A 115343-nucleotide genomic window follows, 5' to 3' on the forward strand; every position below is an offset into this window, starting at 1 on the left:
CCCATCGTTTTTTCATTGTCACAGGCCGCCCGGATCATTTTGGACAGCAGCATCAAATCGTCGATGTATTGGGAGTACACGCAGAACACATCCTCGTCAGAGTCGAAGTGAAACAGATCCACGCCGCTGTTATTTTCCTCGAACTCCTGGATCACGCCCCGGACCAGCCGCTCCCAGTCTCCGCTGCTTCCAGTCAGTCCCAGCCGACGGAATACTTCCGTCCGGAATCCATTGTTGATTTTCAGCAGAAGGGAGAGCGCATAGGGGTGGTGGGGAATGAGAAAGAATGGCGCAATCTGCTCCGGCTTCACCCAGATTTTGAAGGGCGGACGCGGGTCAGGTATCCAGGGCAAGATTTCCCATTCGTCCTCCGGCCGGTTTCCGTATTGGCAAAGGTCTTTCATAGTGTTCTCCTTTGTTCTGTCACATTTTTAATCCTGCTCTCGATAACTGGCTTCAATGTCAATGAACCGCACATACACGGCGCAGATTTTGCCCTTGGCGTCATACCCGAAGTAGACAGGATAGTAACCATCCCCCCAGCCGGAGGCAAAGATGGGCAGGTTGCAGTCCGTGCCCGGCACTGTCCAGTTGAGCCAGTCGCCGCAGTCCCCCTGATATTTGGGGTAGGCTTTGGCGTTTTCTTCCAGAAGATCGCAGAACAGGTCGTTGTAGGGGTCGATGTCCGGGTCTTCTTCTAAACGCTTGGCCCAGTATGCCTTGAAGGCCGCCTGGGTCTGGATGTCCGCGACACAGCCCATCCCGGCGTCTACGCCAAAGCCAAAATACTCGTCCTCTCCCAGTTCCTCGTCCAGATCCTCGTTGCCCACCATGCCCAGCTCATAGCGGACAGGCTTTTCCTGAGAAACCTCCACCTTGACGCAGGCATAGCGGTCGCCGTATTGTTCGCTGGGCACCACGCAGATTTTTACGGGATAAGTTCCGGCGGGGATCGTTTGAAGGAACGGCAGAGTGTCCTCCAGTTCCACCAGCGGATCACAGGCGAAAATCTGCCCGGTGGGGAAATGGACGGTGCCGATGTCCAGCACATCCACCGCCATGTTCCCAATCACTTTCTCTGTGAAATGGGCCTCCAAGTCATCTTTACAGGTCAATTTATCCTTGATTGCTTCGTATTTGTTCAGCCATTCAGTTGTAGGCATATCAGTTTCCTCCTGTTGATTCTGTTTCTTGATGTACACACTCTTTGAGCCGTCCCAATAGCAGTTCACACACCGGCCATCCTGAAAATGATGGTCACAATTCGGGTAGCCATAGAGAACATGGGCACATTCTGGCACAGCCCCATCATCTGTGAGGAGCCTTTGAAAAACAGGCTTCCGCACTCATCACAAAGGGCCAGTTCTTTTTCTGCCATAGGGTTCACCAGTCCCGTTCCCGGATGGCCTCCTCGGTGTCAATGGGGATGCCAAAACACTCCAGAATGTAGGCCACGGTTGCCGCAATACATTCCCGCGCCACCGTTTCGATCTCGCTGTCGTTCTCGTCAAACTCCTCCTGGAGATCATTGATGCCGCAGACCGCCTCGTCCAGCGTTTCCTGCACCACTTCGGTGTCGGTTTCGCCGCTCTCCAACAGGTCAATGACCTTCTGAAGCTCGTCTTTTACCTTGTCCACCAGAAAAGTGGGATAGTAATTGTCCTGATACATCTCGTCCAGCAGTTTGTAATTGGGGTCAAATGTTTTCATAGGGATTGCTCCTTTCTTCGTGCTCGGCAGTCATGCTCAACTCGATCTCATCGTCGCTGTAAATTAAGTAGAGCCCATGAGGGGCCTTGCTATCGAAATGCAGTTCAATTTCATGATATTTGAGGATCAAAGGCTTCCCATCACTTCTCATGGTGGAAACAGCATCGGGCTTACCGAAGATTTCTATGACCTCATCCTGTGACATACCAAATTTCAGCGGTGAAATGTTCTGGGGATTCTGCAATATTTGATTGCGCCAAATCGTAAAGTCCTGTTTCATAGTTTTCCGTCCAGTGCCTCAACCGTTTTCATGGCAGCGGAATCAAATTTGCACTGCCGCAGTTCCCGTTCGATCAGGGCAAACACATCCGGAAAGCACTCAATCTCATCCTGGTACTCATATTTCGCATACAATTTCCCGTACTCGGAGATCCAGACCTCCGCCGGGTAGTAGTAGCCAATATGACCGATAGGCTGGCATTTTTCACCGGCAGCCTGTTCGATCTCTGCCAGTTCACAGCCGGACATATCCCGGAAATAGGCGTCCTCCAAATGGTTTTTGATCCCATTGACCAGGTAAGGGAATAAAGCAAACTCAAAGTCAGCTGCCCATTTCAGCTTTTTCTGTGCCAAGTACCACTCGCAGCACAGGCCGAAATATTTGCGATAAAACCGCTGGGTGGTCTTCATCATCGGGACGCCATGATCGGCGTAATACTGCTCCGCAATGGAGATGTCCACACTGCGGCCTTCGTACCACCCGGCGTACTCCATCAGCTGCTTAACCTTGCTGCCCAGATCGCCAGAGATAGGGATGCGTTCTTTGATCATGGTAGTATCCTCCTGTTTTTCGTCACCACAGCCGATCGATCTGGGTATATATCTTATTCGGTTCTCTGTCCGTAAAACTGGTCAATGCGTCGGTGGGTTCTGCAAGCGGCATCACATTCAAAATATCCAGTACATAATACCAGACCCCAGTGTCCCAGTCTCGGAACCGCCCATTGCAGACAGCTCGACCATAATCACCAGGAATCAAATCCAGTGCCAGCTCATTGAGAGGCTGTTTCTGCCCGGTCTTATCGTAGGTATATCGCTCCGGTATCGCCCCGATGTGCCAATCATTGCGGTAACGCACATGGATTCCGGGCTCCTGCTGAATCAGTTCGAAAGGGTGAAGCCGCATTGTGCCATTCGGCTTCCATTCCATCAGCCTACGACAGTCCCTATCGATCTGAAATCCATCGGGCCTCTGTATGATAGATGCAAAGTGAGTAGGCAGACCAAAAGGATAATAGGAGAAGAAGTCTTTCGGCAGACGCATGGCTCTGGGATACTGGTTCCGCTGTGCGGCCGCATTTCCGCCCCGGCAGTCTTTATACCATTGCAGGCGGATCTGCTGAACCAGAAGTGTGGGCAGATGCTCCAACTGATGCTTATTCTGTTTCATCGCCATACCTCCTTCCTTGATAGATCCCTCCAATGGTCTTCCATGTTTCAGGCATTTACAACTCTGCTGCAAACTCATAGGAAACCGCAATGATGTTGTAAACATCATCGTATGTAAACAGCCGGTAGTGCCGATAGATGCCTTTGTCAAAGTCCTCCCGCACTGGCAGAGACTTCAGCCAGGTGCTGTCCTCAATTAAATCGAAGGAACTGCCATCCAGATACTCCGTCCCAGCCATATTTTCATAGGTGTCCAATTCACAGGTAAAATAGGCCAGCACCTGCCGGAAGGTGAGTGTATAGGGAAACCAGTCTTTTTCGTCCCTGCACTGGGAGATTAGATGGCCATTGATGTCCCCCGTAAAGGTCAGATTGTTCAGAGCATCCTGTTTCACCTGATCCAGATAGATGCAGTCCCGTCCCTTCAAAACACCTAAGCAGGTATTAACAGCAGTCGCTTTTTCCATAGACAACTCCTATCCCTCAATGTTGGCAGTTTTGAGGCCCTTTTTCAAGGAGCCGTAGATCGTCACCGCATGGTCGGTGAACATCTCGTCGCAGTCAAACCAGGCGGTGAAGCTGCCACCGGAGGTGACGGACAGGCTCGTCAGGCTGATCCGTCGGGCCAATTCTTCCTCTGTGATGGGGTCGGTTTCCGGATTGCGGGGGGGTTCCTCATCCTGGGAGAGCCAGTTGTTGGCCAGCTCGGTCAGGTTCTTGGCCGCAAGCTCTCGCATGGCCTTGTCCCAAGTTTCACAGTCGGCCAGCAACTTCTTGGCGGCACTGCGGGCGCGGGTCCAGGAGGGCTTGCTCTCCGCATTGACCTCAAGGGAAAGAAGCACATCCTTTCCGCGCCACTGGATCTCACCCTCAAAGGCATCATGGTCCTTGTCCAGCTCGAGCTTTCCCAGCACCTGGTCCTGGATCACCACCGGCTTGTGGCACTCGTCCAGAACGGCCTGAAGTTCCGGGCAGTCCTCATGGGTCTTGACCACCTCGGAGATACACCAGGGCCACGCCACCAGATCCTTTGCCCATTCTTCTTTCATCCGGCGGATTTTCAGGCGGCAGATCTGCTCGTTTTGAAAGCGTCCCCAGCCCTTTTCACTGTTGCGCTCCTCGTCGGTGACTGGCCACTCCAGCCGCTCCTCTTTGGTGGTGACCTTGCCGGTGTCACAGAACACCATGCCCAGCGTCACAACAGTCATTTGCCAAAAGTTGCCCCTGTTGTTATATCCGCCCCCGATGCAGCGATTGATCAAAGCGACCACTTCCTGCTCCTCGGACTCGTACATCTCATAAAATTCTTCAAACATAGATCATTCTCCTTATTCCTCAAACTCGCCCTCAATCATCCCGTTCAGATACCGGCCGGGATCTGCGATGAAGTCATCCCATTTGGCCAGAGAGTGGAATTCCTCATGCTCGATGTCCAGATACCACAGCTTTTTGTCCCTGGGGCTCCACAGCAGCAGGTAGTCGCTGTAATTGTCCATGGCCGCCATGAGGGAGAGCAGCTTCTTCCGTTTCCAGGTCATCTCCTGCACATCCATGTAGGCGTACAGCTCCGCCCATTTCACCCATTCCTGCTCCGGGAATTCCAAACGCAGGGGGCCGGTTTTCAAGTATTCCACCAGCTTGGCAGGCAGCTTGTAGGGCATAAGCTGCCGGACCTTTTCTTGTTCGTTGTGCCAGTCCTCCGGCTCCAGCGCCTTCAGGTAGTCGGCCATCTCTTGATTCTTGTTTTGAACTGCCACACTGTAAGGCCGGTCGCCGTATTTGTTAACAAGGGTGATATTCGCTCCCTGTTCCACCAGCCAGCGCACCATGGAGAAATTGTTGGAGCGGGCGGCCTCGGTGACAGGGGTGGAGGCGTAAGGGAACACCATGTCCGGCTTGTGGTAATTGATGTCTGCCCCTTTTTCCAGAAGCAGTCGGGCAAGTTTGGCATTGCCCTCGGACACAGCGGCCCGGAATGCCTCGCCGCCAAACTTATCCACTGTGATCCCAGCCTGCTCCAGCACCGGGATATTCTCCGGGCGCTTGCCCCAGCGTACTTCCTGAAAGGCCCGCTCTTTCTGCTTCAGGCTGAGTTTTGCAGCCTGTCCAGCAAAGAGCGCCACCACCTCCGGCCCACAACAGCGGGCAGCGGTAAGCAGCAGGGGCTGTTCCTCTGCCAGACCGGGATCAGCTCCATGCCCCAGTAGGAAGTGAATCATGGGCACATCATTCCTAAAAACCGCGATCTCCAGTGGTGTGAGTTTGATATACTCGCTGAGCTGAATGGGGTCATCTAAATCCAGACCGCCCTGGAGCAGTACCTCCAGCTTGGAAGTGTCATAGTCACAAATGGCGGCAGCCGTTTCCGGGAGGGTCTCCCAGCGGCCAATATATGCAATTTGGTACATAAGGCACCTACTTTCGTTGTTGTTTCACTTTATAGGGAACGGTTCGGCCCAGCACCCGGCCCTTGCCAACGGCATTGGCTCCCTCATAGATCAAAAATTCCGCATTGTTTTCCAGCGGGGCATAGTCAATGGTATCTGGATATAGGGGTTGGGCATTTCCCAAAGCTGGTGTATCAAATGTACACTCGGTTCCGTCCAGAAAGCATACACCCAAATATTCTGTAGTTCCTGTGACCACAAAATGGGGACAATACTTTCCGCTGACCAGGCTGGGTGGTATTTTTCGTTTGCCGCTCCAGAAGATGACCTCCACATGGAGCACCGCCCGGTTTTCATCTGTCCCGATCACGCTGTCGCCCTCCTTTATCCCGTCATCTGGCTGCGGTATACTCAGGCCAGCTCTGCGTCCAGGATCTGGACTGGTTTTCCTTTCTCGTTCACATAGTAAAGGGCGATATAGTCGATGCCGTCCCGCTTGGCCTGCTCCCACGGCATCCGTTCACCGTTGATCAGTTCCACGGTATCCGCCTCATCCGGTTCAAAGTTCTCTTTTTCGTCCTCATAGTCAATGCTGTACCCCAGCTCCAGCACCAACTTGGAGGCGGGGATCTCATACCGCTTGAGGGGGCGGTGCTCCAGCTCGGATGGATCATGTTCATCGCAGAACATATTGTCGTAGCCATGCCGTCCACCGTCAAAGATGACGAACTCCTCGCCGCTCTCCGGGTCACGGGCTGTCACCAGTCCGGGGGCCTCGTCGCTATCTATGATATAGGATTGGGGTTCTCCTTTCACCGTGAGCAGATCTCCGTAATACCAAACCTCCAGCAGTTCATTGCCGGTGGTGGAACAAAGTATCACGGTGGGCAAACGCTTCTCCGCCCATTCTTTCACATGGCCGATGAGCCAGGTGGGATATTTCTCAGTCATCATAGTCTTTCTCCTCCTATTTCAATTTCAGCACAAATCCCCAGATACTCACCACAATCAAGAGGACACCCAGCAGAAAGAAAACCACACGCCGGTATCCTCTGCTGTGTCGATGGGCATCCCGCGTACCAGTGGGGTCGCAGAGCCAGTTCCAGTTGCGGATCGCTCCAAACAAAATCACGGCCCCGATGAGCACCGAGGCAATGTACCAATGCTCTTGTAAAAATGCTGTGATCTGTTCGCTGTTCATTCTACTTCCTCCTCACGCAAATACCTGCTGGTATTTCTCTTTTCATACTCTTTTCAAACAATAAAAAAGCCCCACGCCGCACTGTCATAAAGACAGGCTGACGCAGGGCATGAAGAAGCCGCGTTGAAGGAGCCGCATCCACCAGCAGATGTAGTTTCTTCAACAACCAAAATATTTTTTTCGTATCTTAAAGCAGCAAATTGCTGTCCAATATATTTGTTCATAGCGGCACCATTTGTTCTGAGCGTAGTTTTATATCTTATTATATCACAGCACCCCTTCAATGAAAATATTTTGTTGGAAATGCTAATGAAAAATTTTTGTGAATTTGTTAAGGCGCAGGGGCTGTTATCTCCATAGTGTCTGGATGGATCAGAGTGATTACTTTTCCCTGATGCAAGGCATAGTTGACTGTCTGTGCTGTACCTGAGCGCAGCTTTTTCTGATTATCAAACACACCGATGATGTACTCTGCATGATCGACCATATAGTAATTCCTTTTTTTTATAACTGGAAACATCCGCAGAATGTGAAATAACAATAGAATCGTTTGCGTTTTGGATCAGCTTTTTCAATCTATGTTTACTCTGATCCGGCCATTTAGAGTCATAGCCGATAAAGGGAACTACAACGATAATTTTAATATCCTCGTATCCCGTTTGTGCTCTCAATGTCAGCAGCTGTTCTCCAGCCCACATATCCACACCAAGAGCACCGCCGACAAAAAAAGTACGGACAAATTTCTCGTCATGGAGTATCCGAAACTGCTCCAGGAGACATTCTTTTAGTTTTTGGCATAGGGGATCTTCCTCATTATATCCAAAGCAAAATCTTGTTGGTCTGTGGCCGGTAATGGCGCAGGCATACTGATTCATATAAATCACCCTTGATAACTGCCGTGATTACGCATATAAAGCAAAAATAACGCAAATAATAATGCGTATAAAGGTCATATTACAAAATTATAACACAACACATACGAAGTATCAAGAATTGCTTTCTGCTATGCTAAAAGAGCAGAGAGGTGAGCGTATGGACGAAGAATTTATCCGCAATCGAATCACAGAATTACGATTGAAAAAAGGCGTTTCAGAATATCAGATGAGCATGGAGTTAGGGCAGAACAGAAGCTATATTCAGGCGATTTCTTCTGGGCGTTCTATGCCGTCTATGAAGCAGTTTCTCAACATCTGTGAGTATTTTGAAATCACGCCGCTTCAATTTTTTGATGCACAGGAAAATAACCCTCAGCTTATCAAGAAGGCTTTAGACGGAATGAGAAAGATGTCAGATGACGATCTGATTATGCTGATTGGTTTTATAAGTCGCTTAAACACAGAAAACTAACGATAGGAGGCAGTAAATGTCCCGTCGTTAGTTTTTTATTTTATGCGCAGCATATTGTGGCAAGCAATGCTTGTGGCTATCCATTTCGCCACAAACTGCTTGTTGAGGGCAGTGCCCCCAAGCCCCTTTGAACACAGAATTTCATTCTGTGGCTGCGCGTTCTGCGAACGCTTTTGACCAGGACCAGCTTATCGCTGGCCGTGGTCTTTTTCTTTTTCAACATCCTGTTCTACCTCCATTTTCAGCACCCGATCCACATTGGCCTTTGCAGTTAAAAGCTCCCGCATTTCCTCACGGGAACGCCGGTACTCGGCATAGGTCTTTTTCTTTTCTTCCAGCAATTTCGCATACTCTGTCTGCAACTCTTTGACCTTGGGCAGCTTCTTGACGCCCATCTCATCAAAGGCATTCTTAGCAGCCTGGTGGAGCAGAATTTCTTCCTCATGTTCCTCCCGGAATTTCTTAGAGTAGCCTGCCTTGCGGTATGCCACATAGACCTCACGGGTCTTGGCATAATTTACAATGTGAGTACGCAGAACAGCAATCTCTGCCATGCGCTTTTCAGCCGCTTTGATCTGCGCCGAAAGCTCATTGTGATGTGCCGTGGCAGCCGCAGCCTTTTCTTCCAAAACCGCATACTCCAGCAGGTTATTCTCTGACAAGTAATTCATGGTCTGCGCCATCTGCTTGAGGTTGAACACCTTGGCCCATCGAGCATAGCCAGCACCTTTTCCAGCCTGCAATTTTGCCTGAATGTCCACCAGCAGATTGACCTTCTGCGTCTCTGCCTGTGTAACTATTTTCTTTCGTGGGGTATGCGCTTTCTTCCCGGAGAGAACCGCCTGCAAATCATCTAATCCATATCCTTCGCCCAGGCTGTCCATTCGGGCGGCTTTCTCACAGCCGGGGAGTTTCAAACGATACGATTTTCCGCGCTTTGATACTTCACAGCCGGACTCTTTTAGCAGCTTCAGCAGTTCCTCAAAATTAGCAGGACTTTGTGATAATGCGTTGTCAATCGCTACACGCAGCAGCTCTCGGTGAGAGGGCTTTGCCTGATCGCCCAGCCACTTGTTATAGCTCTTTCCGTGAGGTTTCGGATTCTCCACAATGGACAGTCCGTTTTCGACGCAGATGGTGTCACTTAACTGTCGGACTGCCTTGGTGCTGCCCCAAAAGTTTCGGAATTTCCGGTCATATTCTAAGCTGACCGATGACCAGATAATGTGATTGTGAATGTGCGACTTGTCTATGTGGGTGCAGACCACAAAGGCATGATTGCCCTTGGTGAATCGCTTGGCAAATTCCACACCCAGCCGATTGGCTTCCTCCGGTGTGATCTCACCGGGGCGGAACGACTGGCGCACATGATAGGCGATCACATCATCCGCACCTCGCACTCGTCCGGTCGCGGCAAGGTACTGCCGCTTTGCCAGAAGGAACTCTGCATCCGCAGTCCTGCTGTCACACGCATAGCCGGTAATGAGCCTGCCATTATCTGTTTTTTTGGGATTGGCCACATAGTCGATGATGTCACTGATCGCCCGACTTTCTGTGCGGCCCTTGCCGACATGAAGCGGCATGATTCTTGTGGTTGCCATAGGTCAGACCTCCTTCCCGAAAAGAAAACGGCCTGCCATAGCAGACCGCTTTCACTATTCTATAAAACTTTCTTCATCGAAAAAATTGAACTCATCATCTTCTAAGTGTCTTGGTGGAAATCTCATTTCATATTGCTCTTGCGCCAATGCACGGACATCAGGCCGCCTATCCTTTAGTCGATTTTTCAGCCAGGACAACTGCTCTTTCGATAGCCTCCATGGAAGATTCAAAAGACGATTCAGTGTCATCAGTTCAGCCTGCTTTTCTGCTGGTAGCGAAGCACAGGATTTACAAATGTGGGATGCATGACCTTTGCCTGAAAATTTTTCGTTGGCTTTGTATTCACCACAAACTTTACAATAGTGTCCATGCTTTTTCATAAGCTGATGCCCTTCTCGCAAAGAACATATAACCTGCGAATTGCTTTCATAATCACATCCCATTCCAAATCAGAAGCATAAGAAAACTTTTTACGGTATGCCTCCCAAAGTTTTTGCATAACCGAATCATTTTCCACTTCGTCAAAAACTTCTTCAGCCTGGTTAAGATACTTCTCCGATCCCCGTTTATGAGCAGTTGCCAGAAGCGCATCATGTAAAATTTTCGGGTTCAGCGTGGTTCCATGCAGCTGTTCTAAAATGTAAATATCGTAGAAATCTCTCATGCGGGTATTGGTTGTGGTTCTAGTAATAATGGTTTCCAGTTTTTCTGCCAGCACAGTTTCTAAATTATAAGCCCAAATATCAATGGAGCGATCTTCCAGCATAAGTTTGAATGAATACCGAACCTCTCTTGGAGTGATTGCATCTCCCGTAGAAATATCAATTTTCAAAGGGGTCACTACACCATCGAATGTTGTACTCATGCTGACACGAATCCCCGGATACTCTGCTTCATCCATAATCTCCGAAATACTTTTCAGCTGAAATTTAACACCATCATCAATCGGAACAGTTACGATTGATGAAATTAGATTCTCAATATCCTCCACATTAACATTAGCTCCTTTTATGGTTGCATCCAAATCCATCGTAGAGCGGGCATCCAATCCAACCATAGCCGCTACCAACATACCACCCTTTAAGATAAACTTATCACGATACTCAGAAAGAGAAATACGCTCCAAAAAACGCTCCATCATGTAGTTCCTCATTAAAATCTGAGCATCTGCGGATTTTTCTCTGGAAAGGTTTCGTATTAAATCTTTAAGCTGCCTTGCTGTTTTTATCATAAAAGTACCTCCAAATACTGTCGTAAAATTTTTTCCACCTTGAACATCCCAGCATATTGCATTAAAGCTCGCAGGTTCTTATCTTTTCTACGGGCATACGCTTTCAGTGCTCCCTGAAAGGTCTGAATTTCAATTCTGCTACGGCTTCTGAGCAAATCACAGATCGTTCGCTCCATATCATAAACCGGCACAGTATGCCCGAACGGAGTTTTCGCTGTTGTAAGTCCTACATCATGTAAGTCTGCTTTAATCGTAAAAACTTGAATGCCTTCTGCTTTCATTTTGCTTGGATTGCATCCAGTTTTGACCGTAACTGTATATTCTATTGGTTCACGGTCTGTCAGATCGTGAAAAAATAAAGCTGTTTCATGTGAAAATACTGCTTGTTCAAATCGCAAATGAAGCAGATACATGGCATCCACCCAGGAATCTTTGGACAGATAAATCCCATGTGCGACTCTATCCAAATCTCGTGAACGCACATAATCATAAAATACCGGCTTTGAAATTCCAGAAGATACGACCTGCGATGTTCGCAGCATTCCTTCTTGTGCTGTTAGCATCTGATCCAGCTGTTCAAATTGTCCCATCATGTCACTTCCTTTCGTACTAATATTATATTCAATATTAGTTCAAAAGTAAAGTCGTGGATATAAAATTCCTTTTCCCAAATTTAACAGACGGTGTCTGGCATTTTTATGGTTTTGCGTATTTTTATCCATAAACCAACTCCTGAATTGCAAATTTCAAACTCTGCACCTTGCCCAGTAGCCAGATTGCAGCCAGTGGCAGCCCCATCGGGCTAATCAAAAATGCCATAACCAGCAAAATCACACCATTCTGCGGGGAATAGGTAATAAGCACAGCCACGCCAAGCAGAGCAATTACAGTGCTGAGCAGACCAAGCACCAGACCGGATATGTAGATCAGCCCCGTGCAGAGCCAGACAAAAAGCGTCAGCACCAAAATGACCGGTGCAGTTATAATCATCAAAAGCCCTTTCAAAATCTTCATGTTATTTCCTCCTTGCAGCGTTCTTGGTATCTTTTCTAATCATATTATCCGGCATGGGCAGGCAAAAGACAAGGATACCGATAAAAAGAAAAAGCGGAGAGAGGAGCAGCGAAGTAATGCCGTTCCTCCCTCCGCAAATGGAGTATCTATCCCTGTTATAAAAGTTTGGAAAGCTGGGTAAGAATTTCCTCTACGCCCTCCCATAACTGTTCCTGCCGCTGGGATATATCCTCCAAGTCAGCATCATAAACCCGTCCAGTCTCATGCACTTTACGGGTCAGCTGGTTTAAGTTGTTGCTGCTTCGGCGCATCAGGGAAACAAGCTCCTTCAACTCCGGCAGCTCCAGCTTGACTACATACCCATCCAGCGCCATTTTTCTTAGATAGGCTTCACGGTTGGAGGTTCCAAACTGAGACATTTTTTGCTCAATCACAGCAAGCTCCTCCGCTGAAACTCTAAAGTTTAATTGCATATCCCGCTTACGCTTTGCCATAGTTATCGCTCCGGCTCCCGTTTCTTCGGGGCGGCAGGCTTATGGGCAGGCAGCTCCTGTTTGAGCTTATCCCGTACTGAGGGGCGGGACGGTTGCAGTTTTTCTCCCTGAGTACGGCTGCGCTGCTGTTCTACACGCACCAGATCAATAAAGCCATCCAGCACAGCAGGGTGGCTGTTTAAGGCATAACCACAACGGACAGTTTCGGGATTATCGTTGGGAATGGTCTTAGCCCATTCTTTGTTGCGTCGGGAGTAGCGCCCATCCCAGTCCTGAAGCTGGACCGTGTTAGACAGAACCATGGACACACGCTCCATGCCATAGATCTCGATCACACCATTTGCCGCATCGTGGCTGAGATACATTCCGTCGAAGTGTTCCCGCACCGCCGCTTCAATGGACTCCTTGCATTGGAGATTTGCATTGTTGGAAGCCCGGTACTGCTCCAGCTCCCCATGTTCTCTCGCATAGGCGGCAGAATGGGGATAGACCGGTGTTGTTCGCAGTTCCTCTTTGGCTCTGCACACATCATCGGCACGGTTCTCAATGCTGTCCCGGATCACATCCATGTGACCGGTCTCCAGCTTTTCAAAGTAACGGTACACATCCGCCAGCGGAGAGGGAGATTCCAAAAGTGCCTGAGCCTGGGCATCAGTCAGCTCCAGTTCCTCCATCGCCATCACAATGTCCTCACGAACCGTGTACTCATAGGTGTGGTGCAGGATTTCTTCCGGGGGCTGTCTTTTCAGCCAGTCCCGGAACTTGTCCTGTTCGGCAGCCATCTTTTCATAAAGGGCTGTATTCAGATCGTTAGTATTCATGTTATCGCACCTCCTCATGCTGTTTTGGTTTCTTGTCTGTACTGCGGGGTTGCACCGGGCGTTTTAGGTTATCCAGCACCGAAGGCCGTGTACTTTTGGCAACAACAGACTCGGTGTGTGCCTGTCCCTTTCCGTCGATGTTGAGCAGGGTATCCAGCTCCACCAGACGGGCGTTTTTGCATCTCAGTTCTTCTTCATAAAGGAATGGCTTTCCGACTTCCTCCTTTGCCGCAGCTTGCTGCTGACAGAGGTTATCCAGCTGTGCCTTTGCCGACTCCAGACGCTGGGGCATCTGAGCAAGGGCATTGTCGATACGGGTAAGATTTCCGCGAGGGTCTGTACCAAGGGTTGCCCGGTGGGTCATCTGTCCTTTCAGCAGGAGCGTATACTCCTGTTTCCAAGCGGAAAATTCCACGGACATGGCATACCCCCGGTAGTTGCCGATCTGCACCGGATCGGAGGTTTTAACCTCCTTGCAGGCATCCAAAAGGGCTGCGCCGGCGTTCTCCTTATCGGTCAGCAGATCGCCACGGATTTCCATACCAGCAAAACCGTCCTCCGGGTGCGGGTGCGCTACCAAAACCTCCAGATCGGATTCAAAGCCCTTGATAAAGCCCTTGTGCTTTTCAATCTCCTCCGGGAAGTATTTGAGCAGCTGGTCCTCCAGACGATATTGCTTGCTCTGGTGGTCGGCTTTCATCAGCTTCAGGCGGGATACCTCCACATCCAAATCCATACGCTCTTTGATACGTGGGTCTCCGGCACACAAAGCCTTGATCTCTGCAAAACTGAGGGCGGTTTCATCCACATCATCGCAGGAGCGTACCGGCGATTTAGAAGTCATGATCTGACTAATGAATTTTTGCTTATTCTCCACCGTCTGCCAGAGGTATGCGTCAAAGGTTCCTTCGGTCACATAGCGGTACACATGGACAAGAGGATTCTGGTTACCCTGGCGCTCGATACGGCCCTTGCGCTGGGCAAGGTCTCCCGGTCTCCACGGACAGTCCAGGTCATGAAGTGCCACCAGACGGTCCTGCACATTGGTGCCTGCGCCCATCTTGGCGGTGCTGCCCAAAAGGACACGAACCTGACCGGTACGGACTTTAGAGAACAGCTCCTTTTTCCGCACTTCGGTATTGGCTTCATGGATAAAAGCGATCTGGTCGGCAGGCATCCCCTGAGCAATGAGTTTCTGACGAATATCGTCATATACCGTAAAGGTCGGTTCCTGTTCCGGCAGAGGCACAGCGTCTTCCAATGCGTGAAGCAGTGGATTATCCAGCGTTTTCGCCGCCTTGCTTGCAGGAGCTTTGGCCTGTGGTGTAGAAATGTCGCAGAACACCAGCTGGGTCAGCTTGTCAGCTTTGCCGTCCCGCCAGATCTGCATGATGTTGTCCACACACTGATTGACCTTTGTGCAAGGTTCGTCCGGCAGCATCTGGTTGACGATCCTCTGGTCCAGCCCCAGCTTGCGGCCATCCGAGGTAATCTTGAGCATGTTATCCTGGGACGGGTCAACAGTTCCGCTGTGTACCAGCGATGCACGCTCCGAAAGAGCTTTGACCATTTCCTGCTGATGTTCGGTAGGCTGCGCCACGATGTTGTGGTATTCCACTTCCGGGGTAGGCAGATTCAGCTGGTCGGCAGTCTTAATGTCAGCCACTTCTTTGAACAGGTTCATCAGCTCCGGCAGGTTAAAGAACTTGCTGAATCTCGTTCTTGCCCGGTAGCCGGTGCCTTCCGGGGCCAGCTCCAATGCTGTGACGGTCTCCCCAAATCGGGAAGCCCAACAGTCGAAGTGGGTCATGTTCAGCTCTTGCAGGCGTTCATACTGAAGATAACGCTGCATGGTGTAAAGCTCGGTCATGGAGTTGCTGACCGGGGTGCCGGTGGCAAAGATCACACCACGATTTCCGGTGATCTCGTCCATATAGCGGCACTTGGCAAACATATCGGAGGATTTCTGCGCGTCCGATGTGGAAAGACCAGCCACATTTCGCATTTTTGTGTATAAAAACAGGTTCTTGTAGTTGTGGGCCTCGTCCACAAACAAACGGTCTACCCCCAGCTGCTCAAAAGTTACCACATCGTCTTTTCGCCCCTCGGCTTGCAGCTTTTCCAGTCTGGCTTCCAGAGACTTTCTGGTACGCTCCAGCTGCTTGACGGTAAAACGCTCGCCGCCGCTGGCCTGCACCTCTGCGATGCCCTCGGTGATCTCGTCGATCTGCTCATAGAGAAGCCGTTCCTGACGCTCCCGGCTGATGGGGATACGCTCAAACTGGCTGTGTCCCATGATGATGGCGTCGTAGTCACCGGTCGCAATACGGGCGCAGAACTTCTTGCGGTTATGGGTCTCAAAGTCCTTTTTGGTGGTGACTAAGATGTTGGCAGAAGGATAGAGACGCAGAAACTCCGACGCCCACTGCTCTGTCAGATGGTTTGGAACCACAAAGAGAGATTTCTGGCACAGTCCCAGGCGTTTGGCTTCCATCGAAGCAGCTACCATTTCAAAAGTTTTGCCTGCGCCTACTTCATGTGCCAACAGGGTATTTCCTCCATACAGCACATGGGCAATGGCGCTTTTCTGGTGTTCCCGCAGGGTAATGGCCGGGTTCATGCCTCCAAAAGTGATGTGACTGCCATCATATTCACGGGGACGGGTAGAGTTCATTTCCTCGTTGTACTGGCTCACCAAAGTCTGGCGGCGCTCCGGGTCTCTCCAGATCCAGTCCCTAAAGGCTTCCCGGATCGCCTGCTGTTTTTGAGCCGCCAGGGTGGTCTCCTTGGCATTCAGCACGCGGCGCTCTTTTCCGTCTGCGTCCTCTATGGTGTCATAGATGCGGACATCCCGCAGGTTTAAGGAATCCTCCAGAATCTTGTAGGCGTTGGCGCGGCTGGTCCCATAGGTGGTATAAGCTGCCACATCGTTGTAGGATACAGAAGATTTTCCCTTGATCTGCCATTCAGCGGTAAAGGACGAATAGTTGACCTCGATACTGCGTTGGAGATAAAACGGGGTATTAAAGGTCTCATACATAAACTGCTGGATATATTCCTTGTCAATCCAGGTAGCGCCCAGACGCACCTCGATCTCCGACGCATCCAGGTCTTTGGGCTGGGCGGCGGTAAGAGCTTCCACATTGACTGCATAAACCGGGTCCTGCTGTGCTGCCCGCTGTGCCTGACGCAGCTTTCGGCGTACATTGCCAGAGAGGTATTCATCAGCAGTCACATAATGGGGCGTTCTGTCCTGCTCCAACTGTCCCGGTACACGGAAGATTACGCCTTGCAGCTCTCCGGCCAGTTCTTCTTTTGTTTTTCCGGTAAGCTGGCTCATATAGTCCATATCCACGCAGGCTTTTTCCGAGATGGACACCGCCAGTGCTTCACTTGCCGTATCCACCACAGCCACCGCCTGATGGGGCTTGATGGTACGCTTGGTGAACATATCTGCCTTACGTTCCAGTTTACCGTCCTCGTCGATGACTTCCAGCGCACAGAGCAGGTAATAGGAAGAATCGTCTGCATAGGCCAGACGGTTTGCACGGTCATTGATGAGACCGTATTTGGCAGAAAAGCTGTCATAGAGGCTGTTCAGTTCCGCCTGCTTCTCCCGAATGGTGCTGTCCGGAACCGCTGCATCCATCTGAAGGTCGATCAGTTCCTGCACACAATCACGCAGTCCCACAAGACCTTTTACACGGGCTTCGGCGGTGGCGTTGAGGTCAGGGCGCACCATACGGCTGTTTTCCCGGTAGTACACCTGCCCGTCTACAATGGCATAGGAATAGTTCTTCACATTTGGGTCGGCAGGAATGGAGGTGTCAATGGCTTCGCCTTCGCCCAGCTCCGGCAGCTCTGCCTCCTGATAAGTGCCATGAATATACTTCACCGCATCATGCAGCTGGTCGGAAAGCTCCAGTCCCTCGATAGGGTTCACGGTGTAGTCCATACCATGAGCAGTGCTTACCGGCTCCTGTCTGCCCAGCACCATTTCCGGATGGTCGATAAAATACCGGTTGATGGCAAACCCATCCTGCGTCGTCGCGGACTGCGCCTGCTCGTTTCCGCCTTGCGGCGAAAAGCTCGCTTGCTCCGTCGCTCCTCCTTCTCCCACAAAGTCTTGCGACTTTGCGGGAACCCTGATAATGCCGGTCTGCGTCCACTCTGGTGCAATGTCCAGCGGGCGGTCCCGCTTTTGGAGGAAGATGATGTCCGATACCACCTCGGCACCGGCATTCTTTTTGAACGCGTCATTGGGCAGACGGATAGCTCCCAGCAGCTCGGCACGCTGGGCAAGATAGCGGCGCACGGTGGAATCCTTGGCGTCCATGGTATAGCGGGAGGTTACAAAAGCCACCACACCACCGGGACGCACCTGGTCCAGTGATTTGGCGAAAAAGTAGTTGTGAATACTAAAATTCAGCTTGTTGTAGGCTTTGTCATTGACCTGATACTGACCGAAAGGCACATTGCCGATGGCAAGGTCAAAGAAGTCACGCCTGTCGGTGGTCTCAAAGCCGCCTACTGTGATGTCCGCCTTGGGATAGAGCTGCTTTGCGATGCGCCCGGAAACCGGGTCCAGCTCCACACCGTACAGACGACTGTTTCGCATTTCCTCCGGCAGCATACCGAAGAAATTGCCCACACCCATAGATGGCTCCAGAATATTTCCGGTCTCAAATCCCATACGGCCCACCGCTTCATAGATGGCCTGAATGACCGTAGGGCTGGTGTAATGGGCGTTGAGGGTGGAGCTTCTGGCGGCGGCATATTCCTCCGGGGTCAGCAGCTCTTTCAGCTGGGCATACTCGGAAGCCCATGCCGGTTTCTCCGGGTCAAAGGCATCAGAAAGACCGCCCCAGCCCACATAGCGGGATAGGACTTCCTGTTGTTCCGGGCTTGCCTGCTGTCCGGCAGCTTCCAGCTCTTTCAGCAAACGAATGGCATTGATATTTGCCTGGAACTTGGCTTTCGGACCGCCTTCGCCCAAATGCTCATCGGTAATACGGAAGTTTTGTGCATTGCGGCGCAGGTTGGCCTTGTATTCCTCATAGGAGGCTTCCTCGGCAGCTTTGGCATTGGGGAAGGTCTGCCACTGGCCATTGACCTGAATGGAAACCGGGTGTTCGTCCAGCACTTCCTCAAAGAGTTTCTCCGACTCAGTCACAGGGGCTGGTGGCTCCGGCTCCTCGATATGCAGCCGTTCCACCACCACATCATAAGGCAGATTGTTCTTATCGCCCGGATAGACGGCCACGGTCTCGGAATGGAAGGTCGGGGATTCGGTAGACGGTTGGGGCTGTTCCTGTCCAAAGCCATCCATCTGACGGGCATACATCCCGCGCAGCAAAGGCGCAACTTCATCCCAGCGGAAATACAGCACAGCCAAACGCTTTTCCTCTGCGTCCAGGACTTCCAGCTCCATGCCCTGTGCCGTGGTACGGTAATCGGCAATATCGCCGGTCTCCAGATTCAGGGTCTCAATCTCATGAGGGTAGGCTCTGCTCAGCCAGTAGGCAATCTCACTGTTGCTCCTGCCGGATTGCAGCAGCGTGGAAACCTGTTTTTTATCTGCTTCATCCATCAGTCCATGGGACAATACATCCCGCAAGTCCTGATCTGCCTTGTCCGGGTCAATGGGAAGAAGCTCGGTATAGTAAGCATTGCGGCGGTCTGCCCGAAGCAGCTGCTCGAACTGTTCTTTGCGCTCTGCCCGATAGATGGGATATACCATGCCGGTGGGCAGAAGCTGTACGGTGTCCTCCCGCAGCTCGGTGATCTGATAGGCGTCATCCTCGATATACACGGTATCGCCCACAGCATAAACCGGGGCGGCAGGGTCATAGGAGGTTCTTTGCGGAATTGGGCGGCGAACTGCGTCATATTCCTCATCGGAAATGGAAACTTCGGAAGTCTGCTCTGTCTCGGCATCTGACATCACCTGTTGGATAAATGGGGCATTGTCCAGTTTTTCCGAGTCTGCCACCTGGCCGTTGACGATGCCCCTTTCCTCCAGGGCTTCCCGGATGGCGATGGGGTCGATATTGTCAAAACGGTCCTGTTCTTCTTCGGTATAGAACCGGTCCTCCTGAATGAGCTGGGCGATTCGGCGCTGTACCTTCGGCCAGGGCAGCTGCGTTTCCTCCGGGCTTCCGGCACGGACAACGAACAGGCTGTTGCTGCCGCCGTATTCCTGAGCCAGCCATGCAGCGGTATCTTTCTCTCTTGCATGATCTTTCATATAGCGGACGACAGCGTGTTTACTCTCAATATTGCCGTTCCATGCACAAAGGGCAGTATCAATATCTTCCTGAGAAAGAGGGCGCAGAAGCTCATGGAGCTTTGGATAGGTTTCGTCGATCACTTCCCGGTGCAGACGCTGGCGGAACTCCGGCACATCCGAATAGAGGCGGATCAGCTCCATATCCTTAGAACCAAGGACCGCACGGCGCACAGCGGCATTGCCCTCGATGACAGCATTTTCATGGTCAGAATGACCGCAGGCATTGCGGTATGCGGCATCCTCGGAAATAGCGGCAGTCACCACAGGCTTATACTGCTCAAACTGCTCCCGAAGGGTAGGCTTTGGCGTTTCTTCCTCCACCTCCGGCTGCTGGGCTTGGATGGCATCTTCTTCTGCCAGTTCCTTTTCAGCCTGGATTTTGTCATACTGCGCCTGTTCCTGTTCGGTAAGATAGCGGCCTTTCTGGACAAGAGAGGTAATGCGTTTGGCAACCTTTTCCCAGTTCAAGTGAACATCCGGGCAGTCCTGCTTTTTATAGTGCAGTCCTTTCCCGTCGTGATCTTCGCCGCTGTGTGTTGCGCCGGACAGGGCATGAGAGCGTCCGCCAATGCCATACTCGTCTTTAAGGAATCTCACTTTTTCCTTATCCGTATGGTTTTCCATGAAGAACGCATAGATACGGCCTTTTCCTCCGGCAAAACTGCTTCCGCCGGTCATGGCGGCGTCGATCTCATCCTCGGTAATGAAATGCTGGACGGTTGGCACTTGGGAAAGGTCCGAAGAAAAAGTTCTGCGTGGCAGGTCAAGATCCTTCAGGTTCTCCCAGATTTCCCTTGGCCTATGGTAATGAAAGCGCAACAGGTCACGGTCCTGCTGATAGGCAGTCCAGAAGGCAGCGTATTCTTCCTTTAGGGTTTGGCGGAAAGCCGGGTCACTCAGCTGCTCGGCAAGCCATGCAGTTTCTTCCGGGAACCCGGTTCTCTGAATACCGGACAGACAGGACAGATACCCGGAATCTCTGGCTTTATCGCTGAAATCGTGGTACAGATGCCAAAGTTTTTCTGCAAGGAGGGAGCGTTCATAGCCTGCCGCTTCTGCAAGCTCCACATTGGAGGCAAACTGGCCACTTTCCAAAAGTTCCCCGATGCGCTCTGCGGCACTCTCCCAGGAAATGACCTGGGCAGACCTGTCATAACGGACAGACTTCCCGTGGGAAAGATGGATACCATCCTCGGCATACCATGCGCTCACGCTGCCAAGGCCATTGCCGCCGTGGTACAGCGTTTTCAGTATCTCGGCAATCTCAGCGGTGGTTTTCTGCTTTTCAAAGGCTACAACCACACGCTCCCTCTGGCGGTCTGTATTGCCGCCCAAACGCAGCACATGGTCAATATCATTTTGGGCAAAAGAAAAAGCAGAGGATGTATGCGCTACATTCTCTGCTTCATCTATGGATTGGATCTGCTCCGCTTCGGAGAGGAACAGGTTTAGGGTCAGCTGTTGATAAGCTCCACCATCAGGATCTCCTCTGCCTGGGCTTTGCAGGTGTTCATCAGGCCCACCCACTTCATGGGATCGCTGGCTTTCAGTTCCTCGGTGGCTCCCGCTTCCTTCGCCAGCTGGGGCATCATCTGTTCCAGTCTGCTCTGGGCGGTCTCGTCGATCTCGATGAGGTGCGGATACAGCTTCTCGCTCAGCAACATCTGGTTGTAGAGGATGGGACGGTGTTCCTTCAGGTAGGTTTTCCTCATCCTGCCGTACTTGCCCAGGGATTTCTCCGGCTGCTGGCTCAGCTTCAGGTCGGGAATCTGATAGTCTCCGTTCTGGATGTAGGTCATGGGATTGTTCATCTTGCTTGCTCCTTTCTTGGTTGGCTTCGCGCTCTGCATTTCGGACGGTAACGCCGATCTGCCGCAGCACCTGCTGGTTGATCTGGCTGACCGCTGTTCCCAGCGCCCCGATGGTGGACGGGGTGTTGAAATCAAAGATCGCCATGAAATCTTCGTGGTCGAAGTAGCGTTCCGGCTCCAGTCCACAGCGGGACATCAAAGCGTAAGTGATGCTGACGGTGGCGGCTGCCTTGAACTGCACTCCGATGTTATACTCATCATATTCCTCCAAAAAGGAACCGTCAACGATATAGAATAAGTCCTGCTGATGCTCCGTCCAGTATTCCTCGGCCAGTTTTCCGGCTACCTCCGTGAGCTGTCCGGCAAGGTCCTCACCGGAAACATCATAGGTGCGCTCCAGCATGGCCTGCACGGAATCCAGATGGCGCTCCTCCAGCTGCCACAGCCAGGGAGTGCGGGAATGTTCACGGGTTCCGGTGTCGGAAATGTCAAAGACATAACGCAGGCGAGGTCTGTCCCCGGAATCATCCACCAGAGCGATTCCCTTGGAACCGCGCCTTACATAACGGCCCATCTTTTCATTCCACAAATCGTACTCCGCACAGGCGGTGGCGTCCGGTCGCTGGGCATAGATCATCAGCTGCTCATGGAACGGGTACTTGTAAAGGCGGGAAGCAGTAGTGAGAAACCCTGCCCATTCCTGCCAGCTCCCCGTGAGCTGTGTTGCCACCTTGTCCGCCATCTGTGCATATAGTTCAGCTTTGGTTGGCATAGTGTTCTGTCCTCCTTTCAGTTTTGGGGTAAAAAGGCGGGGTGGCAATTTGCCACCCCATCCCTGCGGTTATGGTGTTTACTGGTCAAAATCCGGGTACAACTCCAGCTCGGCAAACTCGGCATCACTCATGGCCTGGAGCTTGCCCAGTGCGCTGTCTGTCAACTCCCGCAGCTCGGTTTCCTCCGGGGCCAGCTCGCCGCGCATCTCACGCAGGCTGTCGATCAGTCCGGTACGGCTGCCGGTATTGTAAATGCACATCAGGTTCATTTCCTCAAAAGTAAAGTTTCCCATATCAAATCTCCCTTTCCGCACTCTTTTTGGGTGCTGTCTTTTTGTGTTCTGTCTTGGGCTGGCCTTTCAGCTGCTCCATGACGGACTTTTTCTTTTCCCGTTCCTTCCGATGAACGGCATCAGCCAAGTCCATCAGGGAAATGGGCTGACCGCTTCGGGCCTGCTGTTCCAGCTCTGCCACCGTAGGTTCTTTTGCGCCATTGTTGATGATACCGTCGATCATGCCGTAATCGTCCTCCAGCATCATTTCCGCATTTTTCAGCGGGTTTTCTGGCAGGAATCCGAGGATCTGGGTAAAACCAACGCTGTCACAGTAATGACAGGATACCTTACCGTCCTGTCTGATTGCAACGATGTCGCTGACGCTCATGGAGGGACTGTGAAAGTCCACGGGCTTTTCCAGATTGAATTGCTGATAGAGTTTTTCCAGCTGCTCCGGCACAGTGCCAGACTCCCTCAGAGGAGCTGTGTAAATGAGGTCATAATTGCTGCGGTCTATGGAAATGTCATGGGACTTTAACCAATCCAGATTCATAAAGCGCACATTCTGCGGATCGTCACGACTTACCTGATAGATGGCAAAGCAATCTCTGTTCTGGGAGAGAAATGCCTGTTCGCGTTCCTGCTGATGTTCCTGACGCTCCATGACCTTTTCGTGGAACTGAGGGCTTTTCTCCCATTCCTCATGGTCCACACCGAAAAGACCGCCATGATCCATGATTTCCTGCGGGTCAAACACCATGCTCTCCGTATTGTCCTCATGCAGCACATAGACGGTCAAACCGGCGGCATCCAGTTCCAGCGCCCGTTCTCTGGTAACAGGGAGCATCCCATCATAGGAGTAGCCATATTCCTGCATATCCGGTGTGGAGACCTGCTCATCCGGCATGGGGTATTCATCCAGTGCCTGCTCCTGTGCCTCCGGCAACTGGGAAGAAGCAATCATCTGACTGGTCTCTGCCTGCATTTGCTGATAGGCCGCTTCCTGCAAGGTCTCAATCATGGACATAGGAGCGTGTCTAAGTGAAGTGCTGTCCAGATTGTTGTCATCACAAATCTGGAGAACTGCATTTTTGCGGGAAAGCTCCGACATATCCAGCTGACCACCATCCAGCTCTTTCATGGACGCAGCATCGTAAAGAGTGTAGTCCCATCCGCTGTCACAAGGTTGGATATGAAGATAGGTAGTATCGTTGATCAGAAACAAAGCCTCCTGCTGGTTGGCATCCGCCCCCAGTACCTCCATTTCCGGCATGGTCGCAGCCAGTTCCTTTACCGCTTTCTGTACCAGCGGATTGTCACGGTAATAGTCGATTGCCTGAATAGTGTCCAGGTCAATGGTCTGCCCGGTCAAAATCGGAAACGGTCCTTCATAGTCGCTTCCGTCTTTCAGCTCAAAACCAATTCCTTTGATCCCGTTCATTCGCTCTGCCGGAATTTCCTGATAGATGCGGACCGCCTCCTCCAAAGACAGGTTATCGTGGTATTCTCCGAGGTTTGGAAACTCCATGCACTCTGCCACATAGTAAGTCAGATTGCCGGTTGGCTGCTCTATCGGGGCGGTTTCCGGCTCTTTTTTTGCATTGGGGTCAATTCCACGCTCTTTGCAGATTTCCTTATAGTGGCGCTCAATGTCAGAGATCAAAGTGCCGGAGGTCTTGTTGATGGTTTCCAAACTGGCTCTCAGCTCTTTCAGTTCCTTGCCCTGACTCCAGCTTGCAATATAGCCGAAGCTGTTTTCTCCGGTCTCGATGCCAAAATACTTGCAGACTGCATAGGAGATGCTTTCAGCCTCCACTTCCTCCGTGTGGCGGTCTTTCCTCTGTTCTTGCAAAAACTGGGCGAGGGTAGAAAAGCCGCCAACAAAATTCAGCCCTTCTTCCTCGGTCAGCATCAGGCGTCCATCTTCCGCCAGCTCCAACGGCTCTGTCAGCAGAACGGAACCTGCATGGTTTACAACCACTCGTTCTTCTACACAGACCTGCTCTCCGGGGTCGTAGTCAGAACCGCGCAGGTCATAGCAATAAACGCCCTCCGGCAGATTATCACGGACAATCCGCCCATTGGAGAACAGACCGGGTTTATCAAACAGCTCGATCTCCTGATATTGCTCGTCATTGGCAATCTGAATCTTTTTCTGATTGTGGAGCTTGCTGTGGGCAATCTCATGAACCGTGGCCGAAACCGTCTGCACCTCGCTCATGCCCTGGCGAATGGCAATTTTCTGATGATCGGCAGAAAAATAGCCGTCCGTATCGGCGGCCATTGCTTCAAAAGTGATCGGCACCAGCGCACTGCGGCGCAGGGCCTCCATAAATGCCTCATAATTTGGCACATTTCCGGAAAGGGAGGAAGCAAGCTCCGGCAAAGGTTTCCCATCAGTCTGGCTCACATCAAAGACCTTGACCGGGCGAAACATGGGGATCTCGATTTCTTTTTCCTCTGTGATGATCTTTCCGTCTTTATCCAAAATCGGAGCCTTGGTATCCGGGTCCAGTTTCTGCTCCTCGATTTTCTTCTTGTACGGTGTGGGGGCGATGATGGTAATGCCATGTTCTCCCTTTTTAACATGACGCTCAAACTGGTCTTTCCACTTATTGTATCCGGCTACCAAAGTGGCGTCCGGCTTCTGCATATAGATGAGCATGGTGTTGTTTACCGAATAGCGGTGGAAGCGGGACATAACGGACAGATAGCGCATATACTTTTCACTCTCAAACAGTTCCTTGATGCCCTGCTCGATGCCGTCTGTGATTTCCCTTAGCCGCTCTCGGTTGGTGGGCTTATCAGCCATGATGTTCACTCTCCTCTCTAAATTGGTGATTGTTGATTGATGTTCAGCGATCCATAGCTTTTGTTCCTCCGGGCTGTCCTCCAGAAAAGAATCCAGCAGATAGCCGATATAATCCTTTTGCTGCACCGCCTCTAAAAAACGGGGGTGCATGGGTTCCTCCGGTGTTTTGGGCGTGTAGCCCGCTTCCCACTTGCGGAGAAGATGGAAGTAGTCCGCCAGAACCCGAAAGGCATGGTCCCGGTTCTCCCGAAACTTCTGTGCCTCGGTTTTCTGGCGAACATAGTTCCTGCGGGGCGGGGCCTGACTGTCATAGATCAGGCCAAAATCCTGCGCCAGCTTCTCGGCGGCTTCCTTGGGGGACAGGTTGTAGAGCCGGGCGGTCAGGTCTATCACATCGCCGGTGGCTCCGCAACCGAAACAGTAGAAATATTCTTCGTTCAGCTTCATGCTGGGATTTTTGTCATCGTGAAAAGGACAGCAGGCCATGCCGCCCCTTTTGACCTCAATCCCATATCGTTCTGCGGCTTCCCGGACGGTGACAGACTGCTTGACCGTCTCAAATACATTTGCGCCCATCGTCAATCAGCTTTCGGTTTGGGGATGGGCGGCCTGTACCCGGCAACCTTGGCCCGTTCACTGGCAGCCTTGCGGCGCTCGGCGCTGTATGGCTCTCGGACGGACACACAGCGTTTGGGGACTGTAAAATTGTGCTTATCCTTTTTGCAGACCTGTTCCGGGTGCTTTTTGGAAAGGCGGGTCAGCTTCTCCATCAGTTTTCGGTCATGGGTATAAACTTCGGCGGTGTCCTCGGCCTGATTGTAGAGGAGAATGGTTTCCTGTTCATAAAGGGAGAGCTTCATTTTGCACCGCCTTTCTGCCGGTCAAATTCCAGCTTGAAGTTGGCGTACCGCCCATCGTCCTCCAGAACCACCGTAGCGTCATAGGTCTTGCCGGTCTTTTCGGAATAGCAGCCGGTGAGCCTTGCCCGGCCATCCTTGAGCAGCGCTGTCACCAGCGCCTTGGTAGGCTGCTTTTTCTTCATGGCCCACCATTTACTGTTTTTCCAGATGGCAAATTTGCAGGATTCTGTCTGGCAGAAGAACCCTTTTTGCAGTTCCGCCACATCACCGCCGCAGCGGGGGCATTTGCCCACCACTTCGCGGGGCGGCGTGAACAGGTACTCAGTCCCCTTGATGACCTGATAGGTTCCCACCAGATCTTTCAGCATGGTGCTGATCCCGTCCAGAAACTCCTCCGGGGCAAGCTGCCCGCGCTCGATCTCTCCCAGGCGGTACTCCCACTCGGCAGTCAGAAGCGGCGATTGCAGCTGTTCCGGCAAGACTGTGATCAGGGAGACTGCATCGTGGGAAGGGAGAAGCTGCACCGTTTTCCTGTTCTTTTTTCGTTCCAGAAAACCGGCAGATACCAGCTTTTCCAAAATACCGGCACGAGTGGCCGGTGTCCCCAGACCTTTTCGCTCGGCATCCTCCGGCATATCCTCTTTTCCGGCAGTCTCCATCGCGGACAACAGGGTGTCCTCCGTAAAGTGCTGGGGCGGACTGCTTTTGCCTTCTTTGACGATTGCCGCAGAAACCGAAAGGGTCTGTCCTTCAGTCAGCTCTGGCACGGCTTTCTCTGCACCCTCTTTTTTCGGCTCTGCATCCTTCGTTTTGGCACGGTAAGCGTCCTCCAGTGCTTTCCATCCGGGGTGCCTCACCGTTTTTTCTTTGGTGGTAAATTCCCCACCGGCACACGCTGCAATCACAACGGTTTCCGAATAGATATGGGGCTGGGCCACGGCGCACAGCAGACGCAGGGCCACCAGCTCCAGCACTGCTTTTTCTCCCGCAGGAAGGGCAGAAAGGTCTGCATCCTTGAGATTTCGGGTGGGAATTACTGCGTGGTGGTCGGTTACTTTCTTATCGTTGATGACCGTCTGCGGATCACAGGTAATGGCGATCCCTTTGCGAAACGGCATAGCATTGGCAACCAGATTCACCAGCACCGGCAGGCTGTCTGCCATATCACTGGTCAGATAGCGGCTGTCAGTACGGGGATAGGTGCAGAGCTTCTTTTCATACAGGCTTTGCAGATAGTCCAGGGTCTGCTGGGCTGTAAATCCAAGCAGGCGATTGGCATCTCTTTGCAGAGTAGTCAGATCATAGAGGGCAGGCGGCTTTTCAGACTTTTCCTTGCACTCCACCTTTTTGATTGTGACAGCTGCATCCTGGCAAGCTTCTTTCAGCTGCTCTGCGCTTGCTCGGTCACTTATGCGCTCCCCGGATACGGTAAGACCGGGCAGCTCCAGCGCCACGGTATAAAAAGGAACCGGCTTAAATGTGTCGATCTCAGCTTCTCGCTGGACAATGAGTGCCAGCGTTGGGGACATCACGCGCCCGATGTTGAGGGTGCGGTGGTACAGCACGGAAAAAAGCCTTGTGGCATTGATCCCTACCAGCCAGTCGGCCTTGGCACGGCAGAGAGCAGCTTTCCGAAGTCCATCATAATCTACACCTGGACGCAGGTTTGCAAAGCCCTCCCTTATGGCGGAGTCCTCCATTGAAGAAATCCAGAGCCTTTTCATCGGCTTTTGGCAGCCTGCCAGCTCATAGACGCTGCGGAAGATCAGCTCGCCCTCGCGTCCGGCATCGCAGGCATTTACCACTTCGGTCACATCTGGGGCGTTCATCAGCTTTTTGAGAATATCAAACTGCTTTTTCTTATCCTTTCCCACCACCATCTGCCAATGCTCCGGCAGGATAGGCAGGTCATCATATCGCCACTTGGCATACTTGGGATCATAACTGTCTGCATCCGCAAGACCAGCCAGATGGCCCACGCACCAGCTGACACGCCAGCCGTTACCCTCCAGATACCCATCCTTACGAGCAGTTGCACCGATTACCGCAGCCAGACTTTGTGCAACCGATGGTTTTTCAGCGATTACCAGTTTATATCTCATCATCTTCAGCCTCCCATTCATTCTGCCAATTATCAGACAGTTTTTTTGCAATGCTGTGTTCTGAGGCAAGTGTAATGTCATAGCCAAAGCGATAATCATATCGGTACAACCTGCCAATCAAATCATTGATTATGATATTGCAGGCCATAATCACACGCTCTTTATCCACCTGCATCAGTTGATAGCGTTGATAATTGTTGTAATATTCTCGATGTCTGTGGGTTCTGCTGACCGTATCTTCCATCAGACAATCTATGGCATCTTTTTCACCATCTTCTTTGCTGCCCTGTGTATAAGACAACAGTTCCTTAACCATGGGAAAACTTTGTTCATCTACCGTTACTTCTTCGCTCAAAAAACCGATATAAGCTTTTAGTAACAGGCTAACTGCTGTTTTTTCAGCTTCAGATAAAGCGTTCATGGTCTCCGCTGCATCAGGCAACAGTTCCTTTTCCACAAATTCATCTATCTCACCAGAATAAAGCATTCGGATTGAGTCCACACATAAAGAGCGCTTTTGGGGTGCGGTCTCAATTTCAAAATCATAAAGATCCAAGTCATCGTCCTTCTTTGACTTTTTTTGAACTTTGCTGATAGCAGTGAAAAGAATGTCTCCTCCAAAGTAAATTCCGAAGGCGACCAGATCAAAAATAATCAGAAAGTGTAATAACCAGTTCCATGTGTTCATTGTGAGGTCCTCCTTTCTTTGACCATGTGCTGATTTTGGGTGTGGATTTACAGTAAGAGAGTGAGTAGAGCAGCAGAGGACAGGAATTTCTCCCTGTCCTCTGTCCCTTATCCCGCAATGATTTGAAATACGCTACGCTCAAATGGTTCAATCTGCTCTATCGCGTTCCTCATTAGGGTCAGAACCCTCAAAACCATCCTCAAGGACTTCCTCATCTTCGGTTTCCCATTCCTCGGAATCTTCCTCACCATAATCATAATCGTCCAGACTGTCATTGCCCTTGGTCTTAGGCTTATTCTTAACGAGCTTCAAGTAGGCAAATACGCCACCGCCGCCCAGCAGAGCCAGCAGAAGGATCAGCGCAGCCGGGTTCAGTCCGGCAGGCTTCTCTTTTTCCGGCTCCGATGTTTCTGCCGGAGGTTCCGGTGCTTTTCCCGTACATTTACTCTTATCAGTTACACAGACCGGACAGGCCGTATTGACTGCCCCTGCTTCACATTTCTTCGTGCAACTGCACACCGCAGGCGGCTCCTCTTTGGGTTTTCCATCCTCCATCAGCGCCATCAGGTCCGCTTCATCCACCTGGTTCAGAAAGTGAACAGCAGTCTTTTTATCCTCATTGGCCCTGTCGATCAGGATATAAAAATAGTTGCCTGCCTTGGTGGTAACGGTAATGAGCTGCTTGTTGCCACCAAAATCATCCACCAGAGCGGCGTTGCCATCCGGGGTCAGCGGAGGTGCTTTTTCCGTTTCTTCCACCACCACATTGCTGTCATTGGTGGTATCCTCTGCCGGGGGCGGCGCTGCGCCCTGGGCAAAAGCGGGAACAGTAAAGCCCGATGCCAGCACCAGCGTCAGGCAAAGGGCGGAAAGTGTTCGGAGCAATCGTTTATTCCTCATAGCTGTTTTCCTCCTGTTCGTTGTTGTCATCAGCCAATCTGCCGGGAACTGTGCCGCCGGACAGCATGGCGCTCAGCTGAGCCGGGGTCATACGCAGTGCGCGCACCATCTGGACGATCTCCAGATTTTCTGCCTCGGTTTTCTGTGCCTCCAGCGCCTTGAGCTTTTCCTGATATTCTGCGATCTTCTTGTGGACCTTTGTAATCTCCTGATCAATGCGTTCAATTTTGTTCTTTGCCATCGTCTATCACTCCTTCTAAAAAATCTCTGTTACCAGTTCATTAGGCCGTAGCCTTTGATACTCTGATAATTCAGGTCATAACTTTTGATCTTGCAGGCATCGCCGGAATTTCCCTCCACGGTATAAACACGGCTGCCATCGGTGCCGACAAAAATTCCCACATGGTCTGCGGAACCATCCAGATCCCAATCGAAGAAAATGGCATCACCGGGGGCAATGTTTTCATATCCTCGTGCGCCCCACTGTCCATGAGACTGGAACCACGGAACGCCCTGAGACTGACAACCAGCAAAGCGTGGTTCCGTTCGACCGGATTGACCATAGCACCATGATACAAAGCAGGCACACCATTCCACACGGGAGTCAAAGCCGTACCAGCTCCAATAAGGTTGTCCTCCCACATTGCCCACCTGACTTTTCGCCAGTTCCACCAGCTGCGGATTGCCGGGGCGGGAGCCATTGATAAATTCAACACCAGTCAAATCTTCAGAAACACCTGTATCGGGAGAACCGCCACCAAACAACAGCGGCTTATTGCCCATAGTCTGTCGGTAGACCTGGTACATCTCCATCTGCTCCGGAGTCAGTAGTTCTGGCGCAAGAGAGGCAATGGAACGGCTCGTTAAAGTTACATGGAGAATACGATATTCATATTCATGCTCATCCCCATCTTCGTCAGTGTAAGTGCGAATCTGAATTTCTTCTCTCAGCGTGAGCTGATACTGTGCATCAAACACACGACTCAACTCTGCCTGTGCGCTGTGGCGTGTATAGCCTTGCAAGACAGCAGAGAGAACTGCCGCCAGCTCATGGGGGTCATGGCCAATCATATCCAGGTTATAGCGATACTCGTCATACCCTGGGTGGCTGCTTTCGATGTTGTCGATTTTCTCCTGCAACCGAGCTTCTCTGTCTGCATAATCTGCCTCCACCGCCAGCATTTCCGGGTCATCCGATGGATAGGTAGTGCCGGAAATTACAGAACCAATACTCTGTGCCATCATAGAGCAGGAGGACATGGTATTCATCAGCATACAGGCGATGAGGAACAAAACCCCTGCGATCAGGAAGCCCTTCTTGTGGCGCATGACGAATGCCCCTGCCTGCTGTGCCTTTTCTTTTACCGTCCTTGCGGCTTTTCCGGTTTTGGACGCAGCCTGGGCGGTATTTCCGGCAGTCTGACCGGTGCGCTTGGCGACGGCATACTGCTTTTTGATACTCTGTTTTTGCTGCCAGCGGGAGAGAGGGTTGCTGGCAAACTGAGGATTTTCCCGTAGGGACTTCTGGTACAGGGCATTTACATTTGCCTTTTCCAGCTTCTGCTCGGCCTGGGCTGCTTTGCGGTACGGCTTCAGCTTGTGGCTGCGATAGCCCTCCCGCACCAGATAAGCGCTGGTCTCCACCGCCTCCTCGGACTTGTGGGCGCTTTCCACACCCACATTGTCCTGTTCTGTTTCCCGGATCTCTTTGTGAAACTTGCCCGCGACCAGATGGACGGGAGCTTCCTTAACCCCTTGAGAAAGTTTGGAAGGTGGTTTTTTCTTGTCCTCAAAGGTCAGCTTCGAGGTCTTTTTCCCGGTGTCCGGGTCAATGACCGTCTGTCTGACTTTTTTCTTTGGAATATTGGCCTGCGCCTTATCTGCTCTGGCCGTAGCTTTCTCCGTTTTGCGGATCGGCTTTTCCAGTGCAGGGTCAGCCCGTTCCTCATCAGTAAAGCGCAGGCGCGGCTCTTTATTCAAACCAATCACCCATTAGGATAGCATCCATCATGTGGTGCAGCTCCACATAGAGGGCCAAACCTTCCGGATCATATAGCGGATGCACGGTGAGATACGCATGGACTTGCGCCAGAATCTCAGAGAGCATTGTGATAGGTCTGCACCCTACAATGGTTGCTGCACCAGGGGCACACATCATATTCGCCCAAATCGAAAAGAGACGGGCAAGACCAATTTCGCCATCCTCATTCAAGGTTTTGAGTTCTTTGTCAGCGGTACGACACTCAACAACAGCGGAGGCCATTACCGGAAGCAACATGAATTCGTGAGCCTCCAATGCCTCACGGAAAAAAATCATGGTATCAAGTTCGCAAATATTCTGTTTCATAGTTATTCATCCTCCTTTTTCAGTTCCTGGGGTTTGGTGGTCATAATGCGGTAAAGCTCAGTATTCTTCGGGAAGTGGTCAACGAAGGGCAGGATGGTGGAGCCATAGAACAGCAGGCCCTCGCCCTCACCGGAGTGGGTCACATAGCTAAGCTGGTGCGTGGAAATGCCCAGCTGCTTGGCGAGAATCTGACGGTCTCCGCCTGCCTGGTTGAGCATATACACGAAGTCGGAGTTTTCAAAGATGTTCTCCACCTCGCGGCTACTCAAAAGGTCTTTGACATTCTGGGTGATACCTGTCGGAATACCGCCCCATTTGCGGAATCGCTTCCAGATTTCCACCGTATAAGCGGCGGTCTGCTCCTCCTTCAAAAGCAGGTGCATCTCGTCGATGTAATAACGGGTGGACTTGTGGGCAGCGCGGTTAATGGTAACGCGGTTCCACACCTGATCCTGGACCACCAACATACCGATTTTCTTGAGTTGCTTGCCCAGCTCCTTAATGTCATAGCAGACAATGCGGTTATTGATGTCCACATTGCTCTGGTGATTGAACACATTGAGGGAGCCGGTTACATAGATTTCAAGGGCCGTGGCGATATACTGGGCTTCCTTTTCCTCCTGTGAACGGAGCAGGTTATATAGGTCCTCCAAAACCGGCATATTCTCCGGGCGCGGGTCATTGAGGTAAGTCTGATAGACCAGGCGCACACAGCGGTCGATGATGGTTTTCTGCACCGGCTGCAAGCCCTCCTTGCCGCCCACGATCAGCTCACACAGGCTGAGAATGAAGTCGTACTTGAGGGACAGCGGGCTTTCATCATCCGAATAGTCCAGGTTCAAATCCATGGGGTTGATGTAGTTGGTGGAAGTAGGCGAAATCTTAATGACCTGCCCATGCAGACGCTCCACCAGAGGGGCGTACTCTGCCTCCGGGTCGCAGATGATGACATCATCCGAAGTGAGCAGGAAACTGTTGGCGATCTCTCGCTTGGCGCTGAAGGACTTGCCGGAACCCGGCGTACCGAGAATCAGGCCATTGGGGTTCTTCAGCAGCTTGCGGTCCACCATGATAAGGTTGTTGGACAGGGCGTTGATGCCATAGTACAGCGCTTCTTTGCCGTTCTGGAATAATTCCTGGGTGGTAAACGGCACAAAGATCGCCGTGGAACTGGTGGTCAGCCCCCGCTGAATCTCGATCTGATTGAGACCCAAAGGCAGGCAGCTCATCATCCCTTCTTCCTGCTGGAAGTCCAGACGGGTCAGCTGGCAGTTGTATTTCTGCGCGATGGAGCTTGCCTGAAACACATTGTTGTCCAGCTGGCGGGGATTGTCTGCCGTGTTCAGCACCAGGAAGGTCACAAGGAACATTCGCTCGTTGCGGCTCTGCAAATCCTGCAAGAGCTTTTTGGCCTCGACACCATAAGTGGCAAGGTCGGAAGGGATGATGTCCATGTCATATCCGGCACGGACAGCTTTTTTCTGTTCCTCAATTTTGGATTTATCCAGATCGGTGATTTTCCGCTTGACCGTCTTGATGGCCTTGATCTGATCCACCGACTGGATGTGCAGGCTGACGATCAGCGAGCTTTCCATGTCCAGAAAATCAGCCAGCATCCGGTCATTCAACTCTGGGGCCAAAATTTGTACGAAGCTGACGGCTCCGTACTTTTTACCCATGCGGAACTGCTTGCCGGTGCGGAACTCAAAGGAGCTGGGGGCGATAAAGTCCTTGGTGGACAGGCCGCTGGTGGGGAGCCAGTCCCACTCAAAACGGAACGGCAGCTGCTCATCCATGTGGAAGATACCATGCAGCTGGGCAAGCCGCGCCTTTCCGTCCAGCGTTTCCGCCGCCACACCCAGCCGCTTGAAGTTATTGAGAATGTCGGTCTCAATGCGCTCCAAACGGGGCTTGGCCGCCTTGATGCTGTCCGCGTCAATGCCAAAGGTGAGATACTTGGTTTTGATAAGGCCGTTGTTGCCCTTTGCCAGCTGGTTTTGCAGCATGGTGGTGTACTCCACCCGGATGCTGTCAAAATCGTCCCTTTGAAGGGGGATGTTGATGGCGCGGGCAAAGGTTTCCTCCGATGCGGCAAGGTTCAAAAAAGACAGCTCAAACTGAATCGAGCTGTCGAAGTAGTTGAGGAAATCGCACCAGCCCTCGAAGATCGCGGTTTTATCCTCGTTCTGTGAAAGCTGATAGTTGATGTCCTGAAACTGAATGGTTTTTGTGTAGTGACCGTCTGATACCCGGCAGATCCCGTCCGGCCACATCCGTTCATAAGGGATACTGTCCTGCGCGGATTTTTCCTTTTTGTCCGTGCGATTGGCGCGGGCAATGGCAGCTTCAATCTGCTTTCTGTCGGCGCGGGACAGCTTTTTCTTTGTTTTGACCGGCTGCACAGCTTTTTCCTCGGTTTTTCCGAACATCCGATGCAGCCATTTTTTTATTGCGGTGAACAATGTCATACACCTCCTTATCGAGCATTTCCTGCCGCTTTAATACGGCATAAAAGTTGTTGGTCTGGTAAGGTCGCTGCTTGGGACGGATCACAGCTACTTTGAGAATGTTGCCCACGATCTTTTCCAGGGGCTGTCCATGCTTTTCGTACATAGCCAGCATAAAGAAGGGCAGCATAACCAGTATCATACACATAGCCGCTACACTGTTTCCGGTAGGTTTTCTGAGCAAAAAGAAAAGCGGTACGCCAATAAGCGCTCCGCCCGTGAAGCAGATAAGCTGCCGCTTGGTCAGATTGAACATGACCTTTGTTTTGACTTTTGTTAAGTCCTTGGGTACGGGTACATAAGCCACAATTACACGCTCCTTTCTGACAGCACCTGATAAATCCCTTGCATGATGTAAGCAACACAGGGAACAGCCACGCTGTTTCCTAACATCTCATATCTCTTTGAATCACTGATTATCCCATGCTCAAAATCGTATGCGGTCCATCCATCCGGGAATCCCTGCAACCGCTCACACTCCATAGGGGTTAGCCGACGCACAATATATTTTCTCTCCGGTTGGGCGACCAACGCTCCGCAAGGTTGATATGCCATAAGAGTTGGAGCCAATTCCTCCTGATACCCTATACTGCCGGCCGCACTTCCTGCTTTATAGCGGAAACCGGCGCTGACCATGGCGGGCGGAGATTGTGACATAGCAGCTATGATTGGCAGATTTCCGTGTGTCTGGCTTCGCAGAGTAGGAGAAATATTACTGCGCTCCACGCTCATAGAAGCTCCGCCCTGGTCGTTGAGTATGACAAGCGGCGCAACAACCGCATGACGGTCTGCCCCTGTCAGGGTATAAGAAATGTCACTTTGGTATCCAGCTCCATTTCCACCGTTATGCGGCTGGCGTCCAATGATATTGCCCACAATGCAGTACACTTCGGTATCGCTCAAATATCGGTCTTGCGGGACTGTTCCTCCAGCGCTGCTTGCAGCAAAGGAGGTAAGTGCTTGCCGCGGCGTTCCGCCCGATTCAAAATACCCTCGCAGGCTTTTGGGGATAAAAAGTATTTGTCCGGCGCATTTTCCTCTAAAATCAGCGACAAGGAACACGCGCCTGCGTCGCTGTGCTGTTCCGAAATATTGGGCGTCGTACACGCACCAAGCGAGATCAATTCCTCGGCTTCGTACCATTCCGGCGTTGGCCCATCGCCCAGAATAAGGCATTGGAACCGGGGTTTCTGTGAACGCTTGCAGCACAGCCGCAAAGTCACATCCTCCTGCGGATGACAAAGCTCCGGGGACGTTTTCCCATATTGCGATTTGCGGATATTGTCCATGTGTTACCTCCTGCATTTCTCGAATAATACGGATTGCTTCAGAAAACAACCCGCTACGCTCATCTGCTAACCCTAACCTGCGTCCGCTGATGGATAGCCCCTGACAGGGTGAACCAAAAGTGATGATGTCCACAGGTGGCAGCTTGCGTCCGTCCAGTTTTGTAATATCTCCTACATGGACCATTTCTGGAATATGCCGTTTTGTGACCGATATGGCTGTCGGCAGAACTTCACTTGCCCAGACAGGACGGATTCCATAAAATAAGGCGGCATAGGGGAAACCCCCTATCCCGTCAAAAAGTGTTCCTAAAGTTATCTCTTTCATAATGTACCTCCCAGCAATGGTTTAATGAGCCTGAAAGACTGATTTTGCGAGACTGCCGGTTTTGAACAGCGTAAAACATAGCAGTACGGTGTAGCCCACGCAGCTCCAGATCGCCATGATGATGTCATCTTCCAGAGCGATGTTCTGCACCAGCACAGCATAAATTGCCACGCAGACGATGATGAGAAACGCCTGAAAGCCCAGCGCCAGCAGGGAGCGCAGATAGTTCTGGCCCATGCCGCCCCATTCCTTGCCCATCATGGCAGCCATGGGGATGGGCGCAACGGATGTCACAAGGTAAATTTCAATCATACGGCCATAAATCACGATAAAGATACAGATATACAACGCCCACATGGTAATGCCAATAAAGAGGGATTGGAACCACAGTCCGAACAGCGGTCCCAGATCCATTTCCATCAGCCTCGGTTCCAGATCGGTCATAACTGAGGAAATGTCAATGGACGCATCCGAATTGATAATCCCTGCCGCCTGCGCCACTACGCTCTGCGCCATATCAAAGACGCCCATCACGATATTCCATGTATTTGTGACAATGAGGATGGCAGCGGCTGATTTGAACACCCACTTGAAAATCATCCAGGTGTCCACATCATGCAGGTTGTTCTTGTCTGCGATCATCTGGATCAGGTCTACGGTCATCACGATAGCCAGGATCACGCCTGCAATCGGCACCATGATGGAGTTGGACAGATTCTCAATCATGCTGAAAATACTGCCATTCCATCCCTGTGGGGTCTGGCCTACCTGTACGGATATATCCGCGACCTGCTGGTTTACACTGTCAAACATCCCCGAAAGGTTGCTCATAATGCCGCCCACCAGCATTTCTTTCAGCCAATTTGTCAGGGCTTCAAGTAAGAAATCCATACGGTGTCAACCTCCTTTCCGCCGCCCCCGCAAAACTGCGGGAGCGGCAAGGATTTCATACGGAGACGCTTAGACAGAGAAAAGCCCGGAGAGCAGAGGTACAAGGACCATGCCTACCACGGCTACACCAGCACCGGCCATGAGCTGCTTCATGCCCTGGCTCTTGGCGCCGGGGTTGTCGTTGCCGTAACCTTCCAGCAGGTTGATAACGCCCCAGATACCGAGACCGGCACCGAGCGCGATAACGAGGGTCTGAAGAACGGTGATTGCCTGTTCAAAAAATGCCATATAGTTTGTTAGCCGGAATCTGATTAAAAAATAGGTTTGTCATGTTTCATAGGCATACAAAAGCCGGAACAATCTGCCGCCCGGTTTCCGGGGGCATGATTCCGGCTGTCCTCCTTTTTCATTATTTTTTCTCGCGATTGTCCGCTTTGTACGCCAATGGCCCATAGAGGGCAGATGCGGCGAATAGATAAGATCACTCCCTTCTAAAGCGGAACGAAATTAAGCGCCCTTTGTGTCTACTTCATATACATCGCAGACCTCATTGGGCTTGAGTTTCAGCCTTGCGGACAAGAATGCTTCAATATCAAAAGCGTTCTTGTCATCCGCGTCGGCAGTGTACTTGAAATTGGGGTGCTTGGTGATGTCGTACTTATCCGAAAGGAAAGGACGCACACCGCGCAGCTGGAGGATACACTTGCCGCCATCCATAACAGCAAGCTCATCCTGGCTCATCAGCTCTTTCCCCAATTTTTGATAGTTGAGTGAATGGGATGTTTCCCTCCCACGGCTCTCTCCGGTGTTGTAGGTGTCGATGGTTTCCTTACCCAGCACGGCGGCCAGCTCCTTGAGAGTGGTCGGCTCCTTACCGCCCAGAAAGATGGAAGTATCCATGTTTCCGATAATGGTATCTGCGTTATCCTTATAAATCGCCTTGAGCTGACTCTGCGCCTGCAACACCAGACAGGCGGAGATCTCACGGCTTCGGATGGTGGCCACCAGCTTTTCCAACTTGGGTATCTGGCCAATGTTGGCGCACTCGTCGATCAGACAGCGCACATGAACCGGCAGTCTGCCGTCGTACACATCGTCGGCCTTTTCGCAGAGCAGGTTAAACAGCTGGGTATAACACATGGATATAAGGAAATTAAAGCTGTCATCAGTGTCACTCATGATGAGGAACAGGGCAGTTTTCCTGTCTCCCAGAGTATCCAGCTCCAGCTCATCATAAGCCGTGACCTCACGCAACTCTGCAATGTCGAACACGGCAAGGCGAGCGCCGCAGGAAATCAAAATCGACTTGGCTGTTTTTCCAGAGACAAATTGTCAAGGACTTTTTAATCAAATTCACAAAAAATCTACAAAAAAGGTGCCAGAAGCATTGTATGGCTCCTGACACCTCGTTTGATAGATTACATTTTTCCGTTCAGCAGGTCTTTGCAGAGATACGCGTAGTCTGGCAGCTGGTTGATATATGACTCCCAGCGCCGCTTGATTTCGGCCAATTCCAGCGGGTCGGCTGCTTCCAGTGCATGATCGTTGCCCGTCATATACAAAACATCCGTAGCAACATCGTCCAAACACCTGCCGCAGAGATCGGCGGCTGATTCTATCCTGATACCGGTATCCACATAAAGCGGATTTACGCCAATCGTCAGCCAGACATAGCCCACCTTGTCCGACCAGAGCAGTTCAAAATCGGGGCTTTGCCGCAGATGTTCCGCAAAGACTTCCTTTACTCGCTCAATTTCATGTTTCTCTTTTTCTGTGTAAAGCATTTTTGTGTCCTCCTTGACAAAAATTTTGGTGCATACCATCATCAGTTTAGCACAAGGCGGCTTCGTTTATCAGTCTGTCACATCTGCTGAATTTCATTTTTGAGCATACGCTTGATTTTATCGCTCATGGTTTCTGTGCTGGTATTGCTGAAATGGACATGAACCTTGTAGGTCGTCTTACCGATTTTCTTTACCATCGCCGGCGTGTTTTCCGGCGCTCTGGACGCAGTAACGGCGTCTGCCACCTGCATAGTACGGGGTTCTTTGTTCATGGCGCTCCTTTCTCCGAACGGGTCTGTGCCGCCCGGTAAAAAATCAGTCGTGCTTACTGTTTACAATGTCTTTTGCTGTCTGTCGGGTAGCACCGGCATTTTCTTCCCGAAAATTCTTCCCGTCAAAGAGGATCGGCGCACACCGTTCCAAAATACGGTCATAGATACGGGCGTGGGCCAGATCAGGCGGGTTTTTCAGCTCGGACAGTTTCAAGTTTGTTGTGATAATCATGGGTCTGCGGCTGCGATAGCGGCTGTCAATGACGAAAAACATCTGCTCCATAGCATATTCGGTACTGCGCTCTACACCCAAATCGTCAATGATAAGCAAGTCATACTCATCAAAGCTGGCAATAAACTCCGACCTGTCCTCAGCGAACATCCCGGTCAGGCGGTTCAGAATGGTGGGAAAGTTCGTCATCAGCACCGGCACATCCTGGTCAAGTAGAGCGTTGGCAATACATCCGGCGAAAAAAGACTTGCCGGTTCCCACATCTCCAAACAGCAAAAGCCCGATATTGCTCTTATATGCCTCTTTCCAGTTCTCCACATAGGCATGAGCCTTGTCCATCAATGGGTTTTGCCCGTTATCATTGGAAAATGTGTAGTCGTACAGATAACGGTCTTGCAAGCCCTGTGCCTTTCGGCGTTTGATACGCTCCATACGGCGCTGCCGTTCTTCAGCAGCCTTGCGCTGCTCCTCAGCTTCCCGCTGGCACTGGCAGATGCAACGCGGCATAAAGTAGCCGGATTTCCCAAAGCATGGCACAACGGTCTGCCTCTGGCCGCCGCATTTCTTACAGTGAATGAGCCCGTCTGACAAGTCTATATACTCGTCCTCAGCCAATTCCACACCGGCAGCTGCCTTGTCGATGAACGCCCGGATTTCTGCGGTAATCTCAATCATACAGTTTCATCCTCCTTTACGCTGTAATCCCGGTTGCGTGAGGGTGTGACAGTTTTTTTAGCGTCCTCACCGGCCCAGCGCCGGATGGTCGCTGCATGGCTCTGATAACGCTTGCCGGTAGAAGCCATGTACTCGGACAGTTTTTCGATGTACTGTTCCCATACAGCAGGAAAACTGGCCTGCAAGTCAGCCAGTTCTTCATCCGTCAGGAAAATATTCTGGTAACGGCCATAGGTGTGGGAAGGGTGCCCCATTTCAGGGCGTACCTTCTCTATCTCTCTCTTTATCTTTATCTCTTTCTCTAACTCTATCTCTATCTCTGGTGGACGAATGTCGGACAAATGTCCGCCACTTGTCCGGAGCGCAGAAAGAGCCTTATTTTGAAGCCTTGCAGCCCGCTTTCGCTCAGCCTCGGTAGAGGACTGGCCGATTAAAAGTTCGATGTTGCTCATGTAGAATGTGCCGCTGTCCAGCACTTCCACAAGACCCAGCTTCAAAAAGATTTGCAAGGCTCTCTCCACAGTGCCGATCTGCTGGCGGGTGATGGTGGCGATTATCTGCGCCGTGTAAGGAATGTCCTCGTCAAGCTGGAGCCGCCCGCCATGTTTCAGCGATTTCAGATACAGCTTGAGCAGAATGTTAGAATACAGCACACCGTCCTGCATACTTTCCAGCAGCACGATAGAATCATCGTCAAAATAGTTTTCTTTGAGTTTCAGGTAATAATATTTTCGATTGTCTGACATAGGGTTCCTCCTTGGGGATTCTCTTGGGATTCTGTACGCATTTTAAGGCTATTTTAGGAGTCAGAGGATAAATCTATCAGCCTGCCTTTGACACCCTCGAAAAAAGCCTTGATTTACAAGGGTTTTTCAGCCCCTAAAGCGTGACATTTCTCCCGTTGTTTCCGCTTGCGCTTTGCGGCGTTGATCCGCTTCATGCGCGCGGCACATTCCGGGCAATATTTGGCCCTGTTAGAACCGGGGGTAAACAGCGCCCCACATACAGCGCATTTCTTCGCATTCAGTCGGTGGAACAGCGCCGTTTCCAGTTCCTTATCCTGCGGCAATACCGCCGCCCGAAACCACCTGCACAACAGGGAGTAGGAAATGGACTGGACACAGATGCATTCCTCCCCATCGTCCAGGGCGATACAGTTTCCGTCAATGTAGTTACAGCACTCATGCACCAGCCTCCGCGCTCTGCGGTACTGGCGGTAATCCATGACAGGGATAGGTTCAGTCTTGTTGTTCTTCATAAATGATTTCTTTCATAAAGCGTGTAACCTCCTCGAATGAATTTATTGTTAAATATTCGTGCAAAGTATTGTTTTCTTCGTGCAAATGGCATATACTATAATTGCCAGCAGAAAGGGGTTGATCGTATGGCTGGAAATACCACAAACATCAGTATCCGCATGGACGCAGATTTGAAAGCGCAGGCGGACGCACTGTTTACTGAACTTGGCATGAACCTGACTACGGCGTTTAACATCTTTGTGCGCCAGTCGCTTCGTGAAGGCGGCATTCCCTTTGAGGTAAGGCTGGAACAGCCGAACAAAGAAACGGTTGCTGCCATGCTGGAAGCGGAAAGGATTGCAAAAGACCCGTCTGTAAAGGGCTACAATGACCTTGACGAGTTGTTTGCTGACCTGAAAAGATGAAAGAAACCAAATATACCGTCAAGTACACGACCAGTTTCAAAAAAGACTACAAACGAGCCATAAAGCGTGGCTTGAAGATTGAGCTGCTGGAGCAGGTCGTAGCATTGCTGGCAATGGGCGAACCGCTGCCGGATAAGAACCGCGACCATGACCTGTCCGGCGATTGGGCAGGCCATCGGGAATGTCATATTCTCCCGGACTGGCTGCTTGTCTACCGCATAGAGGATGATGTTCTGGTGCTGACGCTGGCCCGCACCGGCACACACAGCGACTTGTTCGGCAAATAAACAGTCTGCCGCCGTATGGGGAAACCTGTACGGCGGTTTTTCTGTATGCAAAGGTATGTCGTGAAACGCGACACACTTGACAGGGGTACGCCAAAACGCGGTAGCCTTTACCGCTCCGGCCCACGGTCGTGAGACTTGTCCCTTTCCTGTCGGGACAGCTGCTCGGCGGTTTTGCGGAGCCGTTCCACTGCTTTCAAATCCTCCCTCATGGATTTCATGGCAAGCGTGTCCGTCTGCTTTCCGGCGGTCAGCTGGTCGATCTCCCGCTGCCATGCCTTCGGGGTGATCCCCTCGCCGCTGTCTTTCAGTTCTTTCAGATACCAGGCTGCTGCGTCATACAGGATCAGTTCCCGGCTGTGGCGCTGCTCAAACTGTTCCCGCTTTTCCGGCTTTACTTTGGCAAGCTGTTTGTGGATGGGCTTGTACTGGTTGTACTGTTCCCACATCTCCCCGCGTTCGGTAAGAATGGCGATCCGGCGCTCAGCCTTGACAATCTTTCCGCGAAGGTCATAGTAACGGCTGTTCATATCAGCGATTTTTTCATGAAGCTGCTGCATAGACTGGATGCCGTTTGCCTGTAAAAAGCTGAATAGTGCAGCGCTTTCCTGCAAAGCCCGGATTTTGCCGGTGCGGGTGCGGGGAGTGTTCAACTGCTGCTGGGCCTCCCACAAAGCAGTCAAGCTGCTTTGCTGTGTTTGTGGTTTTTCCGCTTCGTCTTTCGACCAGCGATAAAGACGGGTAATGCGGGCTTTAATTTCTTTCAGCAGTTTGTTGTCGGCGACGATCTGTCGGTTTACTTCCCCCTTGTCGGTGCGGATACCGCGCTTTTCCATTTGGCTGGCAGCTGGCCCCAGATGGACAGAGGGAATTTTATCAATGCCCTGCCGCTTGTAACTGCGGTGGTCAATGCGCTCCGGTCTACCGGCAGATTCCAGCGCCCGGTTGGTGTAGGCTGTCCACGCTGCCCGCCAAATCTCCACATTTCCTTTATCGTTCCAGTCGGTCGTATCCTCCCGATGATTTTTCCAGCCGCCTTTCCCATCCGGGATACGCTGTCCATTCTCGTCCAGATCGTATGCCTTGCGGCACTTTGCGCCCCACTGTCCGTTTTCTTTCAGAGGCCGGAGCGTCAGCATGATATGGACATGAGGGTTGCCGGTTCCCTTGTCATGGATGGCAAAGTCGGCGCACATTCCTTTGTCTACAAAATTGTCCTTCACATAGGCACGCACAAGGGCAAGCTGTTGTTCGCCGGACAGTTCACGGGGCAGGGCTGCCTCGATCTCACGGGCAAGCTGGCTGTCCCTTGCTTTCTCGATTTGCTCCACGCTGTTCCAGAGGATAGAACGGTCTGCAAATTCTGGCGGGGCGTGGGCAGGCAGCATGATCTCCGCATGGACAATGCCGCCTTTCCGGGTGTAGTCGTGGGTCATTCCATCCCATTCATTTGTCAGCTTGGTTCCGCTGCGGTAAGCAGCTGCGGCAACGGCAGAACGGCCTGCGCTGCGCTTGATGATACTGACGGGGATATGACAGAAATCTATGGGGAACACCTCCTTTCAGTGAGGGGGATAGCAGGCTCTGTGGAGCCGGACAAATGCAAAGCGGGTGTCCGACGACTGCGCAGAGCGCACAAGGGGTTTGGGGAGCGTAGCTTCCCATCGCGGACGAAGTACGCAACGCCCCCGGCAGGGCGCACAGCACCGGCAACGGTGTATAAGTGCGCCCTTGTAAACAAGGGACTTATGGCGTGTCCCCGGATTTTGGCAGGTTTGCAGTTAATTCCGCAGCCCCCGGAAGATGGGACAGGGTAATCAGAAATGCTTTGACCTCTGCGCCGGAAAGGTTGGAAGCCAGTGGGAAAATCCCCTCCAAAATGGCTCCGCGCTCAATCAGGCGGCGGGTGCGAACCCTGCGTTCTTCGTTCCGCTGCTTGTTCTCCAAAATCTTCTTGCGGTTTTCAAGCTGCCGGATCTCCTTCAGGACTTCCTCCCGTTCTTCTTTTTGTGGGTGGGCTGTAATTTTTTCGTTCATGTCAGGCACCTCTTTTCTTTGGAAATACTCATAGATTGACCGTCCATTTCTGTCGAGCAAAGTACCGGCGCAGTCTCCGCAGTGCGGCATGGATGGATTTTCCCGCCTGTGCTGGCGTGATACCCTCCATTGCGGCAATATCTTTCACTTTCATACCCAGCATATAGCGGGCGTGAACACGGCGAGCCTGCATAGGCGGCAGGGAGGAAATGGCTTCATACAATCGCCGTATCAGTTCTTCGTATTCGGCTAATTCTTCTTTTTCTATCAGGTAGTCCTCCGGCGATGGCTGCGCCCAGCCGATGGCGGCATTTTCGATTCCATCGTTACAATCGAGGGAATAAAACGCCTTATACCGGAACATCTTGCGATCTCTGGCGGCCTCGGCTCTCTTGTCCAGAAGAAACGCTTCGACGATCTCATCGGACACCTCCACAAAAATGTCCTCTTTGCAAAATGGATAATATTGTTTGAGATTGATGGTCTGCATAGGCATGCCCTCACTCTGTTTGGAAAAAGCCATCATAGCAGCGGCGCATATTCCGCAGACCTCGACGGATGGCAACGCTGACCTTGCTGCTGTGGACGCCCTCTATCCGAGAGATTTCCGGCTGCTTGATACCAGCAATGTAGTAGGCGTGAACACGGCGGGCCTGTGTCGGAGTGGCATGAGCCAGAGCCACCGGCAAAGCTGCAATTAGGTATAGGCGGGTGGTCATTTCTTCTCGTTCCAGCAAAATATCTTCCGGCGATCTGCTGTGTTCCAGTGCGTAATTTTCCAGCCAGCTGTATGCGTCCAGAGAGTAGTAGGCGCGGTGGTAGACTTTCCGACGCTCATAGTTCTCCATCTCCCGCTTGGCCTGATACATCGCTGCCCATACCTCGTCCGTAACATCCACAAACTCGTCATGCCGGTAGTGGGGATACATCCACCGCAGATTGATTGTTTTCATAGGCTTACCTCCTGAAAATCGGAGAGGCGGACAGCTCGTCCGCTGTCCGCCCCTCGCTGAGATAAGGGAAATGATCCCTTTCACTTGGTAGCCAGAAAACAGGTCATTCGTTAAGCCTGTTCTCAAAGAAATTTATAAATTTTTTTCTGACCGCCTCCACACTTTGATACACAGCCACTTTGGAGCAGCCGCACAGCACACCAATCTCTGCAAGGCTCAGCCCGTCAAGCGCATAGAGCAGGAACCGGCGGCGCTGGGCCTCGGTACAGGTGTCCAGAACAGCCATCAGCTCATGCAGCGTTTCCATGCGGCAAAGGTATTCCTCCGGCGTTTCGCCGTAGACCCCTACACCCTCGGTGGTAATGATGTACTCGTCAAACTCCCGGCCATCCCAATGCCGCCGCTGTTCATGGAACAGGTTCTCCGTTTTATGATCGGCCCGGTCAAGAAATTCATAGACTTCCAGCGTAACCTCCACGGCCACAGCTTGTCCGTTATAATTGATGGTAACTTCCATCTGTCTTTCCTCCATTCAGATTTTTTTGGTAAATCTGAATGGGGCGGCGGAGAACGGCACTGGGGCCAGGGTTCGGGCCATGCTGGCCCGATGTTTCGGCTCCATAGGGACAAAAAAGCGCCCGGACGGCATAAAGCCATACGAGCGTAATAGAGTATATTTTGCTGTTTAGTTACATGGTATAGTGCATACTTCTGACCGCATTGCTCCGCTGCTGGGAACAGGCTTTTTTTAGCTGGTGCAGGTCATGGGGACTGTGAAAAAAGGCAAAAATAGACACGGCGGCAATCCTCCTATGTGCCGCCGTGGATTTACACGGTGTTAGGTCGTCGTTAGATTGGGATAGACGAAAAGAAACGGCGGCTCTGATCTTCTCAAAGCCGCCGCTTCATAGGCGCGTGGAAATGTGTCTGCTGTACGACGGCTTTTTTCTTTTGCCGTCGTGCGGCAGAATGTTATTCAATATTCAATTCAATGTTTCCAGTAAAGTCCTCACACTCAATGCCGATATAATTTCCACCATCAGGAAGTGTAATTGTGTCACTATAAGTTCCGGTTGTTTCAATCAAAGTGACTGCTTCATCCGATCCAGAAATCCAAAATACTTTTGCAGTACCTTCCGTAACCTCCAAAGTGCAGTCAATAGACAGCTCCTTACCGGCTTCTCTTTTTATGGAAGTTCCTCCGAACACATACTCTGTATCTGAAAAATTCTCATAATCAGCCGTATAAGTTCCCGTATAATCATCGATCCCTTTTTCTTTTGTTCCTTCCAAAGATAACTTTCCTGTAAGCTCTATGGTTCCAGCTGACTGAACGATATTATTATAATGATCGAGAATTTCATCTTTTGAACAGCCAGAAAGCATAAAACTTCCAAAAAGAACAAATGCCAATGCTAAAACTGTTTTCTTCATAAAATCATCACCAGCCTTTCTTTGGTGCTACCTTTTTGGCCTTTTTCTTTGTTTGGGTTGCTTCTCGCTCTTTCATGCACAAAATCAAGATGGCAGAAATAACAACAGCAAGCACAAGACTGCAAGAACAGGTTCCGATATTCCAGTTGACTGCGGTATCATAGCTACGGTAGCCTACCATTCCGAGACTTGCGGTAATCGGATAAAGGTTTGCTAATGTCATATTTCCTGCGGCAAACATCCCTCCATATCCATAGACAAAAGCAATGATTACACCGACTAAAAAGCTGCCCGCCCTCCGACAAGTAAGAGCGATAATCGGCAGAACCGCAAGATATAAAAAGAAATTAACCGCGGTAATCTGCAAGGTTGCTTTTAGTGCTAAGGAAATTTCAAAGCCGGGAAATCCCACAATCATTTCTGCTATGATTGTAAACAGGCTGCATATCAGCCCGAAAATAATAGACAATACGCCGCACACAATCAATTTCCCGGTCAGCAGTTTCTTAAAAGAGATCGGCACAGTCAGAATATTTTTCAATGTGTCATCCGTCTGCTCACGAGAAATCATATATCCAGCAATTAGGCTGATACACATCGGAAAAATCATGGACATATTGTTTTTGATGACCTGTTCTGTAAGATAGGCGAAATCCCAAACGGAACCATCATTCGCCATAGAGGTAAACAAGGTCAGCAAGACGGATAGGAGCATGAGCGCAACACCCGCCCAAAGGATATGATACCTTTTCAATTTATAAAATTCTGTTTTTACAATGCGAACCATGTTTATTCCCCCCTCTGCTTATATAATCTGTCAATCAGTAAGAACGAAACTAATGCCATGATCCCAAGAATGAATACAACTTGAAATGTTGAAGGAATTAGCCCTGTCATTTGCTCCAAGTCCATTTTTATTCCATGAGCCGCCATATCTCCTGCACTCCAAAATGTAGTCAGTGGCGTGGGCAGAAGCCATAACATGGTTTTAGGCAGTGTGTCAAACAATGCCGTAGCACTCATGTTCAGAACGCTGTAAAAGACACACAGCAAAATGGAAAAAACATAGGTCTTACTGAAAAAGACAACAAGAACAATCAACGGGAGTGTTCCTGCCGTAATGAAAATTCCTGTTTCAACTGCTAAAAACAATTTATAGCCTGTTCCATAAACTTCTAATGTTCCAAATCCGCAAAGAATTGTTGCAATGGTAGAAGCCACACAAAAAACAATTCCAAAGAGAAACAGGACAACAATTTTTGCAAGCACCATTTGCGTGCTGGTTACGGGAATTGTACGCAGATTTTTGAATGTGTCGTTGTCGCGTTCCATAAAAAACAGGATAGCGGCAATCACACCGATAATGCAGGGCAATAAAAACTGGATACCATATCCTAACACCATGTTAAATAGTCCGTCGAAAGCATCTGCCTGATCCGTATATCGCTCCATCATAGAGGGCGTTGTCATCAGATAAGTCAGCGGGATTGGAAACAGAAAAGCAGCCAGAATAATCAGCGGAATAAATTTCTTCCGTTTCAATTTCAAAAATTCGCATTTGATTAGTTTAAGCAATTCCTTCGCCCCCTGTCACACGCTTGAAGTAATCTTCAAGACTTTCTTCACAAGTATGCGCCTCCGATACCTCCAATCCATTTTCTACAAAGGCAGTTACAATTTTCCCCACAGGCAGATCAAGGTTGTGCAGGCGCAGATTGTGGTCGTCCTGTATAGAGAAATGGTTTTCATGGAAATTTCGTTCCAAAATTCTTGCCGCCTGCGCAGTATCAGAGAGTGTAAACCGGATATGCTTACTACTTTTTTGCTCCAACTCAGCAAGGCTTTCTTCTTCCAGCAATGCACCGTGGTCTATAATTCCAATATCGTCAGCCAGCAAGGAAATCTCCGAAAGAATGTGACTGGAAATCAAAATGGTTTTTCCTCTTGCGTCGCAAAGCTCCCGAATAAAGGAGCGTACCTCCGCAATACCGATGGGATCAAGACCGTTGATCGGCTCATCCAAAATTAAAAGTTCCGGATCGTGCATAACAGCAAGGGCGATGGCAAGCCGCTGCTTCATACCAAGAGAATACTGGGAAAAGAGCTTTTTATCTTTGTAGGGCAGTCCTACCAAATCCAGAGCGTCTTTGATGGCATGATTGTTTGGTACGCCCCGCAGAGTAGCAAAGATACGCAGGTTCTCTGTGCCGGTCAGATTGGGATAAAAGCCGGGGGACTCAATTAGGCTGCCGATACGGGGCAGCAATTTCTTTTCATTCCCCTGCAAAGATTTTCCCCAGATTTTGACCTCACCGGAGGTCGGCTTCGTTAAGCCCAACAACATTTTCATAGTAGTGGTTTTTCCGGCTCCGTTTCTGCCCAGCAGACCATAAATTCTCCCACGCTTCACATGGATATTTAAGTCAGCCACACTCTTTTGTGAGCCGTATTGCTTCGTCAGATTTTTTGTTTCAATGATGTAATTTGTATCCATATTCAAAACCTCCTGTTCTGTAAGGTATTCTATCACGCCAACCTTGCATTAACCTTGCCGCAACCTTGCATTAACCTTGCAATTTAGAATCCGGCCAAAATGACAAGGGTTCCCGCCATAAAGACGGGAACCCGCTTAAATCTCCAAAGGAAAAAACAACATAAATTCAGTCCCTTTTCCTGGTACACTTTCAACTGTTATGCTTCCACCCATCTTTTCTACAAGCTGGTGGACAATAGAAAGACCAAGACCGCTGCCTTTCTCAGAGCGTCCTTTATCACACTTATAAAGCCGTTCAAAAATGTGTTTCAAATCTTCTTTCTCAATTCCTACTCCATTATCCGCCAGCAGCAGCTCCATGTTATTTTCCTTCTTTGACAGGACAATTTTGATTTTGTCTGCATGGCTGTGAGCGATTACATTTTGAATGAGATTGTTGACGATCCTCATATAGCTGTCCATATCCAATCTTACCCGGACAGGCTGTTCGGGAATATCAATGTCATAATCAACCTGTTTATCCTCAAAAATCGGTATCCAGTCAATCAGGATATTTCTTGTCAGCTCTGCGGCCTCAACGCTCTGGATTTCTAAAGCAAACTCGTCAGAATTTAACTTGAACCAGTCAAAGAGTACATCAATATATTCTTTCAGATCATGGGCTTTTCGTCGGGCGGTTTCAATATCATCATCCCGGTCTCTTCCTGTGACCAGTCCTTTGTGTGCAGCGTCAAGATACCCAATCAGAGTAGTAAGGGGCGTTCGCACATCATGGGAAAGGCTCGTCATAAGCTGGCGGTTGGTTTCCTCTGTCTGCCGTACAGTTGAAAGTCTGCTTTCATAGGCCACAACGATCTCATTGATTTCATAGGCAATAGGTGCTGTCAGTTCATTTGTTGCAGACAAAATACGCCGATTGCCATTTCCATTTTTCACATCAACCAGTGCATCGGTCATTTCTGCAATTTGCTTTTTTACACGCCGGACAAGAAAGATGGAGGTCAACACAGCCACAACAGCAATCACAATGGACAAGAAAACGATGATTTCCATGCTGGCTACACCTCCTTATTAAACCGGTAGCCAATCCCTTTGACCGTTTGTATATACTTTGGGCTTGAAGGATTGACTTCTAATTTTTTACGAAGCCGACTGATGATCGCCATAATGTTGCTGTCGTCATAGAAATATTCTTCACCCCATACTTCCTCATAAATCTGCTGTTTGGTCAAAATTTTTCCTTGATGCTTTGCACAGTACAGGAGCAGATCAAATTCCTTTGGCGGAAGTTCAAAAGTGCCGTTTGCCGTCGTAACAGAACGATTTTCAAGGTCAATCTGCAATCCGTCAAAATCCAGTTTTTGCACAGCTCCGGCTTGCTGATTAAAGCGAGTGTAGCGGCGAATGAGAGAAACAATTCGGGCAATCAGTTCGTCCATATCAAACGGTTTTGTCAGATAATCGTCCGCCCCAGCCCGTAATCCCCGCACTTTAGAAATGCTGTCATTTTTGGATGTAAACATCAAAATCGGCAGGCTGTTCTCTTTGCGGATTTCTTCCAGCGTTTCAAAACCATCCATACCGGGCATCATCACATCCAGCACCACAAGCTGATACTCCTGGTCTTTTAATTTCTGCAAGCCCTCTTTTCCGGTATTACAAAAATCAGCTTCTATATGTTCCGATTGTACGCTGCGTTTAATCAAAGCGCACAGTTCTCTGTCATCATCTATAATCAAAATTTTATTCATGGCGCAGTTCCTTTCCTTGTTTTGTCCGACCATCAATCGGCTTCTCCGCAGTTTTTGGGAGAAGCCAAACACCAGCCATTTTCACAGCGCCGGGGATACGCCCTCCGGCGCAATAATAATTTACCCTACGAGGTGTTACGCCCCATTTCTCGGCGGCCTCTTTCAATGTCATATAGTCCATTTCGCACCTCCATAGGATATATTATAGTTCTCTTTCTCGAACAATGCAAGAAACGAAATATGAATTATAAACTTCAACTAACCTGCATATAGCAACATTCCACGGGCAAAGTATGAATTATACAATGTAACCGGGTGATGTTATATGGCGAAAGTTGAAGATTGTCCCGGTTTTGAAACCTTCGGCGCAGATGTCAAAGCCGCACGAGAGGCAAAGCGTCTGGCACGAAAAACATTGGCAGAAATGGTTGGGATTGAATGGCGGTATCTTGCCAACATTGAGAATCAAGGTGCGATTCCGAGCCTGCCTGTGATGATCCAGTTGATTAAGATCTGCGGACTTCCTGTGGAACGGTATTTTAACCCGGAGATCATGCGGGAAGAAAGCGAACAGCGGCAACGGGTCAGCCACAAGCTGAAGCTTTGCCCTGAAGAATACCTGCCGATTATCGAAGGTGCCATAGACGGGGCGCTCAAAATGGAACACACTGCGAAGCAGAAGGAGGACGCATAATCGCGGCCTCCTTCTGGCGTTTCTATATCAAGTTTCCCGGCACTTTTCCCAAAGTTCCCGGCACCTCTGCTGGATTTCTCCGGTTTCTGTCACAGTCAGCTCGCGGTCATTTCCGGTAATCTTATCTTCCAGAAAGTTGGCGTATGTACCCAACAAAGCGTTCCGTAAATCCTCCGGAGTTTTCTGTATTTCGGCGCTGTACCAGTCATTCCGGTGAGGTTCCCATGCCATCAATGTATAACCGTGGCTGGTCTGCACCACCTCATACAGAGGATCATCATCCAGATATGCCTGAAACACTTTCAAAACCTTTTCAAAGGTCAGCATTTCCCGCACCTCCCATTCAGCTGCAAATCAGTTCCCTGATTAAAATTTCCTCAATCTGTGCCGTTAATGTGTTCATCAGCCCCACCCAACGCATAGGATCACAGGCTTTCAGTTCCTCCGTGACACCCGCAGCCTCCATCATGTGAGGTAACATGGTGTCCATACGCTCCTGCGCTGTCCGGTCAATCTCTAACAGGTGTGGATACAACTTCTCGCTCATCAGCAGTTGGTTGTAGAGAATAGGACGATGTTCCTTCAGGTAGGATTTTCGCATCCTGCCGTACTTGCCGATAGAAGTTTCCGGCTGTTCAGAAAGTTTTAGGTTGGGTATATCATAATCTCCACAACGAATGTAAGTCAACTTATTCATATTCATGCTCCTTTGCTCCGTGATGGTTAAACCGCTGCGCTGGCTGCTATGCTGCCTTTGCGCGGTTCTTCTTTAGGCAGCTGGCTAACAGTAGAATAAACGCCTTTTTTCATGTCCTCAGCCCGGATCAGGGATTTCTTAGCGTCCATTTCCGCTTTTTTCTTCGCCTTGATTTTGTCCTCATATCGTTTTTGTGCGCCGCTGGCTTTCCGCTTCAAATAGTTCTGATGAAGCCTGTCCTTGCGTTCTTCTTTTTTCCGCAGTTCTTCCTGTTCCTCCGTGGTTAAAGGAACCGGCTGTAAGGATGGTGGAATATAGCGTCCTAAAAAATTAAAGTAGATTTCAATTTCCTGCGTGGTATCCTGACTGCCTTTTCGGGAGCGTTCATGGACAAGGATTTTCTCTACAAACTCGTTGAGCATGGTATTTGTCAGCGTGTCAAAATTCTCGTACTTATCAATCAGGGCTATAAATTTCTCTGCTGATTTCTGGCTCTGCTCATAGCCGGTAACAGCCTTTTCCAACTCCGCAATTTCAATCTCAAGTGTGTCCTGCTCTTTGGCATACTGTGCATCAAGCGCCTTATATCGTGTATCCGGCAGCTTGCCGAGGGCGTTATCCTCATAGATTTTGCAAATCAGTTTTTCCAGTTCTCCGGCTCTCTTTTGGGCAGTAGCCAGACGCCTGCGCTTTTTCGATATATCGGCACTCTGTTGAGCAACCTGCGTCTCCTGAACAGTGTGAATAAATTCCGTCCGGTCATTTCTCGAATATTCAGCGATAGCCCGGAGTGTGTCGGAAACCAATGTCAGAACAGCACTCTCATTGATACGGTGTTGTGTAAGGCATAGTGTCCCACACGGAACTTTGGTATAATTGGAACAGGTATATTGAGAAATCCGCTTGCCATTGTTGGTGCGGTGGACATACATCTTGCCGCCACAATCGGCACAATAGAGTAAGCCTGTGAGGGGAGCTGCTTCGCCCCAGCCGTTTGGATAACGCCGTACATTGCTGCGGATTTTCTGCACCAGATCAAAGGTCTGCTGGTCGATAATGGCTTCATGGGTATTCTCAAAGATCGTCCACTCGTCCTCAGAAACATAGTGGCTTTTCTTGTCCTTAAAGTGCTTGCGGGTCTTGAAATTGATGGTGTGCCCCAAATACTCTCGTTTTTTCAAAATGTTCACGATGGTAGATGATCCCCATCCATAGGGGTCTTTGACCGGCTTTGAACGGTTCACACCCTCGTTGAAGCGGGCAAGGTGTACGACAGGAATTTCAATCCGGTCTGCGGATAATTTGCAGGCGATCTGATAAGGCCCATATCCCTCCAGCGTGAGGGAAAAGATACGGCGTACCACTTCGGCGGCTTCCTCATCTACCAGCCAATGTTCCCGCTTTTCATCCCACAAGTAGCCGTAAATCACGGTGCCTGTCAGGTGCTTACCGCTCATGCCTTTTGACTTAAACACAGAGCGGATTTTCCGGCTGGTATCACGGGCGTAAAATTCATTCATGATGTTGCGGAACGGGGTAAAATCGTCATCGCCTTTCAGACTGTCCACACCGTCGTTGATGGCGATCAGCCGAACTCCACGCTGCCGCAAAACCTCCATGACCTGACCGACCTTCAGATAGTCGCGCCCCAACCGGCTCATGTCCTTGATGACGATTGCCTCTACACGCCCTGCCTCCACTTCCTCCATCATCGCCAAAAATCCAGGGCGGTCAAAACGGGTGCCTGAGATACCGTCATCGGTAAAGTGCGTAGGGTTTGGCAGTCCATTCCGGCGGGCAAAATCCTCTAACATCTGTTTTTGGTTGGATATGGAATTGCTCTCGCCCTGTAACTCATCGTCCCGGCTCAGGCGCTCGTACAGTGGGGTGATTTTTTCGTTTCTCATAGCTGTACCTCCTGAAACAAAAATGCTCTAAGTGATTGCTTCACTAACCATGACAAAATCATGATTAAGAAGTCACTTAGAGCATATATCACCGGCAGCCAGCTTGTACTTCTTGTACTGACGGACGGCGAAGTGGTTGGGCTTCTCGGCTTCCAGTGCATCAAACATCAGGTCTACGGGGTTTTTGAACTCCTCGTCATCCTCCCGGACTTCCATGGCGTTGATGAACTCGATGAGGGTAGAGAAATTCTGCTCCTCTACCGGGGCCTCATAGTGGATATACCCAATCAGCGCGCAATACAGCAAGGTCTCTGCTTTGACCCAAAAATCGTCCCCGGCCTTGCCTTCGCCTTTGGTATTGGCGATCAGCGTTGTGACCAGCTTCAAGATGTCCTTTTCGCTATGGATATAGGCGAAAGGGTTATAGTGCATTGATTTTCGGAAGTTGATGGTATTGAGGACCTTGATGCGGTACGGCTCATAAATGACCTTGCCGTGCTTATCCTTCATGGGCTTTCCGTCCTTTCCCAGTTTGGGTGCGCCCCTTTGGAGCATTTTCCCGCACTCCACCAAAATGGTTCCCTTCGGGTCTGTGACCACATAAGAACTGTGCATCTGCATCAAATTCGGTTTGAGCCAGAAGCGGGTCTTACCGGAACCGGAGCCGCCGATCACCAGCACATTTTTGTTTCTGGCGGTCTTTGGGTCCTTGGGGCGGCTGTTCATGGTCAGGCTTTCGGTTTTGGTCAGAATCACATTGTTCTGGAACACCGGGTCGATGTAGGGAGCAATATCCTCACGGGTTCCCCAACGGGCAGAGCCATACTCCATGCCGTGACGGTACTTCTTGGCGTTTTTACTTTTGAGATACACCGCCAGACGCAGGCCAGCACCGCAGCACAGCCCCACCAGCAGATCCAACGGATGCAGGCTGGGCCAGAAACTTTGCAGCGCCCCAGGCAGGACAGCAAACAGGGAAAGGAATTTCTCCGAAGCATTTGCCCCCTGAGCCAGTCGCCATGCCTCCCCAAAGTTAGTAGCAAACAGCCCCATCAGGAGATAAGGCAGGTTCAGCAAAACGAGCTTTTTGATGTCAAACTGCTTTTTCATCGTTCCAGCTCCTTTCGCTTGGTGCGGTCCACCACGGCATTTTTGATCATCTCTTTGAACTGACTGAGTTTTGCTAGCACAGACGGGCGTTCCGTTTTCTTGGCCTTCTTGACCTTTTTGCTGGTGTACTCGGTAAATGCAGCGGTCAGCGCATCGGCGTCACGGCCTTTGAAAAAGATCAGGTACTTGGGCGGGGAGCTGCTGCGGTCTTTCTTCACCGCATAATCCACACCATATTTCCGGGCGATCTTCTCAAATTCCTTGATGGAAGGGTCTGTGATCTCGATATTGGAGATCCCCTGATTCTGACCAATGAGCTGCTTGACGGTCTGTTTGCCGTGGGGTGTCACAGGGGCGTCACGGCTTCTCTGCTTTTGCAGCTTCTTTTCCTTGCAGTGGGCCATGTACTTGCTAATGGCGGCTTTGAGCAGCCTGCCGGTGAACTTTGTTCCGCTGACAACCAGCGTTAAAGTCCTGTTTTCCACTTCTTCCTGCATTTTCATCGCCTCCTTTCCACAAAATGTGCAGGGGTGGTGCATTTATTTCTAAGGCGGGACCACCAGCCGCCGGAGAAAATAGTGATTTATCATATCACCATCAGGATACTGTCTCGCAGTTCGGCAAAATACAGCTTGCCTTGCGGAGTTATCAGCGTATAAGAACCGGTATGTCCGTGATTGCAGTAGTCCTTTACACAAAACAGCCCTTCATTGGCTGGCTTTGCATAGGGCAGTACATTGCCGGACGCAGTGCGGTACACAAAACGCTTTTCCAGAAGAAATCGGACAAAGCGGCGTTCCGGTACATCAAGCTCTTTGGCAGTAGTTCTGAGATTGGTGCTATGCTCCAAATCAATGAACAGGTCATAGAAAGCGGCTTTACCCTCCAGCTGTGCGTTTGCTATGCGCAGAGATACATTCTCCTCTCGCTCAGCCAGAAGATCCGAGCAGAGCTTGAGCAGCGCCTCCGGTGAAGTAGCTACTTCCCATAGCTTTTCTTTTGTGAGATAGGCCCCATGCTTGCGAATGGTAGGAAGAACCTCGTCAAAGACCCATTGCTCAAATCGTTCTGCTGATGGCAATTTACTGTGGACAATCAAACGATACAGATTTCCTTCACTGATGAATTTAGCTTTCTGTTCACGCCCCAAATTATCGGTGAGGTGGTAAAACGCCACCCCATCTTCTCTGCAATGTGTCTTTAGGGCGTTTACTGTATCTTTGTACCCCAGCGATTTTGCAACATCAGCGCCGCAGAACAGGTATTTCCCATTTTCCTCGACTATTCGAATGCTTCCAAACTCTGGACTATTGAAAATTTCAATCTGATTCATGCTGTGCCTCCTTTGGTGTAATACAAAAGCGGCTGATTACCAGCCGCCTGCGTGCATATCGTGATTTACCAGTGAAGTGTAGTGGTTATTCATGGTGGTAGGAGCGTTGAACAGCACTGCAAGCAGGTACTGCTTGATGTTGCGTACCTGGGTGGTGTTCTTTTGCAGACAGTCCATGACAAACTCGATGTGAGAGCTGTCCAGCTTCAAAAAGCGGGAGCGTACAATCTCGTGAGGAAAGTCCGCACCAGAGATCCGGGTGGTCTTTCGTTTGGCACAGACCGTTTCTACCAATAGCTCTACAATCTCATTCAGGTCATCCAGGTAGAGAGGATAACGCTGCTTCAGACAGTCATACTCGATATTCTCCAAAATCAATTCCCGATAATTTTCTATCTCTGTGACAGACATCGCATCCCTTCCTTTCCGTTCCGGCGGTATTGCCGCCGCTGTTTCCCGGAAGGGAATGGAATCGGTATTTGATCCATGAGTATTTTGTTTTTGGGTATTTGATTTCTTAGTATTTAATTGTGTTGGATTTTCCGGTAACGGATTTACCGCTGACGGGTTTACCGTTATCGGGTTTTCCGACGACGGCTTATCCAACATCGGTTCTCCCTCGATGGGACGCTCAAAAATGGTATACTCATTGGCTGCGAATTTACCAGAAGCATCAGTTGTCTGTCTGCGCCGAATGTATCCGGCTGTTTCAAGCTCATTGACAGCAGAGCGGATTGCATCTTTGCTTTCTCGATTGATATAGCTGAGTCCTGACAGCGTATAATCCCAGTCATCAGGCAGAGATAACATCTGTGACAAGAGCCCCTTTGCCTTCAAAGAAAGCCGTTTATCCTTTAGATGGAAATTGCTCATAACCGTGTAATCGCCAGTGCGTTCTACACGAAAAACAGCCATTTACTTCACTCCTTTCATTTCTCAGGTATGAAAAAAGCCGCAATTCATAAGAGAATTGTGGCAGCGGTTAGGGTCTGTCTGTATCTTTTTTCTTGCGTCGGTAGGGGCGTTTTGGCATTGGTGGTTTATCAAACAGATCCCTTTCCTGAGAAAATGGTAAGGTTTGAAAAACACGGTCAATCTCGGTGGATTCCATATCACGCTGTGAGCGGCAATCTTCTTGAATAGCTTCTCGGATTTCTCTTACAGTACACATATTCATTCCTTTCCTTTCGTTGTATCGGTTATGAACGACGGTGTTTTTTAGGCTTGAAGTCGAGAATATGCCCCTCAATAACATGAGCATATCTCTTAATTTTGATTTCTCGACGCTGCTGGCTTTGCAGAGCTGACTGATACCCGTCCTCTGTGAGAAAAAGCCTCATTTCGTCACCGGGTTCTCCATAAGCAGTAGGGCGCAAGACAGTAAACTCAATCATCCAGCAAGTGCTGTCCCAAAATCGCTCCACTGCAAGAATGTTGTGGCCTTTCAGCTCCCTTGCTGCAATATCTTTCATAGGCTCTCCCTTCATCGTTCCTGATCTCGTTGGCGTTTTTTCTGCCATTGTTCCAGCAGTTTAATAATGGTTTCCTGCATTTTGGCCGGTGTATAGCTTTTGGGGAAATACTTTCGCAAGGTATCGCTGCTCAAGGTCACTTTATCCAGATCACCCTTTTTTTCCTCTGACATGATGGCAAGCATCACATCTTCTGACAATTTCCCGTCCTGGCTGAACTTTTTCATTCGCTGAGCCTGAGAAAGAGAAGGGGTGGCCTGCTCATAGTCCATTGTTTCCACCAGCATTTGCTGTTCGTCCGGTTTCAAAAAAGAGAGTTCATAGGCTGGATTAAATGCGATTTTCTTTTCATCCACCATATCCAAAAGCTCTGGAATCAGCTCAGTCAAACGAACATATCGCATTACCTGAATACCGCTTCGTTCACCGGCTTCTTTTGCCACCTGGTCTCTGGCGCTCAACTTCTGTTCAACTTGAACAGAAGTCAGGTCTGTTCTTGCTCCTTGATGTTTAATGGCTTCCAGCTTCATTTTGTAGGCAAAAGCCCTTTCACTGGGGAGCAGATTTTCTCGCTGCAAATTGCTGTCAACCATAATAATTGTGGCAGCATCGTCATCCAAGTCGCGCACAATGACAGGCATGGTTTCTTTTCCGGCCAATTCGCTGGCTCTGCGGCGTCTGTGACCGGCTACCAGCTCATAACCGCCATCAGGCAGTGGTCTGGCAATCGCAGGAACCAAAACTCCATACTTTTTGATGCTGTCTGCGGTTTCTAACATTGCATCATCATCCTTGACCTTGAAGGGGTGATCCTTGAACGGATGCAGTTCAGATAGGGGAATTTCCTGAATTTTTTCCAGTTGCTCGTCTTGCCGACTTTCTTCAGTAGAAAACAGGTCATCTACTGAGGCCAGCTCTATTTTTTTCGCGCTGCTTTTCAAGTTTCAATACCTCCTTCGTCAGATTTTTGTAGCCCTCAGCCACTTTGCCATTAGGATCATGGGCATAAATGCTTTTTCCTTCAGCACTGATTTCTTTAGCCCTGACAGAATGAGGAATTTCTGATGTAAACACCTTGATCTTACTGCCATAGGTTTCGCGCAGGAGAGCGGAGATTTCTTTGGCAAAATTGGTTCGGCTGTCTACCATCGTCAGCAGAATCCCATCAATTTGCAGCTTGGGATTGATTTGTCTGCGAACCTTATTGATAGTTTGCAAAAGCTGCTCTAAACCTTTAGCGGGAAGATACTCTGCCTGGACGGGGATTATAACCCTATTAGCGGCAGCCAGTGCATTGACCGTAAGCATACCCAGGGAGGGCTGGCAATCAATAAGGATATGGGAGTATTGCCCCTTCAGCGTGTCCAGATATTGTCGCAGAATGGTTTCTCGGCTCATAGCGTTTACCAGAGATACCTCCATACCAGATAGCTGGATGTCCGCAGGCATCAGGTCTACGCCCTCAGGGTGGTGCAGGATACCCTCGCCGGGACGAATTGGTTCATCCATCAAAATACGGCCCATAGCGTCTGACAGTGTAAAGGGCAGCTTGTCAGGTTGGGGATTGCCCAAGCTGATGGTCAGGCTTCCCTGTGGGTCTCCGTCAATCAGAAGGACTTTCTTCCCAGACTGAGCCAGACCAATTCCAAGATTGGCACAAGTGGTTGTTTTGCCGACACCACCTTTTTGGTTGGCTATGGCAATAATCTGTGTATTCATAATTTCACCTCATTTCTTTCTAAGTTTAGATATGAAAAAAAGTGCCTGCTCTACCTTTCCTGAGAAAGATAAAACAGGCACTTTTATTGGCTCAATACCTCTTGTAATGAGCCTCTATGTATGGTAGACTATGTCCACGAGACCATAAATATAATTAAGTCCCGACGGGAATTGAACTTTTGGCTAACGCTAAAATTCGCGCCTTTGCAAACAGAGTGCAAACAATAGGGGGCTAAAATCCTTTGTTTTTGCTTGATTTTGCTTGTACGAGGTTTACAGTGAATGTGGAGAAATGCCTTGATATAACTGCATTTTCTTTATCTCCGTTGATAGGGAATATATGCACTGGGTCCATCTCCTAAGCGGAAGGCCAGCGGTTCGAATCCGCTCAGGAACATACAAAAACACGCCGGAAACCCTGGTTTAAGGGGCTCCGGCGTGTTTTCTTTTCCGTTTGCCAAAATTGTACAGGGCTGGGCAGCTGACCTATATACAGCTATAAGGCTACAAATGCTGCAGTTAAATTCATTTTTTATTTCTCTTTTGCCGTACACCTTCTGCGTGTCAGACATATATTATCATAAAAGCACCAACTGAGGACCATTGTATATGAATAACAATAACCCCTACTCTGAACCGTTACTTAGGATGACCCAGGCAGAAGACCCGATTGACCCAGGTTTCACATATCCTGACACTGAAATGATGCTTCCGTCCCCTGACGATGATATCGACCCTGATTTTTCAGTCATGCCTCCTTACTATCCGGACTACCCCGTACGTCCTGATTATCCGGTACGCCCTGACTATCCCGTCCGTCCGAATTACCCTGTGCACCCCTATCCGCCATATTATCCCATCCCCTGCGTGTTCTGCAATAATAACCAGTGGATTCACGGCGGAATACGCCTGTTAAACGGGGCCACCGGGTATAACCCATTTACCGTGTATATAGATAACCGGCCAGTATTCTCCGGGTTGGAGTTTTCTGAAGTGACCCAGTACCGCCAGCTGTCCCAGGGCTACCATACCTTCTCCGTCATGGGCTCAAACGGCTATGTATATCTCCGCAAATCCATGTATGTTGGCGACGGAATGGCCACCATTGCCATTGTCAACTCCTCCACAGGCCTGGACCTGGTATCCATCCAGGATACGGCCTGCCCCACGGACCGGACCTCTGCCTGTTTCCGGGTCTGCAATTTAGCCTACTACAGCGGGCCCATCAATGCCTCCCTGGGCAATATTTACTTTAACTCAATCAACTTTGCCGATGCAGCCAGCTTCAGCCGGCTCAGCTCCGGCAGCTATACCCTGCGTGTGGCCCGTTCCGCCCGGCCGGAAAATACCCTGGTTACCACGCCGGTAACACTGAATCCCTCCCGGATTTATACGCTCTATGTACTGAACTGGAATCCTTCCGTGGATACCATACAGACACTTCTGGTGGAGGACCGGAGAAGCTAATCAACAGCCTCACAGGGAGAAGGATGCAAAATTGATGCATCCTTCTCCCTTTTTTTGTATAAAAGCCTGTATTTTTCGGCCCTGTTCATGATAAAATAAAGGAAAGCCGGCGGATGAAACCCACGCCAGATGAGAGAGTTTTCTCTTGTGCGAAATACCAATCCGTCGTATACTATAAAATAATGCGAAAATTCAGGAGGATACAGTATGGACAAAATTAAGATGACCACCCCGATTGTTGAGATGGACGGCGATGAGATGACCAGAATTCTCTGGCAGATGATTAAAGACGACCTGCTGCTGCCATACATAGATTTAAAGACTGAGTACTATGACCTTGGACTGGAATACAGGGATGAGACCAACGACCAGGTAACCATTGATTCCGCCAATGCCACCAAGAAGTACGGTGTGGCTGTGAAGTGCGCTACCATCACCCCCAACGCGGCGCGTGTGGAGGAGTACCACCTGAAGGAAATGTGGAAGAGCCCCAACGGAACCATCCGCGCCATCCTGGACGGAACCGTGTTCCGCGCCCCCATTGTTGTAAAAGGAATCGAACCGTGTGTTAAGAACTGGAAGAAGCCTATCACCATTGCCAGACATGCTTACGGCGATGTTTATAAGGGTTCAGAGATGAAGATACCTGGACCCGGTAAGGTAGAACTGGTTTACACTGCCGCGGACGGCGCAGAGAGCCGCGAACTGGTTCACGACTTTACCTGCCCGGGCATCGTACAGGGCATGCACAATATCAACCAGTCCATTGAAAGCTTTGCCAGAAGCTGCTTCAACTACGCTCTGGATACAAAGCAGGACCTCTGGTTCGCCACCAAGGATACCATCTCCAAGAAGTATGACCATACCTTCAAGGATATCTTCCAGGAGATATTCGACCGTGAATATGCAGGAAAATTTGAAGCTGCCGGCATCACCTATTTCTACACCCTGATTGATGACGCGGTCGCCCGTGTCATGAAATCCGAAGGCGGTTACATCTGGGCCTGCAAGAACTATGACGGCGATGTCATGAGCGACATGATATCCTCTGCCTTCGGTTCCCTGGCCATGATGACCTCTGTTCTGGTATCTCCTGACGGCAACTATGAATACGAGGCTGCCCACGGAACCGTACAGCGCCACTATTATAAGCACTTAAAGGGAGAAGAGACCTCCACCAACTCCGTTGCAACCATCTTTGCCTGGACCGGAGCACTGCGCAAGCGCGGCGAGCTGGACGGCAATAAGGAACTGATGGAATTTGCGGACAAGCTGGAAAAGGCTACCATCGATACCATTGAGGGCGGCGAAATGACAAAAGACCTGGCCCTGATTACCACCATTCCGAATCCGGTGGTTCTTAACAGCGGGGACTTTATAAGGGCAATTGCAAAGAGGCTGTAAAACAGAATACAGGGTCTAAAAAGACATCCGGTCCGGGATAGGATTCCCTGACCGGATGTCTTTTATTCTAATCCATAAACTGGTCCCCATAACCATAATGCTCCACCACATAGTCGATATCCTTATCGCCTCTGCCGCTTAAGCACACCAGGATGGAGCCCTGTCTCATCTCCTTTGCCCTGCGCATGGCGTACGCCACAGCGTGGGAGCTTTCCACTGCCGGTATGATACCCTCATATCTGGACAGCTTGAAAAATGCCTCCATGGCTTCCTCATCGCTTACCGTGTCGTATTTAACCCGGCCCAAATCGTGGAGGAATGCATGCTCCGGACCTACAGACGGATAATCCAGCCCGCTGGCAATGGAGTATACCGGCGCCGGCTCTCCCTTCTCATCCTTCAGCATAATGCTCTCAAATCCATGCATAACTCCCTTTTCACCAAATTTCATGGACGCAGCATGGTCCCCCAGCTTTTCGCCTCTTCCCAAAGGCTCCACCCCTGTGATGTCCACCGGGTCGTCCAGGAAGGGAATGAACATACCGATGGAGTTGCTGCCCCCGCCCACGCAGGCGCAGACCTCATCCGGCATCATGCCTGTCATTTCCAGGAACTGGTCCCTTGCCTCATATCCCACAACAGACTGGAAATCCCTGACCATAAGCGGAAATGGATGAGGGCCCAGGGCAGAGCCGATACAGTATATGGAATCCTTATAATTCCTGGCATAGGATTCAAAGGCCGAATCCACTGCCTCCTTCAGCGTCTTAAGACCATGGGTAACCGGCACCACCTTTGCTCCCAGAATCTTCATCCTGGTAACATTGGGCGCCTGCTTTGCTATATCCACTTCTCCCATATGAATCTCGCACTCCAGGCCGAAAAATGCAGCTGCCGTGGCCAGGGCCACCCCGTGCTGGCCTGCCCCAGTCTCTGCGATAAGGCGCTTCTTGCCCATGAATTTGGCCAGCAGTCCTTCCCCCATACAGTGGTTCAGCTTGTGGGCGCCTGTGTGGTTCAAATCCTCCCGTTTCAGATATATCTGGCAATTTCCAATTTTTCCGGACAGACGCTCGCAGTGGTAAACCGGAGTTGGCCTTCCCTGGAATTCCTTGCGGATCCGCCTCAGTTCATTGATGAACTGTGAGGAATGGCAGATGGTCTGGTATGCGTCTGCTATCTCCTCAAAAGCCGGTATCAGCTCCTCTGTAAGATAAGCGCCTCCGTATTCACCGAAACGGCCGTCCTTATCCGGATAATTCTTTAAATAGGTTCTGTAATCCATGTCCTTCTCCTTAGTCATATATTTTTCTATCCATTATAGCTTTATTTCCCCTGGTTTTCAATCTGTATCTCTGGGTTTGAACCTGCAGAATCCCCGTTCATACGCCTCTGTCTCCATGGGTCTTCCGTACAGATACCCCTGGCCTGCGGCGCACCTGCACTGAATCAGATAGTCCGCCTGGGCGGCTTCCTCCACCCCTTCCGCCACGGTCTGTATCTTTAAATCCCTGCACATGGCTATCACATGCTTGACAATCTGCCGGCTCACCTTATCCCTTCCGATTTTGTCCACCAGGCTCTTATCCAGCTTCAGGACGTCAAATTCTATATCGGACAGGATGTCCAGATTACTGTATTTGGTGCCGAAATCATCCAGGCAGATACGGTATCCCCGTTTCTTGAACTCCCGCAGCGCCTGATACACCACATCCCTTCCCAGGGCCCCGATGCTTTCCGTCACCTCTATCTCCAGCTGTTCCGGCCTTACATCATATTTCTGTACAATGGATTCCACGGAATCCACGATACCCTCGCTTAATAGGGTCAGCCGGGAAAAATTAAAGGACAGAATCTGCTCTGTATAACCGGCTCTCTTCCATTGCTCCAGCAGGCGGCAGCACTCTTCCATAACAAATAAATCCACATAGCTTATAAGGTTTTCCCGTTCCAATACACCGATGAACCTGGAGGGAAGCACATCCCCGCCTTCCTTTCCCTTAACCCGTACCAGAGCCTCGGCGCCAGCGCATACGCCTGTGTCAAAATACAGCTTAGGCTGCAGCAACGCACGGAATTCCCCCCGCTCAATGGTGGAAAGCAGCTCCTTTATAAGCTCCATCCTTCCCTTGCCGTGAAAGGACGGCTTGCTTTCATAATATTTCTGCTTGTCAATCCGCATCAGCTCACAGGCCTGCTTCACAGCCCAGTCCAGGTTTTTCTCCCTGTCATCCCATATCTTTCCCACTGCCGCGGACAGCTGGCTCTGCGCCCCCAGCTCCTGCAAAAGAAGGCCCGTTCTCTGCTCGAATTCCACCGAGGATATATCCTCCATTATGATATCAAATTCATTGCTGTTCAGGCGGAACACTCTGCGGTCCGGAAAATGCTTCTTGATGATATCCGACACACTGCATATGATTCTGTCTCCCTGCTCAGTACCCTTTGTGTCATTGATGGATTTCAGGTCGTTGATATCCACCACAATCACGCCCAGGGAAACCACCCGGTCCGCCCTGTACTGCCTGCGGTACTCATCATAGCTGCCCCGGTTAAGCAGTCCGGTAAGGGAATCATGATATATGCTGTAATACAGGCTTTGGGAGTCCTGTCTCCTGTTGATTTCCTGGGCAATGAAATACACCAGCATATCCATCAGCGCCAGAGGCCGGCGGCTCTTGCGTTCAAACATGACAATATATCCCTGAAGCCCTTTGCGGCTGACAATGGGAAATACCGACATATCTGCGAGCCGCTCCCTCTCCATGCCCTGGAACACCTCAAAGGACTCCCCCAGCATGTCCTGAGGTTCCACGTAGTCCATAACGCCGGAGGGCCGCTTATGGCTGAGCCACGCCTCCATGTCCTGCTCCAGGGTCAGGCTTATCCCGGGCCTGCCGTATTCATCCATGCGGCAGATGCAGCTGATACCGAAGGAATCCTTATCCTTCAGGAACATCCGCATATGGGACGCCCCGTAATAATCTGCCAGAATATCCATCAGACGGCTCATGGCCTCCTCCATGTCCGGCGCATCTGTCATGGCATAGATACCGCTGATAACCTTATAGGCAATTTTCTGTCCATCCTCCTCCCCGGGCCGCGGTCCCCGGCCTTCAGCCTCTTTAGCGGCCTGCAGGATTCGCTCAGACAGCTTTTCCCGGCCTGCCCCGCAGACCTCTTTGTCCTGCGAAAGGCTGTGCTCCGTCCTCTTATACCGGTGAATATCCTTCATACAGAAAAATGCCCGCACATGGTCCCCGGCAGGGTCCATATACATGTATAATTCCACCCGTACCCAGCACAGCATGTCATGCCCCATCAGACGCCTGTATTCCAGCGCCGTCCTGCATTCCCCGTCATCATACTTCTGCAGCAGGCCGGTTCTGTTAAATGTCCGTAAAAATTCTTCCCTGTGTTCGGGTTTTACTGTCTCCTCAGCCATCTTCTGCACAAAACAGCTGTAGGAACAGCCAGCGGCTGCTTCCCGAATCTCCCGCCATTTTCCGGAGGCCCCTGTCACCCTATCCTCTGTCAGGTCCGCGTCCCCGTATGCCAGCATACCCTCCAGCAGAAACTGGTTTACACGCCTGGATTTCATATATGCCTGCTCCAGCTCCTTCTGCCTGGATATATCCTGAATCCTGCCAAGAACAATTCCCGGTAAATCACCCTCATAAGCCATGATTTCCAGCTCCAGGCTGAACCACCCATAGTCCCCCTTCCGGTCTTTAAGCCGGACCTCGCACCGCGCAGTTCTCCCGCCCTCCTGTAACACGCGGAACGCCTGCAGGAACGCATTCCGGCTCTGCGGATGGACCACCTGGTTCTTTACCACACACTGGGGAAAATCCTTAAACTGCCGTTCTTCCCCGTATGTAAGCTTGCGCTCCGTATAAACCAGGGCTGTCCTGGTATTGATGTTGTACTCAAATATCTCCTGGCCGCCAATATACAGAGGCCACCGCATCATCTGGTCCAGGATGCCCATGTTCTGGTGATACCCCGTGATGAGCACTCTTCCATCCTCCATCTGCCTGGACCGGCCTGCGCACCGCACCAGCATATCGCCCCACTCAGGATGATTCCATGTATACTGGATTTCACACAGCTTATCCGCTGCCAGTATACGCTGCATGGCCTCGTTAACGTACACATAGTTTCCCCGGTTAATCCTTCCGTACCAGAATTCAAAGCATGCCTCGGGCTCCAGTTCCTCTTTAAGGCCCAAAAGCCAGGCCATGGTCCGGTCCACATACATCCCGGCCCGGCTCATGCTGCGGTCTGTAACCATGGCCCATAACCCCATCTGCGTATGCTCCAGGATATGGCCTGACCACTCTGTATCATGAAAGATAAAGCATTTCCTTAAATCACTGTAATCCATATGTTTACCTCAGCACACGGACAAGCGGCGCCCGTCCAAATATTCAGTCCCACTTTATTATAGCATCTCTCACCCAGGATACGATAAAAAAATGTTTTATTTCAAAATTTCACCCGGCATCCGCTGCTTCAACGCAAAAAGCGGTCAAATAGACCGCTCTGCATGAATATATGTATTTTGTTTTCTCCAGAAAAATCCTCGGATTATCCGGGAATCTATGAAACTGACCGGAAGGCCTCCTCCAAATCCTCCAATATGTCGTCTATGTGCTCCGTACCAATGGACAGGCGGATGGTTCCGGGACGGATTCCCTGCTCCAGAAGCTCCTCCTCGTTCAGCTGGGAATGGGTGGTGGAAGCAGGATGAATGACCAGGGACTTTACGTCCGCCACATTGGCAAGAAGGGAAAACAGTTCCAGGTTGTCAATGAAGGCTCTTGCCTTCCCCGCCCCACCCTTGATTTCAAAAGTAAAGATTGAACCGCCGCCTCTGGGGAAATAAGTTCTGTAAAGCTGCTGCTGAACCGGGTCCCGGCTTACACTTGGATGATGGACCGCTTCCACCTGGGGATGGGCGTTCAGGTACTGCACCACCTTAAGGGCATTTTCCACATGGCGTTCCACCCGCAGCGACAGTGTCTCCAGCCCCTGCAGAAACATAAAACCGTGGAATGGTGAAAGGGTGGCCCCCGTATCCCTTAAGAGAATGGCCCGTATCCTTGTGACAAAGGCCGCAGCCCCCACATCCTGGGCAAACCGTATGCCATGATAACTGGGGTTTGGCTCTGTAAGTCCCGGAAACCTGCCGGAGGCAGTCCAGTCAAACCTGCCGCTGTCCACAATCACGCCGCCCACCGTGGTACCGTGACCGCCGATGAACTTTGTGGCTGAGTGTACCACAATGTCAGCGCCGTACTCAATAGGACGGACAAGATACGGCGTGGCAAAGGTATTGTCTATAACCAGGGGAATCTGGTGGCGGTGCGCTATGGAAGCGATTCTTTCTATGTCAGCAATATCGGAATTGGGGTTGCCCAGCGTCTCTATGAAAACAGCCTTTGTATTATCCCTGACGGCTGCCTCTACCGCCTCCAAATCGGCCGGGTCCACAAAAGTGGTCTTTACCCCGTATTCAGGAAAGGTGTGGGCCAGGTAATTGTAGGTGCCTCCGTAAATATGGCTGGATGATACAATATGGTCCCCTGACCGGGCCAGGTTCTGGAATGTATAGGACAGGGCCGCTGCTCCGGAAGCCGTTGCCAGGGCAGCCACACCGCCCTCCAGCTGCGCCATCCTCTGTTCAAATATATCCAGGGTAGGATTGGTTAGACGGCTGTATATGTTTCCGGGGTCGCTGAGATTGAACCGGGCCGCCGCATGGTCACAGCTGTCAAATACATACGACGATGTCTGGTAAATCGGCACTGCCCTTGCCCCGGTGGAAGGGTCCGGCTGCTCCTGCCCCCCATGAAGCTGGGTTGTCTCAAATTTAAAATGCCTGTCTGCTCTCTTACGCTTCTCTCCCATGATACTGTCCTCCGTCTCTCTATTCCTACTATTTCTATAGGTTTAATTGATAGTATCATGGTATTTTTTTCCTGTCAAGAATTTATTTCAATACATTTATATAACTGCATCCTCTATTCCCGGCCGGGCATTCTTAAACAGAGCCCCCCTTATCCATCTCAGGCATTCCCGGCCCATTCTTATCAGAAGGCGCACATCCAAACATCTTTTTGTAAGCCCTGAAAAAGCTGGAGTAGTCTCCGAAGCCTGCCCTGGACGCCGCCTCTGCTGCCGGCGCCCCCATGGCCAGTTCTTTCCTCACAACAGCCATGCGCTTATAGAGGATATACCGGGCCACCGTGGTTCCCGTGGCCCTCTTAAATACAGCAGTCAGATGGTTCTTACTCATATAGAAGGTCTGTGCCAGCCCCTCCAGTGTCAGGGATTCAGAGAGGTTCTGGTTGATATAGCGGATGATTTCCTGGACCTGCCCCTCCTTTCCCCTGGATGTCCCTGCCGCCTCCCTGTACATTGCAAAAATCTTAGTCAAAAGAGACAGCACCCGTGTGCGGATTGCAATATCCTGTAAATCCTTTCCATAGCCCCCGCACTCCTCCAGGGAATGGAAGTACCACTCCAGCTGAAACTGTTCCTCATAACAGCACCATCCTGTCCCAAAGGGCTTCAGCAAAAGGGCCTGCTCATTTTCCTCCAGAAGCTCCGGTGCAACGTGCAGCCGTATCCGGTTGTATTCATCCGAATCCAGGACCCTTAACCCGTGAAAGCAGCCAGGCGGTATGATAATCAGGCTCCCCGGCCTGGGCGTGTAGGTCCTGCCCTCCAGCAGATACTCCACATTGCCTGAAATCATGTAATAAACCTCATAGACATCATGGCAGTGCATCCTGTACTCCATATCCGCCTCGTCGCTGCGCGTATGGGCATAGACCACCTTCTGCGTCTTAAAGCTCTCTTCCTGGTACATGGACCTCCTCCTTTTAAAATCCGGTTTCTTTCATTCTAACACAGATTGTGCTGATTGCAATATTTCTTTGTCTTCTGACAATGGTTTTTGCAATATACCTGTATTATAATGTGTCCTGTAAGCAAGAGAAACACAGCAAATAAATTGTTGCAAAAACCGAAAGGGCCCTCCCCCTTTCACACATTTTATCCCCCTTTATACGCAGTAAAAGACCAGGCATCCCCAGTGCCTGGTCTTTCTGTAACTGCTGCTATATTGACTGGCTTTGATATTATCTGTAATAAATTCTGTGATGTGCTCTAGGGCCAGATTGCCCTTGCTGCCTTGGCTTCCACTACCCGCTTCACGGCAATCAGGTATGCGCCGGTGCGCATAGTGGCATTCTGTTTCTGTGAAATATCCCATACAGCCTCAAACGCAGGGTCCATAATATCCTTCAGCTTTTCGTTGACTTCCTCCTCAGTCCAGCTCACGGACTGGATGTTCTGGACCCACTCAAAATAAGAAACCACCACGCCTCCTGCATTGGCCAGGATATCGGGCACAACGGTAATGCCTCTGTCCCGGAGTATTTCATCCGCATCCGCGGCCACTGGTCCATTGGCTGCCTCCACAATGATTTCCGCCCGGATTTTATGCGCATTGGAAGCATTAATCTGGTTCTCAAGGGCTGCCGGCACCAGTACCCTGGCATCCATCTCCAGAAGCTCCTCGTTGGTAATGCGGCTCATGCCCTCCTCCGTGTAATCCTTTAACAGATTTTTCCTGTTAAGGGAAAGGTAATCCAGAATAGCCGGCACATTAAGCCCCTCAGGACGATAGATTCCCCCGGACACATCGCTGACAGCTATGATTTTCATGCCTTCCCTGTGCAGCAGCTTGGCTGTGATGCTGCCCACATTTCCCATTCCCTGAATGGCCACCGTGGTTCCCTCAGCAGGGATTCCCATTTTTTTCAAGATGTTCTTCGTGGTATACATAACGCCCCGTCCGGTGGCCTCGTTCCTTCCAAGCGCACCGCCCAGGCAGATGGGCTTGCCTGTAACCACTCCGTGGATGCAGTGGCCCTTCAGCATGCTGTAGGTATCCATCATCCATCCCATAACAGCCGCATTGGTGCCCACATCAGGAGCCGGGATATCCTGTTCCGGCCCAATGAGCGGGGCGATGGCTGCCGTATATCTTCTTGTGATGGCACGGATTTCATTTTCAGACAGCTCATTTGGGTCGCACACAACGCCGCCCTTGCCGCCGCCGTAAGGAATGTTTACCACGGCGCACTTAAATGTCATCCAGGCTGCCAGCGCCCGGACCTCGTCAGGGTTAACGGCCGGATGGAAACGTACGCCTCCCTTGGCCGGTCCCCGGGATGTGGAGTGCTGTACCCTGTATCCCTCAAATACCTTGGTGGTGCCGTCGTCCATACGCACCGGAATCGCAACCTTAAGCTCCCTCTCCGGGTATTTGATGGCTTCTATATCGCTGTCCGTATAGCCCAGTATATCGGCTGCTTCCTTTACTACCTTTAACACATTGTCATAAGGATTATATGTTTTCTCCATACCTGCTCTCCTTTTTCTGCCTGATTGTTTACACTGTAACTTAGTTTCCCTGATTCATCACTGACTCGATTCCTGCTATCTTCACGCACAGAATGAATATGTCCATGGCAGCCTTCAGTTCCTCCGGTGTGGGATAGGTGGGCGCAATGCGGATATTCCTGTCCTCCGGGTCTTTTTTGTAAGGATAGGTGGCTCCTGCGCCTGTGAGCGTGACACCGGCCTCCCCGGCCAGCTGTACCGTGCGCTTCGCACATCCCGGGAGGGTGTCCAGGGAAATAAAATAACCTCCTCTTGGATGGCTCCACACCGCCAGTCCGGTCCCTTTCAGCTCTTCCTCCAGACGGTCCAGCACCATGTCAAATTTGGGCCTCAGCACATCTGCCAGTTCCTTCATATGGCGGCGGATGTTCTCCGGCGTCTTAAAATACTGCACATGCCTTAACTGGTTCAGCTTGTCATGTCCGATGGTCTGGGAGGACATATGTCCTTTCAGCTCCTTCATGTTGTCCGGGCCTGAGGCAACCAGGGAAACGCCTGCTCCCGGAAACGTTATTTTGGAGGTTGAAAAGAAATAGTAGGCCCTGTCCGGGTGTCCGCAGGCCCGGCATGCATCCAGGATGTTCTTAAGGGCCACTTCACCGTAGATATGATGTACGCCGTAGGCATTGTCCCAGAATATCCTGAAATCCGGGGCAGCTGTCTCCATGGCTGCCAGACGGTCCACCACCCGGTCGCTGTAGCAAACGCCCTGGGGATTGGAATGAAGGGGAACACACCAGATTCCCTTGATGGACTCATCCTTTCCTGCCATGGCTTCCACCATATCCATGTCCGGCCCGTCCTCCAGAAGAGGTACGGGAATCATCTGGATTCCCAGCTCCTCGCAAATCTGGAAATGCCTGTCGTAGCCGGGCACAGGGCACAGGAATTTTACCGGACTGCCCTCATATCCGTAATGGCTCCATGGCTTTTCTCCGCCGGTCCCAAAGAGGCAGTGAAATGCAATGGTGTCAAACATCAGGTTCAGGCTGGAATTGCCCCCCATGATAATCTGGTCCGGATTCAGCCCCAAAAGCTGTCCAAACAGACGCCTGCATTCCGGAATCCCTTCCAGGACGCCGTAATTCCTTGTGTCCGTGCCGTCCTCCAGCACACAGTCCTTCGGAAACTCCAACAGGCCCATGTTCATATCCAACTGGGCTGCTGCAGGCTTTCCCCTGGCCATATTCAGTTTCAAATTCAGTTTCCTGGCTTCCTGAAACTGTATGGTAAGCTCTTTTAACATATCATGCAGTTCCTGTCTGGAATATTCCGTTACATGGTTCATTCATTGCCTCCGCATCAAACATTTGTCAGATATATTTGTTCTTGCCTTTATTATAAAAATAACCTAGAATAAAAACAAATATTTATATTTGAATAAAACTTATAATTAAAAACTTATAGGAGGTGCAGCTATGTTCAGCGGGATGAATTATGTGTATGAAGTCTATAAGGAACAGAGCTTTTCCAAGGCTGCTGAGAACCTTTACATATCCCAGCCAGCCCTCAGTTCCATGATTAAGAAGATAGAGACAAAGGTGGGAATGCCGCTTTTTGACCGGAGCACCAGTCCCATCCAGCTGACCGAGTGCGGCAGGAAATACATCAAGACAGCGGAGAAAATCATGGACCTGGAAAATGAATTTGCCTACTATGTGGGCAATCTCCAGGAGCTGAAAACCGGGCGGCTGTCCGTAGGCGGCACCTACCTCTTTTCCTCCTTCATCTTTCCTCCCATTATTGATAAATTCCGCAGGGCGTATCCTCACGTGAAGCTGAACCTGTTCGAGGGCCACACCCCTTTGCTGGAGCAGAAGCTCTTTGCCGGGGAACTGGACATTATCATTGACAATTATCTGCTGGATGCGGGCATCTACGAAAAGGAGCGGTTCATGGAGGAACGGCTGCTGCTGGCCGTCCCCTGCTCCTTTGACAGCAACCGGCGTGCAGTGAAATACCAGCTGAAGGCTGCCGACATAAAGCGCTGCCTCCACCAGAACGACACATTTCCGGCCGTATCCTTAAAGAAATTCAAGGATGAGCCCTTTGTGATGCTGCGTTCCCACAACGATACCAGGGAACGTGTGGACGCCATACTGGGCCGGGCCGGAATCCAGTTAAACTACACCTTAAAGCTGAACCAGCTTTTAACCACCTATCACCTGACAGAGTACGGCATGGGCGCCTCCTTTGTCAGCGACACCGTGGTCAAGTGCCTTCCGGAAAACCCGGATATCATATATTATAAGATTGACGACCCTGAGGCGGTAAGGGAGGTCTACCTGTATTACAAAAAAAATAAATACCTGACCCGGAGCATGATTGAATTCATCAAAATGGCCATTCCGGGCATTGAAAAAAACTCTGAGAAATATCTATAAGCGTATGCTTATAAGTGTTATAAACAGCATTTTTGTCAAAAAAAAAACACATACGGGGGTAAGAAATATGGTAGGATGGCCAGAAATCCTTAAGAAGGAAAACCTGACAAGAGAAGAGAAAAAATGTATCTGCAACCGGCTCATGACCACGGAAAGCCATATGGAGCAGCTGATACTGAAGCATTTCACGGAGGAGGATTTCCGCCGGGTCTGGATGCGCAAGATTGGAGGCGGCGTCATCGGCGGAAAGGCCTGCGGCCTTTTAGTGGCCAGGAAGCTGATTGAGATGAACATGCCGGAATACGCCGGACATGTGGAGCCACATAACTCCTTTTTCATTGGCACGGATGTGTTCTACCGGTATCTGGTGTATAACCGCTGCGCGGAATTAAAGGCCAGGCACCGGCTGGAAAAGGAACATTTTAAGGAAACAGAGGAGCTGACCAGACGGCTGCGAAACGGCTCCCTTCCCGAAGATATCCGGGAAGAGCTCAGCGACATGCTGGACCACTACGGAACCACCCCCATCATTGTCCGCTCCAGCAGCATCATGGAGGACGGATACGGCAATGCATTCTCCGGCAAATATGAATCCATTTTCTGCATGAATCAGGGTACCAAGGAGGAACGGATGGAGGAACTGGAGGAAGCCATCCGCCGGGTCTACGCCAGCACCATGAATGAACAGGCCATTGAGTACCGGAGGAAACGCCATTTGTTAGATGTGGATGAGCAGATGGCCCTGCTGGTCCAGCAGGTGGCGGGCCAGCAGTACGGTGACCTCTATATGCCGGTGGCAGCTGGTATGGGCTGTTCCTACAACCCTTACAAATGGATGGAGCACTTAAACCCTGAGGCAGGAATGCTGCGCATGGTCATGGGATTAGGCACAAGGGCAGTGGAAAGGACACCCGGCGATTATCCGCGCCTCATCGGCCTGGACAGGGCCCAGGCCAACCTAAGGACCACCCTGGCTGAACGCCACAAATTCTCCCAGCGCAAGGTAGATGTCCTGGACTTTGGCACTAAGACGCTCTGCACCAAATCCCTGGAAAAAATTCTGGACCTCTTTCCCAAATGGCAGAAAAAAATGGTCCTCAGCAGGGACACGGATGCCGAGGACCTGCTGGCCGAGCGCCACATTTACAGGACCATCTATTTTGCGGACTGCCAGGGCCTGGTGGACAACCTGGAGTTCATACGCATGATGCGCTCCCTTATGAAGATGCTTGAAAAAGAGTATGAGCGTCCCGTAGATGTGGAGTTTGCCGTCACCAGCCCGGAGGAAGGCGTGTGGAGGCTGAACCTGCTGCAATGCCGCCCCCTTCAGACCGCCAAATCCGAGCAGGTACATATACCGGACGGCGTGGACCATGAATTCCTCTTTGATGTCCGCAGGACCTCCATGCGCCGTTCCAAGGAGGAGCGCATCGACTATATTGTGTGGGTGGACCCGCAGAAATACTATGAATATGAATACTCCCGGAAACCGGATGTGGCCCGCCTCATCAGCCGCATCAACCAGCATTTTGAGGACACGGATAGGAAGCTGATGCTTCTGGTGCCGGGCCGTATCGGGACATCCTCCCCGGAACTAGGCGTACCCGTGGTCTATGCGGAAATCAGCCAGTTCAGCGCCATCTGCGAGGTGGCCTATGGAAAAGCCGGCTACCATCCCGACCTCTCATACGGCAGCCACATGTTCCAGGACATGGTTGAGGCGGATGTGTATTACGGTGCCATCAATGACAACAGCAAGACCAGGCTGTACCACCCTGAGCTTCTTTCCAAATACCCAGAGGTGTTAAGGGACATCCTGCCCGATGAATCCCAGGAGCTGGCTGACATCGTAAAGGTCCATGACATAAGCCAATCCAGGGCCACCCTGACCCTGGATGCCCAGGAGGGCCGGGCCGTGTGCCGGATACGCGGCGCAGAGCAGGAATGATTTCCCGCCTGCAATCATACGTTTTCCCGCAATGTATACCCGCCTTATTATCACGCGGGATATACATTGCGGGAAATAAATTATTTTTTACCATTGACAGACACCAAAAATCATGATATAGTTATCTCATATTTTTTATAAGATTTTGATTTCACATGTTTTTGTAAGTCATTATTCCTATGATGATTTACAAAAATATGTGATTTTTTTATTTTTATCGAAAATATAATAATATTATATCAGGAGGTATCTTTCATGAATAAAGGTACAGTAAAATGGTTTAACTCTCAGAAGGGCTTTGGCTTCATTACGAACGAAGAGGATGGAACAGATGTGTTTGTTCACTTTTCCGGTATTGCTTCCGATGGCTTTAAGTCACTGGAAGATGGTCAGGCAGTTACGTTTGACATCACAAACAGCCAGCGCGGATTACAGGCCGTTAACGTTTGCGGCGCTTAATCACCAGCGCATTAAGGGGACCGTCTCTCAGAGGCGGTCCTTTTTGTAATTATCAGCTGCACCGGATATGGGTCCGGAACTGTTAATGAACTATGTATGGGTACCAGGATAAGCCTGATACCCCAATGCCGCAGGTTACTGCTGTTTCACAAACTGCTTGTCAAACTCAGCATTAAAATAATAAAAATTCTTTTCATCCAGCTTGGATTTAATCTTTTCCAGGGCCTCCCCAAACCGTTGGAAGTGTACAACCTCACGCGCCCGCAGGAACTTAAGCGGTTCACGTACTTCCGGATTTTCAATTACACGAATCAGATTATCATAGGTGGTTCTTGCCTTCTGCTCTGCAGCCAGGTCTTCATGCAAATCTGTGATGGCATCTCCCTTTGACTGGAATTCACAGGCATTGAAAGGCACGCCTGCAGCAGCAGTAGGCCATAGTGCTGTGGTATGGTCAATATAATAAGCAGCAAATCCATCTGTTTTAGCCTGTTCAGGCGTTAGGTTTTTGGTAAGCTGGTATATGATGGCGCAAATCATTTCCAAATGAGCCAGCTCTTCCGTACCGATATCTGTAAGCAATCCGCCCACTTCCTTGCATGGCATGGTATAACGCTGGGAAAGATAACGCATGGAGGCAGCCAGCTCCCCATCCGGTCCGCCGAACTGGCTGATAATCAAGGAAGCGGTCTTCGGACAGGTTTTAGTAATATTTACAGGAAATTGAAGTCTTTTCTCATACGTCCACATTATACGGCACCTCCTTCATTATCCCAGGGAAGAGGTCCGTCGGACCAGGTAAAATGCTTCTGTCCCGGGTATTTTGTCTTGGTTTCTGTCTTGTTATTTGTGTCAGGACAGATACAGTTCAGGGTCAACGGCTCATATTCCTTTGCAAAGGCGTCCAGCAGCTGTTTTCTCTGGTTCAGGGCCTGACTGAACGCATCCAGGGCATCCTTATCCAGAGGATGGGTGTCCAGATACAGGTTCAGGTCATTGACTACGAAACTGGTTTCATTAATCTGTTTAAGAAGCTGGCAGCGGTCAGGCATGAGGTTCACCTCCTACTAAGAAAAATGGCAAATCCAGACATGGAAAAATGGTTCCCTGTTTCAGGGCCTTCGACGGCTCATACGGCGTCTCCCAGGGCTGCATGGGAACAGTGGCTATGGCCAGAGAAAGTCCGGGTCCCGGGGCCGGAAGCTTATCCCCGCATCCGCAGGATGCCGGAGCCGGCTTGCAATCACATAAATTCATAAGAACACTCCTTTCATCATGAACTTAACAACTCGTGTCCTTATTATTATCCCTTGGTGCCGGTTTTTTACCTTGCCAAAATTCTGTAAGATAATCCATAATTTTTTCAAACCGCCAGTTTCATATCCTCCTCTCCCGGCCGCAATATGTATGCTGGTATTCTGACTGCATATATTAAGAAATAGACAATATGCAATTTTTGATTTACAATAGGACTTTATGCATTCATCTTACTGAACATTGGAGGTTTTACGTGAATAACCCAGCTGACACTCAAAGGGACTCCTGGAAAACCAATTGGGGGTTCATCCTTTCCTGCATCGGCTCTGCTGTGGGCATGGGCAATATATGGATGTTTCCCGCCAGAGTCTCCAAATACGGCGGAGGCACCTTTCTTCTGCCCTATTTTTTCTTTGTTATCATCATCGGTCTGTCCGGCGTCATCGGAGAGATGGCCTTTGGCAGGGCCGCCCGCTCCGGTCCCATCGGCGCCTTTGGCCAGGCCACGCAGAGCCGGGGAAAAGGCCGGCATCTGGGTGAAGCCATCGGCTATGTCCCGGTTTTGGGCTCCCTAGCCCTGGCCATTGGATATTCCGTCATTGTAGGCTGGATACTCCGATACAGCATTGGCTCCTTTACCGGTTCCACGCTGATTCCCGGCGATGTGGAAGGCTTTGCCCTTGCATTTAATTCCATGGCTGGTTCCTTTGGCAATAATTTCTGGCAGACCGTGGGCCTGGCTCTTACCTTTATCATCATGGTCCTGGGCATTTCCGGCGGCATAGAGAAAATCAACAAGATAATCATGCCCCTGTTCTTCCTCATGTTCCTGGGACTTGCCGCCTACATGGCGTTCCAGCCCTCTGCCGCGGAGGGATACCGCTATATCTTCCGGATAGACCTGAAGGGTCTGGCAGACCCCATGACCTGGGTTTTCGCCCTGGGCCAGGCCTTCTTCTCGCTGTCACTGGCAGGCAACGGCACCTTGATTTACGGTTCCTATCTGGATGACCGGGAGGATGTGACAAACGCAGCATGGAAGGTGGCCCTTTTCGACACTCTGGCAGCCATGCTGGCCGCCCTCGTCATCATACCAGCCATGGCAACCGCTGGTTCCAGGCTGGATGAAGGCGGGCCGGGCCTGATTTTTATCTACCTGCCCAACCTTTTTAAATCCATGCCCGGAAGCCGTATTCTGATTATCGTATTCTTTACAGCCGTATTGTTTGCAGGAATCTCATCCCTGATTAACCTGTTCGAGGCCCCCATCGCTGCCCTCCAGCAGCAGTTCAGGCTCAGCAGGAGAACATCGGTCACAGTGATTGCTGCCGCAGCTCTGGCTGTGGGACTGTGCATACAGGGTATTGTATCCGGATGGACTTTGTTTCCATTTACATCTGCCCTCTCGGAGCCGGTTTGGCAGGCATCATGTTTTTCTGGGTACTTGGGGAGAATTATGTGAAAAAAGAAGTGGAAAAAGGCCGTCCCCGGCCAGTGGGTCCCTGGTTCCGTTTCATGACAGCCTATCTGTTCTGCGGACTTACGGTTGTTGTCTTTGTTTTGGGGATTGCCTTCGGAGGAATCGGCTGAGTTCTTGACGTTTATTCCCGGACCGTAGTATAATCATATCAATGATACATGTGATTCCCTGTCACCTGCAAGCTGACAGGGAGTCTTCTTTTATTCACGAAAGACGAGGTAACCTTATGACATCTTCATCATCTCACGAAAATCCATTGGGCGTTCTGCCTGTAAACCGGCTTTTGGTCCGCTTTGCCATCCCCAGTATCATAGCCATGCTGGTCAGCGCCCTGTATAACATTGTAGACCAGTTTTTTATAGGAAGAAGCGTGGGCATGCTGGGAAATGCCGCCACCAACGTGGCATTTCCTCTTACCATCACCTGTACTGCCATCTCCCTGATGTGCGGAATCGGCGGCGCAGCCAATTTCAATCTGTCCCTTGGCAGCGGCGAAAAGGAGGAAGCCACCCGGTATGCGGGCAACGCTGTTTTCATGCTGTTTGCCATTGGGGCTATTCTCTGTCTCACGGTCAGGCTTTTTCTGAAGCCCCTCATGATTGTCTTTGGAGCAACCCCGGATGTCCTGGACTATTCACTGACCTATACAGGCATCACATCCCTTGGCTTTCCATTTCTCATCCTGACCACAGGCGGTTCCAACCTGATACGTGCGGACGGCAGCCCCAGATTCTCCATGATGTGCACCCTGACCGGCGCCATCCTCAACACCATACTGGACCCCCTGTTCATCTTCGGCTTCCGCATGGGAATGGCGGGCGCTGCACTGGCTACCATCATCGGACAAATCATATCCGGCATCATGGTCATCCTGTACCTGACACGGTTTAAGACCGTCCGCTTGTCCCTCGGCTCCCTTACCCCCATCCCATCCCATATAAAGGCCATTGCCGCCCTGGGCATGGCCCCCTTCTTTAACCAGATGGCCATGATGGTGGTACAGATTGTAATGAACAATATCCTCCGCTATTATGGCGCCCAGTCCCATTACGGCAGCGAAATTCCTCTGGCCTGCGCAGGCATCATAACCAAGGTAAACATGATATTCTTTTCCCTGGTCATCGGCCTGTCCCAGGGACTGCAGCCCATTGTCAGCTTTAACTACGGCGCCAGGAAATTCAAGCGGGTCCGGGAGGCATATCTAAAAGCAGTGCTCATTGCCACCACCATATCCGCCATGGCCTTCCTGTGTTTCCAGCTGATACCCAGGCAAATCATCGGCATCTTTGGTTCAGGGAGCCAGGAGTACTTTCACTTTGCGGAACAATACTTCCGCATCTTCCTGTTCTTCACCTTTTTAAACGGACTCCAGCCCATCACTGCCAATTACTTTACATCCATCGGAAAGGCTGCAAAGGGTATCTTCATCTCCCTTACCAGGCAGATTATCTTCCTCCTGCCCCTGATTGTGGTGCTGCCCATGTTTTTCGGCATTGAAGGCGTCATGTACTCTGCGCCGGTTGCAGACCTTATGGCCGCCCTACTGGCCCTGGTATTTGTCACCAGGGAGCTCCGGAGGATGCGGTTGGCGGAAGACGGGATGGAGGGTAAGGTGGGTATTGCGGATTAGTCCCGGCTCAGATGTCCTTCATTGCCCGGATAAAGAAATCCTCCCGGCCGAAGTTTCCGGACTTAAGAACCAGTTCCGGACCTTCCTGCCCCGCAGGATACATGACCGGGACGCCCGGGGCAATGGATTTTCCGATATAAAATGTATGCATTCCCAGTTTCTGCATGACTGCGCCTGAAGTCTCCCCTCCTGCAGCAATGATTCGTTTTCGTCCGCATTCCAGGGCATAGGCGGCTGTCCGGGCCAATATATCCTCGTTATAATGTCCCAGAGGCGGAAAAGCTTCCTTCCATTCCGCTTTTATATGATTTACTTCATCAGGCGGTGCCGAGGTGTAAACCAGGACCGCCTGATTTTTGTTATCATCCAGAAACGCTTTGATATGGTCCATTGTCTGGATGCCCTGCACAAACTGCAGCGGATGGATGCGGTAAGAAACTCCCCCCTGTGACTCATAATACCTGATTTGTTCCCTGGTGGCCTGTGAACAGCTGCCGGCCAGTATGATTGGGGCTGAACAAAGGGAGGGATTAAACCTTTTCCTTCCCTCTTCCGGTTCCCATGTCCGGGCAATCATCTTAAGCAGACCGGACCCCCCTGACAAAAGCGGGTGATTCCTGTATTTGTCTGCAATCATACTTCCGTGTCTCTCTTCATAATAATCCGGTATGAGATAATAATGCCCCGGGTCCCCAGGAGGCCTGAACTCCCGTTCAAGGGCACCCTCATCCAGATTATAACAGGGATACCGGCTCTGTCTTTCCATCAGGCGCTTTAACCGGGAATCCCTCATTGGGTTAAGGGGATGGTCCCTCATGGAACTTTCCTCCAGCAGAACCCCATTGACATACAGCTTTCCATCCCTCACGCTTCTCCCGTTTTCCAACAGCGCAGGGCATAAAAGTGTGTATGGTATGTTCCATTGTTCCAGGACAGCATCCAGAACCGGTCCTATATTTCCCTTTTCCGTGGAGTCAAAGGTGGAACAGTATTTAAAATACAGCATACGTGCCCCGTGGGCTTTCAGCCAGGAAAACGCAGCCAGGCTCCGTTCCACTGCCTCACAGGGAGGGCAGGTACGTGTCTTCAGTGCTATCACCACTGCCTGGGCCGGCATAATATCCTCATTCTCCCCCTCAGGTATCCCATTGCTGAGAATCACCTTGGCGCCTCCTGCCTGAAGGAAGGAGGCAGCATCGGCGGCCCCTGTGAAATCATCCGCCACACATCCTAATATCATATCTCTGTCCTCATTTATAATTCCTTCAGTGCTGCAGCAGCTGCCTCCACTCCTGAGTCCATGCTGCTCAGAATTGGCTTGGAAATGTCTGACAGACACGGAATCAATACGCTCATGCTGGCCTGCGCCAGCACCAGAACATCATACTGCTCCTGGGTATCACGAATCAGCGCCTCCAGTATCTGATTATGCTTGTCCTGGTTCTTCTCCGCCGTCAGCGCCTCAAAGGCATCGGAGGCCAGATAGGAATCCACTGCCACATCCTTTTCCGCTGATTCGGCAATGCGTCTTATCAGTCTTGCACTTGGCTCCAGCGTGGTCTTGACCGTACCGTATACAGCTATTTTATCTCCCCTTTCCACAGCTGTACGCGCCATGGGTTCATCGATTTTAAGATAAGGAATCGTTAGCAGCGGTCTTATGACATCCACGCCTTCCCCCACAGAGGAGCAGGCATTAAGAATCAGCTTTGCTCCCCAGTCCTGGGCTTCAAAAGCATATGTCATAAGCCGCCTTGTAACCTCCTTTGTCAGCTTTCCCTCCCTCTTCACATCATTCAGAAGACTGTCGTCCACAATGTTCATAACCTCTGCATCCGGCGCCAGCGCCTTAAGCCTGCTGTTGATACCTTCGTAGGTAACGGCTGTTGTATGGATTACTGCAACCTTTCTTCCCATATGCTCCTCCTGATTCTATAAAACTACATTTCTTCTTGCCAGTGACTTTTTCTTTGCCATTTCCATATAATCCTCCGGCAGCTTCCTTACCTGCCGTCCCGCGCCCAGAATTGCCAGATACATCTCACAGGCCCTCTCCACATTGTCGCTGGATATCATGGCATCCTCCATGGTAAGTCCGGTGCCAATGGCTCCGTGATTGGCCATGAGCAGGCCTGCATTTGTTCCAATGGTATTCCTTACATGGGCAGCCAGTTCTGCGGAACCCGGAGGCGCAAAGGGGGCCACCAGTATCTCCCCACCCAGGTACACCACACCCTCAATATCAATCACCGGCACCTTATGAACACCGTCCAGTGCGCTGACAGCCGTGGCAAATTTGGAATGTGTATGTACAATACAGTTCACCTCCGGCCGTTCCCGGAAGATTCCCAGATGCATGAAACATTCAATGGAAGGTTTATAGGGACCCGACACTATATTTCCATCCATATCCCCCACTGCCAGGTCCTCCGGCTTCATGGTAAGATACGGCCTGGCTGAAGGGGTAATCACAAACAATGGCTCCCCTTCCACCCTGGCGCTGATATTGCCTGCTGTTCCCAATGCATATCCCTTATCCACCATGGTCCTGCATCCCCACATGACCTGCTCTTTTGCTTTTTGTACTGCTTCCTGTAACATATAAGTTTCTCCCCTCTTTGATTCATATTAGTTTCATCACTGTTTACTCAAATATATTTCCGTATCAGCCTCGCAATTTCGTGTACATCCCCGGCCCTGCGCATGGCATTTATATTACCCTCGTCCTCCAGCAAATCAAACAGCTGATAAAGCGCCGGCAGATGCCCTGTCTTATCCGGCGTGGCCAGAACCACAATAATATCGGCATCCATATATCCGTTAAAGGACAGCTTTTCAGGCAGCCTAAGCAAAGACATTCCCATGCAGTACACGCCGTCATCCACGCCCGCATGGGCGATAATCACGCCATCTGCAATCATGATGAACCGCTTTTCCGTCTCCACCATATCGATGGCCCTGTCAACATAATTCCTGTTAATGAATCCATTGTCCAGCAAAGGCGCTGACGCCATCCGGATTGCATTCTGCCAATCCGTTCTTTCCTCTGTAATCTGAATCCGTTCATCCGGCAGCAGAAAGGGCAGACGGCTCTGCAGTTTTACCTGTCCCTCTGATATCCGTATATTTTCCAGTACCTTTTCCCTGAATGATTTCTTGGCAATATCATTGGCAAAGGGAAATACCACAAATTGTTTCTTGTCTGTCTCCAGCCTTACGGTAGAAAACACAATCTGGAAATCCTTATCATATTCGTAAAAGTCCCTTAAGGACAGGCACTCTAAAAATTCAATCTCAGGCAGAAGCTCTGACAGCGAAACGAAAAGGTACTGCGATACGGTAAGCCCGTTGGTACACACCACCACTGCCCGTTCCTTTTCCCGGACCTGTATCAGCTTCCCCTCCTTATGGAGCCAGGATGCAAAGAGAACCGTAATATACACAAGCTCAGGGTCCGGAAATGTACATTTGAGGTAGATTTCATAGGGCCTCACTGCCCTGCGCACGATTTCATGGAGATACTGGTATTTAGGCAGTATCATATCCGTGATATCAGGCTCCACATGATATCCATACCATATCCGGTACACAGCCGGCTTCATGTGCTGATACAGGATTTCCAGAAATTCAGCCCTTCCGTCCAGGCGGACACAGCTGATGGACTCAAAGCGTTCCAGCATATGCATTCCCGCCTCCCTCAAAAGCTCCAGGTTTCCCATATCTTCATGGGTCCTGTTATGGACCTTTGAAATCTGTATCTGGACTGCAAAATAAACAATTTCATTTTCATCCTTTATTCCGTATATGTCCGCAAACGCAGCTACCACGGAATACTCCCTGGTAGTTGTTACCAGACGGTACTGGTCCATGGCTTCTATGGTCTTTTGATTCTTAATCCTCAGCATGGTAAAATAAAAAATATACTGAAGCTCCTTCAGCCGTTCATCTGTAAACTGAAGCTGAAGCTTATTTTCTATCTCTTCAATATTGTCCTTAAGGTCTTCTGCCTGTGCTTCCTCTATTGCATATACCCGGTTCAGGTTTTCCTCACCGCCCGGCATGTTTAAAAGCTTTCTGAGAGCGTGGGTTAAAAGCTCTCTTTTATGGTATTCGCTTCCGTAAAGGCGGTATCCTTCCTTCCTGTTATACGCCAGCTCCAGGCTGAATTTATTAATCCGTTCCTGCACCTTTTTCAAATCACTGAGCAGGGTATTCTTACTGATTTGGAGCTCCTCTGTAAAATGGTAGGTGGAAAGCTCGTCCTCATGGCACAGCAGCCTGAGCTCAATCCAATACGCCCGCTCTTCGTCTGAATAAGTATAAGAAGACTTGGTGACCGCTGCCTCTTTGGTGGAATAATGCTCAGCCACCGGACCGGGCACCATGAAGTACCCGGTCTTCAGCCGTTTAATCTCTGGATGGCCGTTATCCTTAAGATAGTCATTGATTTTGTCAAAGCTATAACTGAGCTGCTTTCTTGTAAGGCGGAATTTATCCTCCAGGCCCTTGCCTGTAGCGGATGTATTATTCACTATTTCCTGAAAAATCATATAACTTCTGCTATCCAGATACACGATATCACCTCGTCAATTTGCTTGCTTACTGTCCTGCCTTTGCATTCTCAGCCTCCAGAGCTGCATCTTCCCTGGCCTCACGCATTAAATCACGGTAGTATAATATAAACCCGGCCAGCCAGACTGCAAATATAATCAAAGGCACAAAATTCCCCTTTAAGAACATGAACAGATGTGAAATGGAATACGTAAATACAGGACCGTTAATCAGGCTGTTGCTAATCAGTTCACCTGCCTGGAGGTCAATACTGCCTGTTGCTATGGCTAACTCAGTCATAAACGGAGCAAATGCAGTCCCCACCCACAGGAACACGGGCGCTCCGATAACACAGAGAATGGACATCTGGAGCAGGTTTCCCCTTGTCACCAGAAATGCCGGCAGTGCCAGGGATGCGCTCATAAGTCCTGCAAAAGGAAGGATTCCATTGCCCGGCAGGAACATGGAATAGACCAGCATGAACGGAATGCTCCAAAGAATTGCCAGCCATATCTCATTACAGCCCCCCAGGATAGGCCAGTCCAGCCCCACAATCAGGGTCTTTCCCTCAAACTTCTTATTCATGAAAGCGCTGACCGCCTCGGAGATGGGAGACAATGCCTGCATAAAATATTTGGCTACCACAGGGAACAGTGTCATGGCGGCGGCAGCCTTGATTCCAGTGGTAAGAATCTGGGCCAGGGAATATTTTGCCAGAATTCCGAATAAACAGCCCAGCAAAAATCCCATTACGTGATTTTCTGCAAAGATACCCACCTTATCCTTCAGCATTTCTGTGTCAAATTCCCTGTTTAGCCCTGGAATCTTTCTTAAAATCAGGGCAATGGGATATAGGATGGCGCCGAAAAACAACGTTGCATGGGTCACGGACACACCGGGAATACCTGTCAGCTTCTCAATACGGTGCTGATGCGCATCCGAAGATTTAAGTTCCAGTATAATCTGCACAGCCGCAATCACAAAGGCCAGAATCACACTGTGGGTAATGGATACCACAGCAACTGCCGTAAATATCTTAAGCCATACATTCCATAAGTCAGCATTGATGGTATTTGTCTTATTGAGAAGTATCATCACCACATTGACTGCAATCAAAAGCGGAAACATGAGAAATGCATAGGGCCATGCCCATGATATGGTAGCCATGGTGCTCCATCCGCCGTCAACAATGGGCAGTGAGATTCCTGTTGAGGTCATGATGGCTTGGGCCGCCGGGGTTATGCTGTCCTTCATAAAGGATATCAGCAGGTTCATGCCTGTAAACGCCACGCCAAGGGTGATACCGGACGAAATAGCATCCTTTATCTTCATTCCCACCAGTATACTGCCAATAATCATTATGATTGGCACAAATATGGGAGCCCCCAGTCCCAAAAAGAAGTTGACAACATTTGTTAATACTTGCATACCTTTCCCCTCCTTCTACATATCAGCTTTTGTTGACCGCATCAATGAGCTTTTTCAGTTCGTCCTCCTGCCTGACCCCTGTCAGGAACGCGATTCCGTTAATAACTGGCACCGGATATTCCTTTACCGTCTTAGTGATGGATATATAAGCCACACAGTCTTTTATATCCCGGTCCAGGGACTTAATATTGACCGCGTCCACCATGGCGTCCACCTTTCTTTCTTTTAACAGACGGTTTACCTTGCTGGCAACTGCCTGTGATGTAGCAACTCCATTTGCACATGCCACTATGATTCTCTTCATATGTTCACCCTATACCTTCCATTGATAATACCAGATTAAAATATGTCTCTGCCGTTGCAGCCTGCCGCAGCCTTTCCATAAAATCAGCCCTTTGGCAATTGTTCACCAGTATCTGCAGCAGTTCCACATGGGCATCTCCCACATCCTCCTGTTTAAACCCAAGCAGGAATACAAACCGCACCATATGGACTACCTCATTGGCAGCCATCTCCCTCCATGGAATCGGTTCCTTCAGGCGGATACAGGCAATGAATGCGTTCTTAATGCACTCCGGGTCCGTATGGGGTATGGCCACTGCGTACGGCTCTATGGGAAGGGCCGTAGGATATTCCTTTTCCCTTTCTTTTATGCTTTCAAGGAAATCCCCTGTCACATACCCCAATTCCATAAGCTGCCCGGACATGACCTCAAATAATTCGTCAGTACTTCTCACATCCAAATCCAGTTGAATCAGGTCCTTGTATACTATATCTCCCGTCATGATTTGGTACTCCTTATTAATTAATATTAAAGCTACACGCGCGCTCATGTATCTTCTCCATATCTGCATTATAAGGGTCCGGCATTGGGATTTCAATTTAAATAGGGTCCATATTTTGTGCAATATGATGCTCATTCCTGTGATGCGCAATTATTTTATACATAATTGTGCCTTATTTTCACTGTTATACCCGGATGGTGCGGCATTATACACAACCGTATCCCTGTTAACTGACCGGAACAACAGACCGCTTCATGGTTATAAAAAAAGAACCCTGACAATGGTTCCTTCCAAAACCGTCATCCGGATTCTTTCCTATTCTTTTTCCATCTGCTGTCTTATATTCTGTTCCGGCCTCAAACCCAGCCATCCATCACATCAATGGAAAACTTAAAATGGTCTTCCGGCATGCCCTGTTCCTTCAGACGCCTCCTGATGGTCTTCATATAATGGTTTGATATTGCCCTGCATATATTCTCCGTGTTCCCGGTGCGGCACACATCCACCAGCTCCTTATGGATTGGGTACTGGCGTTCTATCATAGCCCTGCTGTCAGGATTGCCTGCATAATAATTAATGGCATTCCCATAATTTAAATCCGTCCATCCCTTAATCAGCCGGGGCAGACCGGTGGACCGGATAATGGCCTAATGAAAACCTTGTTTTTTATGCACTATTTCCAATTTCTGTTGATATTGCTCCATAGCGCCCTAATATGTTCCGCAGGATTTCCCATGTCTCCATTTCCGACCCGGGAAATTCCGACATGCCCAACAGGCTAAAGCCCATTTAAAAAAATTCCGCAGACAAACTTTTTTAGCCTGCCTGCGGAATTCATTGCGCATACTCTGTTCCTATTCTATTACGGCTGCGTGATACCTTACGGACTACACAATACCCTGTCCCAGCATTGCCTCAACCACCTTCTCAAATCCGGCAATGTTGGCGCCTGCCACGTAGTTGCCTGCAACTCCGTAGCGCTCTGCTGCCTCTGATACCTTTGCAAAGATATTTACCATGATTGTGTGAAGCTTATCATCCACTTCCTCAAAGGACCATGACATCCTTAAGGAGTTCTGGCTCTGCTCCAGTCCGGAGGTTGCCACGCCGCCTGCATTGGCAGCCTTGCCCGGCATGAAGAGAATCTTCTTCTCCACAAACAGGTCGGTTGCTTCCCTGGTAGACGGCATATTAGCGCCCTCTGCCACTGCAAAGCATCCATTGGCAAGAAGTGCCTGGGCATCGTCTAAGTTAAGCTCGTTCTGGGTTGCGCATGGAAGGGCGATATCGCAGGGGATGCTCCAGATTCCCCTGCCCTCTGTGTATACTGCGGTTGGAACCTCATCCACATACTCCTTGATGCGTCCTCTGCGCACTTCCTTGATTTCTTTGACAATATCCAGCTGTATGCCGTCCTTGTCATAGATATAACCGTTGGAATCGCTTAACGCCACTACCTTTGCTCCCAGCTGCTGTGCCTTCTCGGTTGCGTAGATAGCCACATTGCCGGAACCGGATACAACTACGGTCTTGCCTGCCATATCCTTGCCATTGTGCTTTAACATCTCATTCAGAATATATACAAGGCCGTATCCGGTTGCCTGTGTCCTGGCCAGGGAACCGCCGAAGGTAAGTCCTTTGCCTGTAAGTACGCCCTCATACAATCCGGTAATTCTCTTATACTGTCCGAACAGGTATCCTACTTCCCTGCCGCCCACGCCGATATCTCCGGCCGGGATATCCGTATCTTTGCCAATGTGGCGGTACAGCTCTGTCATGAAGCTCTGGCAGAAGGCCATGACTTCACGGTCTGATTTACCCTTGGGGTCGAAATTGGAACCGCCCTTGCCGCCGCCCATGGGAAGTCCGGTCAGGGAGTTCTTAAGTGTCTGCTCAAAACCAAGGAACTTGAGGATGCTCTGGTTTACGGATGGATGGAAACGCAGGCCGCCCTTATATGGCCCGATGGCGCTGTTGAACTGTATCCTGTATCCCTTGTTCACCTGGACCGCTCCGTTGTCATCTACCCATGGAACCCTGAAAGAAACAACCCGTTCCGGCTCCGTAAAACGCTCAAGGACACCTTCCCTGCGGTACTTTTCTTCATTGGCATCGATGACCAGCTTTAAGGAATCCAATACTTCCTTGACAGCCTGATGGAACTCCGGCTCACCCGGGTTCTGTGCTACAACTCTCTCGTAAATCTCATCAACGTATGACATTTCAATCGACCTCCTGGATTTTTGTTTGTATAGTGTGGGGATGCTGTGCCGGTAGTGGGTCCGGCACAGACTTTAGAAAAAGTATAGCAAGTTAATATGCTAAAGTCAAGAAGTATGTAAACCGATTTTACCGCGGGTTTACTGGCTGTTTCCTCATTTTCCTCCTTAAAACCTGCCTGAAAAACCCTTGGACTCCCCGGGCCGGATACCGCTTGCTTCAGTTTAATCCTGTACACCTGCCAGCTCAGCCAGCTGCTCCAGCACACCTTTGCCGCCGTTAAGGGATATATTGCCTACCTTGTCGCAGATTTTCTCCAGGTACTCCATTTCCTTTAACTTGAACAGGGTATGGTTCTCATCCATCAGCTTCGCGGTGTTCAAAAGACTTCTTGTGGAAGCCACCTCCTCCCTCCGCATGATGACATTGGCCTGGGCCTTTTTCTCTGCCAGCAGGACGGTATTCATAATTTCCCTTATCTCTCCCGGAAGTATAATGTCCTTGATGCCTGCTCCGGTTATCTCCACACAGTACTCCTCCTGATACTCCTTTAACTTATCCAGCACAAACCTTCCGATTTCCTCCTTTTGTTCCAGAAGTTCATCCAGTCTGTACCGTCCCACATATTCCCGCAGCTTCAGCTGGACATATGTATAAAGCTGGGAAGCCACTCCTTCCACGGTCTGGACCAGTTTCTCAGGATTGGTTATCCGGTAATTGCAGATGACATTTAACCGCACAGCCACCTTATCCGCGGTGAGAATTTCCTGACCGGAGATGTCAAGCTGCTGAATCTTCATATTGAAGATTTTGCAGGTAACTTCCCTTCCGTAATTCCAGAAGTAGTATGACCCGGTACCCAGTATCTTTTCATAGCGGTTGTCAAAATACAGAAGACCTGTCTCACCGTCCTTTATAACTATTTTCTTATAATATTTGGCAGGCATCAGGTCCATGTACATCCTGGGAAGGGTATCCTCCATATATGGCTTGGTTATATCAATGAGCTGGAATTCATTTTTCTCAAATACATTCCAGTATAAAGTCTCAGGCTTTGTAATCACTTCCCTGTAGGCCCTGTTCACAAACCGCAGGGCAATGCACTCGTCCGGCAGTACTGCCTTTACTACCCTGGAGGCAAACTTCTCGTTCTTCATAAGGATTTCCTCGGGTATGCCGCAGGTCCTGACCTCCCCTGTCATAGGAACAGTCTGCACCTCATATCCCAGCATGCCCAGGTAAGAATACTTTCCTGCTGTCAGCAGTTCCACGAACCGGCCATCCTTCATCAGATAGCCGCATTCCTGCTCTTTGATTATATATTTCTTTATCATCATATCTGAATCCCTCATAGTTTGAATCTGCGGAGCATTTATCATACATTCAAAGCCCCGCTACAACGAATCACACAGTTACATTCATTTGTTGGAAAAGGCGGCTGCCTTGCTCCGTCCTGCTGCTGCGGGCTTCTGCTTAAGCACATTCCGGCAGGGCATTCTGTCCCTTACCCGGAACAGGTCTGGAATACGCTGTTACACGTTCCTGGCCCGTTCCATCCGGACGGGAAACACGTTATAAGCTGATGCTTCCGGTCCGGCCCGTTTTGTGCGGTATCCGCAGTTGCACTGGGCTGCAGAAGGACTGCCTTTCCCCGTAACCACAGGTTCGGCAGGAGCCAAGGCATCCCTTTCCCTTCCTGGAGACATTTGGTTATGTCATCATTTTCAATGATTGCTATACCAACTTAGCTACGTGTTCTCTTACACGGCGGGAGTCGAACCCGCGACACATCATCCTAAAAGGCTGCAGATTGCCGGCATACCACTGAACCAAAGGCCGGGCACCGGGGAGCCCCAGGAAGAAAGCTCCGCCTCTTAAGGCAAACTGCCAGTATTTATGTAGGGCAGGTGTCCCGTCCACCTGACGGGCCCTGCTTGTTTTTCTTTGACCCCATAGCGCCTATGGGGCCTTAACCCTTTACCACGCCTATGGTCTTAAGACGCTTCACAGGCACCACCAGGTCCTGCTGGTTATCCATAACTTCCTCAATATTCTTATAGGCAAACCGGCTCTCCTCCGCCACGTCAGCCTTTCCCTTCTTTCCAAGAATCACACCCTGTTTCTGTAAATCCAGAATGACCTCCTCACAGGAAAATGCTGCCATGGCTCCTTTTCTGGAATACTGCCTCCCGGCTCCATGGGATGAGGAGCAAAAGCTCTCAGGATTTCCTTTTCCCATAACCACATAGCTGTAAGAACCCATGGCCCCCGGAATCACGGCTAACTCGCCGCTCTGGGCGCTGACAGCGCCCTTTCTGTGGACCCATACATCCTTTCCGTAATGGTTTTCTAAGGAAGCGTAGTTGTGATGGCAGTTCAGGTCATGGGAAAATTCCAATGAAAATCCGGTATATTTGCCAATCCACTTCTCCAGAATGGCTTTTACAGCCAGCATCATCTTTTCCCTGTTTTCTTTGGCAAAATCCATGGACAGCTGCATCCAGCTCAGGTACTGTTTCCCCTCCCTGGTATCCACAGGCAGGAAGGCCAGCCTGTATTCATCCGGCACCGCGCTGAACCATGTCTGGTTTAACTGCCTTGCCTTATAGTGGAAGTAATCACAGACCGCTTTTCCGAAATGCCGGCTTCCCGAGTGAATCATCACAGCCAGATAACCGGCGTCATCTTCCTGGAGTTCAATAAAATGATTTCCTCCCCCCAGTGTGCCGATTTGATAGTATCCCGCCTCCAGCTGTCCCAAGAGCTCCCCATCCTCCTCATACCGGTCCATTTCTTCAAACGCGCAGTCCATGGTATAGCTGGGCATCATGGTCTTATGGTGCGCAAATCCCACCGGCACATTGCGCATAATATCGCCTATGATGGCCTGGATAAGGGAGCCGTTGCCTGTGATAACCTCTTTAATATCAGCCACCTTGATATTTGTCTCCGTATAAGCCATGCCGCAGCCAATGTCCACGCCCACTGCATTGGGAATTACCACTCCCTCCGCTGCAATGACGCCGCCGATAGGCATTCCCTTGCCCGCGTGGGTATCCGGCATCAGACTGACCCATTTGTGAAGGAAAGGCAGCTGTGAAAGATGATATGCCTGTTCCAGGCAGCTGCCCTCCAAATCCTTACGGTCCTTCAGCCATACCCTTACCGGGACCTTCATATTTTCTTTCTCATACATCACAAACATATATCTCACATCCTTTCGTCTTCGTTTTGTACGTCTGTCTCACCGTTCATATATTTGCGTATGTATCTTAACTACATGCTTATGATACATGATTTTCAGGCGGGTATCATTTAAAAAAAGTTGCGAACTTCCATTATTTGCTATTTATAGAAATTTGGAGTATGCTGTAAGAACAGGGAAAACTGCGGTCAGGTTTCAGAAGGCAGAAATAAAGCGGACCAGCTGTTATAACCGGATTTTATATTAGAAATACATCAAACATTTACGGACAGGAGGCAACCGTCATGGCTGAATTCCAGGAATTAATCAAAAACTTTGACCGCATCCGTGACTATATGCGGCAATTTTACGTTTACGGGTTCAAGGTAAGAAATGATTTCAGTGAAAAGAGCTCCAGAACCTATGACAATGAACGCCGCCGCATTGAAAGCTGGCTCTCCCGGTATACAAAATCCGATTACACCTCCAAGGGAAAGCATGTTTACATCAATGTGGACAGCAAGACCATTCCCCAGAATCCCCTGTACGCTGCCTGGAAGTCCAAGAGCTTTACAGACAATGACCTGATGCTCCATTTCTTCATCATGGACCTTTTATGCGGCTGTACAGAGGGCTTGTCAGCCAGCGCAGTGACCGACCTCATCTCCCGAAACTACGGGGTTGTATTTGACACCCAGACCGTGCGCCTGAAGCTGAAGGAATATGAATCCCTTGGCATACTGGTTTCCCATAAGGAAGGAAAAATTCTCTTCTATGCGCTGGCTCCCCTTATGTCCATGGAAACAGAACCCGGCAAAACAGTGTCTGACGGGACAGCGGACGAGAAACATGAATTATGGCAGCGCCTCATCACAGCAGTGAAATACTTCCAGGAGGCAGCCCCCTTTGGCTTCATAGGAAGCACCATCCTGGACCGTCAGGATGCATGCAATGACCTGTTTCAGTTCAAGCACCATTTCATCGTACACACACTGGAGGACGGCGTACTGGCCTGTATACTGACCGCCATACGGGAACAGCGTCTGATTTGTTTCGAAAACAAAAGCAGCCGCAGCGGACAGACCTCCACCATGTCAGGAGTGCCTCTGAAAATATATGTCAGCACCCAGACCGGCCGGAGGTATCTGTGCCTGTATCTGCCCCAGCGCCGCCGCTTCAGCAACTCCCGTCTGGACTCCATCACCAGTGTGACCCTTTTGGAGCCATGTACATTTTACGGGGAATTGCTCCGTGATTTGGAAAAAAACAAGGATAAATGCTGGGGCGTGTCGTTTGGAGGCGGCGCAAGCCGTATGGAGGAGGTCTGCATCAAGCTCTACATAGACGAGGAAAAAGAACCCTATATCTTAAACCGTCTTTACCGGGAAGGCCGCGGGGGAGAGGTTCTGAGGATTCGCGAAAACCAGTTTCTGTACACTGGTACATTTTTCGATACCAACGAAATGCTGTCCTGGGCCAAAACCTTTACAGGCCGTATCCTGGACATCCAGGGAACGAACCTCTTTGCCATAGCCAAGATAACCCGCGATTGGGAAAAGATGTATGAGATGTACTGCAGGAATGAGGAGTAGGAAACCATGGAATTATTTCACAAAATCTACAGCTGCTATTACAATGTAGTCCGCCACATACTGGACAGAGCCGGGCGTGACCCCATAACCAGGCAGGACATGGAGGATATCTGCCGTGTCTATGGTTTCCAGGAAAGCTCCCTGTCCATTATTCCCAAACTGACGGACGGCACATGGGCCCTTCTGGATGAGAAGGACAAACATACCTTTACGTCCCGGCTGGGCCATGCCGTCCCGGCTATCCCTCTTACGAATCTCCAAAAGGCATGGCTTAAATCCCTTATGCAGGACCCCCGTTTCCGGCTGTTTTTCACTGACCGGGAGATAGGACTTCTGGACCGTGAATTAGGCGCCTGCTCCTCTCTTTACCAGGAGGAAAACTTTTACTACTATGACCGCTACAGAGACGGGGATTCCTATGCTTCCGGCGACTACAGGAAACATTTCCAGGCCATTCTTAAGGCGCTCAGGGAGGAACGTATCCTTCTGGTGGCCTATGAGGGAAAGCACGGCCGTGTCCACTCCTTTGAAACTGCGCCTTACCAGCTACAGTATTCCTCCAAGGATGACAAATTCCGTCTCTGCTGCCTCCAGCTCCACCGGGAAACCTTCAGCCGCAACACCATACTGAACTTAGGCCGTATAAAGGACTGCCACGTGACCTCCAGGCCATGCCCGCCGGACTTAAAAGCCCGTTCATTCCAACCGGTCCAGAAGGCTGCAAACCCAGTGGTACTGGAAATCAGCGGTGAGCGCAACTCACTGGAACGGTGCATGCTGCATTTTGCCAACTATGAGAAGCACACGGAGTATGACGAGGATAAGAAATGCTGGGTCTGCTCCATTTACTATGATTTGGCGGATGAGACAGAACTTCTCATTGATATCCTATCCTTTGGACCTGTGGTCCGCGTACTGGGTCCGCCCTCCTTTATAAGGCAGATTCAAAAACGGGTCAGGAGACAGCATGAGCTGCTCTACGGGGAAATCACGTAAAAACAGATACAATATAAGAAATAAAAAATGGATGCTGTCCTGGCAGCCCGGGTGTTGTTTTATACACCCGGACCGCCGGCAGCATCCGTTTCGTTTAAAGCTCCCTGTTTTCATTTAAAGCTCTTTACTTCCTCTAAAGCTCCCTGTTTTCCTCTAATCTTAAAATCAAATTCTTAATCAGTTCATCCTTACTCCTGAATTCCATTCTGACACCCGTAATATACCGGAAGGCTTCCTCCCATTCCCCCATGGAATAAGATGATATGCTGACCGTTCGAACGGCATATATAATATCGTCTATATAAAACGGACTGTGAAGGTCCGAAAGGTACTGGCAGCCTGATAGATTCTGCAATCTGGCCAACAGCCCCCCCTGGGATTTTTCTGGCATCATACGAAACTCCTATTCTACTTTCTGCATGTATATTTCCAATTTCTGCTGTGCAATCTATACATTGCAATTATATATGACATTTGTCGTAAAATCAAGGAAATGCAACCTATTTATTGCATATTCCGGAGGAAGCCATGGAACAAAAATTAAAGCAGGATTTAAGGATAGGGCCAAACATCCGAAAATACCGCCTGCAGTCACACCTTACCCAGGAGCAGGTCACTGCAAAGATGCAGCTGATGGGGCTCAATATTTCACGCAGCATATATTCCCAGATAGAAGGCGGCACTTACAATATTCGAATCTCCGAGCTGGTTGCCATGAGAGAAATCTTTAACATTAACTATGAATCATTTTTTGAGGGCATCACACTGAATCCCAAGGATATACAATAACCGGAATGACATGAACAGGCCGCCTGTCAAACGACAGACGGCCTGTTCCAAACACAAAGGATAAAGGTATTTACCCGCAATGGGTACGAATTATTTACCGTAGTATGCTTTTAAATACATTTCTTTAATCTCGCTCATAAGCGGATATCTTGGGTTAGCGCCGGTACACTGGTCATCAAATGCCTGCTCAACCATGTCGTCCAGCCTGTCTAAGAAGTCTTTCTCATCAATTCCGTAATCCTTGATGCAGGACTTAATGCCAACAGTCCTCTTAAGCTCCTCAATCTTGACAATCAGCTTCTGGACTGCCTCAGCATCATCCTTTGCCTGGATTCCGCAGAACCTTGCGCACTCTGCATACCTTTCCTGGGTATGAGGATACTGATACTGTGAGAATGTGCCCATCTTGCGCGGATTCTCAGCCGCATTAAAATCAACTACCAGGGAAATCAGCAGTGCATTTGCAACACCGTGTGGCAGGTGATGGAATGCGCCCAGCTTATGGGCCATGGAATGGCATACGCCCAGGAATGCATTGGCAAATGCCATACCGGCCATACAGGAAGCGTCCGCCATCTTCTGACGGGCCTCAACATTTGCAGGCTCATTGTAAGCGGTTGGGAGGTAATCAAATACATTCTTCATGGCCTTCAGTGCAAGGCCGTCTGTATAGTCGGTAGCCATGACGGATGCATATGCCTCCAGTGCATGGGTCAGTACGTCAACGCCGGATGCGCTGGTCAGGCCTCTTGGCTGGCTCATCATGTTGTCTGTATCAACGATTGCCATGTTCGGCAGCAGTGCGTAATCTGCCAGAGGATACTTGATGCCTGTCTCCTGGTCCGTGATAACCGCGAACGGGGTAACCTCGGAACCTGTACCGGAAGAAGTGGGAACAGCGATGAAATATGCTTTCTCACCCATCTTCGGGAAGGTGTATACACGTTTTCTGATATCAATGAAGCGCATGGCCATATCCATGAAATCCACTTCCGGATGCTCATACAGCACCCACATAATCTTGCCTGCGTCCATAGCGGAGCCGCCGCCCATGGCCAGGATTACATCCGGCTCAAATTCCCTCATAAGCTTGGCGCCTGCCTGTGCATTGGCCAGTGTGGGGTCAGGCTGTACATCGGAGAATACGGTATATGTGATGCCCATCTCGTTGAGACGGTCTGTGATGACATGGGTGTATCCGTTCTTATACAGGAAGGAGTCTGTTACGATGAACGCCCTCTTCTTACCTAAAACGTCCTTCAGCTCTTTTAATGCTACAGGCAGACAGCCCTTCTTAAAGTAAACCTTCTCAGGTGCACGGAACCACAGCATGTTCTCTCTCCTTTCAGCAACGGTCTTGATATTCAGTAAGTGCTTGACCCCAACGTTCTCAGATACGGAGTTGCCGCCCCAGGAACCGCAGCCCAGTGTTAAGGACGGAGCTAACTTGAAGTTGTACAGGTCACCAATGCCGCCGTGGGAAGAAGGAGTATTGATTACAATACGGCAGGTTTTCATCCTCGCTGCATGCTTTAAAATCTTCTCTTCTTCATTTACATTCACATACAGGGATGAGGTGTGGCCGTAGCCGCCGTCTGCCACCAGACGCTCTGCCTTGTCCAGGGCCTCGTCAAATGTCTTGGCCTTATACATAGCCAGTACAGGAGACAGTTTCTCATGTGCGAACTCTTCGCTGATGTCAACAGACTCAACCTCGCCAATCAGAATCTTGGTATCCTCTGGAACCTCAACGCCTGCCAGCTTGGCAATGGTTGCTGCCTTCTGTCCCACAATCTTGGCATTCAGGGCGCCGTTTACGATAATGGTCTTGCGGACCTTATCAATTTCGCCCGGCTTTAAGAAATAGCAGCCTCTGTATTCAAATTCTTTTCTGACGTCGTTGTAGATGGATTCCAGAACCGTTACGGACTGCTCGGAAGCACAAATCATACCGTTGTCAAATGTCTTGGAATGAATGATGGAGTTAACTGCCATCTTAATATCTGCCGTGTCGTCGATGATAACCGGTGTATTGCCGGCGCCAACGCCCAGTGCAGGCTTTCCTGAAGAATAAGCAGCCTTAACCATGCCGGGGCCGCCTGTTGCAAGAATCAGGTCGGCATCCCTCATTACCTCGTTGGTCAGTTCCAGTGAAGGAACATCAATCCATCCAATGATACCTTCCGGTGCGCCGGCCTTAACAGCTGCATCCAGAACCACCTTGGCTGCCGCAATGGTGCAGTTCTTGGCACGCGGATGTGGGGAAATGATGATTGCGTTGCGTGTCTTTAAGGCAATCAGTGTCTTGAAGATAGCTGTGGAAGTAGGATTGGTGGTAGGAATAACAGCTGCAATCAGGCCGATTGGCTCGGCAATCTTTTTAATGCCGTATTCCTTATCTTCCTCAATTACACCAACTGTCTTGGTGTCTTTGTATGCGTTGTAGATATACTCTGCTGCGTAGTTGTTCTTGATAACCTTATCCTCAACCACGCCCATGCCGGTCTCTTCAACTGCCATCTTTGCAAGTGGAAGACGCATTTTGTCAGCCGCGCTTGCTGCTGCAAAGAAGATTTTGTCTACCTGCTCCTGTGTAAAGGTAGAAAAAGCTTTCTGCGCTTCGCGCATTGCATTCATTTTTGCATTCAGTCCGTCTACGCTGTCAATGATTTCCGGAACAACCTGCTCGATTTTCTTTGCCATTTCCTTATCCTCCATTTTCCTTGTGTTTGTTTCAGTACATTTAGGCTGTACCTGCCTGTCAAGTCATTTTAAATTGCTGCTTAATTTGTATTGATAATTAATTAACAATCTCACTGTTTGCATTATATACCTTCGTTAAAAAAATGTCAATATATAAATGAAAGATTTTATAATTTTTTTAGGAGGAAAAAAAACAGCTATCCTCTGTTGGCTGTAGAGGATAGCTGCAACTAAAAACATAAAACCTATAGATAACTTTTTAACAATTCCACCTTATCCAGCCGCTCCCAGGGCAGGTCCAAATCATTGCGGCCAAAGTGACCATAAGCAGCTGTCTGCTTATAAATCGGACGGCGCAAATCCAGCATCCTTATGATTCCGGCCGGACGCAGGTCAAAGTTGGAACGGATGATGTCCACCAGCTTCTCATTGCTCAATTTACCGGTTCCGTAGGTATCCACCATGATGGAGGTAGGATGGGCCACCCCGATGGCATAGGACAGCTGGATTTCGCACTTATCAGCCAGGCCGGCCGCCACGATGTTTTTGGCAACATAGCGGGCTGCATATGCAGCAGAGCGGTCCACCTTGGTGCAGTCCTTTCCGGAGAATGCGCCGCCGCCGTGACGCGCATAACCGCCGTAGGTGTCAACGATGATTTTACGGCCGGTCAGCCCGCTGTCCCCCTGGGGTCCGCCGATAACAAAGCGTCCCGTAGGATTGATAAAGAACTTTGTGTTCTCGTCTATCATATTCTGGGGAAGCACCTGGTCAAAGATGTACTTTTTCACGTCCGCATGAATCTGTTCCTGGGTCACGCTCTCATCATGCTGTGTGGATAATACCACGGCATCCAGACGGACCGGCTTGTCGTTCTCATCATACTCCACCGTTACCTGGCTCTTGCCGTCCGGACGGAGATACTTAAGCGTGCCGTTCTTGCGGACATCCGTAAGGCGCTTTGCCAGCTTGTGGGCCAGGGAAATAGGATACGGCATGAATTCCTCTGTCTCATTGGTGGCAAAACCAAACATCATGCCCTGGTCTCCTGCTCCGATGGCGTCCAGCTCCTGGTCGGACATCTTGTTTTCCTTTGCCTCCAGCGCCCTATTCACTCCCATTGCAATGTCCTGGGACTGCTCGTCAATGGCCGTAATGACACCGCATGTATCACAGTCAAAACCATATTTGGCACGGTCATATCCAATCTCACGCACGGTCTCGCGCACCAGCTTCTGAATATCCACATAGGCGTTGGTGGTTATCTCTCCCATGACAAGAACCAGTCCTGTGGTGGTAGCTGTCTCGCATGCCACACGGCTCATTGGGTCCTGCTCCATCAATGCGTCCAGAATCGCATCGGATATGGCATCGCACATTTTATCCGGATGCCCTTCTGTTACGGATTCAGATGTAAAAAGTCTTCTCTCCATTTTTAATCTCTCCTTCTTGTTCAGATAAATGATTAACAGCAGCTGTAACATCAACCATTTACAAAAAACAAAGTCCGCAGCAATTGCGGACTTGAAAATATCTATAAATCTTCAAATCCTCTTATTGCTCGACCAAGCATGCTTTATCCTACCAGCATACTCCTCGCTCAGGCTGGCACCTTCCGGCCCTTTCGCATATCATGCCGATATACTCAACCGGGGTTGCCGTGACTTCACAGGTCCTTTGTACCTCCATCACTCTGAATAAGGGATATTTACGAACTCTTTAATTGTAAAATGTGTTACCTTCCATATCTTATAGCAATTATATATATATGTCAATACTAAAATTTATCATTGCCCGTTCTGCCATTGCCTTCCCATCCTGATTTTACCTTATGGAAATCCTCCCCTGGCCGGCCGGGTTCCCATACTCAGATGTCACAAAACCTCCCATCCGCCTTATATAGGAAGATAAGATATCCACATCCACCATGACCTCATCCCGGATTACATTACATCCCCGGAACATGGTCATGCCGTCACCGCCCTGTTTCAGCATATAGTTATGGGACGCCACGGTATATGTACCGGCCAAATCAATGGGCTCTCCCCCCACCTTGATGTCCGTTACCCTGTAAGCGCCTGACACACCGGTAAAATTCCCCTTGTCGTCTGTCCGGACACCTGATTTAACAGATGCGTCAATGGTGTAGGTCAGACCGGACACCTGAAGGAAACCGCCGCTCTCTTCCGGATAATTCCTGGACGCCATTTCCAGTGCATCCTTAATCTGCTGTCCCGTTGCCTCGATGACGCATCCCATATTTCCATAAGGGAACACGGCCAGGGTGTCGTTATAGGTAATGTTACCCGGTTTAATAATGCTCCGGATTCCTCCTCCGTTGCTGAGTCCGATATCAGCCCCCAGCTCCGCACGGTAGGCATCCGCTGTCAAATCCCCCAGATTGGTTTCTGCATTTCTGATCCTGCGCTGCCCTGTGGCAGGGTCATTGACCGTCAGCTCGTAAGATGTGGTGCCCAGAACAGTCTTTAATGTCTCATTGTATTGGTTCTCAATGGACCGGATGAACCGGATGGTTCCATAATCCGCAGCCTTTCCGTCCTCATTGATAACGCTCTGGCCGGGAATCACAAGCTTAAGTCCCACAGGGATTACGTCAGCATCCTTTATCTTATCCAGGTTGCTGTTATAAATGTCAATCCAGCGGCTGTAGCTTCCCAGCTCCCTTTTTGCAATCCTGCTCAGGGAATCATGGTCCTTTACCGTATATTCACTGGCCAGGTCCGCGGCAGGCACCTTGGATACCAGCTCAGTCCGGATGGAACCGTCGGCAGATATGGTCAGCTTTCCAATATGATTCAGCTTGGTTCCTGTCTGGGTCAGGACCACATTCTGTCCATTCTTATTCTTTATGTTCTCAGACGGTACAGTCTCATGGGAATGGCCGTCAATACATGCGTCAATTCCCGTTGTATTGGCAATCACACTGACGGATGACCACTTCCGGGTAATACCGTTTTCCCCGAGATGGCCTGCCAGAACCACATAATCAGCTCCGGCTGCCCTGGCTGCATCCGCACTGGCCTGTACCTGACTGTACAGCCTCTGTCCGCTCTCATCCTCGCAAAAGGAATACAGATAATTTCCCTGGCTGTCCTGGAAATATGCAGGCGTGGATTTTGTAAAGCTTTCCGGCGTGGTTACTCCCACAAATGCCACCTGGGTATCCCCGTATACAAACATCTTGTATGGAGCAAACACAGGCGCTCCTGTGGCGGTATTTAAAAAATTGCAGGAATAATACCCGCAGTTTAATTTACCGGCCAGCTCCAGGAACCTGGACATTCCATAATCAAACTCATGATTGCCCGGAACCGCAAAATCATATCCCACGTAGTTCATAATATCAATCAGATAACCGCCGTCTGAAAGCGTGCCAATGGGCGCACCCTGAATGGCATCCCCGGTATCAACCAGGGTCACATAAGGGGTCTGCTGCTGCATCTGCTTCTTGTACAGCGCCAGACCGGCATAGCCTATGTTGTCATCCACCCCGCAGTGGACATCATTGGTATACAGCACCACAATATCCCTGTCCGCTGCCAGGGCTGTCATTGGACTGCCTGTCAGAGGCAGGCCCGTCACGGCTGCTGCGGCCAGGACAATTGCAAGAAACAAACCCTGCAGCCATTTATAGCTCCTGTACTTCATGATTCTCCTCCTTTTCCCCTACTCCGTCAAACCTTACACAACGTATATCATACAGCCATCATATCACATTTCCAGTAAAAAACCATAAAAAAACAGCAGGCACGCCGCATTCGTCTCCTGCTGTTTCCTTTCCTCTGATTTACCGGACTCTCATCCCCTGGCCATTTCCAGTATCTTCCGTACATCCCGGTGTGTCAGCGGTTCCAGTCCCCCGATTGTCTGGTTTCCATTCCTGAAATTTATATGGTCCAGCATGTCTTCCATATCGCAGTCCCCAATTCCGGCCTCTTTGAGGCTGACAGGCATCCTCATGGACCGGAAGAATGCCTCGGTGGCCTCTATCCCCTTATATGCAGCTTCCTCCGGGCCGTACTCCCTGGAGATTCCAAACACCTCATACCCGTATCTGGCAAACCGGTCCACATGGTTTTTATACACATACTTCATCCATGACCCCATGATTACGCTTAAGGTAACTCCATGGGGTGTATCGTACAGAGCGCTCAGCTCATTTCCTATCTCATGAGTGGCCCAGTCCTGTATCCGGCCGATTCCAACCGTATCATTGTGGGCAATGGTTCCTATCCACATGACCTCCGCCCTGTACCGGTAGCTGTCCGGTTCCTTCATCAGGGCAGGTCCTGCCTCTGCCAGCGTCTTAAGAATTCCCTCCGCCATACGGTCAATCACCCCGATTTCATTGTCCGGAGTAAAATACCGTTCACACACATGGGAAAACATATCCGTAACAGAACAGGCCGTAACAAACGGCGGCAGGCTGGTTGTCAGCAGAGGATTCATAAAGGCCATCACAGGCCGCAGGGCCTGGGAGCTGGTCAGCAGCTTTTGCCCTGTTCCCGTATTGTTAATCACACACACATCCCCTGACTCGCTGCCCGTGGCAGGGCATGTAAGCACGACTCCCACTGGCAGGGACCTGGCCACGCGTATTCCTTTGGAGAAGAAATCCCATACGTCACCTTCGTACTGCGACCCTGCCCCGATGGCCTTGGATGAATCAATGACGCTTCCCCCTCCGATGGCCAGGATAAACTGGATTCCTTCCTGCCTGACCAGACGGATTCCCTGGTAAACCAGGTCCAGACGGGGATTTGGTTTGACGCCGGAGAGTTCCCATACCTGGATGCCGCATCGCTCCATATCCTCCTTAATATCCTTCAAAAGACCTGTATCATACAGATACGGTCCACCGTCATGGTGAATCAGCAGACGTTTTATCCCCAATTGCTTCAGTTTATCCCCAGCCCTGCGGTGTGCTTCCCGCCCAAATATAAATTCCGTATTCACACAAAAATCAAAATCCCTTATCATATTCCCACTGCACTCCCTTTCTCCCTTTTCCTTTCATACAGCACCTGTCCCAGAATCTCCCTGAGCTTCCATCCCGTATCCGCTGTCCAGTCCGGATGTTCCGCCAGAAGCGCCTTTGTATTTCCATCCCCGTATAAAACAGCAATCACAGGCAGACCGCAGCTTCTGGCAGCCGTTATATCGGTCCAGGTATCACCGACACAGACCGGATGCCGGGATGCAAACATTCCCCCCATGAGATACCTGTACACAGACGCCTTATTATCAGCTCCCGGTATTGAATCCAGGGAATAGGAAACCGGAATCAGCTGTTCCCATCCCTTTACCTTAAGAAGGCGCCTTAATGCCTCCCGGGGCTTTGAAGTGACCACGGTCCATGGTATGCCATGCATTTCCAGGTCATGGAATATTTCCTCCAGCCCCGGATACAGCCTTGTCTTTTCAAAGGGATTCATGGTCCTGTAATGGATTCTGACAGCGCTGCAGAATGCTTCCAGTTTTTCTATTCCGGGATAGGGCCTTACATGCCTTAGCAGCTCCTCTTCCGGGAGAGCCACATGGGACGTATCCTTCATAAAATCCCGGTCCATAATGCCCCCCACTATTTCCGAGGCATATTCCACCGACGCCCACACATCCTCTATGGTATCTGCTATGACACCGTCAAAATCAAAAATCACACTGTCCGCTCTCTTTGTTCTCATCTAAATTTCTCCTTTGCGGCAAAACACCATTTGCTCCAAAGCGTGCCGGCCACTACCAGTAATGCGCCAATAATGACAGGGAGCGTAATGCTGAGTCCCAGCATCCAGGCCGTTATGACCGTGGATATGATGGGAAGGAAATTGGAAGCCAGCACGACCACCAGCATATTTCCTTTTTTTATGGAAATGGTCCACAGCACATTGGCAATACAGGACACCGCAATGGCCTGGTACAGCATTTCCCATACCAGCCTGGGCGTAAAATTCCTTGGCTCAGGAAGGAATACGGAAATACCGCCCAGTATCAGGGCAGACATAATCATGTATATTCCCACGCCGTCCACCGGCTTTTGTCCCAGGTATTTCTTTGTGAGATTGGTGTAAAAGGCCCATGACAGGGACACAATGAACCCCATCAGATATGCCATCCAGTTTCCGCTGAGAATATCCCGTAAAAATGCCTGGGGATTGTGAATGCTTCCGCCCATTTTGGCTATGATGATACCGCACAGGCTGACCGCTACGCTGGCTGTCAGCCATGGGCTGGCTTTTTTATTCAGTATGGGAATGGTGAGAACCAGGGTGAACAGAGGCCATAAGAACCGAATCAGCACCATGGTCATGATTTCTGCCTCCGTATGAACCATCTCCATGGAGATATAGGAGGCAGCTGTGTAGATAACAAATAAACTTCCGCAGATAATCCAGTATTTAGGAGGCGCTCCCTTATACTGCGCGGTTCCTCCGTTGGCGAGGAGCTGCTGGGCGACCACCACAGCTCCTCCGATTAAATTAACCACTGCCGCTGCCGTATAAGGACCAAGGCCGGAACTCAGATTTTTTGTAAATGCAGCGCTGGTTCCCCATATAATGATGGTTATAATCCCAAGCAGTGTATATTTATTAGACTTCATCTGAACACCTCATTATCCTTTTCGCAATATTTTTATGTGCTTATTACGGATAACAGGCCAGTGTCCTGTTCAGAAGTTCTGTAAATCCCTGAAAATCCAATGTAAGACCAGCCTCTGCATTGGGCTGTTCCCCCCTGAAGTCCATGGTGGGTTCCCTGTGCAGGTCAATCTCAGGCTCCGGTCCCCGCAGATGCCGGTAATCGCAAACCGTCATTCCCCTTGTGAATTCCCCCTTTAACTCCACTGTTATATGCATGGGGGCACCTTTTATAAGGGTATCATCAATCAGCCACGCCACCGCGCATGCATCATGGATATTGGCTCCGGCCAGGCTGGCATTCTTCTCAGTTGCGTCCATAAAGTACTCTACCAGCTGTGCTGCAAACACAGCGCTTCTTGTTCCTATCCGGTAAAATTCATCCACATGCTTCTGTACCAGGAAACACTGGCGTGTCAGGTTGACACCGCACATCTTTACGTGCATTCCCGAATTAAACACCCTGTACGCTGCCTCCGGGTCCACGAATATATTAAACTCAGCTGCCGGCGTCCAGTTGCCGTATGTGACGGAACCGCCCATGATGCTTAATTCACGGACACGCTCCACAATTCCGGGCTCCCGGTTGATGGCTGCCGCTATATTGGTGAGGGGACCGGTGGCAATCAGGGTTACATCGTCTGTATTCATGATTGTCTCAATCATAAAATCAACTCCGTGTTTATCCTGGGCCTTAACAGACGGCTCAGGAAGCACCGGACCATCCATTCCCGTAGGTCCGTGAAACTGGGGCGCTGTCACCAAAGGCGCTACCAGAGGACAGGAATGGCCCGGATATACCTTGATATCCTCCCGTCCAATAACCTCCAGTACCTTCAGCGCATTTTTTGTGACATTCTCCAGGCTGCAGTTTCCGCCTATGGTGGTGATTCCCAGCAGGTCCAGATGGGCCGCCGCCAGCATGATGGCAAAGGCATCATCATGACCAGGGTCACAATCCAGTATTACTTTTCTCTTATCGCTCATATTACCTCCATCCAAAGCCGCCTTAACCTCTCTGTGGTTTTGGCCGCTTTTCAGCTATGAATAATTCCACATCTTCCCTGCAGGGACAGGACCTGGCGCCCTTTCGCTCCACGGTATAACCGGACACAGCATTTCCGTATTCCAGACACTGTCCCAGGCTGCCGCCTGCCAGCCTTTTTGCTATGAATCCTGCATTATACACATCCCCTGCCCCTACGGTATCCTCTACCTCTACATGAAAGGCCGGGCACCCGGTCTCTCCTTCCGTGGAAAAAGCTTTGCTTCCATTTTCTCCCATACGCGCAATCATGACATGCCCTACGGATACCAGGCCCCGCACGCTGTCCTCCCAGTCATCCCTGGGATTCAAATAATAGAATTCCTCTTCCCCTGAGCCCAGGACATAGCTTGAATACTTCATAATTTCCATCACAGCATCCCGGTAGGACCTGTCCAGTTTACCGTCGTCCACTCTCAGGTTCAGGTCAAAGGAGGTGGGTATCCCCCTCTCGTACGCGGCCCGGAACATCTGTATGATGGAATGTCTGGCGGACGTGTCATCCACAATTGCCATGCCGGACGAGTGAAGCCATCTGGTATCGGAAAGCCAGCCGTCACCCATGCGCCTAAGGTCGATTTCCTTAAACGCCTGGTCTGTGCGCGGCCATCCCCACAGATACCGCTCCCCATACTCGTCTATGAAGGCAAACACACACACGGTATTCCTGTCCGGGTCTTCCATCATATACGTGGTATCCACGCCTTCCCTTTCAAAATCCCTGCGTATATACGCGCCGTACTGGTCACATCCAATGGTGCCTGCAAATCCTGTCTCGACCCCCAACCGGCTTAAGGCCACCGCCGTGTTGGCACAGGTTCCCCCTCCTGCCATGCAGGGAGAGGGGTATTCCACCAGGGTTCTCCGTTCATTGAGAAACCTGGGGAAGGGCACAATCAAATCCACATTGGCATCGCCTGCCACCAGGACTTTAGGCACTAAGGGACGCCTCAATGAAGGCCTTTACCTTTTCCGGGTCTTTGCAGGATTTTCCTTCCTCCACATGGTCGAAGTTGGTGAGGCTGAAGGAATCCACCCCGTAAGGCCGCGTCTCCGCAATGGCCTTTGCCACATTGGAAGCGTCCAGTCCCCCCGCTATAATGCAGGGAACGGATGTGCTCTCAATGATAGCCCTGTCTATGCTTCTGTCGTGGGTCAGCCCTGTGGCGCCTATGTCATTGGCTGTATCTGCCTTTGTGTCGATGAGGAAGAAATCGGAAACAGCCTCATATTGCTTTACATATTCCAACGCCTTCTGCTCCTCTAAGGGCACATTCTGGAGCACCGGGATTGCCTGCATGATTTTAAGGCCGGGAAACCGGTTTTTCAGCTCCCGTACCTGTTCCGGGCTGATTCCCTCTATATTTCCGGAAAGATGAAGCACATCCGGCAGGACCTCCTTTAAATTCTCCGTAATCTCCTCAATGTCCTCAGCAATGGTCAAACCTATCTTAACAGCCTCAGGCTGCACTCCCTCAAAAATTTCCTTTGCCCTCTCAAGGGTCAGCTGTCCGGGGGTTCTCTTGATTTTACCGTAGGAAACCCCAATATGGTGGGCCCCCATCTCAATCACCATTCTCGCATCTTCCACGGTACGTATGCCGTAAATCTGAATCTTAACGTCTGCCATATTATTTTCTCCTTCTCCCAATCATTCTGCTGCCTGCGGGAATGCAATGCTTATATCCCGTCCCCGGCTCCCTTTATGGATGCTTCAAGGCATTTCATAAATGCATCCACCTTAAACACAGTTTCCTTAAGCCCTGCACCCTGGGCAACCCTGGTGATGGGCGGCGGGGATACAAAGCTCTGTTTTAAAAGCTCTGTCCTGGCAAATACCTCTGCAGCAGGACCGTCAACCAGCACCTTTCCTTTGCACATGACCACCACCCGTTCAAAATTTTCCACCACGAATTTCATGTCATGGGAAATTGTGATGCAGAGTTTTCCTCTTTCCTTTAAGGCTGTAACGATGTCCTTCAGCCGCTTGTTTCCGTCCACATCCTGGCCGCAGGTGGGCTCGTCAAATACCAGGGCCTGCGGGTCCATCATGATGATGGAAGCCACTGTACAGAATTTCTTTTCCGTAGCAGTCAGGTCAAAGGGATGCTCCTCCAGCTTATCCTCCAGACCGCACAGCCTGGCTGTCCAATCCAGCAGCTCCTTTATCCTGTCCTCGTCCATCCCAATCTGTCTGGGGCCAAATTCAAGCTCTTTCCTGACACTGTCCAAAAACAGCTGGTCGTCCGGGTTCTGGAACACATATCCCACTGTTTTGGACCATTGGGCCGTTGACCTGCTGTTGATATCCTCTCCATTGACCAGCACCTGGCCGGATGTGGGCCGGAGAATTCCGTTAAAATGCTTCACCAGCGTGGTTTTTCCGGCTCCGTTCTGTCCAATGATGGCCACGGGCTCATTTCCCTCTATCACCAGGTCGATTCCCTTTAAGGCTTCATCCCCAGTTGGATAGACGTGCTTCATTCCTTTTAATTCCAGCCTCATCCTGCCATCACCTCCTTAACCAGCTGAATGGTATCTTCCTCAATAACCTTTACCGGTCCATTGTACAATCCCCTGTCCTTAAGGGCCTGTGAGACAGCCACATAATCAGGCGCTCCAATGTGGTGGGACATGATATCCGGATTTCCAAATATAGCCTCCGGCGTATCCAGGGCAATCTGCTCTCCCTGGTCCAGCACCAGAATCCGGTCCGCGCATCTGGCCACCCGTTCCATATCATGGTCTACCATAATAACGGTTACGCCGTTTTTATTCAGTTCCTTTACAATATCAAATATCTCTTCACTTCCCAGGGGGTCTAACTGGGTGGTGCACTCGTCTAACACCAGAATGCTGGGTTCCATAATAAAGGTGGAACCAAAGGCAACTCTCTGTACCTGGCCGCCGGAAAGCTCCAGCGGATTTTTGTGTATGATATGGTCAATCCGCATGAGCTTGGCCACATACTCCACCTTCTTTAACATATCCTCCCTTGGTATCCCCTTATTGCCCAGCCCGTAGGCCAGTTCCTCTGCCACGCTTCCGGCCGTGTAGGAAAGCTGGTTAAAAGGATTCTGGAACACCAACCCGATTTTGGACGACAGCTCTGCAATGGAACTTTCCTGTGTATCCACTCCGTCCACAAAAATCTGCCCTTTCAGCTTACCTGTAAAATAGTAGGGAATCAGGCCCACCAGTGCATTGCACAGGGTGGACTTGCCTGAGCCGTTCTGCCCGATAATGCACAGGAACTCCCCTTTTTTTACCTGAAAATTAAGCCCGTTCAGCACTCTTCTTTTGGCGTCCCTGTATTTAAACTTCAGGTCTTTTACTTCCAATACTGCTTGTTCCATAGTGTCCTCCTAATACATACCTTAAATAACATGAAGCCTCATGAGAATGCTGGCTGCCAGAACCGCCATAAAAAAGAGAATCAGACAGGTCTTGCATATCCGGTCCGAGAGGGAAGTGGTCACCTCCACATAGGTGGTGGGCTTCACCCCTTTTATGCCGAATCCCCTGGTTTCCAGGGTCATGCCTCTTTCCTGGGCATCTGTAAGGGAAGACATAACCACCGGTCCCAGTAAAGGTATGTAGGCCTTCAGCCTGGCCATCATGGTGCCTTTGGTATCCACGCCCCTGGCATTCTGCGCTTCCTGGATTACGCTCATCCTGCGCTGCATCTGAGGAACCACATTCAGGCTTGCCAGAATCAGATATCCCACCTTAGGATTCATGCCTGATGCAGTGAGGGCAGCCACCAGCTTACCCGTGTATGTGGTGGTGGACATCAGATAAAAACTTCCCAGGAATGTAAGGAGCGTACCCACGATTTTAAGGGCATACAGGGTTCCCTCCAGTCCCAGCTTTGCAAATCCCAAATCAGCGATAATGGTCACGTTTTTCGGACTGTACAGGCCCTGTATAAACATCAGCATCACAAAAATAGGGACAAAAAACATAAAGATAAATTTAGAGAATTTCTTTAACAGCCCTGCCAGGGCGGCCACAACAAACAGACCGGCCACAATTATATATCCCAATATGAATCCCGGATAAATAAGGGCGCTTAATCCCAGGCAGAATATCGCATATATCTTTACCATTGGGTTCATCCTGTCAATGGGCGAATCCATTGGTATGTAATTAGATGTCTTTGCCATCTTTTTTCAACCCCCATAAGAGTATTTTCAGAATCATACCTTCCTGCCGCTGTCCGGATTAATCCTCATCGTCATCATCATCGTCCGCTGCATCCACTGCATACTGGCTTAAGAACCTCTTGGGAATCCTCTTTAACAATATGTAGGCAATGGCAAACGCAATGGCGCGGTCCGCCAGGTTCTCAACCATGGATGAGGCAAACACGGATTTAACAATATCCTTTGTAGCGGCAATCAGGCCGGCTGTCAGTACGGAGGTTCCTGTTGCTCCCGTTGCCCCGCCGAATACAAAGATGGTTATGCAGGAAGAAATCACAACAGATGAAAAGGTAACAACCAGCCATGTGACAACCACGCCCCAGGTCTTCTTAAACATGCCGCCCTTAATCATATAACCGGTAATCAGACCGGCCGCAATGCTTACAAGTGAGTATGGCACATAGATTGGATTGGACACCAGGGCCAGGAAGATATTGGTGAGGAATCCGACCAGGGCAGCTACCCAGGGACCTGCCAGGGCAGCAGACAGAATGGTGCCTATCATATCCAGGAACAGGGGAAGCTTCAGCGTGGAAGCAAGCGTTCCTCCAATCAGGTTGATTCCCACCGCAATCGGTATGAGAACCAGGGACTTGGTTGAGAACTGCGCCTTCAAACCTTGTACAAATGTCAGTTTCTGTTTCTTGTTGTTCATGTTACACCCTCCTAAAATAGTATGATTTTCATGCAGTACATCCTGTATGCCACGACCCCTTTTGCCTTAAAAAACATATCTTGTAACATATAAGATGTAATACAAGTTGATTATATAAAAAATACATTGGAAATAATTTTCCTAATGCATTTTTTATGTTCCATATACCCTGTCAGGCTTCGTCATGTACCATGTTCTCCCTGACCTCCAGCTCAATCTGGTCAAAGAGTTCATTGTTCAGTTTTTTTAATTTGGGGACATCCCCTGTTTTGATATATTCCAGCATCTTTGAATGGAAATCAATGCCCTCTTCTGCTCCCCGTTCCGTCACCGCTTCCTTCATGGCTGCGCTGAGTATATCGTAAATCAGATTGCTGATTTTTATGATGAAGGGATTGCCTGTCATCTCATACAGCTTCATATGGAATTCCAAATCATATTTGGTATACTTTTTAAGATTGGTCCTGTAGTACTGTTTCATCTTATCCAGTGTCCTGGATAAGAAGACAATATCCCGCTCCGTGGTATTCCTGGTATACAGGTCAATGATTCCCACTTCCAGAATTCTTCTGTATTCCACCACAAACAGTATATCCCCCGGGGTCATGAGAAGCATGGGCGTCAGGGACTTCAGATAATTATTGGTGGTAAACTCCTTGACAAATGTCCCTTTTCCCCTGTATGTCTCCACCAAATCCATGGCAGCTAACTTCTGTATAGCTTCCCGCACAGATATACGGCTGACGCCCATAATGCTAGTCAGCTCATTCTCTGAAGGTATCTTCTCTCCCGGTTTCCATTTGCCTGTGGTAATCTGTGAAAGAAGCTGGTCAAAAACCTGTTCCCTTATATCCTTTTTATCCAATGCATGCAAATCAAATTCTGCACTCATATCATCATCCATTCTCCGGGCCTTCTGCATGTCAGGCCGTTTATTTTTCCTATCTCTGATAACTTGTATTATAACTTACAAGTACTTTTCTGTCAAATACTTCTTATAATTACAGGTATTTTTCTCATATTTAATACATTTTTACTTGGGTTTTTCTTCCGCGGACGCACTTTTATTGTGTATATTGCACTAATACAATCCGATTTCCGGATTTCAGCGCGTCTTTATGACTCTCCCGACAGCTCCCCTTCATTGGCCTCTTCCCTGCATATCTCCTGCCCGGGCTGGTAATCCGTCACAGCCAGCTCCATCACGGCCTGGGGGTAATTCACGGACATCCTGACAAACCTTCCCTTTTCCCTGGCAGCCTCAGACGCAATTCCTGCAATCTGCTCCAGCACGTCCCTGGTCAGATACCCGCCCCGCCAATGGAATACATAATAGGGCTGTTTCTTCCTCAGCACTGTCTTAAAACGCCCGGCCACATCCTCCAGCCTGGTCAGGGACAGCCGGTTCTCCCTGTAATAAAACCTGCCTCCGTCCGTACATTCAGGCACTTTATACACCAAAGGCTGGTGGTCCCTGAATATCATCTTGTCATCCAGGTTAAAATAATCAAACCGCTTCTGTCCATACCGTCCCAGGGAATTGTCAAAGGTGGCATCCAGGTGGTACCATGTGTTTTTTAGCTTTACCAGATTCCAAGCATGGCGGTATTTAATTCCCCTGTCAGGGGCTGATTCGCTTATGGCTATGATGCATTCCAGTCCCAGCCTGCCGCACAGTATTTTCACGGTCTTGGCAATGCCTTCACAGACCCCGATTCCCTGCTGGAGAGGGCCTATGATTTCATGGGAATACTGCTTTTTCAGCTTGTCATAGGTAACATTGGAGCAGATAAAGTCATGTACATACTTCTCCTTATCCTCCGGCGTCATAGCCTCTGCCTGACGCACCAGGCGGCTGATTCTGGACTCCAGAGCTGTCCGCATTTCCTTTATCTTCTTTTTCTCAAACATATATTCCGGTATCATCTGTACATACTCTGAATTCTGGGCAAACCGGTAATGAAAGCCCTCCACAAAAAATATAGACGGATGGTCCAGGCGCAGCCTGAAGAAAATATCCGACAGCTCCTTTCCATCCAGGCGCAGGACCGGAAATTCCGGCGATAAGGCCTCAAATCCGTCCAGCATGGCCCTGTAGGCATTCTGCTGCGCTTTACTCATCTGCTGGTAATAAAATTCCTGTTTCATATTCGTTCCACATATCCTTCTTATGTCTGTTTGTCCGGGTTCTGTTCTGCCTCTGAAAGAAAAGGCAGGAACCATGCACCTTCCGGTACACCCTCCTGCCTTGTATTCTCTCCTGTTATCAACCAACCCTCAGTTTAAACTTCTGTACTTCCCGGTCAGAATCTACTTTTTCAATCATGGCTCCCAGTCCCTGGAGCTTTTCTTCAAAACACTCATATCCGCGCTGGATATATCCGATTTCATCCACCACCGTATAGCCGTCAGCCGCCAGTCCTGCAATCACAAGGGCTGCTCCCGCCCTCAAATCCGGTGCATTGACCTGGGCTCCTGTCAGGCGTTTCACGCCGTCTATGACAGCCACATTGCCCTCTACCTTTATATTGCTGCCCATGCGGGCCAGCTCGTCCACATATTTGAACCTGTTCTCAAAAATACTCTCCGTTACCATGCTGGTTCCATTGGCCAGGACCAGGGCAACCGACATCTGAGGCTGCATGTCCGTAGGAAAGCCGGGATAAGGAAGGGTCTTAATATCCGTATGTCTCTGGGAAGGTTTTCCCACCACCCGGACCGCATCGTCAAATTCAATAACCTCACAGCCAATCTCCGTCAGTTTGGCGGAAATGGCTTCCAGATGTTTGGGAATCACGTTTTTAATCATGATATCGCCTCTGGTAGCTGCAGCAGCGCACATAAACGTACCTGCCTCAATCTGGTCCGGAATAATGGAATACTCCGTGCCATGGAGCCGGTTCACGCCCCTGATACGGATGGTATCCGTACCCGCGCCCTTAATATTGGCGCCCATACTGTTCAGGAAGTTGGCAACGTCAACTATGTGGGGTTCCTTTGCAGCGTTCTCCAAAATAGTCTGGCCCTCTGCCAGGGCCGCAGCCATCATGATATTGATGGTGGCTCCCACAGAAACCACATCCAGATAAATATGGCTTGCCACCAGGTCGATGGCATGGGCTATAACAGCCCCGCGCTCAATGGTAACCTCGGCTCCCAGAGCCCTGAATCCCTTGATATGCTGGTCAATGGGCCTGCTGCCGATATTGCATCCTCCCGGAAGAGGAACCTGGGCGCTCTTATACTTGCCCAAAAGAGCTCCTATGAAATAGTAAGAAGCACGTATCCTTCTGATATACTCATCATCAACAGATACCTCGCTTATATTGCTTCCATTTATCTTTACAGTGTGTCGGTCAATCCTGTCAACCCTTGCACCAATTTCCTGAATTGCCTCTAACAGTACATTGATATCCCTTACATCCGGCAGATTATCAATCACCACATCCTCGTCTGTCATGATAGAAGCAGCCAGTATTCCCAGTGCGGCATTCTTGGCTCCGCTTATGGTCACATCTCCCACCAGTGGATTCCCGCCTTTGATAATATATTGTTCCATTCCACACCTCTGATTTTTATTTAAACAAACCCTATATATAAGGAAAATACTCCTAAAGAAATCTTTAAACATTTGTTCATAATTTATTTACATCTTCTTAGATTATACCATAAGAATCAGATTTGTAAAGTAAAACGAAAATGCACACCCTAAAGTACACTGTCTACTCCACTGCCAGAGCGCACAGGAAATCATTCTGCAGGTTCTTAAAATACTCTGTGGCATCATTGAGCCCCATCTTTTGTGTCTCCTGGGTCTGAGGGTCATAGAGTGTCACATTATACTGGTCATAGCCGGATAAAAGCACATACTGTCCTGATTCCACATAAGCTATCACAGGGATACCCTTGTCAATATAGTACAGAATCTGGTTCAGGCTGCATCCTCCTGCATCGATTAGTATAAGTCCGTCCTCATAGACACGGCTGCCGTCAAATGCGTCCAGATACTTTGTAACCTTCCTTGCCTCATCCACCGGAGCTTTTATATTGCGTATGGGCTGCCTGTTGATTCTGTCCCACACAATATGCTGGCTGCTGTCCGTCACATAGCCCATCTGTCCATAGGCCATCTCCACTGCCTGGCTGAAGGTTCTGGATGAGCCAATGTAATGCCCGCCTCCATATGCCCTGAATACCATGCCGTTCTCAGATGACGGGGATGCCGCCTTTCCTGTATCCAGAACGCTTGTATATTCATAGGAAAATGCCTTGGGCGCAGATGTACGGACCTTATCTCCGTTAATTTCCGAATCTGACTGGACAAAATAAACCTTTCCCTTATCCTGGGAGGCAAACCAGCCGATTCCCTCTAAGGGGTCCTTCTCAACTCT

The 115343-nt window shown here is 50.1% G+C and carries 114 protein-coding genes, 5 pseudogenes and 1 riboswitch (1 of these 120 running past the window's edge); of the genes and pseudogenes, 15 read left to right on the forward strand and 104 right to left on the reverse strand.

Annotated features, from left to right (window positions below; all coding sequences use genetic code 11):
* From FGS84_RS20535 to FGS84_RS20595, 14 genes and pseudogenes are all read right to left on the reverse strand, one after another.
* A partial coding sequence (locus FGS84_RS20535) for an Imm51 family immunity protein (protein ID WP_138310251.1) occupies nucleotides 1-404 on the reverse strand: 404 nt, incomplete at its 3' end.
* A 27-nt stretch (nucleotides 405-431) separates the two neighbouring features.
* A pseudogene (locus tag FGS84_RS20540) lies at nucleotides 432-1378 on the reverse strand (DUF4241 domain-containing protein).
* Nucleotides 1379-1383: 5 nt separating this feature from the next.
* The gene (locus tag FGS84_RS20545; protein WP_138310252.1) at nucleotides 1384-1710 is read right to left on the reverse strand and encodes a DUF5713 family protein; all 327 of its coding nucleotides are present in this window, start codon (nucleotides 1708-1710) and stop codon (nucleotides 1384-1386) included.
* Nucleotides 1697-1990: a DUF3192 domain-containing protein gene (locus FGS84_RS20550; protein WP_006773013.1), complete on the reverse strand. Its 294-nt coding sequence runs from the start codon at nucleotides 1988-1990 to the stop codon at nucleotides 1697-1699. Before FGS84_RS20550 ends, FGS84_RS20545 begins: the two co-directional genes overlap by 14 nt.
* Nucleotides 1987-2541, reverse strand: a complete 555-nt coding sequence (locus FGS84_RS20555; protein WP_006773014.1) for an SUKH-3 domain-containing protein — start codon at nucleotides 2539-2541, stop codon at nucleotides 1987-1989. The genes FGS84_RS20550 and FGS84_RS20555 overlap by 4 nt, the downstream gene beginning before the upstream one ends.
* 22 nt (nucleotides 2542-2563) lie before the next feature.
* On the reverse strand, nucleotides 2564-3166 hold the full coding sequence (locus FGS84_RS20560) for a hypothetical protein (RefSeq protein ID WP_039891433.1): 603 nt from the start codon (nucleotides 3164-3166) through the stop codon (nucleotides 2564-2566).
* Between the two features lie 49 nt (nucleotides 3167-3215).
* Nucleotides 3216-3626: a hypothetical protein gene (locus FGS84_RS20565; protein ID WP_006773016.1), complete on the reverse strand. Its 411-nt coding sequence runs from the start codon at nucleotides 3624-3626 to the stop codon at nucleotides 3216-3218.
* Nucleotides 3627-3635: 9 nt separating this feature from the next.
* Complete coding sequence (locus FGS84_RS20570; protein WP_006773017.1) at nucleotides 3636-4475, reverse strand: DUF2262 domain-containing protein; 840 nt, start codon at nucleotides 4473-4475, stop codon at nucleotides 3636-3638.
* 12 nt (nucleotides 4476-4487) lie between these two features.
* Nucleotides 4488-5567 (reverse strand): ankyrin repeat domain-containing protein, encoded by a 1080-nt coding sequence (locus FGS84_RS20575; RefSeq protein WP_006773018.1) that lies wholly within the window; start codon nucleotides 5565-5567, stop codon nucleotides 4488-4490.
* 7 nt (nucleotides 5568-5574) lie between these two features.
* Nucleotides 5575-5916 (reverse strand): hypothetical protein, encoded by a 342-nt coding sequence (locus tag FGS84_RS20580; RefSeq protein WP_006773019.1) that lies wholly within the window; start codon nucleotides 5914-5916, stop codon nucleotides 5575-5577.
* Between the two features lie 41 nt (nucleotides 5917-5957).
* A complete protein-coding gene (locus FGS84_RS20585; RefSeq protein ID WP_006773020.1) occupies nucleotides 5958-6500 on the reverse strand; it encodes a hypothetical protein in 543 nt (180 codons plus the stop codon).
* A 13-nt stretch (nucleotides 6501-6513) separates the two neighbouring features.
* Nucleotides 6514-6747 carry an immunity 17 family protein gene (locus FGS84_RS20590; protein WP_006773021.1) on the reverse strand — a complete coding sequence of 78 codons (234 nt, stop codon included), beginning with the start codon at nucleotides 6745-6747 and terminating at the stop codon, nucleotides 6514-6516.
* 53 nt (nucleotides 6748-6800) lie between these two features.
* Nucleotides 6801-6971 (reverse strand): hypothetical protein, encoded by a 171-nt coding sequence (locus FGS84_RS30995; protein WP_166434156.1) that lies wholly within the window; start codon nucleotides 6969-6971, stop codon nucleotides 6801-6803.
* Nucleotides 6972-7078: 107 nt separating this feature from the next.
* Nucleotides 7079-7622 (reverse strand): annotated as a pseudogene (locus FGS84_RS20595) (SLOG family protein).
* Between the two features lie 157 nt (nucleotides 7623-7779).
* On the opposite strand from FGS84_RS20595, the gene FGS84_RS20600 reads away from it, so the two are divergent.
* Nucleotides 7780-8094, forward strand: coding sequence for a helix-turn-helix transcriptional regulator (locus FGS84_RS20600; RefSeq protein ID WP_002576937.1), 315 nt, complete (start codon nucleotides 7780-7782; stop codon nucleotides 8092-8094).
* A 188-nt stretch (nucleotides 8095-8282) separates the two neighbouring features.
* Here the strand turns inward: FGS84_RS20600 and FGS84_RS20605 are convergent, their stop codons facing one another.
* The 9 genes from FGS84_RS20605 to FGS84_RS31240 form a co-directional block, all read right to left on the reverse strand.
* The gene (locus FGS84_RS20605; RefSeq protein ID WP_006773026.1) at nucleotides 8283-9695 is read right to left on the reverse strand and encodes a relaxase/mobilization nuclease domain-containing protein; all 1413 of its coding nucleotides are present in this window, start codon (nucleotides 9693-9695) and stop codon (nucleotides 8283-8285) included.
* A 54-nt stretch (nucleotides 9696-9749) separates the two neighbouring features.
* On the reverse strand, nucleotides 9750-10076 hold the full coding sequence (locus FGS84_RS20610; RefSeq protein ID WP_006773027.1) for a hypothetical protein: 327 nt from the start codon (nucleotides 10074-10076) through the stop codon (nucleotides 9750-9752).
* Complete coding sequence (locus FGS84_RS20615; protein ID WP_002595844.1) at nucleotides 10073-10927, reverse strand: nucleotidyl transferase AbiEii/AbiGii toxin family protein; 855 nt, start codon at nucleotides 10925-10927, stop codon at nucleotides 10073-10075. The genes FGS84_RS20610 and FGS84_RS20615 overlap by 4 nt, the downstream gene beginning before the upstream one ends.
* A complete protein-coding gene (locus FGS84_RS20620; RefSeq protein ID WP_002595843.1) occupies nucleotides 10924-11520 on the reverse strand; it encodes a type IV toxin-antitoxin system AbiEi family antitoxin domain-containing protein in 597 nt (198 codons plus the stop codon). The genes FGS84_RS20615 and FGS84_RS20620 overlap by 4 nt, the downstream gene beginning before the upstream one ends.
* Nucleotides 11521-11641: 121 nt before the next feature.
* On the reverse strand, nucleotides 11642-11941 hold the full coding sequence (locus tag FGS84_RS20625) for a CD1845 family protein (RefSeq protein ID WP_006773028.1): 300 nt from the start codon (nucleotides 11939-11941) through the stop codon (nucleotides 11642-11644).
* Nucleotides 11942-12096: 155 nt separating this feature from the next.
* On the reverse strand, nucleotides 12097-12435 hold the full coding sequence (gene mobC, locus FGS84_RS20630; protein WP_006773030.1) for a plasmid mobilization relaxosome protein MobC: 339 nt from the start codon (nucleotides 12433-12435) through the stop codon (nucleotides 12097-12099).
* A 2-nt stretch (nucleotides 12436-12437) separates the two neighbouring features.
* On the reverse strand, nucleotides 12438-13256 hold the full coding sequence (locus tag FGS84_RS20635; RefSeq protein WP_138310253.1) for a DUF3849 domain-containing protein: 819 nt from the start codon (nucleotides 13254-13256) through the stop codon (nucleotides 12438-12440).
* 1 nt (nucleotide 13257) lies between these two features.
* Entirely contained in the window at nucleotides 13258-20958 is a 7701-nt protein-coding gene (locus FGS84_RS20640) for an SNF2-related protein (protein ID WP_347563861.1), read from the reverse strand.
* A gap of 41 nt (nucleotides 20959-20999) precedes the next feature.
* Nucleotides 21000-21356, reverse strand: coding sequence for a TnpV protein (locus FGS84_RS31240; protein ID WP_080552315.1), 357 nt, complete (start codon nucleotides 21354-21356; stop codon nucleotides 21000-21002).
* Between FGS84_RS31240 and FGS84_RS31245 the strand changes: the two genes are divergently transcribed.
* A complete protein-coding gene (locus FGS84_RS31245; RefSeq protein WP_182434872.1) occupies nucleotides 21343-21654 on the forward strand; it encodes a hypothetical protein in 312 nt (103 codons plus the stop codon). The genes FGS84_RS31240 and FGS84_RS31245 overlap by 14 nt on opposite strands.
* A 552-nt stretch (nucleotides 21655-22206) precedes the next feature.
* Here FGS84_RS31245 and FGS84_RS20650 read toward each other — a convergent pair.
* From FGS84_RS20650 to FGS84_RS20750, 20 genes and pseudogenes are all read right to left on the reverse strand, one after another.
* The gene (locus tag FGS84_RS20650) at nucleotides 22207-22422 is read right to left on the reverse strand and encodes a transposon-transfer assisting family protein (RefSeq protein WP_002576226.1); all 216 of its coding nucleotides are present in this window, start codon (nucleotides 22420-22422) and stop codon (nucleotides 22207-22209) included.
* 1 nt (nucleotide 22423) lies between these two features.
* Nucleotides 22424-25792, reverse strand: coding sequence for an LPD28 domain-containing protein (locus FGS84_RS20655; RefSeq protein WP_006775891.1), 3369 nt, complete (start codon nucleotides 25790-25792; stop codon nucleotides 22424-22426).
* 2 nt (nucleotides 25793-25794) lie between these two features.
* Nucleotides 25795-26076, reverse strand: a complete 282-nt coding sequence (locus FGS84_RS20660; protein WP_006775892.1) for a hypothetical protein — start codon at nucleotides 26074-26076, stop codon at nucleotides 25795-25797.
* On the reverse strand, nucleotides 26073-28181 hold the full coding sequence (locus tag FGS84_RS20665; protein ID WP_006775893.1) for a type IA DNA topoisomerase: 2109 nt from the start codon (nucleotides 28179-28181) through the stop codon (nucleotides 26073-26075). Before FGS84_RS20665 ends, FGS84_RS20660 begins: the two co-directional genes overlap by 4 nt.
* A complete protein-coding gene (locus FGS84_RS20670; RefSeq protein WP_006775894.1) occupies nucleotides 28168-28866 on the reverse strand; it encodes a hypothetical protein in 699 nt (232 codons plus the stop codon). The genes FGS84_RS20665 and FGS84_RS20670 overlap by 14 nt, the downstream gene beginning before the upstream one ends.
* Before the next feature lie 147 nt (nucleotides 28867-29013).
* Nucleotides 29014-29766: a DUF4366 domain-containing protein gene (locus FGS84_RS20680; protein ID WP_050005934.1), complete on the reverse strand. Its 753-nt coding sequence runs from the start codon at nucleotides 29764-29766 to the stop codon at nucleotides 29014-29016.
* Nucleotides 29756-30007, reverse strand: a complete 252-nt coding sequence (locus tag FGS84_RS20685) for a DUF4315 family protein (RefSeq protein WP_006777707.1) — start codon at nucleotides 30005-30007, stop codon at nucleotides 29756-29758. The genes FGS84_RS20680 and FGS84_RS20685 overlap by 11 nt, the downstream gene beginning before the upstream one ends.
* A gap of 29 nt (nucleotides 30008-30036) precedes the next feature.
* Nucleotides 30037-31746 (reverse strand): CHAP domain-containing protein, encoded by a 1710-nt coding sequence (locus FGS84_RS20690; protein ID WP_118524100.1) that lies wholly within the window; start codon nucleotides 31744-31746, stop codon nucleotides 30037-30039.
* Nucleotides 31739-32113: a DUF3851 family protein gene (locus tag FGS84_RS20695; RefSeq protein ID WP_002569211.1), complete on the reverse strand. Its 375-nt coding sequence runs from the start codon at nucleotides 32111-32113 to the stop codon at nucleotides 31739-31741. The genes FGS84_RS20690 and FGS84_RS20695 overlap by 8 nt, the downstream gene beginning before the upstream one ends.
* Nucleotides 32114-32115: 2 nt before the next feature.
* The gene (locus FGS84_RS20700; RefSeq protein WP_138310254.1) at nucleotides 32116-34515 is read right to left on the reverse strand and encodes a VirB4-like conjugal transfer ATPase, CD1110 family; all 2400 of its coding nucleotides are present in this window, start codon (nucleotides 34513-34515) and stop codon (nucleotides 32116-32118) included.
* Nucleotides 34460-34927, reverse strand: a complete 468-nt coding sequence (locus FGS84_RS20705) for a PrgI family protein (RefSeq protein WP_006776397.1) — start codon at nucleotides 34925-34927, stop codon at nucleotides 34460-34462. Before FGS84_RS20705 ends, FGS84_RS20700 begins: the two co-directional genes overlap by 56 nt.
* A gap of 2 nt (nucleotides 34928-34929) precedes the next feature.
* On the reverse strand, nucleotides 34930-36234 hold the full coding sequence (gene dcm / locus FGS84_RS20710; protein ID WP_006776398.1) for a DNA (cytosine-5-)-methyltransferase: 1305 nt from the start codon (nucleotides 36232-36234) through the stop codon (nucleotides 34930-34932).
* 21 nt (nucleotides 36235-36255) lie between these two features.
* Nucleotides 36256-37125, reverse strand: a complete 870-nt coding sequence (locus FGS84_RS20715; RefSeq protein WP_118749555.1) for a VirB6/TrbL-like conjugal transfer protein, CD1112 family — start codon at nucleotides 37123-37125, stop codon at nucleotides 36256-36258.
* Between the two features lie 69 nt (nucleotides 37126-37194).
* The gene (locus tag FGS84_RS20720; RefSeq protein WP_003525154.1) at nucleotides 37195-37413 is read right to left on the reverse strand and encodes a Maff2 family mobile element protein; all 219 of its coding nucleotides are present in this window, start codon (nucleotides 37411-37413) and stop codon (nucleotides 37195-37197) included.
* A gap of 219 nt (nucleotides 37414-37632) precedes the next feature.
* Nucleotides 37633-38448 (reverse strand): annotated as a pseudogene (locus FGS84_RS20725) (TraM recognition domain-containing protein); the annotation flags it as partial.
* A 95-nt stretch (nucleotides 38449-38543) separates the two neighbouring features.
* Entirely contained in the window at nucleotides 38544-38909 is a 366-nt protein-coding gene (locus FGS84_RS20730) for a hypothetical protein (protein ID WP_007860222.1), read from the reverse strand.
* 77 nt (nucleotides 38910-38986) lie between these two features.
* Nucleotides 38987-39181, reverse strand: a complete 195-nt coding sequence (locus tag FGS84_RS20735; protein ID WP_002596333.1) for a transposon-encoded TnpW family protein — start codon at nucleotides 39179-39181, stop codon at nucleotides 38987-38989.
* 43 nt (nucleotides 39182-39224) lie between these two features.
* A complete protein-coding gene (locus tag FGS84_RS20740) occupies nucleotides 39225-40088 on the reverse strand; it encodes an ATP-binding protein (protein WP_007860224.1) in 864 nt (287 codons plus the stop codon).
* Nucleotides 40085-40834: a phage replisome organizer N-terminal domain-containing protein gene (locus FGS84_RS20745; RefSeq protein ID WP_007860225.1), complete on the reverse strand. Its 750-nt coding sequence runs from the start codon at nucleotides 40832-40834 to the stop codon at nucleotides 40085-40087. The genes FGS84_RS20740 and FGS84_RS20745 overlap by 4 nt, the downstream gene beginning before the upstream one ends.
* A gap of 113 nt (nucleotides 40835-40947) precedes the next feature.
* Nucleotides 40948-41346: a cysteine-rich VLP domain-containing protein gene (locus FGS84_RS20750; protein WP_007860226.1), complete on the reverse strand. Its 399-nt coding sequence runs from the start codon at nucleotides 41344-41346 to the stop codon at nucleotides 40948-40950.
* Between the two features lie 126 nt (nucleotides 41347-41472).
* Between FGS84_RS20750 and FGS84_RS20755 the strand changes: the two genes are divergently transcribed.
* Together FGS84_RS20755 and FGS84_RS20760 are read left to right on the forward strand one after the other, a co-directional pair.
* Nucleotides 41473-41751 (forward strand): type II toxin-antitoxin system RelB/DinJ family antitoxin, encoded by a 279-nt coding sequence (locus FGS84_RS20755; protein WP_005924829.1) that lies wholly within the window; start codon nucleotides 41473-41475, stop codon nucleotides 41749-41751.
* On the forward strand, nucleotides 41748-42038 hold the full coding sequence (locus tag FGS84_RS20760; RefSeq protein WP_002596328.1) for a type II toxin-antitoxin system YafQ family toxin: 291 nt from the start codon (nucleotides 41748-41750) through the stop codon (nucleotides 42036-42038). Before FGS84_RS20755 ends, FGS84_RS20760 begins: the two co-directional genes overlap by 4 nt.
* Nucleotides 42039-42145: 107 nt before the next feature.
* Here the strand turns inward: FGS84_RS20760 and mobQ are convergent, their stop codons facing one another.
* The 12 genes from mobQ to FGS84_RS20820 all read right to left on the reverse strand — a co-directional run bounded on the left by mobQ (nucleotide 42146) and on the right by FGS84_RS20820 (nucleotide 50885).
* Complete coding sequence (gene mobQ / locus FGS84_RS20765; RefSeq protein WP_076917517.1) at nucleotides 42146-43591, reverse strand: MobQ family relaxase; 1446 nt, start codon at nucleotides 43589-43591, stop codon at nucleotides 42146-42148.
* Nucleotides 43592-43781: 190 nt separating this feature from the next.
* Entirely contained in the window at nucleotides 43782-44072 is a 291-nt protein-coding gene (locus FGS84_RS20770) for a DUF3847 domain-containing protein (protein ID WP_007860237.1), read from the reverse strand.
* Nucleotides 44073-44100: 28 nt separating this feature from the next.
* Nucleotides 44101-44562, reverse strand: a complete 462-nt coding sequence (locus FGS84_RS20775) for a sigma factor-like helix-turn-helix DNA-binding protein (RefSeq protein ID WP_007860238.1) — start codon at nucleotides 44560-44562, stop codon at nucleotides 44101-44103.
* 10 nt (nucleotides 44563-44572) lie between these two features.
* On the reverse strand, nucleotides 44573-45025 hold the full coding sequence (locus FGS84_RS20780; protein WP_021413289.1) for a sigma-24: 453 nt from the start codon (nucleotides 45023-45025) through the stop codon (nucleotides 44573-44575).
* A 103-nt stretch (nucleotides 45026-45128) separates the two neighbouring features.
* Entirely contained in the window at nucleotides 45129-45542 is a 414-nt protein-coding gene (locus tag FGS84_RS20785; protein WP_007860240.1) for a sigma factor-like helix-turn-helix DNA-binding protein, read from the reverse strand.
* Between the two features lie 455 nt (nucleotides 45543-45997).
* The gene (locus FGS84_RS20790; RefSeq protein WP_007860242.1) at nucleotides 45998-46459 is read right to left on the reverse strand and encodes a hypothetical protein; all 462 of its coding nucleotides are present in this window, start codon (nucleotides 46457-46459) and stop codon (nucleotides 45998-46000) included.
* Between the two features lie 7 nt (nucleotides 46460-46466).
* Nucleotides 46467-47246, reverse strand: coding sequence for an ABC transporter permease (locus FGS84_RS20795; RefSeq protein ID WP_006874367.1), 780 nt, complete (start codon nucleotides 47244-47246; stop codon nucleotides 46467-46469).
* 2 nt (nucleotides 47247-47248) lie between these two features.
* Nucleotides 47249-48034, reverse strand: a complete 786-nt coding sequence (locus tag FGS84_RS20800; RefSeq protein ID WP_007860246.1) for an ABC transporter permease — start codon at nucleotides 48032-48034, stop codon at nucleotides 47249-47251.
* Entirely contained in the window at nucleotides 48027-48953 is a 927-nt protein-coding gene (locus FGS84_RS20805; protein ID WP_007860248.1) for an ABC transporter ATP-binding protein, read from the reverse strand. Before FGS84_RS20805 ends, FGS84_RS20800 begins: the two co-directional genes overlap by 8 nt.
* Before the next feature lie 135 nt (nucleotides 48954-49088).
* Nucleotides 49089-50006 carry a HAMP domain-containing sensor histidine kinase gene (locus FGS84_RS20810; RefSeq protein WP_007860250.1) on the reverse strand — a complete coding sequence of 306 codons (918 nt, stop codon included), beginning with the start codon at nucleotides 50004-50006 and terminating at the stop codon, nucleotides 49089-49091.
* 5 nt (nucleotides 50007-50011) lie between these two features.
* Entirely contained in the window at nucleotides 50012-50704 is a 693-nt protein-coding gene (locus tag FGS84_RS20815) for a response regulator transcription factor (protein ID WP_007860251.1), read from the reverse strand.
* Nucleotides 50697-50885 carry a helix-turn-helix domain-containing protein gene (locus tag FGS84_RS20820; protein WP_007860253.1) on the reverse strand — a complete coding sequence of 63 codons (189 nt, stop codon included), beginning with the start codon at nucleotides 50883-50885 and terminating at the stop codon, nucleotides 50697-50699. Before FGS84_RS20820 ends, FGS84_RS20815 begins: the two co-directional genes overlap by 8 nt.
* Before the next feature lie 144 nt (nucleotides 50886-51029).
* Between FGS84_RS20820 and FGS84_RS20825 the strand changes: the two genes are divergently transcribed.
* A complete protein-coding gene (locus tag FGS84_RS20825; RefSeq protein ID WP_007860255.1) occupies nucleotides 51030-51398 on the forward strand; it encodes a helix-turn-helix transcriptional regulator in 369 nt (122 codons plus the stop codon).
* 27 nt (nucleotides 51399-51425) lie between these two features.
* Here the strand turns inward: FGS84_RS20825 and FGS84_RS20830 are convergent, their stop codons facing one another.
* The 11 genes and pseudogenes from FGS84_RS20830 to FGS84_RS20875 all read right to left on the reverse strand — a co-directional run bounded on the left by FGS84_RS20830 (nucleotide 51426) and on the right by FGS84_RS20875 (nucleotide 59636).
* Nucleotides 51426-51725 carry a hypothetical protein gene (locus FGS84_RS20830; protein WP_007860257.1) on the reverse strand — a complete coding sequence of 100 codons (300 nt, stop codon included), beginning with the start codon at nucleotides 51723-51725 and terminating at the stop codon, nucleotides 51426-51428.
* Nucleotides 51726-51741: 16 nt separating this feature from the next.
* Nucleotides 51742-52095 (reverse strand): TnpV protein, encoded by a 354-nt coding sequence (locus tag FGS84_RS20835; protein ID WP_007860259.1) that lies wholly within the window; start codon nucleotides 52093-52095, stop codon nucleotides 51742-51744.
* Nucleotides 52096-52121: 26 nt separating this feature from the next.
* Nucleotides 52122-54002: a recombinase family protein gene (locus tag FGS84_RS31600; RefSeq protein ID WP_007860261.1), complete on the reverse strand. Its 1881-nt coding sequence runs from the start codon at nucleotides 54000-54002 to the stop codon at nucleotides 52122-52124.
* A 90-nt stretch (nucleotides 54003-54092) separates the two neighbouring features.
* Nucleotides 54093-55112 (reverse strand): annotated as a pseudogene (locus tag FGS84_RS31605) (type IV secretory system conjugative DNA transfer family protein); the annotation flags it as partial.
* A complete protein-coding gene (locus tag FGS84_RS20845; RefSeq protein WP_138310255.1) occupies nucleotides 55109-55609 on the reverse strand; it encodes a PcfB family protein in 501 nt (166 codons plus the stop codon). The gene FGS84_RS20845 and the pseudogene FGS84_RS31605, both read right to left, overlap by 4 nt.
* An 89-nt stretch (nucleotides 55610-55698) precedes the next feature.
* Nucleotides 55699-56445: a phage antirepressor KilAC domain-containing protein gene (locus FGS84_RS20850; protein WP_002569245.1), complete on the reverse strand. Its 747-nt coding sequence runs from the start codon at nucleotides 56443-56445 to the stop codon at nucleotides 55699-55701.
* A 36-nt stretch (nucleotides 56446-56481) separates the two neighbouring features.
* Entirely contained in the window at nucleotides 56482-57360 is an 879-nt protein-coding gene (locus tag FGS84_RS20855; RefSeq protein ID WP_002569246.1) for a DUF6017 domain-containing protein, read from the reverse strand.
* Nucleotides 57361-57427: 67 nt separating this feature from the next.
* Nucleotides 57428-57616: a hypothetical protein gene (locus tag FGS84_RS31610; RefSeq protein ID WP_006059571.1), complete on the reverse strand. Its 189-nt coding sequence runs from the start codon at nucleotides 57614-57616 to the stop codon at nucleotides 57428-57430.
* A 28-nt stretch (nucleotides 57617-57644) separates the two neighbouring features.
* The gene (locus tag FGS84_RS20865; protein WP_002589068.1) at nucleotides 57645-57917 is read right to left on the reverse strand and encodes a DUF5720 family protein; all 273 of its coding nucleotides are present in this window, start codon (nucleotides 57915-57917) and stop codon (nucleotides 57645-57647) included.
* 11 nt (nucleotides 57918-57928) lie between these two features.
* Entirely contained in the window at nucleotides 57929-58858 is a 930-nt protein-coding gene (locus tag FGS84_RS20870; RefSeq protein ID WP_138310256.1) for a ParB/RepB/Spo0J family partition protein, read from the reverse strand.
* On the reverse strand, nucleotides 58815-59636 hold the full coding sequence (locus FGS84_RS20875) for a ParA family protein (RefSeq protein WP_002569249.1): 822 nt from the start codon (nucleotides 59634-59636) through the stop codon (nucleotides 58815-58817). Before FGS84_RS20875 ends, FGS84_RS20870 begins: the two co-directional genes overlap by 44 nt.
* Before the next feature lie 609 nt (nucleotides 59637-60245).
* Between FGS84_RS20875 and FGS84_RS20880 the strand changes: the two genes are divergently transcribed.
* Both FGS84_RS20880 and FGS84_RS20885 read left to right on the forward strand, forming a co-directional pair.
* Nucleotides 60246-61103: a DUF4397 domain-containing protein gene (locus tag FGS84_RS20880; protein WP_138310257.1), complete on the forward strand. Its 858-nt coding sequence runs from the start codon at nucleotides 60246-60248 to the stop codon at nucleotides 61101-61103.
* 207 nt (nucleotides 61104-61310) lie between these two features.
* Entirely contained in the window at nucleotides 61311-62507 is a 1197-nt protein-coding gene (locus FGS84_RS20885) for an NADP-dependent isocitrate dehydrogenase (protein WP_138310258.1), read from the forward strand.
* 67 nt (nucleotides 62508-62574) lie between these two features.
* Here the strand turns inward: FGS84_RS20885 and trpB are convergent, their stop codons facing one another.
* The 6 genes from trpB to FGS84_RS20915 form a co-directional block, all read right to left on the reverse strand.
* Entirely contained in the window at nucleotides 62575-63792 is a 1218-nt protein-coding gene (gene trpB, locus FGS84_RS20890; RefSeq protein ID WP_138310259.1) for a tryptophan synthase subunit beta, read from the reverse strand.
* Between the two features lie 57 nt (nucleotides 63793-63849).
* Nucleotides 63850-66894, reverse strand: a complete 3045-nt coding sequence (locus FGS84_RS20895) for a GGDEF domain-containing protein (protein WP_138310260.1) — start codon at nucleotides 66892-66894, stop codon at nucleotides 63850-63852.
* 215 nt (nucleotides 66895-67109) lie between these two features.
* Nucleotides 67110-68420, reverse strand: coding sequence for an O-acetylhomoserine aminocarboxypropyltransferase/cysteine synthase family protein (locus FGS84_RS20900; protein ID WP_138310261.1), 1311 nt, complete (start codon nucleotides 68418-68420; stop codon nucleotides 67110-67112).
* A 133-nt stretch (nucleotides 68421-68553) separates the two neighbouring features.
* Entirely contained in the window at nucleotides 68554-69384 is an 831-nt protein-coding gene (locus FGS84_RS20905; protein ID WP_138310262.1) for an AraC family transcriptional regulator, read from the reverse strand.
* Between the two features lie 299 nt (nucleotides 69385-69683).
* Nucleotides 69684-70946 carry a Glu/Leu/Phe/Val dehydrogenase gene (locus tag FGS84_RS20910; RefSeq protein ID WP_138310263.1) on the reverse strand — a complete coding sequence of 421 codons (1263 nt, stop codon included), beginning with the start codon at nucleotides 70944-70946 and terminating at the stop codon, nucleotides 69684-69686.
* A gap of 40 nt (nucleotides 70947-70986) precedes the next feature.
* A complete protein-coding gene (locus FGS84_RS20915) occupies nucleotides 70987-72273 on the reverse strand; it encodes an aminotransferase class I/II-fold pyridoxal phosphate-dependent enzyme (protein ID WP_138310264.1) in 1287 nt (428 codons plus the stop codon).
* Nucleotides 72274-72403: 130 nt separating this feature from the next.
* On the opposite strand from FGS84_RS20915, the gene FGS84_RS20920 reads away from it, so the two are divergent.
* The 3 genes from FGS84_RS20920 to FGS84_RS20930 all read left to right on the forward strand — a co-directional run bounded on the left by FGS84_RS20920 (nucleotide 72404) and on the right by FGS84_RS20930 (nucleotide 75776).
* Complete coding sequence (locus FGS84_RS20920) at nucleotides 72404-73369, forward strand: LysR family transcriptional regulator (protein ID WP_138310265.1); 966 nt, start codon at nucleotides 72404-72406, stop codon at nucleotides 73367-73369.
* A 67-nt stretch (nucleotides 73370-73436) separates the two neighbouring features.
* Nucleotides 73437-75317, forward strand: a complete 1881-nt coding sequence (locus tag FGS84_RS20925) for a PEP/pyruvate-binding domain-containing protein (protein WP_138310266.1) — start codon at nucleotides 73437-73439, stop codon at nucleotides 75315-75317.
* 255 nt (nucleotides 75318-75572) lie between these two features.
* Nucleotides 75573-75776, forward strand: coding sequence for a cold-shock protein (locus FGS84_RS20930; protein WP_138310267.1), 204 nt, complete (start codon nucleotides 75573-75575; stop codon nucleotides 75774-75776).
* 135 nt (nucleotides 75777-75911) lie between these two features.
* On the opposite strand, the gene FGS84_RS20935 is transcribed toward FGS84_RS20930, so the two are convergent.
* Genes FGS84_RS20935 through FGS84_RS20945 form a run of 3 tightly spaced genes read right to left on the reverse strand, consistent with a single transcriptional unit; the run spans nucleotide 75912 to nucleotide 77033 of the window.
* On the reverse strand, nucleotides 75912-76526 hold the full coding sequence (locus FGS84_RS20935; RefSeq protein WP_138310268.1) for a manganese catalase family protein: 615 nt from the start codon (nucleotides 76524-76526) through the stop codon (nucleotides 75912-75914).
* Entirely contained in the window at nucleotides 76526-76828 is a 303-nt protein-coding gene (locus FGS84_RS20940) for a spore coat protein CotJB (protein ID WP_138310269.1), read from the reverse strand. The genes FGS84_RS20935 and FGS84_RS20940 overlap by 1 nt, the downstream gene beginning before the upstream one ends.
* Complete coding sequence (locus FGS84_RS20945; RefSeq protein ID WP_138310270.1) at nucleotides 76821-77033, reverse strand: spore coat associated protein CotJA; 213 nt, start codon at nucleotides 77031-77033, stop codon at nucleotides 76821-76823. The genes FGS84_RS20940 and FGS84_RS20945 overlap by 8 nt, the downstream gene beginning before the upstream one ends.
* Nucleotides 77034-77370: 337 nt before the next feature.
* Here FGS84_RS20945 and FGS84_RS20950 point away from each other — a divergent pair.
* Nucleotides 77371-78623, forward strand: a pseudogene (locus FGS84_RS20950) (sodium-dependent transporter).
* 116 nt (nucleotides 78624-78739) lie between these two features.
* Nucleotides 78740-80143 carry an MATE family efflux transporter gene (locus FGS84_RS20955; protein WP_138310271.1) on the forward strand — a complete coding sequence of 468 codons (1404 nt, stop codon included), beginning with the start codon at nucleotides 78740-78742 and terminating at the stop codon, nucleotides 80141-80143.
* A gap of 7 nt (nucleotides 80144-80150) precedes the next feature.
* Here the strand turns inward: FGS84_RS20955 and otnK are convergent, their stop codons facing one another.
* From otnK to FGS84_RS21010, 11 genes are all read right to left on the reverse strand, one after another.
* A complete protein-coding gene (gene otnK / locus FGS84_RS20960; protein ID WP_138310272.1) occupies nucleotides 80151-81383 on the reverse strand; it encodes a 3-oxo-tetronate kinase in 1233 nt (410 codons plus the stop codon).
* 14 nt (nucleotides 81384-81397) lie between these two features.
* Nucleotides 81398-82060: an aspartate/glutamate racemase family protein gene (locus FGS84_RS20965; protein ID WP_138310273.1), complete on the reverse strand. Its 663-nt coding sequence runs from the start codon at nucleotides 82058-82060 to the stop codon at nucleotides 81398-81400.
* Between the two features lie 15 nt (nucleotides 82061-82075).
* Nucleotides 82076-82744: a class II aldolase/adducin family protein gene (locus FGS84_RS20970; protein WP_138310274.1), complete on the reverse strand. Its 669-nt coding sequence runs from the start codon at nucleotides 82742-82744 to the stop codon at nucleotides 82076-82078.
* A 47-nt stretch (nucleotides 82745-82791) separates the two neighbouring features.
* Entirely contained in the window at nucleotides 82792-84693 is a 1902-nt protein-coding gene (locus FGS84_RS20975) for a BglG family transcription antiterminator (RefSeq protein ID WP_207739976.1), read from the reverse strand.
* Between the two features lie 49 nt (nucleotides 84694-84742).
* Nucleotides 84743-86122, reverse strand: coding sequence for a PTS transporter subunit IIC (locus tag FGS84_RS20980; RefSeq protein ID WP_138310276.1), 1380 nt, complete (start codon nucleotides 86120-86122; stop codon nucleotides 84743-84745).
* Between the two features lie 22 nt (nucleotides 86123-86144).
* Entirely contained in the window at nucleotides 86145-86426 is a 282-nt protein-coding gene (locus FGS84_RS20985; protein WP_138310277.1) for a PTS sugar transporter subunit IIB, read from the reverse strand.
* A gap of 4 nt (nucleotides 86427-86430) precedes the next feature.
* Complete coding sequence (locus FGS84_RS20990; RefSeq protein ID WP_227147667.1) at nucleotides 86431-86907, reverse strand: PTS sugar transporter subunit IIA; 477 nt, start codon at nucleotides 86905-86907, stop codon at nucleotides 86431-86433.
* Between the two features lie 356 nt (nucleotides 86908-87263).
* Complete coding sequence (locus FGS84_RS31615; RefSeq protein ID WP_243130030.1) at nucleotides 87264-87449, reverse strand: hypothetical protein; 186 nt, start codon at nucleotides 87447-87449, stop codon at nucleotides 87264-87266.
* Between the two features lie 345 nt (nucleotides 87450-87794).
* Nucleotides 87795-89129, reverse strand: a complete 1335-nt coding sequence (gdhA, locus tag FGS84_RS21000) for an NADP-specific glutamate dehydrogenase (RefSeq protein WP_138310279.1) — start codon at nucleotides 89127-89129, stop codon at nucleotides 87795-87797.
* 222 nt (nucleotides 89130-89351) lie between these two features.
* On the reverse strand, nucleotides 89352-90464 hold the full coding sequence (locus FGS84_RS21005; protein ID WP_138310280.1) for a slipin family protein: 1113 nt from the start codon (nucleotides 90462-90464) through the stop codon (nucleotides 89352-89354).
* Between the two features lie 632 nt (nucleotides 90465-91096).
* Complete coding sequence (locus FGS84_RS21010) at nucleotides 91097-92332, reverse strand: RtcB family protein (RefSeq protein ID WP_138310281.1); 1236 nt, start codon at nucleotides 92330-92332, stop codon at nucleotides 91097-91099.
* Nucleotides 92333-92616: 284 nt separating this feature from the next.
* Between FGS84_RS21010 and FGS84_RS21015 the strand changes: the two genes are divergently transcribed.
* Together FGS84_RS21015 and FGS84_RS21020 are read left to right on the forward strand one after the other, a co-directional pair.
* Nucleotides 92617-93903 (forward strand): WYL domain-containing protein, encoded by a 1287-nt coding sequence (locus tag FGS84_RS21015; protein ID WP_138310282.1) that lies wholly within the window; start codon nucleotides 92617-92619, stop codon nucleotides 93901-93903.
* Nucleotides 93904-93909: 6 nt separating this feature from the next.
* Complete coding sequence (locus tag FGS84_RS21020) at nucleotides 93910-94899, forward strand: WYL domain-containing protein (RefSeq protein WP_138310283.1); 990 nt, start codon at nucleotides 93910-93912, stop codon at nucleotides 94897-94899.
* A gap of 133 nt (nucleotides 94900-95032) precedes the next feature.
* Here FGS84_RS21020 and FGS84_RS21025 read toward each other — a convergent pair whose 3' ends face one another.
* Nucleotides 95033-95293 carry a hypothetical protein gene (locus tag FGS84_RS21025; protein ID WP_138310284.1) on the reverse strand — a complete coding sequence of 87 codons (261 nt, stop codon included), beginning with the start codon at nucleotides 95291-95293 and terminating at the stop codon, nucleotides 95033-95035.
* A gap of 134 nt (nucleotides 95294-95427) precedes the next feature.
* Between FGS84_RS21025 and FGS84_RS21030 the strand changes: the two genes are divergently transcribed.
* Nucleotides 95428-95688 (forward strand): helix-turn-helix transcriptional regulator, encoded by a 261-nt coding sequence (locus FGS84_RS21030; protein WP_138310285.1) that lies wholly within the window; start codon nucleotides 95428-95430, stop codon nucleotides 95686-95688.
* 90 nt (nucleotides 95689-95778) lie between these two features.
* Here the strand turns inward: FGS84_RS21030 and adhE are convergent, their stop codons facing one another.
* The 17 genes from adhE to FGS84_RS21115 all read right to left on the reverse strand — a co-directional run.
* Nucleotides 95779-98391 (reverse strand): bifunctional acetaldehyde-CoA/alcohol dehydrogenase, encoded by a 2613-nt coding sequence (gene adhE, locus FGS84_RS21035; protein WP_138310286.1) that lies wholly within the window; start codon nucleotides 98389-98391, stop codon nucleotides 95779-95781.
* A gap of 245 nt (nucleotides 98392-98636) precedes the next feature.
* Nucleotides 98637-99824, reverse strand: a complete 1188-nt coding sequence (gene metK / locus FGS84_RS21040) for a methionine adenosyltransferase (RefSeq protein WP_138310287.1) — start codon at nucleotides 99822-99824, stop codon at nucleotides 98637-98639.
* 140 nt (nucleotides 99825-99964) lie between these two features.
* A riboswitch (SAM riboswitch) is annotated at nucleotides 99965-100095 on the reverse strand.
* A 120-nt stretch (nucleotides 100096-100215) separates the two neighbouring features.
* Complete coding sequence (locus tag FGS84_RS21045) at nucleotides 100216-102060, reverse strand: 5'-nucleotidase C-terminal domain-containing protein (protein WP_138310288.1); 1845 nt, start codon at nucleotides 102058-102060, stop codon at nucleotides 100216-100218.
* A 150-nt stretch (nucleotides 102061-102210) separates the two neighbouring features.
* On the reverse strand, nucleotides 102211-103392 hold the full coding sequence (locus FGS84_RS21050) for an iron-containing alcohol dehydrogenase (protein ID WP_138310289.1): 1182 nt from the start codon (nucleotides 103390-103392) through the stop codon (nucleotides 102211-102213).
* Nucleotides 103389-104096, reverse strand: a complete 708-nt coding sequence (locus FGS84_RS21055) for an HAD family hydrolase (RefSeq protein ID WP_138310290.1) — start codon at nucleotides 104094-104096, stop codon at nucleotides 103389-103391. Before FGS84_RS21055 ends, FGS84_RS21050 begins: the two co-directional genes overlap by 4 nt.
* Nucleotides 104093-105010: an EamA family transporter gene (locus tag FGS84_RS21060; protein ID WP_138310291.1), complete on the reverse strand. Its 918-nt coding sequence runs from the start codon at nucleotides 105008-105010 to the stop codon at nucleotides 104093-104095. The genes FGS84_RS21055 and FGS84_RS21060 overlap by 4 nt, the downstream gene beginning before the upstream one ends.
* Nucleotides 105011-105053: 43 nt before the next feature.
* Nucleotides 105054-106034: a nucleoside hydrolase gene (locus tag FGS84_RS21065; RefSeq protein ID WP_138310292.1), complete on the reverse strand. Its 981-nt coding sequence runs from the start codon at nucleotides 106032-106034 to the stop codon at nucleotides 105054-105056.
* A gap of 22 nt (nucleotides 106035-106056) precedes the next feature.
* Nucleotides 106057-107046, reverse strand: coding sequence for a carbohydrate kinase family protein (locus FGS84_RS21070; protein WP_207739977.1), 990 nt, complete (start codon nucleotides 107044-107046; stop codon nucleotides 106057-106059).
* The gene (locus FGS84_RS21075) at nucleotides 107024-107722 is read right to left on the reverse strand and encodes a phosphoribosylanthranilate isomerase (protein ID WP_138310294.1); all 699 of its coding nucleotides are present in this window, start codon (nucleotides 107720-107722) and stop codon (nucleotides 107024-107026) included. The genes FGS84_RS21070 and FGS84_RS21075 overlap by 23 nt, the downstream gene beginning before the upstream one ends.
* Before the next feature lie 50 nt (nucleotides 107723-107772).
* On the reverse strand, nucleotides 107773-108597 hold the full coding sequence (locus FGS84_RS21080; protein ID WP_138310295.1) for an energy-coupling factor ABC transporter ATP-binding protein: 825 nt from the start codon (nucleotides 108595-108597) through the stop codon (nucleotides 107773-107775).
* Nucleotides 108594-109448, reverse strand: coding sequence for an ABC transporter ATP-binding protein (locus FGS84_RS21085; protein ID WP_138310296.1), 855 nt, complete (start codon nucleotides 109446-109448; stop codon nucleotides 108594-108596). The genes FGS84_RS21080 and FGS84_RS21085 overlap by 4 nt, the downstream gene beginning before the upstream one ends.
* 21 nt (nucleotides 109449-109469) lie before the next feature.
* Nucleotides 109470-110258: an energy-coupling factor transporter transmembrane component T gene (locus FGS84_RS21090; protein WP_138310297.1), complete on the reverse strand. Its 789-nt coding sequence runs from the start codon at nucleotides 110256-110258 to the stop codon at nucleotides 109470-109472.
* 58 nt (nucleotides 110259-110316) lie between these two features.
* A complete protein-coding gene (locus tag FGS84_RS21095; RefSeq protein ID WP_138310298.1) occupies nucleotides 110317-110952 on the reverse strand; it encodes an ECF transporter S component in 636 nt (211 codons plus the stop codon).
* A gap of 172 nt (nucleotides 110953-111124) precedes the next feature.
* Nucleotides 111125-111856, reverse strand: a complete 732-nt coding sequence (locus FGS84_RS21100) for a FadR/GntR family transcriptional regulator (protein ID WP_171042685.1) — start codon at nucleotides 111854-111856, stop codon at nucleotides 111125-111127.
* 212 nt (nucleotides 111857-112068) lie between these two features.
* Nucleotides 112069-113100 (reverse strand): transglutaminase domain-containing protein, encoded by a 1032-nt coding sequence (locus FGS84_RS21105; protein WP_138310300.1) that lies wholly within the window; start codon nucleotides 113098-113100, stop codon nucleotides 112069-112071.
* A 118-nt stretch (nucleotides 113101-113218) separates the two neighbouring features.
* A complete protein-coding gene (locus tag FGS84_RS21110) occupies nucleotides 113219-114511 on the reverse strand; it encodes a UDP-N-acetylglucosamine 1-carboxyvinyltransferase (RefSeq protein WP_138310301.1) in 1293 nt (430 codons plus the stop codon).
* Between the two features lie 163 nt (nucleotides 114512-114674).
* Nucleotides 114675-115343, reverse strand: partial view of a hypothetical protein gene (locus FGS84_RS21115; protein ID WP_138310302.1) — the 3' portion only. The gene runs 1812 nt beyond the window's last position; only the last 669 of its 2481 coding nucleotides appear in the window; its start codon lies beyond the right edge, outside the window; its stop codon occupies nucleotides 114675-114677.

This window comes from Clostridium sp. 1001271st1 H5 (genome assembly GCF_005845215.1).
Lineage (GTDB): Bacteria > Bacillota > Clostridia > Lachnospirales > Lachnospiraceae > Enterocloster.

Bases quoted from the DNA above. Each gene is read 5' to 3' on its own strand.
- FGS84_RS20655 (WP_006775891.1), bottom strand. From the start codon at position 25,792: ATGGGCGCAAATGTATTTGAGACGGTCAAGCAGTCTGTCACCGTCCGG.
- FGS84_RS21065 (WP_138310292.1), bottom strand. From the start codon at position 106,034: ATGAGCGATAAGAGAAAAGTAATACTGGATTGTGACCCTGGTCATGAT.
- FGS84_RS21030 (WP_138310285.1), top strand. From the start codon at position 95,428: ATGGAACAAAAATTAAAGCAGGATTTAAGGATAGGGCCAAACATCCGA.
- FGS84_RS20845 (WP_138310255.1), bottom strand. From the start codon at position 55,609: ATGCAGGAAGAAGTGGAAAACAGGACTTTAACGCTGGTTGTCAGCGGA.
- FGS84_RS21080 (WP_138310295.1), bottom strand. From the start codon at position 108,597: ATGAGGCTGGAATTAAAAGGAATGAAGCACGTCTATCCAACTGGGGAT.
- FGS84_RS20735 (WP_002596333.1), bottom strand. From the start codon at position 39,181: ATGAACAAAGAACCCCGTACTATGCAGGTGGCAGACGCCGTTACTGCG.
- FGS84_RS21010 (WP_138310281.1), bottom strand. From the start codon at position 92,332: ATGTTTGTGATGTATGAGAAAGAAAATATGAAGGTCCCGGTAAGGGTA.
- FGS84_RS20810 (WP_007860250.1), bottom strand. From the start codon at position 50,006: ATGGAAATCATCGTTTTCTTGTCCATTGTGATTGCTGTTGTGGCTGTG.
- FGS84_RS20980 (WP_138310276.1), bottom strand. From the start codon at position 86,122: ATGCAAGTATTAACAAATGTTGTCAACTTCTTTTTGGGACTGGGGGCT.
- trpB (WP_138310259.1), bottom strand. From the start codon at position 63,792: ATGGATTACAGAACCTATTTAAAGAATTATCCGGATAAGGACGGCCGT.
- FGS84_RS20550 (WP_006773013.1), bottom strand. From the start codon at position 1,990: ATGAAACAGGACTTTACGATTTGGCGCAATCAAATATTGCAGAATCCC.
- otnK (WP_138310272.1), bottom strand. From the start codon at position 81,383: ATGATATTAGGATGTGTGGCGGATGATTTCACAGGGGCCGCCGATGCT.
- FGS84_RS20955 (WP_138310271.1), top strand. From the start codon at position 78,740: ATGACATCTTCATCATCTCACGAAAATCCATTGGGCGTTCTGCCTGTA.
- FGS84_RS21020 (WP_138310283.1), top strand. From the start codon at position 93,910: ATGGAATTATTTCACAAAATCTACAGCTGCTATTACAATGTAGTCCGC.
- FGS84_RS20585 (WP_006773020.1), bottom strand. From the start codon at position 6,500: ATGATGACTGAGAAATATCCCACCTGGCTCATCGGCCATGTGAAAGAA.
- FGS84_RS20920 (WP_138310265.1), top strand. From the start codon at position 72,404: ATGTTCAGCGGGATGAATTATGTGTATGAAGTCTATAAGGAACAGAGC.
- FGS84_RS20880 (WP_138310257.1), top strand. From the start codon at position 60,246: ATGAATAACAATAACCCCTACTCTGAACCGTTACTTAGGATGACCCAG.
- FGS84_RS20545 (WP_138310252.1), bottom strand. From the start codon at position 1,710: ATGAAAACATTTGACCCCAATTACAAACTGCTGGACGAGATGTATCAG.
- FGS84_RS20910 (WP_138310263.1), bottom strand. From the start codon at position 70,946: ATGGAGAAAACATATAATCCTTATGACAATGTGTTAAAGGTAGTAAAG.
- FGS84_RS20665 (WP_006775893.1), bottom strand. From the start codon at position 28,181: ATGATGAGATATAAACTGGTAATCGCTGAAAAACCATCGGTTGCACAA.
- FGS84_RS21095 (WP_138310298.1), bottom strand. From the start codon at position 110,952: ATGAACAACAAGAAACAGAAACTGACATTTGTACAAGGTTTGAAGGCG.
- FGS84_RS31610 (WP_006059571.1), bottom strand. From the start codon at position 57,616: ATGTGTACTGTAAGAGAAATCCGAGAAGCTATTCAAGAAGATTGCCGC.
- FGS84_RS20730 (WP_007860222.1), bottom strand. From the start codon at position 38,909: ATGCTTTACACAGAAAAAGAGAAACATGAAATTGAGCGAGTAAAGGAA.
- FGS84_RS20670 (WP_006775894.1), bottom strand. From the start codon at position 28,866: ATGAACACATGGAACTGGTTATTACACTTTCTGATTATTTTTGATCTG.
- FGS84_RS21050 (WP_138310289.1), bottom strand. From the start codon at position 103,392: ATGATAAGGGATTTTGATTTTTGTGTGAATACGGAATTTATATTTGGG.
- FGS84_RS20965 (WP_138310273.1), bottom strand. From the start codon at position 82,060: ATGGGAAGAAAGGTTGCAGTAATCCATACAACAGCCGTTACCTACGAA.
- FGS84_RS20625 (WP_006773028.1), bottom strand. From the start codon at position 11,941: ATGAAGATTTTGAAAGGGCTTTTGATGATTATAACTGCACCGGTCATT.
- FGS84_RS21100 (WP_171042685.1), bottom strand. From the start codon at position 111,856: ATGGATGATGATATGAGTGCAGAATTTGATTTGCATGCATTGGATAAA.
- FGS84_RS20930 (WP_138310267.1), top strand. From the start codon at position 75,573: ATGAATAAAGGTACAGTAAAATGGTTTAACTCTCAGAAGGGCTTTGGC.
- FGS84_RS31615 (WP_243130030.1), bottom strand. From the start codon at position 87,449: ATGATAGAACGCCAGTACCCAATCCATAAGGAGCTGGTGGATGTGTGC.
- dcm (WP_006776398.1), bottom strand. From the start codon at position 36,234: ATGAAAGAGATAACTTTAGGAACACTTTTTGACGGGATAGGGGGTTTC.
- FGS84_RS21015 (WP_138310282.1), top strand. From the start codon at position 92,617: ATGGCTGAATTCCAGGAATTAATCAAAAACTTTGACCGCATCCGTGAC.
- FGS84_RS20590 (WP_006773021.1), bottom strand. From the start codon at position 6,747: ATGAACAGCGAACAGATCACAGCATTTTTACAAGAGCATTGGTACATT.
- FGS84_RS20825 (WP_007860255.1), top strand. From the start codon at position 51,030: ATGGCGAAAGTTGAAGATTGTCCCGGTTTTGAAACCTTCGGCGCAGAT.
- FGS84_RS20715 (WP_118749555.1), bottom strand. From the start codon at position 37,125: ATGGATTTCTTACTTGAAGCCCTGACAAATTGGCTGAAAGAAATGCTG.
- mobC (WP_006773030.1), bottom strand. From the start codon at position 12,435: ATGGCAAAGCGTAAGCGGGATATGCAATTAAACTTTAGAGTTTCAGCG.
- FGS84_RS20835 (WP_007860259.1), bottom strand. From the start codon at position 52,095: ATGAATAAGTTGACTTACATTCGTTGTGGAGATTATGATATACCCAAC.
- FGS84_RS30995 (WP_166434156.1), bottom strand. From the start codon at position 6,971: ATGAACAAATATATTGGACAGCAATTTGCTGCTTTAAGATACGAAAAA.
- adhE (WP_138310286.1), bottom strand. From the start codon at position 98,391: ATGGCAAAGAAAATCGAGCAGGTTGTTCCGGAAATCATTGACAGCGTA.
- FGS84_RS21105 (WP_138310300.1), bottom strand. From the start codon at position 113,100: ATGAAACAGGAATTTTATTACCAGCAGATGAGTAAAGCGCAGCAGAAT.
- FGS84_RS20895 (WP_138310260.1), bottom strand. From the start codon at position 66,894: ATGGATTACAGTGATTTAAGGAAATGCTTTATCTTTCATGATACAGAG.
- FGS84_RS20555 (WP_006773014.1), bottom strand. From the start codon at position 2,541: ATGATCAAAGAACGCATCCCTATCTCTGGCGATCTGGGCAGCAAGGTT.
- FGS84_RS20915 (WP_138310264.1), bottom strand. From the start codon at position 72,273: ATGAACCATGTAACGGAATATTCCAGACAGGAACTGCATGATATGTTA.
- FGS84_RS20975 (WP_207739976.1), bottom strand. From the start codon at position 84,693: ATGATTTTTCAGGAAATAGTGAATAATACATCCGCTACAGGCAAGGGC.
- FGS84_RS21110 (WP_138310301.1), bottom strand. From the start codon at position 114,511: ATGGAACAATATATTATCAAAGGCGGGAATCCACTGGTGGGAGATGTG.
- FGS84_RS21085 (WP_138310296.1), bottom strand. From the start codon at position 109,448: ATGGAACAAGCAGTATTGGAAGTAAAAGACCTGAAGTTTAAATACAGG.
- FGS84_RS20680 (WP_050005934.1), bottom strand. From the start codon at position 29,766: ATGAGGAATAAACGATTGCTCCGAACACTTTCCGCCCTTTGCCTGACG.
- FGS84_RS21045 (WP_138310288.1), bottom strand. From the start codon at position 102,060: ATGAAGTACAGGAGCTATAAATGGCTGCAGGGTTTGTTTCTTGCAATT.
- FGS84_RS20935 (WP_138310268.1), bottom strand. From the start codon at position 76,526: ATGTGGACGTATGAGAAAAGACTTCAATTTCCTGTAAATATTACTAAA.
- FGS84_RS20720 (WP_003525154.1), bottom strand. From the start codon at position 37,413: ATGGCATTTTTTGAACAGGCAATCACCGTTCTTCAGACCCTCGTTATC.
- FGS84_RS20695 (WP_002569211.1), bottom strand. From the start codon at position 32,113: ATGAAACAGAATATTTGCGAACTTGATACCATGATTTTTTTCCGTGAG.
- FGS84_RS31245 (WP_182434872.1), top strand. From the start codon at position 21,343: ATGGGATTGTTCATCTTGCTTGCTCCTTTCTTGGTTGGCTTCGCGCTC.
- FGS84_RS20900 (WP_138310261.1), bottom strand. From the start codon at position 68,420: ATGGGAGAGAAGCGTAAGAGAGCAGACAGGCATTTTAAATTTGAGACA.
- FGS84_RS20780 (WP_021413289.1), bottom strand. From the start codon at position 45,025: ATGAAAACAATCAATCTGCGGTGGATGTATCCCCACTACCGGCATGAC.
- FGS84_RS20740 (WP_007860224.1), bottom strand. From the start codon at position 40,088: ATGATTGAGATTACCGCAGAAATCCGGGCGTTCATCGACAAGGCAGCT.
- FGS84_RS20970 (WP_138310274.1), bottom strand. From the start codon at position 82,744: ATGTTACAGGAAGCAGTACAAAAAGCAAAAGAGCAGGTCATGTGGGGA.
- FGS84_RS20770 (WP_007860237.1), bottom strand. From the start codon at position 44,072: ATGAACGAAAAAATTACAGCCCACCCACAAAAAGAAGAACGGGAGGAA.
- FGS84_RS20905 (WP_138310262.1), bottom strand. From the start codon at position 69,384: ATGTACCAGGAAGAGAGCTTTAAGACGCAGAAGGTGGTCTATGCCCAT.
- FGS84_RS20850 (WP_002569245.1), bottom strand. From the start codon at position 56,445: ATGAATCAGATTGAAATTTTCAATAGTCCAGAGTTTGGAAGCATTCGA.
- FGS84_RS31240 (WP_080552315.1), bottom strand. From the start codon at position 21,356: ATGAACAATCCCATGACCTACATCCAGAACGGAGACTATCAGATTCCC.
- FGS84_RS20815 (WP_007860251.1), bottom strand. From the start codon at position 50,704: ATGAATAAAATTTTGATTATAGATGATGACAGAGAACTGTGCGCTTTG.
- FGS84_RS20940 (WP_138310269.1), bottom strand. From the start codon at position 76,828: ATGCCTGACCGCTGCCAGCTTCTTAAACAGATTAATGAAACCAGTTTC.
- FGS84_RS20855 (WP_002569246.1), bottom strand. From the start codon at position 57,360: ATGGCTGTTTTTCGTGTAGAACGCACTGGCGATTACACGGTTATGAGC.
- FGS84_RS20570 (WP_006773017.1), bottom strand. From the start codon at position 4,475: ATGTTTGAAGAATTTTATGAGATGTACGAGTCCGAGGAGCAGGAAGTG.
- FGS84_RS20635 (WP_138310253.1), bottom strand. From the start codon at position 13,256: ATGAATACTAACGATCTGAATACAGCCCTTTATGAAAAGATGGCTGCC.
- FGS84_RS21005 (WP_138310280.1), bottom strand. From the start codon at position 90,464: ATGATGATAAAGAAATATATAATCAAAGAGCAGGAATGCGGCTATCTG.
- FGS84_RS20600 (WP_002576937.1), top strand. From the start codon at position 7,780: ATGGACGAAGAATTTATCCGCAATCGAATCACAGAATTACGATTGAAA.
- FGS84_RS20605 (WP_006773026.1), bottom strand. From the start codon at position 9,695: ATGGCAACCACAAGAATCATGCCGCTTCATGTCGGCAAGGGCCGCACA.
- FGS84_RS21055 (WP_138310290.1), bottom strand. From the start codon at position 104,096: ATGAGAACAAAGAGAGCGGACAGTGTGATTTTTGATTTTGACGGTGTC.
- FGS84_RS20990 (WP_227147667.1), bottom strand. From the start codon at position 86,907: ATGACGGGAGATATAGTATACAAGGACCTGATTCAACTGGATTTGGAT.
- FGS84_RS20650 (WP_002576226.1), bottom strand. From the start codon at position 22,422: ATGGGAAACTTTACTTTTGAGGAAATGAACCTGATGTGCATTTACAAT.
- FGS84_RS20790 (WP_007860242.1), bottom strand. From the start codon at position 46,459: ATGAAGAAAACAGTTTTAGCATTGGCATTTGTTCTTTTTGGAAGTTTT.
- gdhA (WP_138310279.1), bottom strand. From the start codon at position 89,129: ATGTCATACGTTGATGAGATTTACGAGAGAGTTGTAGCACAGAACCCG.
- FGS84_RS20620 (WP_002595843.1), bottom strand. From the start codon at position 11,520: ATGATGGGACAATTTGAACAGCTGGATCAGATGCTAACAGCACAAGAA.
- FGS84_RS21075 (WP_138310294.1), bottom strand. From the start codon at position 107,722: ATGGCAGACGTTAAGATTCAGATTTACGGCATACGTACCGTGGAAGAT.
- FGS84_RS20865 (WP_002589068.1), bottom strand. From the start codon at position 57,917: ATGAAAGATATTGCAGCAAGGGAGCTGAAAGGCCACAACATTCTTGCA.
- FGS84_RS20945 (WP_138310270.1), bottom strand. From the start codon at position 77,033: ATGAATTTATGTGATTGCAAGCCGGCTCCGGCATCCTGCGGATGCGGG.
- FGS84_RS20660 (WP_006775892.1), bottom strand. From the start codon at position 26,076: ATGAAGCTCTCCCTTTATGAACAGGAAACCATTCTCCTCTACAATCAG.
- FGS84_RS20760 (WP_002596328.1), top strand. From the start codon at position 41,748: ATGAAAGAAACCAAATATACCGTCAAGTACACGACCAGTTTCAAAAAA.
- FGS84_RS20985 (WP_138310277.1), bottom strand. From the start codon at position 86,426: ATGAAGAGAATCATAGTGGCATGTGCAAATGGAGTTGCTACATCACAG.
- metK (WP_138310287.1), bottom strand. From the start codon at position 99,824: ATGGAGAGAAGACTTTTTACATCTGAATCCGTAACAGAAGGGCATCCG.
- FGS84_RS20875 (WP_002569249.1), bottom strand. From the start codon at position 59,636: ATGAATACACAGATTATTGCCATAGCCAACCAAAAAGGTGGTGTCGGC.
- FGS84_RS20885 (WP_138310258.1), top strand. From the start codon at position 61,311: ATGGACAAAATTAAGATGACCACCCCGATTGTTGAGATGGACGGCGAT.
- FGS84_RS20610 (WP_006773027.1), bottom strand. From the start codon at position 10,076: ATGAAAAAGCATGGACACTATTGTAAAGTTTGTGGTGAATACAAAGCC.
- FGS84_RS20925 (WP_138310266.1), top strand. From the start codon at position 73,437: ATGGTAGGATGGCCAGAAATCCTTAAGAAGGAAAACCTGACAAGAGAA.
- FGS84_RS20565 (WP_006773016.1), bottom strand. From the start codon at position 3,626: ATGGAAAAAGCGACTGCTGTTAATACCTGCTTAGGTGTTTTGAAGGGA.
- FGS84_RS21060 (WP_138310291.1), bottom strand. From the start codon at position 105,010: ATGAAGTCTAATAAATATACACTGCTTGGGATTATAACCATCATTATA.
- FGS84_RS20745 (WP_007860225.1), bottom strand. From the start codon at position 40,834: ATGTCAGACAATCGAAAATATTATTACCTGAAACTCAAAGAAAACTAT.
- FGS84_RS20795 (WP_006874367.1), bottom strand. From the start codon at position 47,246: ATGGTTCGCATTGTAAAAACAGAATTTTATAAATTGAAAAGGTATCAT.
- FGS84_RS21090 (WP_138310297.1), bottom strand. From the start codon at position 110,258: ATGGCAAAGACATCTAATTACATACCAATGGATTCGCCCATTGACAGG.
- FGS84_RS20560 (WP_039891433.1), bottom strand. From the start codon at position 3,166: ATGGCGATGAAACAGAATAAGCATCAGTTGGAGCATCTGCCCACACTT.
- FGS84_RS20820 (WP_007860253.1), bottom strand. From the start codon at position 50,885: ATGGACTATATGACATTGAAAGAGGCCGCCGAGAAATGGGGCGTAACA.
- FGS84_RS20775 (WP_007860238.1), bottom strand. From the start codon at position 44,562: ATGCAGACCATCAATCTCAAACAATATTATCCATTTTGCAAAGAGGAC.
- FGS84_RS20805 (WP_007860248.1), bottom strand. From the start codon at position 48,953: ATGGATACAAATTACATCATTGAAACAAAAAATCTGACGAAGCAATAC.
- FGS84_RS20615 (WP_002595844.1), bottom strand. From the start codon at position 10,927: ATGATAAAAACAGCAAGGCAGCTTAAAGATTTAATACGAAACCTTTCC.
- FGS84_RS20755 (WP_005924829.1), top strand. From the start codon at position 41,473: ATGGCTGGAAATACCACAAACATCAGTATCCGCATGGACGCAGATTTG.
- FGS84_RS20685 (WP_006777707.1), bottom strand. From the start codon at position 30,007: ATGGCAAAGAACAAAATTGAACGCATTGATCAGGAGATTACAAAGGTC.
- FGS84_RS31600 (WP_007860261.1), bottom strand. From the start codon at position 54,002: ATGAGAAACGAAAAAATCACCCCACTGTACGAGCGCCTGAGCCGGGAC.
- FGS84_RS20575 (WP_006773018.1), bottom strand. From the start codon at position 5,567: ATGTACCAAATTGCATATATTGGCCGCTGGGAGACCCTCCCGGAAACG.
- FGS84_RS20785 (WP_007860240.1), bottom strand. From the start codon at position 45,542: ATGGAAGTTACCATCAATTATAACGGACAAGCTGTGGCCGTGGAGGTT.
- FGS84_RS20830 (WP_007860257.1), bottom strand. From the start codon at position 51,725: ATGCTGACCTTTGAAAAGGTTTTGAAAGTGTTTCAGGCATATCTGGAT.
- FGS84_RS21025 (WP_138310284.1), bottom strand. From the start codon at position 95,293: ATGATGCCAGAAAAATCCCAGGGGGGGCTGTTGGCCAGATTGCAGAAT.
- FGS84_RS20750 (WP_007860226.1), bottom strand. From the start codon at position 41,346: ATGAAGAACAACAAGACTGAACCTATCCCTGTCATGGATTACCGCCAG.